We start from the raw sequence: 115107 nt of genomic DNA on the forward strand, positions 1-115107 counted from the left end.
ACTGCTGTATGCGCGGTGTTAAAGGCTCCCCAAAACCCACCTTTAGCCGTCTTTTCGCGCTCCCGACTTCGGACATCCATTCGTGTTCGCTCTAGAGGTGCACCGGAAATGTTGCGCGTTCGTCCCTGGTCATCGATCTGATATTGGTAACCGTTCCGAACGTCGCGATGCATCGTGGCATGGGCCTGCCGCCGCTGCCGCCCCTTCCGCTACCAGAAGCCCCATTCCCCGCTTCGCCAGTAACAGCGCCCCGAACCCGCGAACGCAAAGCGTGCGTCTACCGCATCCTGTCAAGGGTTGGATTTGACGTCCACGTCGCCGGAAGGCGCGACGGTCGGCCATTCCCCAGTCCGTCATCAAGCCGAAAAAACGGTCGTCGCTCGGTATCAGATATCTGGATCATGCCGCCCCCGCCATCTCTACGGCGAGAACATCTGGGTTACATTTGCAAAGAGTCAGGCCAACGCTACGCGTGCAGCTTGTCGCGTGGCGACAGTACCGCTTCAATAGCTGGAGTAGTCTAAAGACTGGTGCCCGGAAGAGTACTCACACTCTAACGCTAAGAATTTGATATCAAAATCAACATCTTGACCAACATTTTCAATGGCCCGATTTATGGCCCACTCTCGCGCGTGCAGCGATGGTTCGAGTGTTGATCACCTGCAACGTCTAGGCTCAAACTCATATCTAATCTTAGCCAATGTTTCAAGATATGCCGATCAGGCATCAAGGGCTTCTGAGGCACGGCTCGTTGGAAGCGGACGTAAGCTGCTTCGCCATCACAGCAGTTGTTCGCTTGTGCAATCGGTCGTGCTCAACGGCCAGAGTTGGGACAAAACAGCCGTTCCTTGCGGCTCCACTGTATGACGGCTTCCGGCGTATCCTGCCGGTCGGTTAGCGACCCATCGCGGATGCTATGTCGCATATTCCGAGCTCCCCCAACCGGACGGCGAGCCTACTAACCTGCTCAGCATCATAAACCTCATCCAAACTCGTAGCGGTTCATATTGTCTGATCTAGCCTAACGTTCGTCAGCGACTAGACGAAATGCGACGCGGCGGTGTAAGCCGTCGAGCGGGGGAATATTTTCTTATGCTAGAATTCGTTCGACAGAACTGGACTGCGATCGCAGGCGTGATCGGGGCGTTGCTGGCAGGTGGTTTCGTTATCAAGTTGATGTGGGCCCGTTCGGGCCGGGATACGAACATAGTGAATCAGAAAGGGGCGAGCGCGAAGGGCGATGTGGTCGGCCGGGACAAGATCGTTCGCGAGACCAAGCGCCCCTAATCAGTGACTTCGCTTAGCGTCAACCAGAAGGGTGCCAGTGCCGACGGCGACGTGGTCGCTCGTGACAAGGTTTCGGTCACGAACGTCTACAATGGCGCGGCTTCGACCCTTCAGCGCTTATGGGACCGGCTCGAGGAAGAGATCCGCACCGACACGGTTACCAGGGACTGGGTCGACAACCTCCAGTTCTTCCGGGAGAAGGTCGCGGTCGATGGCGTGGTGGGCCTTGAGGACAAGCTCAAGCACGCGGGTCGGGCCTCCGACACTCTGATGGCCATGCGCCAGAAGGAGATGTTCGTGAAGCTACTGAGTCGCTACGAGCTGTTCAGCTCCGCGCAGGAAATCCTCGCCTTCTGCCTCCATCGCATCCAACACGAATTCGATACCTTCATCTCGCCTAAGCTCGGCGAACTGACCAAGGCAGAGATCGACGCGATCATATCTGAGCGCGTCGTGTATCCGGTAATCAACGACTGTGGCGCCGGTGTCTTCCAGCTCAACCATGGGCTGGTCCAGGGGATGATCTACTGGCTGGGCGAGCAATGCTTCGTGCGGTGGCACTCGTGATCCAGCTCGCCTACCAGCCCGCCTATGATCCCTTCCACACCGTTATGCGGATGATCCGGATCGCGGATTTTATGGCTACGTCCCCGAGCGTTGGCCAAGCCCGAATTGCGGACTTCTATCTATCGTTTCCAGGGCGCCTTGATGACGTGAAGTTTCCGAGGGGCATGCGGGGTCGTCTCAGGGCCGCACTGGCGGGCGTGTCGCCCCACTATGGGGCCGTGCCGGCGGATGAGACTGTCCTACGCAAAATGCGTCCGATACAGGACGCCGCCATGCAAACCCTTCTCGGCAACGGTTCCCTCGACCACCATGCCTTCGAGGCGGGAACCATTGCCCTCGACCTGGGGTCGGTGTCGGATCGGCTTCTGGCGCGAGCCCAAGCCCGCAATTCGGAGGAAAAGCCGCTTGTCGAGTTGATCCGCGACCTCATCGCCGCCGTTCCGCTAGAAGGTGTAGACGGACTGAAGCACCGCACGGGCCTGGGGGAACACCGCTATGACGCTGTATAGTCCCACTCTGGCCGTCCGGCGCTTGGTGATCCTGAAGGACGCCAAGACCGTATACGACGAACGCTTCCATGCGGGCGTAAACATCATCCGGGGCGAGAATTCCTCCGGGAAGTCGACCGTCCTCAACATCCTGGTGCATGGCCTGGGTGGCGACGTCAGCCAGTGGAGCGAACATGCGCTGCTCTGCAACCGAGTGCTCGTCGAAGTCGAACTCAACGGGAAGGTCGCGACGCTGTCGCGGGAAATCGCGCGAGCGACCAAGCGTCCGATGGATATCTTCGGGGGCGATGTCGATGCGGCAATGTCTGCCGGCATCACGGAATGGCGACGCTACCCGTATGCCGGTTCGGAGGGGAAACAAAGCTTCTCACAGGCGATATTCGCGCTGCTCGACCTTCCGGAGGTCCAGACGGAGACGTCGGGTAAGCTGACGATGCACCAGCTGCTCCGGCTAATCTATTCCGATCAGCTCAGCCCGGTGGAGAATATCTTCCGCTTCGAGCGGTTCGACGCGCCCATCGTGCGCGAGGCTATCGGTCGTCTCCTGTGCGGCGCCTATCATTCGGAGATATATGAGAACGAGGTGCGCATCCGCGTGCTGGAGAAGGAGCAAACGGCGGTATCCTCGACCCTAACCAGCATCTATTCCGTGCTTGGTGGCGTGCAGCATAGCCTGAACGAGGACTGGGCAGCTGCCCGGGAGGGTGAGCTATGGCAGACCCTCAAGTCACTGGAGGGAGAGATCGAGGCTGCCGAGGAGACGCTGTTCGTCGATGGCGCCAACGAGACCTTCTCGCTGACGGAGCAGCGCGTGGCCTTCACGGATGTTCAGACGCTGCAGGCTAACGTCTCCGCCGTGCGGCGGGAGATTGAGGAGCTTGAGCTTGAGGCTGCGGATTCCGCTGCCTTCATCGCCTCCCTTCAGACGAAGCTGGTGGCGCTCAAGGATGCTGGTCTGGTCAGCGACGAGATCGGAACTGTCGACTTCCTGTGGTGCCCCAGCTGCTACGCCACGCTGGAAAGGGATGCTGGCGACCATGCCTGCCATCTCTGCAAGTCGCCGTTCGACGACGAACGCCTGAAGATGCGGATCATTAACCTCACGAACGATGTGGGAATTCAGCTTCGCCAGTCGAATATGCTCCAAAAAGAACGGCAGCGGCTGATCCAGGAACTCCGTGACAGGGAGAGGGCCGTCGAGAACGAGTGGCACTCCGCGTCCGAGCGACTGGCAGCGCTGCAAAGGACCCCGTCTTCGGATATGCGTGCGCGCCTCCGGACGCTCAACCAGCGTGCGGGCTATGTGCAGCGCGAGATAGAGGACGTGCAGGAGAAGGCTGGTCTCATCGAGCAGTTGGGCAGGCTGAGCGCGCGCAAGGCGGAGATCGCGGCAGAGCTGTCTGACCTAACCGATCGGAATGCAGCCCTGATCGCATCAGAGCGCGACAGGCTCAGCAAGGCCTATACCGAGATCGCGGACCGGACCCGCCAGTTTCTTAGGGCCGACCTTCCGCGCCAGGAGGCATTCCAAGATGCAAGGGAGATCAGCTTCAGCTTCGGTGGAGACAGGATATCGGTGAACGGCGAGAGCTATTTCTCCGCCAGCTCCCTCGTGATCCTGAAGAATAGCTTCCTAGCCGGCTTTTTGTTCGCAGCAACTGACGACAGGGAGTTCAGGCATCCACGCCTCGCGATCCTAGACACGGTCGAGGACAAGGGGATGGAGCCAGAACGAAGCCGCAACTTTCAAAACCTGCTCGTGGCGGCATCCAGCGCGGCGAAGGTCGATCACCAGATCATATTCGCTACCGCAATGATCGCTGACGAGCTGGACGATCCGACATACACGATCGGAAGCTTCTCCTCCCACGATGACCGCACGCTGGCTGTTTGATGTCTGCTTCCGCGCGCTAGACATTCAAAATCGGACCGATCACCAAGTTCCAGCCGTCATCCTAAAACCGGGTGTTAAGCCGCAGTAGGAACGTCCGCTTTCCTTGCCCTGACGCTCAGACCGGACGAGCGCAATTTCCCTATTACGGCCATTCCTCCCGTCTTTAGTCGCCGCTATCCGGGACGCTCTGCCAACCAATGGCGGGTTCTATCAGATCCGGACATTCTCGGCGTTTATGGTGAACGACCGTCTCTGGTCGACAGCTGCCGATCTGGCGCAGGCCAGAACCCATATGCAGGAAGCGATCCGCGTTAACATGCGCCGAGGAAGTGCAAGCCTACAGATCCACCGCAGCAAGACCCATTTGTCGACATTCAAGAGCGGCTCAGCGCTTCCCGAAAGTGGTCATCCGTTCATGTGGGTGTCGGGCTGTCTGGAGGCGGACTTTTCCCTCTGGGAATGACCAGTCGGTCCTGTCATTGCGCGGCGGCGAGTGCAGCTTGGAGCGACGGCTCCTCCGACTGGTCGCCTCCCCTTTCGGCGTAGCCTAGAGATCGGAGGAAGTTGTCGTCCCACGTACCGGGCCGCCGATTGTGGCAGATCTGTACATATTCTTGTACGGCCGCTTGCTGTGCACCCATCGGCGATATTACCCCCAACCGGTCCAAATACCATTTGCTCTCATAGTCCGAGATCGACGTCGGCCGGGAACGAGAGCACAGGATGTATGTGGTACCCGGCCTCTTCGCCCATTCGATCTTAACGGACGGATTGTAGGCAGTCGGGTATTCCGGATCGGCGTTCGGGTCGTGGCTCGATGATCCCCGCCGAGCTATAACCTTGACTAACACGTCATCTAGTCCGCGCCGGATTGGCTCTACCGTCTGCAGCTGCGACCACGAGCATTCATCCATGTGGCAGTCGAGCAACTCTATCATGCCGGCTCCGCTTTTCAGCGCGAACGTCGATTTGATTGGTGTACTGCGCGGGGCATCACTCGGTGTCGGCGCGTCAGTCGGATGCACCCGCTCGACACCATTGGCACGCTTGAGCGCTAGCTCCTGCCGCTGCTCGGCCGTGCCGCAAAGTTCGGTAAATGCGGCCACGTCGTCCACCGATGCCTCGCCGTCGAGCATGACCAGTTTGTCGTCCCCAGCCACCGCAAACGGCTTGAACCCGACATAGCCGCCCATCCGGTTTTTGGAGTTAAATTCGCCGCATATTGCTCCCGCGTTCGTCTCGCTCTTACGCACGCTGCGGAGCTGCAGAGAGAGCGGATCGGTGAGACGGCTGCTGAAGGCGCTCGTTGCGCGATCCTCGAGCTGATGGCAGCCGGATACAACCAAAGCTGCTGCGACCGTTAGCACGCATTTTGTTCTCATATTGTCCCCCGGCGTTACGGTCTACGCCGAAAGGCGGGCGCGCGGCAACGCAGACTGGTTGTCGGCGTGGTCCGACATCAAAGCACGCGCCGGATGTCACGACATGGTGCGCCTGTATCGTCAGCTTGGATGCCTTTGAGGGGAGTCCAAACACGTTTTTGGGAGGACCCGGCACACGATGGTGTCGCAACTGGCTCAGGCGCGGTGTTCCCCTGCTTTCCAGGATGGTATAAAGTAAATTCGATCGACGTACTCGGAACGCCTCGGCAACTCGCCTGCTGGCGACGGCGAGGTTGGCGAAGAGACCCAGAAGCAGTCGTTCGCCGTTCTTCGACTTCTTCCCACAAGCGGACGCCCGTTCAGCTCTCCCACTCAGTCGTCAGTAAACTCACCCGTTGTCATCGTTCGCCAGCGCGTTGACCTCGTCGGAAAGGTAGGTTTGCCAATAAGCATCACCTAACCGCGGGATCGAGTAGCCCTTGCGCAGATCCTCACCCAAGCTGAACGCCCGCGCACCTAGTCGCAGGGTTTCCGCTCGCAAGATGGCAGTAGCGTCCTCACCATCGAGCTTGTCATAAGCATCGTCGATCTTGAGCTGGACCACATCTCTGTGTGGCGTGAAGTCGAGGACTCGGGTCGTCAACCTCACATCAAGATCGCGCCACCGCTCCTTCTCGTCAGGGAGTTGGCCCAACGTGGGAACCTGAGTGCTCCAGTTTCCGGACGCGTGTTCGCTGGCAATCCACTCATCGTTGTCCGACACTCGATCGGTGGTCTCGCGAGCATAGCGCTCGAAAACGGTGGCGATGCGCACGGCGAGGTAGCTCGTCTCCCGCATGGTGACCCGGCGTTCGCGGTACCAAGTGACGCCTTGCCCCAGAGCCGTGCTGAACAGTGATGACGTAAGCGCCAGTGTAGCAATGGATCCGAAGGTGAGATGCTCGCTCATTCGTTGAGCATTACGCGAGCCTGTAAATGGGACAAGCGTTTCCGATTCCGCAGCCTAAGCGGCAGCGATTGGAATTTGCGCAATATACTTAGCAACTTCCAGCCTACTGCCCATCGGCCACGTCTGTCTGACCGAGACCATCGGGCTCCATCGTCGTGGCTAGGGGACCCAATCATGGACGCTCAACGCCCCTCTTGCGCTTCCCAACTCCGGACACTCATTCATCGGTTCGCGATCGCCCTGCAGGGGCGCTGAAATGACGATATTTGGGACACCGCGTAATTGATTTAGCCACCCTCGTGCATGGTACGAAGTCGCCTTGGCGCTTCAATGCAGGGGGATGACCGATGTCGATTTATGCAGGATTGGATGTGAGTGACAAGACGACGCATATCTGCGTGGTCGATGTCGACGGCAAGGTATTGCGGCGCGATGTTGTCGCGAGCGATCCCGATGTTCTGGCCAAATGGCTCAACAAGCATTGCACCGATCTGGTGCGCGTGGTGCTGGAAACCGGAACGCTATCGACGTTCCTGTACCATGGGCTGGTCGAGCGTGGTGTCGCGATAGAATGTATCTGCGCGCGGCACGCGAAGGGCGTCCTTTCTGCACGCGTGAACAAGAGCGATGCCCACGACGCGGAGGGGCTTGCCCAGCTGGCCCGCACTGGCTGGTACAAGCGCGTTCACATGAAAGCGTCGGCCACGCATATCGACAGGGCAGCCTTGCGTATCCGCGCCCAGCTCATCACTGCGCGGACATCCATGGCCAACCAGCTGCGAGGGCTCCTGAAGCTGTTCGGCCTGCGCATGGGCACCGCCAGAACACCGGGCCGGCGTGCCGAACGCCTGGCTGCTTTCTATGCCCAGCGCCCGGATTTGAGAGCCCTGTTTGCTCCGCTCATTGCATCCATGGAAGCCATTGAGGAGCAGCTGCGCGCATACAATCGCCTGCTCAACGACCGGGCAAAAGCGGATCAGGTCTGCGCCCGGTTGATGAGCGTTCCTGGGGTTGGACCGATCACCGCGCTCACCTACACCTCGACCATCGAAGATCCGCACCGTTTTGCCCGAAGCGACGATGTCGGCGCCTATGCAGGGCTTGTGCCCCGACGCAGTCAATCGGGAGAACGCGATGTCAGCGGACATATCTCCAAGGCGGGAGATCACATGTTGCGCAAGGCGCTGTACGAAGCGGCCAACGTCGCGCTGACCCAGGTCAAGCGACCATTCGCCCTTCAGACGTGGGGCAGGAAAATGGCCGAAGCAAAGGGCGCTAGGCGTGCCAGAACGGCCGTCGCGCGGAAGCTCGCCGCATTACTCCATTCGCTTTGGCTGAACGAGACGGAGTTCCGCTGGGCCTAAACCCAGCGATCCTCATCCCGATCAGCCATGCCCCGGACGATCTCGTCAGCTTTGTAGAGGGTCAAACCTCGTTTGGGACTCAGAGACGTCCACCTATTCCGCTCGGCCGCGATCATGAAGGCTCGGACGAAAAGCTGCCACAGCTGTCCGATGACCTCGAAGACAACCATTGGCGAACGGGAAAAAGGAAGAACAATGCGAGAATCAATTAGACAACTTTGCTGACATACCTATCTGCCCATTCGAACGACGGCTTTCGCCACGAGCGGACGAAGCCGGCCATGCGAAGAGGAGGCTTTGGAGCCTTATGCTCGCACGCGTTCTCATTGCTTCTTTTGCTGCCACGCGATCGCCTTGCGCAGAACGCGGGACAGCTGCTCGACCGAGTACGGCTTATGGAGCAGCTCGAACCCGTGATTGCCGTTCTGGGCCAGCACGTGACTGTAGCCGCTGGTAAGGATCACGGGAATAGTAGGGTAGAGCCTGCGGATTTGTTGGCCCAACTCCAACCCACTGGTTCCCGGCATGACCACGTCTGAGAAGACGATGTGGAACCGGGTGCAATCCTTTTCCAGTTCGACCAGCGCTTGGGTTGCGTCGCTTGCGAAGACGCTTTCGTAGCCAAGCTCGCTCAGCGCCTGCGTTGCGAACTCGCCTACCGCTTTGTTGTCTTCGACGACAAGGACGCAAACACCTTTGCCGTCGACGGTTGCGGGGACGTCCGGCACGATATCCGGTTGCGGCTCGGCATCAAGCACACGCGGCATGTATAGCGTGAAAGTCGTGCCATGCCCCATTTGGCTATCGACACGGATATCGCCTTCAGACTGCTTTGCGAAACCAAACACTTGGCTCAAGCCAAGGCCGGTTCCCTGCCCAAGCTGCTTCGTCGTGAAGAAGGGTTCAAAGATGCGCGCGATCTCGTCGTCGGCTATGCCAGTGCCCGTATCGGTGATCGCCACGGCCACGAAATCGCCGGCGATCGGCGGATGCGTTCGAAGCGCCGGGATGCCGGATACGGGGCCGATCGCGATCGACAACCGGCCTTCGCCATCCATCGCATCACGTGCATTGATCGCCATGTTGACGATTGCTGTGTCGAACTGGCTGCGATCGGCGAGTACCATGCACGGTTCCGGGGGAGCGAGCGTTTCCAGGACGATCCGCGAGCCGGTCAGCGTGCGCACCATAGACGCTACGTCAAGGATGCTGGCGCCAGCGTCGAACACCTCCGGCTTGAGTGCCTGGCGCCGGGCGAAGGCCAGTAGCTGCCCGGTCAGCGCCGCCGCGCGGTCAGCAGTTTCGCCGATCGCGTCGATATATCGCTCACGTCGTTCGGCGGGGAGGTCGGGCCGGCGCAGCAAGTCGACCGAGCCTCGAATAACGGTCAGCAGATTGTTGAAGTCGTGCGCGACGCCGCCGGTCAGCTGCCCGACCGCCTCCATTTTCTGAGCCTGCCTCAGCGCATCCTCGGCCAATTCCAGATCGGCCCCACGCTGCCGTTCGGCTGTCACGTCGCGCGCACTCGAATAAAGCTTTCCATTGTACGGAACGGCAACCCAGGACAGCCACCGCCAATTGCCCGATGTCGTGCGATAGCGGTTCTCGAACTTGAGCAGGGGATTGCCATCGGCGAACCTCGCAAATTCCTGGTCGCTGCTGCCCATATCCTCTGGGTTGACAAAGACGCTGTAATGGACGCCTTCCATTTCCTCCGCGGTCCAGCCGAGCATTTGTTCCCACGCAGGATTAACGCGCTCGAAAAGACCCGTCTTCAAATGGATGACCGACAGCAGTTCGGAACTGACAGACCATGTCAGCGCCCGTTCGCCGACGCGCTCGACCACCTGACGTTCTAAATCGGCATTTAACTCGCGGAGCCGTGCCTCGCTCGCACGGCGTCCATCATCGGCGGCGATGCGCTCGCTAATGTCGAGGAAGGTACAGATAGCACCGTCGATCCTGCCCTGCCGAATGATCGGGATCGCCCAATATTCCACCGGCAACGGCTCGCCATCGATCGGGAAAAACAGTTCGTCGCTGACATGCGCGCGGGTGCCAACCCGCGCGCAGATGTAAATCGGACACTCGGTTTTTTCGTAGTCGCGTCCGTCGCGGTGGCTGTGGTGGATAACGTCGTGCAGCTTGCGGCCGACCGCATCCTCCTTGCGCGCGAACCCCATCATGCGCAGGAAGGCGGCGTTGCAATCGGTGGTCACGCCATTGCGGTCGACGGCATAGAAACCCTCCGCCATCGAATCGAACAGGAGTCGCGTGCTAGCCTCGGCCTCGCGCAATGCTTCCGCCGCCAAGCGCTGTTCAGTGCGGTCGCGAAGTACCTTAACGAAGCCAATGACGGTGCCGGCGTCATCGCGCAAAGGCGTCATTTCGCCATTTGCCCAGAACCGTTCCCCATCCTTGCGGATGTGCCAGCGTTCATCGTTACCTGCTCCCCGTTCGAGAGCGCATTGCATTTCAATCTCGGGCCGGTCGGCGGCGATATCTTCCGGGGTGAAGATGCGATCGATTCGCTGGCCGATCATGTCCGACTCAAGCCAGCCGAAGATTCGGCGTGCCCCCTCGTTCCAGGTCGTCACGCGGCCTTCGGTGTCCGTCGCGACGATCGAGAAATCGGTCGCGCTGTCGATGATCCAGCGATTGATAGCTGCGTCTTGCATCTTTCCCCCACGACGTGATCGCCACGCTACGGATTTACCCTGGATTTGTCCCGCGTCGCAGTTCGACCGGCGGCAAGCCGACGATATCGTAAGTCGCCGAGGCGATACCGATGTTGGCCTCGTCGAGTGCGGCAATGATCTGCCGGCTCATCGCGTCCTTGATGGCACGGATCCGGTGGGTGGTGACGATGAAGCGGACAGTGAGTTCGAGCCAGTTGTCGGTGATGCGGAAAAACACCTTAGGATCGAGATCGATTGGATCGACCCCGAACCGGGTTTCCATGTCCGCTTTCGCGTCGGCAGCGATGTCGCGTTCGCTGCCGGCGAACGCGCGCGCGGCGTCGAGCAGGATCGCCTCAACTTTGGCGCGATCCGCGTCGTACGTAATCGGGATCGCCATCTCTTCCCACATGAACGGGAAGTCGCGCGTGTAGTTGAAGACCGGTTCGGAAAAGATTTTGGAATTGCTGACCGTGACGATCCGCCCGGTGAACTGCCGACTTTTCACCCACATGGCCGGGTCGGCGCCTTGAACGCTGGGCGGCTGGCCCATCTCCATGATCGTGGTCTGGATGAAGCCTAGCCGCAGGACATCGCCGCGCACGCCGCCCATCGAGATGCGATCGCCGACGTTGAAGGTACTGCCACGCAGGACCACGAAATAGCCGGCGATCGCGGTCACCGGCTGCTGCAACGCGAAAGCAAGCCCCGCGGTCACCAGCCCGAGTGCAGTGGCCAACCGGGTTGGATCGCTGAACCATATCGACAGGAGGCCCAGAATCAGAATAACCGCGCTGAGCAGGCTAATGCCTTGCCGCGTCCAGAATTTAGTCTGCAATCCGGCAGTATCGGTATTGCGCAGGATAACGCCCACAAGCCACCGGAGGACTCGGCTGACGACGACGACGATCATGACGAAAGCGAGCGAGAGCAGCAGCTTTTGTCCGTTCTCCGGATTTACACCGACCCAGTCAATCCCGAGAAATCGCATTGTACCGCCCCGTTGGCATTGCCGCGTCGCTGACGCGCGCCTGAAAATGCAAGGAGAGGCCGGGTGGCGTACCGCCGCCCGGCCTCCATAATGATCCTTAACGGATCATACGCAACCGTTCAGAGATCGTCGCCAAGCGCTCCCTTGACGCTGCCCTTTACGTCCTGCGCCGAGCCCTTGAGCTGCTGGGCCTTGCCCTCGGCCTCCAGTTTCTGGTTGTCGGTCATGTCGCCGATCTCTTCCTTGACCTTGCCGGCAACCTTGTTGCCCGCGGCCTTCATCTTGTCGGTGAACTCACCCATCGTCATTCTCCTTGGTTGATACGGTTCAGTCGTTCTCGTACTGTGCTATCTGACCGCGGGCGCCTTGTTGGCGACGATCGCATCGCGCTGCTCCTGGCTCATGGCGCTGACGTTCATGTCGGCTGCCTTGATCGCATCAGCGCGGGATTCTCCGCGATCGCGCGCAGCACCGGCGCGATTGTCGAGCATCGCGGCTTGATTGCGGAGCTGGTCAGCATTCTGCTCCATCGTGTCCGCGCGATTGTCTGCGGCGTTCTCGACACGTCCGGCGAGCTTGTCGGATGGGCTCTTGCCGCAGGCGCCGAGCGTCAGCGCGGAGGCAACCAGCCCGAGGATGACGATCTTCTTCATGGTGATATTTCCCTGTTGATGTGGTGGATCAGCGCGCGGCGCCGCAACGGATTCCTTGGATCTTGCACGATAACCTTCGCCCTAGGTGGAGCACACCGCTTCATGCAACATGAGTTAAGCTGTCTGGAACGCGCCACAAAGATGTGATTGCATCAAGCGATCAGACGCAAATGCCCCAAGACGTGAAATTATTGGCGCGCTAGGAATGCCCCCAATCACAAGGACGCGATCATGGCCAAACGACCAGACGGGCACAGCCTGATCGGAGTGCGCGAAACTGCCGATCTCGACAACCTTCGTCTGATCGTCTCGGGCTTGCGCGAAGGCGTGATCCTGCTCGATCCCACCGGCACGATCTTGTGGGCGAACGACGCTGCGTTGGCGATGCACGGAGTGACGACCGTCGACACGCTCGGCCAAGACGCCGCCGGTTATCGCTCTCGGTTCGCGCTCCGCTATCGCAACGGCCATGTTTTACGGGCCGAAGATTATCCCATCGAACGCGCCGTGGCGGGTGAAACGGTCGTAGATATCGTCGTCGAAGTGACCGCAGCCAAGGCCGACGGGATGCGGTGGGTGCACCAGATGCGCAGCCTGATCCTCGCTGACCAGCGCGGCGCGATCGAGGGCCTCGTCCTCATAGTCACCGACATCACCGAGCGCGCCGAAGCCGAGCATCGCTTCCGACAGGCGTTCAACGCCAACCCCGCACCAGCGCTGATCGCGCGGCTGACCGATCTAAAGGTCGTCCGCGCCAACCAGGGCTTCCTCGACATGACCGGCTATGCCGCGGACCGTATTGTCGGGCGCACCGTGTACGAGCTCGATCTGTTCACCCGCGCCGAGCGCCGCGATCTGGCCCACGAGCGGCTCGCGGCAGGCAACCCTGTCCCGCAGATGGAGACCGAGATCGACTTGCCCGAAGGCGAAACCAAGCTCGTGATCGTCGCCGGCCAGCCAATCGGGTTGGAGGACGAGGATTGCATGCTGTTCACCTTCGCCGACCTTGAACCGCGGCGGAAGGCGGAGACGGCGCTGCGTCATAGCGAGGAGCGGTTCCAGCAGGCGTTCGACCTGGCCCCCGTTGCGATGGTCGTCGCCTCGCTAAAGAACCATGCCTTGCTCGAAGTGAACCAGGCGTTCCGCACGATGACCGGTCACTCCGAGACGACGCTGGTGGGGCGCAGCCCCGGCGAACTGACGCTGTGGGACACCGCGGTGACGCGGCGGCGAATGGAAGAGCAGGTCGAGGCGACCGGCAAGCTGCGCAACGAGGATGCGAAGGTGCGCACCAGCACCGGTCAGTTCCTCGACTGCCTGGTTTCGGCGGCGACGATCGACCGCGCCGGCGATCGCTGCGTGCTGTGGGTAATCCAGGACATCACCGAGCGGCGTCAGTCGGAACTTGATCTGGTCGCGGCGATCGAGGCGGTGATGAGCGACGCCAGCTGGTTTAGCCGCAACGTGGTCGAAAAGCTAGCAAACCTCCGCGCCGACCGGGCGGGTAAGCCACTCAAGGAAACCGCGCAGCTCACCCGGCGCGAGCGGGAGGTGCTGGGACATCTAGGCCAGGGTCAGGACGACGAAGGGATAGCCGACGCCCTAGGTCTTACGCGCACGACTGTGCGCAATCACGTGTCGCGGATCTACGGCAAGATCGGCGTCAACAAACGCGGCGCGGCAATCATTTGGGCCCGTGAGCGTGGCATCGGCGGCAAGGGAATTTCATGACAATCCAACCAGCAGCTCCGAACGGCCGCGATGCGATCAATCCTTGGGCGATGCCATGGCAAGCATGGAGAGCTGTACTGCTGCGCACCTGGAACGAGGCGGGCGACGACAATGTCGGTCTCGTCGCCGCCGGCGTGGCATTCTACGGGTTCCTTGCGCTAGTCCCGCTGCTCGGCGCGGTCGTGCTCAGCTATGGACTTGTTGCTGACCCGGCCACCGTGATCGGGAATGTGCGGGGGCTGATGTCCGTCATGCCGGCCGATGCCGCCAAGCTGATCGGCGAACAACTCCTCAACGTCGTCGCGACGTCGGGTGAGAAAAAAGGCTTTGGCTTGCTGCTTGCGCTTGCGCTCGCCGTTTTCGGCGCCCGGAGCGCCGCCGGCGCGATCGTGAGTGCGCTCAACATAGCCTATGAAGAGAAGGAGCGCCGAAGCTTTATCATGGTGAACCTGCTGGCGCTCGGTATCACCGGCGCAGGCGTGCTGGTGATGGTGCTGGCGGTGATCGCGATTGCGGCGCTCGGCCACCTGGAGGACATGCTGCCGACAATGCCTGAACCAGTTGTGGTCGCCGGCAAGATCGCCTCCTATTTGGCGCTCGTGTTGGCGGGCGCCGCTGGGGCCGCCACACTATACCGCTACGGGCCTTCTCGCGAGCGACCGCGCTGGGTCTGGCTGACCCCGGGATCACTGCTCGCTGCGCTGCTTGGGCTCGCGCTAACGTTCGGCTTCGGTATCTATGTCGCCAACTTCGGGAATTACAACGCGACCTACGGGTCGCTCGGCGCGGTCGTGGTCATGCTGACTTGGCTCTATCTGTCGAGCTATCTCCTGCTGTTCGGCGCGGAGCTCAACGCTGAACTCGAGCATCAGAGTGCGCAGGACACAACGCACGGAGCAGCGGCGCCGTTAGGCGAACGCGGCGCGTGGGTGGCGGATCATGTCGCAGGTCAGCAACCGGATGACCAGAAGGACGCTCCTGCGATTGCAGGATCAGACATCGACGACGGACCCAGCGACGCCTCTCGCACTGCCGTTCTGTCAGACGTCAATATCCGGCAAGAACCTTCTCTGCCGGCGCGACTAATCAGCTTGTACGTCGGTTCCAAGCTGGGAAAGATCGCCGGAGGCGGCGGAGCCGGCCTCGTTGGGCCGGTTCTAGGCGGAGTCGGCTTCTCGCTTCTGCGCCGACGTGGTCGCGCACGTCTTGGCATTGTGGCAATCGCGGCTGCCGCTGTTTTAGGGTTGGCGGGAAGAAGCTCTGACACATGACAAAGATGAGAATTGCCGGCAGAGAAGTTGGCGCCGATACCACCGGAAATAAATCAAAGGGGCGACGGGATGGCGAACGGTAGGTGTGTATTGGTGAGCGGCGCGGAAAGCGGAATCGGAGCTGCGTGCGCTATCTCGTTCGGAGCGATCGGTGACAGAGTGGTGGTGCTGTTCCACGATGCCCATAACGATGGAAGCGAGACCGTCGCCAAGGTGAGGGCGGCTGGCGGCGAGGCGATCGCGGTCCAGTGCAATGTCGGGGACGAGGTATCGGTGGATGCGGCGTTCGCGGCTGCCGAGAAGGCGTTCGGGCTCGTCACTGTGCTGGTCAATTCCGCCGGAATAAACATGGCGGGCGTGCCAGTGCGACAAATGACGATGCCGCAATGGCAGCGCATGCTTGATACCGACCTGACCGGCGCGTTCCTTACCTCGCGTCGGTTCGTACGAGACCGGCCTGCGAACAGCCCCGGCACGATCATTCACATATCATCGATCCACGCCTATGCGGTGCGGGCCGGCGGCGCGGATTACTGTGCGGCCAAGGGCGGCCTGACCAACTTAATCGAGACGCTCGCGATCGAAGAAGCGCCCAACGGCATCCGTGTGAACGCGATCGAGCCAGGCATGATCCTGACACCGATGAACGAGCGCGCCAGCACCGATCCGGTCTATCGCAAGACGCTTGAACAGAACATCCCGATGGATCGGGCGGGACAACCCGAGGAGGTCGGCGATCTTGCCGTGTTCCTCGCCTCGGACAAGGCGTCGTACATTACCGGCGCGCGTATCGTGATCGACGGTGGCCTGTCGCTGATGCAGGCACTCGGCGCATGATCGGGAGCAAACCCGCAATGCCCGCTTCGACCGCCGGCGCCACGAACCAGTCGGAGATCGCGCCCGGCGTGCCGATCGTGCGGTCACGCCTGCCTGCCGACAGCGTGACCGGGGATCGGAAGGTGCTGGTCTACCCCTCGTCGAATGTCGTCGATTTCAATGTGCAAGAGTTACAGGAGATCCACCTGATGGGTCCGGCGCCACTGATGGCGCGCGATCTGATGAGCCCGTATGTCTGGCTGGAGCCGGACGGCCGGTTCGGCATCATGGTGCGCGCGGTGACGCAGCCCGGCGAGCCGATGACTGACACCGGCATCATCTGGGCCGGCTGGAGCGATGACGGCGTCCACTTCGCGATGCTCGACCAGCCCGCGATCGTGCCCGGCGGCCCCGGCGAAAAGGATGCGGGCGGGGTGGAAGATCCCACCGTGGTGAAGATGGAGGACGGCAACTACGTCGTCTATTACACCGGCGTCGAGGCCGACATGGCGCATGGCGAAATGTTCTATGCCGCTGGGCCGACCATCGACGCCCTGGTGAAGACCGGCGTTGCGCTGGCCTCCACAAAGTCGCTTGGCAACACGAAGGAAGCGACGGTTGACCGCGAAAAGGATGGGCGATGGAGTCTGTTCTACGAATATGCCGCCGACGAGGCCAGTCGCGTGGGCCTGGCGATCGGCCCCAAGGTGGACGGACCGTGGGACGAGCAACCAACGCCGTTCATGCCGCGCGAGGACGGATGGGACAATTGGCACCTCTCGACAGGCCCGATGTTGCTCGACGACCCTGAAATGCCGGTGATGTTTTACAACGGCGCAACGCACGACGCGCGTTGGCGGATCGGCTGGGTCGCGTTCGACCGCGAACTGACCCGCGTGGTGGACCGATGCATCGAGCCGCTGATCACACCGCCGCCCGCAAGAGATCGGACAGCGAGCGACATAGCATTTTCCGCCTCGGTCACCAGTCGCGACGGCGAGGTATGGCTATATTATTCCCTCGAGGACCGGCGACTGTCGCGAGCGCGGCTGAAGCGGAGCTGAAAGCCGTAAGGTGGTGGAAACTCGTATTAGGCAGACATCCGGCACGGCGAAGGTAGCTACAAGACCCATAGCCGTCAGTCCGGCATTCAATCGGCTCGCCGAAAGCGAACGTTCATTCATATGCTGGGATGAGTTCTGTCTCGTGATAGAGAGGGCCGATGGCCCCAATCTATCAATTTGGAGCGCTAACAACGTGACGTAGCGGTCAGCATGGTCGCGGCGCTTTGCGTGACGATCCTTGTGACGGCAGCGTGCATGTACTGCAGTATCTCAGCTTCACAAGGCGGTTCATTAAAATGGTGCCACCGAGCTGTTCGCGCATGCGCTCGTCGGGCTGCTGCTCGGCGTACCGGCCTTGCTTGCGCTCGGTGTTATCATGATCGCGGCAATGGCGTGCGCGCCATTCTTGCACAATGGGCCGACGGTGCTGGTACTAGGCCCGATCGCGGTCGGCGTAGCGCGCGGGCTGCACCTCAACCCCGATCCGTTCCTGATGGCGGTGGCGACGGGTGCGGGTTGCCATTTCCTCACCCCAATCGGCCACCGGTACAACACCTTGGTGATGTGCCCGGGCGGGTATAAATTCGGGGACTATTGGCGGCAGGGACTGCCTCTTTCATTGCTGATAATCGTGGCCGGGGCGCCCCTCATCGATTTTGTCTGGCCGCTCCGATAACATCGCCGATGCGCCCTCCGATCCCGTGGAGCTGGCCGCGTGTCTTACAGAGCGATCGCCCGGTCGTTCGTTGGTCCTGTAATGACCTATCGCAGAACGCGCCCTCGAAGCTCGTAGCGGAAGGCTGCAAACGATCTCTAATCCGATTGCGAGAGCGTATTGGTTGCAGCGTTGTTCATGCCAATGCGGTATCCAAGCCGGCGGAGCGGTGCAACGCTCAGGCGAGGGTCGCCCCGCTTACCCGCGTCATCGTACCGGTCGAAACCGCAGCGCCGCACCGCCATTGGCATGGGCATCGAGAATCAAACTGCCCGACCGCGAGCGCACCGCCCCTTCGCGTCGGTCGATGGAGGTGTAGACCGTGCCGTCGGTCCAGCTATCGACGTGCCAACGCCCCTTGCCGAGGAAGGAGAGCGGGATCGCCAGATGCCGCGGATGCTCGTCGGTCAGCACGCCAACGAACCAGTCGCTCCCCTTGCGCCGCGCAACGATGATAGAGTTGCCGAAGGTGCCTCCCAAAGCGCGCGTCTCGTCCCACGCGGCGGGCACAAGCTTAAGGAAATCCGCGCCGGGGACCGGGCGGTGTGCGGCATCCTCATAGGCCGAGGGCGCATCGGCCAGCATCATGAACGGACTGGGATAGACCACGAACAGCGCGAGCTGCTGCGCCCGCGTCGTCATCACCATCGGTCCGATCGAGCGTTCCTGGAACTGTGCCGGCGGAACGTTGCGGAAGCCGCCCGGCGTATAGTCCATCGGGCCGACGATCGCGCGGGTGTAGGCGGTGCGAACATTGTAGCCGGACGTCACCTTGGTCGACCAGCGATTGTATTCGAGCCCCATCACCCCTTCTTGGGTCAGGAAATTGGGATAGGTGCGCGCCAGCCCGCGCGGAACCATCGCGGCGTGCAGATCGACCATTAGATGATGCTTGGCCGCTTCGCTGAGCAAGCGATGGTAGAAAGCAACGATTTCCTGATCCTGGCGATAAATGAAATCGACCTTGATCCCGGCGATTCCGAGCCGTTCGTAGAGCGGCAGCGCCTGCGCCATTTGCTTGTCGAGCGTCAGCCAATTGACCCACAGCCACACCTTCACGTGCCGCGCGCGCGCATAGCGCACCAGTTCGGGAATATGCACACCGACTGCGTTGCGTGTGATATTGGCATTGGGCAGATCGACGCTTTCGCCCGGCGGACGCCACGCCCACCCCTTGTCGATCATCATATAGGGCAGGCCAAACCGGCCGGCGAAATCGATATAGACCTTGTAGGTTGCGTCGTTATGCCCAGCATGCGGGACGCTGGGAGCGAGCGATCCCGACCACCAGTCCCACGCCGCCTTGCCTGGCCTGACCCAGTCAGCGTCGGCGACGCGCGAGGGGCTGGCAAGATCATCGACCAGCGTCGAGGCGATCAGATCTTCGGGCCCGTCTGCCAGCATCACTACGCGCCACGGAGTCACGACCGCGACGTGGGCTATTGTCACCGGCGGCGCTTTCGGCTTGGCCGGGTTTGGCGTCAGCCGCAGTCGTACGCCGTTTTTGTCTCCGTTTCCCGCGAAATAGGCGGCTGCGAAATTCTCGAGCCCGCTTTCGGTCAGCGCCAGCGTTTCGCCGCCGCGGCCGGTGCGGCATACCAAAGGCAGGTCATAAAGGCCACTGTGGGCCAGCGCGCTCGCCTTGATCGGCGTATAGCCGCCTTCATGGCTGTTCTTCATCTCGTAATGCCGCACGGCGAGACAAGCCCGGTCCTGCGGAAACACGAACTGCGTGCGATCGGCTGCGACCGCGATCTGGTCGATGCCGGCCTGCCGCGGGACGACGATCCGCACTGCAGCGCCCTGGTCGCTCACCCGCGCTTCGAGGTTGAAGCGCCGCACCGGCGCTTGGCGGCTTTGCACGTGCATCGTCATCGTCATGAAATGCGAGACCACGGGCGTAGCCCGACCGGGCATCGCATAGCGCTCGTCACGCTTTCCATGATCGACCGCAGTGATCACTAGGTGGTCGAAGCGCACGGCGGTGCCACGCTCGGTCATGTCGAGCGCGAGCGTCGAGGGCGCGATTACGTCGCGGCCGTCGCGGCGAACGCGGAACAATGGGCTGCCGTCATGGGCCAATCCGATTTCGAGCGAAATCCGCGCATTGGGTGAAAGGACAATGCGCGAGCTAACAATCGGCGGCTTCGTGCAACCGGCCAGCGATACGGCAGTCAGGAGCGCGCAACCCGCCCATAAACGGATCGCCAACACGTCCTCCTTAGTCAAATCTGTAGCGGCGCTACGCGATCACACGACGCTTGACGAGTGGGCGCACGATATATCGATCGCCACGTCAGCCTCACAAGTGTATCCGAACGGCAAAGCCTGTGCGACGAGTGCGCTCACGGCATCGGGGCTCATCTCGGTCGAGCGCTATGGAACAGGAAGCTGCGATGGACTGGCATACGTGGCTCGCAAATGCCGGCGTCACCATACCGAATTCGCCCGATGTGGAGTCGCTCGTTGTTGCCGTCGTGCTGATCGCGGGTGCGGTCGCGATCGGCTGGTTCGCCGGGCACCGCGCCGCGCCTTCAGTTGCTGTTCGACTGAAACGCCTCGGCGGTCGCGCCGCGGTCTTTCCGGAAACATTTGTCGCCTCGGTCATCCAATATAGCGTGATCGCGCTGCTACTGTTGATCGTTGGCAATTCGGCTGCGCTCAGCCCCCTCGCATTGATGCTGCTGGCAGTGGCGCTCGGGATTGCGGTGGCGCGCCTCGTCCATCGCGTCGCCCGCGCCGCGGGTTTGGGCAAGAGCACGGCTACCATCGTGGCGATCGTAGCGTTAGTCGCGACCACTGCGGCGACGCTTGGCGGAATGCAGCCGCTGATCCACGGACTCGACGGGATCGGCATCACGATCGGCAAGCATCGTATCTCGCTGCTCGCGGTGATCAACGCGATCGTCATTGTTGCGGTGCTCTACGTCGTCGCCAAGGCAGCGAACCATGTGCTGGTCCATCTGATCGGCCGTACCAGCAGCCTCGACCTTTCACAGCGCGCGCTGGTGCAGAAACTCGCCGGGATCGGCGTGGTCGTCGTGGCTGTGCTGCTCGGGATCGACTTGCTCGGCATCGACCTGACCGCGCTCACCGTCTTCTCCGGCGCCGCTGGCCTCGCGATCGGGTTCGGCCTGCAAAAGACCTTCGGCAATCTGATCGCCGGGCTGATCCTGCTGATGGATCGCTCGATCAAGCCCGGCGACGTGATCGTCGTCGGCGACACGTTCGGATCGGTTGGCAAGATCGGCGTGCGCGCGGTGTCGGTCGTAACGCGCGACGGCAAGGAGCACCTCATCCCGAACGAGCAATTGATGACCGACGCGGTAGAGAACTGGTCCTATTCGGACCGAAACGTGCGGATCCATATCCCGGTGGGCGTCGCCTATGGCTGCGATCTGGCGCTGGCGCAGAAGCTCATGATCGAAGCAGCCGCCGGCGCGGTGCGCGTGCTCGACACGCCAAAGCCTTCTGTCTGGCTAAAGGCGTTTGGTGACAGCTCGGTCGACCACGATATCCTCGTGTGGATCGCCGACCCGGAACTGGGGGTCGGCAATGTCAGGTCCGACATCCTCAACCGCCTGTGGCGGCTGTTTGCGGACAACGATGTCGAGCTTCCTTTCCCGCAGCGTGATATCCACGTCCGCTCGATGCCTACGCCGCCTGCGCCGACCGGGAACTGAGCGCTCATCAGCCTTCGGCAGGCGCTCCGGCTAAAGCCGCGACGAGGCAAACTATCCCGACTATCAAGAAGCCGACGCGCGCGAGTGTACCGCCCGCCCCCGTTCGCCACGAAACCCACAGCGCGAGCACCGCCTGCATCGCGTAGAACAGCGCGAACGCGCGCGATGAAAGCGCGATCACCGAGAACGGATCGGTCAGCCACACCACCGCAATCGACAGCGCGCTGGCGGTGATGAACGCCTCGCGTACCCCGAGCTTGCGGCGCGAGACTTCGACCATCAAGCCGCCCGAACCGATCGAATCCGCGATCGCCGCGCTCAATTGGCTCGACACCGCGCCGATCAGCACGAAAATGCCGAGCGCCGGCGCGACCAACTCCATGATGTCGAGGATCCCCGCCACGCCCTCTGCGTGCTGCGCCTGACTCAGAAACGGGGTGAGCAAAGCGAGAAACGCAAGGTAGATCGCCGAGGACAGCCACTGTGCATAGCGCATCGTCTTGACGCGCGTTGCCTGGTCATAACTGTCGCCCATGTAACGCGACGTCTCGAACCCCTGTACCGTAATCAGCAGCCCGAGCAGCATCGGTATTCCGCTCCATGACAGCCGCGTCGGCGGAAGATCGAGCGGTGCGCCAGTCCGCGTCGCCCACCACACGCCCAGCCCGGCGAGCAAGCCCGCGATGATGCCGAGTTTGACCGAGACACTGGCATGCGCGGCATGTTCGATCTTGCGAATGTCGCCCGAGAAGGTGAGCGTGGTAAGCAGGAGGATGATGACAGTCACGACGATATTGGCGACCAAGCCGTGCCATTCGGCCGTGATCCCGAGCGGCTTCATTGTGAATTCGGCGAGCAGCTTGAGATAATAGGCGACCGACACCGCATAGGCGATCGCGAGCATCACCTGTGCCGCGCGCATCGCCCAGGCCATCGGATCGTTAAGCGACAGCTTGGGCGCGATGTTCTCGACATGGATGATATTGAAGCGGATCACCGCGCCGACCGCATAAGCGATCGCGAGCAACGCGGCCATGGCGAGGATCGCGGCCGAGCCGAACTCTCGGGCGAGCAGCGGCCCGCAGATCAGGAAGCCCGACCCGATGATCGAAGCAAGCGGCGTCACCGTCGCGCGCCAGGCGGTCGATTTGGCGAACCGACTGAACGTCAGCAGCGTCGTGACCGCGACAGCGGCGAGAATGGCAATAGCAACGATCATGCGGTCATGGCCTCGTCATGCAGTCCCGCCGAGCCAGGCGGCACTATCGCGCAGGCGGCGCTTATAGTCGGGTTCGCGCAGTGCATGGCGCAATTCGTCGGCACGCTGCTTGATCCGTTCGAGATTAAACCCGCCGAGTGCCTTTTCGGCGAGCACTTCCAGCTTGTCGGCATAACCCGAGATCAGCGCAAGTCGGTCGGGATCGTCACAGTCGAGCGACACTTCGCCGAGCGCGCGGATGAAGCGCAACGCCGCGACCATGTCGGCCGCGCTGTATTGCGCCAGCGCCCCGAACGATCGATCCATGAAGCCGTCAAATGTCTCGGGATGCGCGATCACGCGCAACATGCCATCATCGTCGACGCGCAGATGCGGTGGAAGTTCGCGCCCGGCCATGTCCGACAGCGCAGCACCGAGCCAATCCATGCAGGTGACCGCGGTGAACGGATCGTTGACCCCGGGCGAAAGCGCGCGCGCGGCGATCTCGACCAGTTCGTCGATCAGGAAGCGCAGATCCTGCAGGGCCGATCGCCGCGAACTGACCGAGAAGGCATCGCGAATGACACGCGCGGCTTCGTCATCGCAGCGCTCGGGCGGCCATGCTTCGACCAGCGTACGGCCGACATGGGTGAAGTCGCCTGGCTGATATTGCAGCCGCAGCACCAGATCATGCCTGCGCGCCTGGTCGATAAGCGTGTCGCCGTCGATCAGCTCGATATAGCCGGTGCGCTTGGCGGCGATCAGCATCCGCTGGTTAGCCTCCTCGCTGCTTGCATCCTTGCCGAAGGTAGCGGGAATGCGCGCCTCCCCCGCGCCGTGCGCGAGCGGCTTGCCGATGAAGCGCGGAAAGCGATGGCCGATCTCGAGGATCAGCCGTTCGCCGATGTCCTCGATCACGCTGTTGATGTGAATCTTGCTGGGGACATGGTGGATGAAGAAGATCAGCACCGCGATCGAGCAGATCGCCAGCGCGACTGCAACCAGCAATGCAATATTGGGCACGAAACTGTACCCGCCGCTCTCGTTGGCCGAGCGGATCGTGCGTAACACGACCAGACAATAGAGGAAGGTCGCGATGAAGGTGCCAAGCGTGACCTGATTGCCGCGGTCGCGCATGAAATTGGTTAGCATCCGCGGGCCATATTGCCCCGAAGCATAAACCACCGCGGCGATCGTCACCGAAAACACCGTACCCGCCACGGTGATCATCGAGCCGCCTATCGACGACAGCATCTGCCGCGCGCCATTGGGATGCGCGGCATAGAGCCAGCTGACGTGCTGCATCCAGGCCGAGCCCGCATAGCCGTCGAGTGCGATCATGGCCATCGCCAGCACAACTGCGGCAAACGCCATGATCGTCGGCACGAACCAATAGCTCGCGCTGAGTTTGTCGCCCACGCGCAGAAACCAGCTTTTCATGAGTCGCCGCGAGTCATTCGGGTACCCCGAACCGCTCGCTCGGCGCCGGATCGCATTTCATGATCTGTCTTTCGTTCGGGGAAGAGGCGCGTCCGGGCCGCACTCGAACCCATCGCAAAATAAAACCTCACTACCACTATCGTTCCGTATAGCTATTGGCGCGGTCTTTATCACCTCCGCCGAGTTCTGCGTAAACAGGCGTAGCCGGTCCGCATGTGGCCTGCCGTCGTGCCATGCTGAGTGATTGCCTGTCCGGAGATGTTTCGAAATGCCCGATTCCCCGTCGACCGGAGCTGCCGAGCGGGCGGCGAGCCCTCGCCTCGACCATTTCGCGCTGTACCGCTGGTGGCGGGCGACAGTGGTCGCGCCAATCGATCACGAGCGCGTCGTCGCCCGTATCGTCGAGGAGAGCGGCTGGTCCAACCGCTATGCCTTCATGACGCTGATGTCGGCGGGTATCGCCGTGCTGGGGCTGTTGCTGTCGTCGCCAGCCGTCGTGATCGGCGCAATGCTGATTTCGCCGTTGATGAATCCAATCTTGGGGCTGGGCTTCAGCCTGGCGCTGTTTGATTTTCGCGAAATGCGGCGGTCGCTGACCGCGCTGGTGATCGGTGCCGTGGCCGCGGTCGCGTTCACCGCGCTGATCGTCCTGGCCTCGCCGCTCAAGGCGCCGACTGCCGAGATCCTTGCACGTACGCGTCCCAACCTGTTCGATTTGCTCGTCGCTCTGTTCGCCGCGCTCGCTGGCACCTTCGCGATCATTCGCGGGCGCGGCGAGACGATCGTCGGCGTTGCCATTGCCACGGCGCTGATGCCGCCGCTCGCGGTGGTCGGTTACGGACTTGCTACCGGCAATATGGCGGTCCTGGGGGGCGCGCTCGCGCTGTTCGCGACCAACTTCCTGACAATCGCGCTCGCGGCGACGGCGATTGCGCGTTTTTACGGCTTCGGCCATTATCTCTCGGGCACGCAGAGTTGGGCGCAAACGATCGTGCTGGCGTTCGTATTCGTCGCAATGGGCATCCCGCTCGCGATTTCGCTCGGCCGGATCGCGCGCGAGACCGTGATCGCGACGCAGATCCGCTCGTTCCTCAACACCGCCTTCGGTGCCAGCGCGCGCGTGACGCAGCTCGACATTGATTTCGACCGCACTCCGATCGTCGTGCGCTCTGTGGTGATCGCCCCGCGCACCAACGCGAAGAGTAGTCCCGCGATGCAAGCGGACCTCGCCAAGCGCCTCGACCAGCCGGTCAAGCTTCAGCTCGATCAGGTACTGCTCGATCCGTCGGCGGGGGCGCTCGAGACCCAGCGCGCCGAATTGCGACAGGCGTCCGACAGCGCCGCCGCCGAAGACGCCGAGGCGGCGCGCGTCGTCGGTCTCGTGGCGCTCGCTGCCGGCGTCCCCAATGACGGTGTGACGCTCGACCGCGACCATCACCGAGCGGCCGCCACCGCCGTGCCGCTGCCCGGCGCGGGCCCCGATGCCTTCCGCGTGCTCGAGCAACGCGCATCGCTTGCCGCGCAAGGCTGGCATATCACGATCGTCCCGCCGCTGGGCCAGCTCCCCGCGGTCCGCTTCGCCGACAATGTCGATACGCTCGATCCGGCCGCACGCGATGCGGTATTACTCTCGATCTGGGAAGCGAGGCGCTGGAACATCGCCGAGCTCGCCGTGCCAGGACTCCCCGACGGCGCCAAGCCGCCCGCCAAACCCAAGCTCAATGCGCGCCGCGCGCTCGCCATTGCGACGCTACTGCGCGCCAATGGCATGCGCGCCGTCCCCGCCCCCGCGGCAGGCCAAATCGTCACCCTGAAAGCGGCCAGCCAATGAGTGCCCTCGCGATCACTCCGTTCGACGCCGCCGCGATTCTGATCGTGCTGGCCGCCACCCTCGGCTATCTCAACCGGCGCTTCCTCAAGCTGCCGCAGTCGATCGCACTGACCGTGATGGGCGCGATCGCCTCGCTCATCGTTGTCGGGCTCGATCGGCTACTGCCGGCCAGCGCAGTCAGTCACGATATCGTGCGCTTCATCGCTGGAATCGATTTTCACACCACGCTGATGGATGGGATGCTGTCGTTCCTGCTCTTCGCCGGCGCGCTCCACGTCGACTGGAGCGAGATGCGGCGCGGGCGCTTGCCGATCGTGATCCTCAGCACGATTGGCGTGATCCTCTCGACCGTCATCATCGGCCTCGGTTTTCAACTGATCGCCGGCTGGCTCGGCATCGCCATTCCGATCGCCTGGTGCCTGGTGTTCGGGGCGCTGATCAGCCCGACCGATCCGGTCGCGGTGATGGGGATCATGAAGGAAGCCGCCGTCCCGCCGACGCTGCAGGCAACGGTCGCGGGCGAAAGCCTGTTCAACGACGGGGTCGGCGTGGTGGTGTTCGCGATCATCCTGGCAGCGGCGCTGAGCGGGCAGCCGCTGTCGGTGCCGGCCGCGGCCGAACTGTTCGCCGTGGAGGCGGGCGGCGGCATCCTGCTCGGCCTTGCGACCGGCTGGCTCGCCTACCGCGCGATGCATTCTATCGATGATTACAAGGTCGAGGTGATGATCAGCCTGGCGGTGGTGATGGGCGGCTATGCACTCGCCAGCCAACTCCATGTCAGTGGCCCGGTCGCGATGGCGGTCGCCGGCCTCATTATCGGCAACCAGGGCGTCGCGCATGCGATGAGCGACACGACGCGCGATTACCTACTCAAATTCTGGGCGCTGATCGACGATATCCTCAACGCGGTGCTGTTCCTGTTGATCGGGCTCGAGGTGGTGACGATTCCCGCAGACGGCCGGCTGATCGTGCTCGGCCTCGCATCGATCCCACTTGTGCTCCTCGCGCGCGGCATTTCGGTGGTGGGGCCTCTTGCCGTGATGCGGCCGTTCCTGTCGCTCGGCAAGTTGGCGCCGATCACGCTGATCTGGGGCGGCTTGCGCGGCGGCATCTCGGTCGCGCTGGCGCTCGGCCTGCCCGAGGGCAAGGCGCGCGCCTTCGCGCTCGCGGCGACCTATGTCGTTGTTCTGTTCTCAGTGATCGTTCAGGGCGGCACGATCGAACGCGTGATCCGCTGGCGCTCGGGCCCGTCGCCCCCCCCGGGTGGAGACGCATGACCCCGGCCCTGCTCAGCGCGCTGATCCTAGTCGGCGCGTTGATCCTGTTCGTCTCGGAAAAAGTGCGGCACGATCTCGTCGCGCTGATCGCCTTGTTCGCGCGTTGCTGACCGTCCGTTCCGATAAGCGCGATCGGCAGCTTCGGTCAGACCCGGACGTTCAGCGAAGCAGATATGAACGACTAGCTTTGGTCGATATTTGCCGCGGCGGTTACGACCCAAATTGCGCCTCTCGCATCGCACCATCCGTGCCCCAACTTCAGACATTCATTAATTTCAGACCAAATGCAGTACAGGCCACTGGACGAGAATGACGTTCAATTGATAACGACAGTTGCTGTTTTCCGATTAGAGCACAGCTCTCATCGGGAGACCCGTTCAAGCGGCGGCTGTCATGCGTTCGGTGATCATGTCGGCGACCATCCCCGCTTCGATCGGCCGACTGAACAGATAGCCTTGGATGCTTCCGCAGCCCTGACCGCGCAGGCGCGCCAGTTGTTCGTTGTCCTCGACCCCTTCCGCCGTCGTCTCCATGTGGAGAGCATCGGCGAGGTCAAGGATGGCCCGCACGATCGCAGCCGAACTGGCGTCTTGCGCAACCGTATCGACAAACGATTTGTCGATCTTGATCTTGTCGAACGGGAAGCTCCGCAGATAACTGAGCGACGAGTAACCAGTGCCGAAATCGTCCAGCGCGATGCGGACGCCCATCGCCCGAAGCCGGTGCAGTAGCGCCACGACACTGCCTTCGTCTTCGAGAAAGACCGATTCGGTGATCTCGACCTCAAGCCGCTGCGGGGCGAGGCCGCTATTGGACAGCGCTTGGAAGACGACGTTCGAAAAGCCGCTCGAACGGAACTGCAGCGGGGAAACGTTGACCGCCACCCGCACGTGACCCGGCCAGCTCACCGCCTGCCGACAGGCTTCCAGCATAACCCATTCGCCGATCGCGACGATCAATCCAGTTTCCTCGGCGACCGGAATGAAGTCGATCGGCGGGACATTGCCGCGCTCCGGGTGTTCCCAGCGGAGCAAGGCCTCGAACCCGCCGATCCGGTCGGCCTTGAGGTCGAAAATCGGCTGGAAATTCAGTCGAAACTGCCCCGTCTGCAAGGCTTCGCGCAGGTCGAGTTCGAGCTGGCGGCGTTTGCGCGCCGCTGCATCGAGCGCTGGCTCGAAAAACCGGAAGACGCCGCGCCCATCGCGTTTGGCGCGGTACAAAGCGAGGTCGGCATTCTTGAGCAGCGTATCGGGATCGTCGCCGTCGCCGGGACTGACGGCGATCCCGATGCTGGCCCCGCAGCCGATTTGATGCCCGTCGACGGACATCGGCAGGCGCAGCTTGTCCAGAATCAACTGCGCCAGCGCGCGTGGTCGGTCAGCGTCATCGCGGTCGGTCAGGATGATTGCGAACTCGTCCCCGCCCAGACGCGCAACGAGCCCGTCGACCGCTAGCGTCGCAAGAATGCCGCCGACACGGTGCAGTAGCGAGTCTCCCACCGGATGGCCGAGCGTATCGTTGACCCCCTTGAACCCATCGAGATCGAGGCAAAGCACGATGACCTTGCCCCGCATCTTGGCAGCGCGGGTCAGGTCGGCTTCGAGCTGTTGCCGGAAATAGGTGCGATTGGGCAGGCCGGTCAGCGAATCGTGAAAGGCGAGATGCGTGATGCGGTGCTCGCGCTCGGCGATTCCGGCCGACATCAGGTTGAAGCTTTCCGCCAGCCGCCCGATTTCATCGCTACCGGCGACCGCGACCTGAATACTTCCGCCCTCTTCGAGCGCCTTGGCGGCGGCGTCCAACGCCGTGATCGGGCGGGTGATGCTCTCGGCGAGGCGACGACTGCCGATCAGGACCACGATCAGTCCGAGCACCCCGGCCAGCGCGATGCCGAGTTGCAGGGTGCGATACGAGGCGAGCGCCTTCGCCTGCGGATAGCTTAGCAGCAAGACCGCTTCCGGAACACCGTTGCGGCCTTTGAGGCGCTTGACCAGCGCGAACACGCGGCCGTCGGGCAAGTCGATCGTGGTCGGGGTCGTATCGCTGACGCCCTCTGCGATCATCGTGTCGAGCGCGGGCGTGGACGGAACGCGCGCATCGCTCGAGATCCAGTGCCCCGCTGGACTGCGGTGCAAGATCGTCGCGGTCAGCGGGATCGCCGACAGTCGCTGGAGCGCCGCGATTTCCTTGGCATCGAGCGGGACCGCGAAGACTACCGAGCCGATCTTGATGGGCGCCATGATCGGTGACGCCAACACGCGGTACGCCCCATCCCTGGTCATCACGGTTGCGTCCGCACGATCACCGGTCAGGCTGGTCGGTAATCCGCTGACGATGCTACGGAGATCGTTCGGCCCGTCGCCGATCACCTCGCCGGACTGGTCGACGACGAACGCATTCGGCACATCCGCGCGCTCCCGCAGATTGGCCACCGCCGAGGCGATCGTCGCGCGATCGCCGCTCGCGACGGCGCTGCGAAATCCGAAATCGCGCGCGAGCACGTCACCGGAGCTTGCCAGCGCGCGCGCCCGCAGCGCCCAGATCCGGTCATAGACGCTGCCGCTGGTCGCGAGCTCGGCGCGAACGCTTTGTTTCGCGTGGTTCAGGATCATGATCTGGCCAACGACCGCGACCACGATCAGCGCGGCCGCAAACAATGCGGTGTAGAGCACCGACAACCGCGTGCTGAGATGGCGAAACCGCGGCAGCCTGACGGCTCGCGGCAGCGGGCGACCAGCGATCATCTGCCGCGTACGGTGTAGGTCGTGGACAGGCCCGTTGCCGGAACGACCGCGCTTTGCGTGAGCATGTTGCCGGCGACCCGGATCGCCGGGTTCCACACGCGCACGGTGACAGCACCGGCGGGCACGTTCGGGATGGTGACATGGCCGTTGGCGTCGGTGATCATCGCATAGGGCGTGTCGACGACAAAAATGAAAGCGCTCATCGCGTCGTGGATATTGCAACCGAGCGAAACGACGCCCGGCTTGTCGAACACGACACTGCGGGTCTCGTCCTTGCCGTAGAGCTTGAGGTCGAACTTCTTGGACGGCGAGAAGGAATAGACGTGATGCCGCACCCGGTCGCGATTGGGGAAGGTCACGCGAGCGCCGACCGGGACGATCAGGATGTGCGGCATGAACATGATGTTCTGTTGCGCCATCTCGTACGAGCCACCAGATTTCGGCGCGCTTGCGGGCGTGTTGGGGCTGGCGATCAGTACCACCGAATTGGGCATTGGCTGGCCCGCTGCGTCGCGTACGTCGATAGTGACCGTCGCGGCGTCCGCGGCGAACGGTGAGCACGCTACGGCCAACGCCGCAATCCAGGCATGAGCTCGTTGCATCGCGGCAGCGTAAGGCCAAACGGTTTCCAAACGATCAATGCCGGCTTAACGAAAAACTCATCGTAAATTGTCATGCTCGGATCCGACCCACGATCGAGATCCAATATTCCATGACGTCCCTTCTGGCATCGCTGGCGGCATCCGTGCTGGGTGTCGCGCTGCTCGCTGCGATCCCGGCGCAGGCGAGCGAACGGCGGCAGGGCGGCAAGCTCGTGCTGACCGACGGCATCTCGACTATCGAAGGCACGGCCGGGGGCGGCCTCGCCACGTGGTCGGTCATTTCCGGCGCGGAAACCCAGGACGGCATCGGCGGCAGCGTGCATGCCACCTACGTCGCCCTCCCCGATTTCGACCTCGCCAGCTTCGGGGGTGCAGTCGGCCTGTCCAATCGGGTCGAGCTGTCGTACGCGCATCAGGCGTTCGATACGCGCGCCGCGGGCGCTGCGCTGGGCCTCGGACGTGGCTTTACGTTCAAGCAGGATATCCTTGGAGCGAAACTGCGCCTCGTCGGGGATGCCGTCTACGATCAGGACAAACTCCTGCCGCAGATCTCCATTGGCATGCAGTATAAGATTGCCAGCAACGGTCCCGTGATCCGCGCGATCGGCGGACGCGCGGCGCGTGGGGTCGACTTTTATGCAGCGGCGACCAAGCTGATCCTGTCGAAAAGCCTGCTGATTGGTGCGACCGTACGCTTCACCAAAGCCAATCAGTTCGGCCTGCTCGGGTTCGGCGGCGACCGCAACGACCACTATCGACCACAGTTCGAAGGATCGCTTGGCCGCCTGCTGACATCGAACCTGGTGATCGGCGGTGAATATCGCACCAAACCCAGCAACCTCGGCTTCTCTCGCGAACAGAACGTCTGGGACGGCTTTGCGGCATGGTCGTTCGATCGTCATGCGACGCTGACCGCGGCCTATACCGACCTCGGCGATATCGCGACCGTCCGCGGGCAACGCGGCGCGCTGGTGTCGCTCCAAGGCCGTTTCTGACAGGATGACAAAGTCATGGTGATGTTCCTGCTCGCGCTTGCCGCTGCTGCTCAGACCGTTCCGCCGGGCGAGGATCCCGTTGCGCCATACGCGCAGCATGATGCCAACGCCGGAGCGGTGCCGTTCGAGGGGCAGGCGATGTTACGCGCGTTCCATGGCCGGGTCGGGATCGATCGGATAACCGACAATTTCGTTGCCCGACTGGTCGCGGACAAACGCATTGCCGACATCTTCAAGGGACAGGACATCGTCCGGCTGCGACGGCTGCTGAAGGAGCAGTTCTGCTACATTCTAGCGGGGGGCTGCTCGTACACCGGGCGAACCATGCGGGATTCACACAAGGACATAGGCGTCCAGACAGCCGACATGGGCGCGCTGGTCGAAGATCTACAGGCCGCCATGCGCAAGGAAGGGGTGCCGTTCTCGGCGCAGAACCGCTTCCTCGCCAAGCTTGCGCCGATGAAGCGCGACGCCGTGCAACGCTGATTGAGGAGATGACTGTCGTCGAACGATTGGTCGACATCGCCAGATCTATGTCGGCAACCTCTGGTCTTGAGAAGTAAGGAGGCATCTCAACATACGACCGGGATAGTTTGCCGCTGCGTTGAAGAGGGCGCTCCTAGTTTCAATATATCCTTAAGTGCTCCCAAGAAACTCCGCTCATCTGAGCTAGAGTCCTTGCTGAAGGAGGACGACGATGAAGCGCAGCAGGTTTACCGAAGAGCAGATCATCACGATCGTGTGCAAACGGGAGGCTCTGGCCTCCTAAAGGCGGACCGTCCGTTCGTCGGAATGCGATAGCAACCGCCGACAAACTATGACATCTTTTTTCCAGGACAGTTTATTTCCGAGAATGCCCCCGGTTACCGCGCGCAAACGCGGACCCGCTTATTCACCCAGCACTCGCCCTGTTTGCGAGCCTTGCCGAGGCAATCGAAAGCCCGATCATCAGTAGGATCAGCATTCCAGGTTACATCAGCCGTGCCATCACCGTTCGACGACACCATCGCGAAGTGTGGGTAGTGCGGCTTGCCATGATCCCGGGTGTTCAGGGTGTAGTCGCCGGCTCCCGTCGGATAGACCCAGCAGCGACCTGCTACCTTTATCTTGCCGTCGACCTCAAGCCTGCATTCCCGTTGCTGTTCCGAGGAGTTCACGGTCTGGCCGCGGTTGCCAGGCTTCGCGCGTTGAGCCGCAAGAAGTGGCGTCACAGGCACGATCAATGCAGCGACACATAGAAGATTTAGCATACGCATCATCGCTCAGTATCCGGTTGAAGAGATTAGCAGGTTAGCGTGAAAGCATGGTGATCGAAGCCCGCGCTGGAACTCGGTCATTGGACTGGAAGCTCCATCAATTCTATCGTGATATGGTCGGGGCCTGAGACATAAGCCACCAGCGTTCCTTTCCTCGGGCCACCGGAGATCGACTGCGGGCTCCCCTTCGCCTTCCATCCCGCGGCTTCGACGCAGGCAATGGCGGCGTGGATATCCCTCACGGTCAGAGCCAAGTGGGCGGCTCCGATTGCACCCGCGCTGTTCGGCACAGCCCCATTCTGGCTGCCCTTGGAATATTGCAACAGCTCAACCACGGAGCCGTCTGGCGCTTTTACGGTCGCCGTTTTCACGTTCGGATCATCGACGCCGGTCACCTGACGTAGGAAGTCGCCCCCCATCTCAGACCGCCGCTGAAGCGTGAAGCCAAGCGCTTCGGTCCAGAAGCGAACGGCTTCATCCAATGAGGATACCGCGAAGCCTGTGTGATTAACGGCGGTTACGTTGGCGTCTGTCATTAATGTGATCTCGCTGTGGCGACCTTACGCCGTAGGGGGCTGTGCGCCGACTGTGATTGGCAGCAGTTGCGTGGCGTTCACGATCTTCAGTTGGGCAATCTAGAGAGCGGACCCGTGCGCGCGCGATTTCGGCATCTTTCGCTCCCCCAGCTACAATTGCAGTATCGTCTGCTTTACCGGACAGAATATCCACCGACCCAGGGGTTGGGCAAGGTCGGGAAGCGGGGAGGTGGTGCTGAAATAAGGATCATTTGTTGGCCGACTCCCGCCGCAGCAGCGACGACCCATTTTCCGCCACATCCGTTCGCTTAGCTAGCTGCCGGTCGCCTTTGGCTGAACGAACGGCCGTTTACGTTGACCGCCAATCCAAGGCGGTCATTCCGCTTTCCACCCAAATGACCCTGAAAGCAGCCGGTCCGTCCACCACCGCTCAACGCCGCTTGCGACGATGAGGCTTTGGGGGCTCCGCCACCGGGCTGGGTGACGCACTCGGGCTCGGTGTTGGCTCAAGTTTGTCGACAGCCAGTAAGCGCATACCTGCCTGCCAGCGATCCATCCGCATCGTGCGCATGGCCATCCATTCCGGCGCAGCCCAACTTTCCGGCAACGCGCGCGTCACAATCCCTGGCAGGATCGACCAAAGCAGGATGCCCAAGAACAACCCGACCGCCGCTGCGAGCAGCAGATGCTGTTTCTGCACTCTGGCCGCTTCGACCTGCTGGATCGTCAGCCGAAGCTGCTGGATCAAGGTCGTGGACGTGTCGTGGGCAGTCCGCAGCATTTCACTGTCCTGGGCGCGCACCTGCTCGCTTGCCCTTACGATCGAGGCGCCAAGATTGCCCGGGGTCATCCCGTGCGCGTGCCTGCTCGTCTTTCGGCGTGAAGCGATCGGCATAGCAAACGGTCGTCCCCCGCTCGCCCTTGCGCACGGTTCCACCCGCCGCCTGCGCCTGTCGATAGGTCAGCCAGCGTTGCGAGGTATACCCCCGCCCGCTCGGCGGCTCCTGACGCTGTCGCGCCACCATCGAGGCATTTGCACGTCGGCTATGACCAAAGACAAAATGATGGCCCTCCCTCCTCATGTGGCCATGTTCAGAATCGCCGTTGGTGGATCCGTTCGCTGGAGATGTGCTGTCGCGCTTTCCTGTTCAGGCCCGAACCGAAACAGAGTCCGCCGTGCGTAGCTGATCCAGATAGTCGCTCCACCACTGATGCATCGCGATACGTTCCTCCCAATACAATCCGCGATTGTAAGTACCCCGGATCGCATCCTTGTCGGCATGCGCCAACGAACGCTCGATTGCGTCTGCGCTCCACTTTCCGCTTTCATTGAGAAGAGTTGACGCGGTCGTCCTCAAGCCGTGGGCCGTCACCTCGCCCGGGGCGTAGCCCATGCGTCGGAACGCCTGATTGATCGTATTTTCGCTAAGTGGCCTCCGCGAGGTATGAAACGCAGGGAAGACGAACCCGTCGGGTCCGGTCAATGCATGCAACTCAGCAAGATATCCCAATACCTGCTTTGATAACGGGACGGCATGTGGCCGCCGCATCTTCATACGCTCCGGGGGGATTTTCCAGACCCCGTTTTCGAGATCGAATTCGGGCCACAGAGCCTGCCTGAGTTCGCCGGGGCGGGCCATGACATGGGGCGATATCTTCAGGGCGAGACGGGTGATGAGATGGCCCGAATAGACATCGATCGATCGCAGGAGCTCGCCGACCGCCCTGGGTTCGAGGATTGCGCTGTGGTGCTCAACCTTCGGCGTGATCAACGCGCCACGCAGTACGGAGGTCGGGTCGGTCTCGACACGGCCGGTCGCGACGCCATACCGAAATATGCGGCTGGCAAACGAACGACAGCGGCGCGCGGTTTCATGTTTGCCCTTTGCCTCGATGCGTTTGAGCGCAGCCAGGACATCGACAGGCTTCAGTTCGGAGATTGCTCGAGCGGCAATCGGTGCCAGTTGCTCCAAAAGCCAATTCGCTTTTGTCGTCGTCGTATCGGCCCGGCCCTCGGCCACCATCTTGTCGATATATTCCTTGGCAACATCGCCGAACGTGTTCGCCGCGTTGTAAAGGGCTACCAGTTTCTCTCGCTTCCGTTCGGCCAAGGGGTCGACGCCGTCACGAACCTTGGCTCTTGCCTCGTCGCGCTTGCGGCGGGCTTCTGCCAGACCGACCTCAGGATAGCGCCCGAGCGCGATGCGTTTATCCTTCCCCATATGGGAATGTTTCAAACGCCAGAGTTTCGAGCCGCTCGGATGTACCTCGATGTACAACCCGCGCTCGTCGCTACGCTTGTAAACGCGATCCTCAGCCTTGAGGGATCGGATCTCTAGATCTTTAAGTGCCATGACCATCAATCCCGCGTTGAACGGTATCGATCGAAAGCAGCGCCGTATCCCGTCGAAATGGCCCGCCGGGCCACCGTTTGAATCGGGCCACCGATGGCCCGGGCCATGGCCCACTTTGAAGTGGGATCGACTGAAATTCGGTTAGACGCCTTCGGACAAAACCATCCTGAAAATGGCAGATTTCTGCGGTTTTGTCGATGGTTCTGGGGCGTCGTAAGACGCACGAATGGTGCCCGGAAGAGGACTCGAACCTCCACGCCCTTGCGAGCGCCAGCACCTGAAGCTGGTGCGTCTACCAATTCCGCCATCCGGGCACTGGGTAGGTGGCGGGCCTTAGGGGAGGCTCGTTGGTCTTGTCAACACGCACGATGCTAGGCAGAGGACAGATCGACATTCGAGAAGGCGCTTTCGATGAACAACAAGCTGGTGACTTTGATCGGCGGCGGGGGTTTCCTCGGCCGCTATGTGGCGCAGGCGCTGCTGGAGCGCGGTGCGCGCGTGCGGATTGCGCAGCGCGATCCGCGCCAGGCGTTCTTCCTCAAGACTCAGGGCGGCCTCGGCCAGACGCAATTCGTCGCGGTCGATATCACCAAGCCCGAATCGATCGCGCATGCGGTCGCCGGAGCGGATGCGGTGGTGAACCTGGTCGGCATCCTCAGTGGCGACTTCCAGAAGATCCAGGTCGATGGCGCGCGCATCGTGGCGGAAGCGGCCGCCCGCGCCGGCGTGGCCACGCTTGTCCACATGTCGGCGATCGGCGCGGATAGCGCGTCCGATTCGGCCTATGGCCGCTCGAAGGGCGAAGGCGAGGCTGCGGTCCGTGCCGCCTTCCCTACTGCAACGATCCTGCGCCCGTCGATCGTGTTCGGCCGCGAGGACCAGTTCCTCAACCGCTTCGCTGGAATGATCAGCAGCGCGCCGGTCGTGCCGGTGCTCCGCACCGGTACCAGGTTCCAGCCGGTCTATGTCGGCGACGTGGCGCAAGCCGTCGTCAAGGCGCTCGACGAACCCGCGCTCGCCGCGGGCAAGACGTTCGAGCTCGGCGGCCCCGACACGATCACGATGGGCGCCTTGATCCGCTGGATCGCCAAGACGACCGGCCACAAGCGCCCGATCGTCGAGTTGCCCGATTCGATCGGTGCCGCGATCGCAGGGCTCGGCTTCCTTCCGGGCGCGCCGATCACCAAGGACCAGTGGAAGATGTTGGCCAACGACAATGTCGTCGCGGCTGGAGCGAACGGGCTCGATACGCTAGGGATCACGCCGACGCCGCTCGACGCTGTCGCACCGGTCTGGCTGGTGCGGTACCGCAAGGGCGGTCGTTTCTCGGCACCTGCCGCCGCCTGACGCGCGCGGCGGGGCCGACCACCGATCACCGGCCTCGGGGGGCCGTAAAAGGGGACTTTCGTGAACGAGATCATCAGCATCATCCTCCTCGGCATCGTCGAGGGGGTCACCGAGTTCCTGCCCGTCTCCTCGACCGGCCATCTGATCCTCGCGACCAAGCTGCTAGGGTATGATGCGACCCGCTGGGGTGCGTTCAACGTGATCATCCAGCTCGGCGCGATCCTCGCCATCGTGGTGCTGTACTGGCGGACGTTCTGGGCGGTCGGCATGGGCGTGCTTAAGCGCGAGCCCAAGTCGTTGCTGTTCGTCCGCAACGTGCTCGTCGCGTTCGTGCCCGCAGCGGTGATCGGTCTTGCGATCCACAAGCAGATCGAGGCGTTGCTCGGCAATGCCGAGGTGGTGGCGATCGCGCTGATCGTCGGCGGGCTCGCGATCATCGCGGTCGAGCGGCTTGCCCCCAAGAGCGACATCGTCGGGGTCGCCGACATTCCGCTCCCGAAGGTGATCGGGATCGGCTTCCTGCAGTGCCTCGCGATGGTCCCCGGAGTCAGCCGGTCCGGCGCGACGATCCTCGGTGCGCTTGCGCTCGGCGTGGAGCGGCGGACCGCGGCGGAGTTCAGCTTCTTCCTCGCGATCCCCACGATGCTCGGCGCGACGACGCTCGAACTGGTCAAGAACCGGCACGAGCTGATGAGCGGCCAGGGCGTCGGCCTGGGCGCGATCGCGCTGGGGTTTGCGGTGGCGTTCGTCGTCGCCTTGCTGGTTGTGAAGTGGTTCATCGGCGTGGTCACGCGCTACGGCTTCGTCCCGTTTGCGGTGTACCGGATCATCGCGGGTGCCGTTGCCCTCGCCTGGCTCTCGACACTTTAAGGCCGACTCGGTCCTATTAATACTCCGATCTTCGCGGCCTACCTATCCACGACCGCACTGGCCGGTTTAATAGGTCATATATGCTGACCATAATGTCGGTTTCACGGTGACAACGACATAAAAGTACGATATGCGCCGCCTTCTCGAAAGGATGGGTGCATGGCGGACTCTTTGCTGCTCAAGTTTGTAGATCGCGACCAGGCCTATCCGGCCAAGCGCGAGCCCGAGCTGCGGGCGGAGGATTTTGAGGAAATCGCGGATCGCTATGCGGTCCCCGATGCCGAGGAACAAGCCGGGCGCTGTTCGCAGTGCGGCGTGCCGTATTGCTCGGTGCATTGCCCGCTCCACAATCACATCCCCGACTGGCTCCGCCTGACCGCAGAGGGGCGTCTGCGCGAAGCCTATGAACTGAGCAACGCCACCTCGACCATGCCCGAGATCTGCGGCCGGATCTGCCCGCAGGACCGGCTGTGCGAGGGCAATTGCGTGATCGAATTCTCCGGCCACGGCGCGGTGACGATCGGCGCGGTCGAAAAGTTCATCACCGATACCGCCTGGGAAGAAGGCTGGGTCGAGCCGCTGGTCGTCGGCCCCGCGCGCGGCCAGTCGGTCGGCGTGATCGGTGCCGGGCCTGCGGGCCTGTCGGCGGCGGAATATCTGCGTGGCAATGGCTATGACGTCCACGTCTATGATCGCTACGACCGTGCGGGCGGGTTGCTGACCTATGGCATCCCCGGCTTCAAGCTCGAAAAGCCCGTCGTCACGCGCCGCGTCGAGCGGCTCAAGGCGGGCGGGATTGTGTTCCACGAAAGCTTCGAGGTCGGTCGCGACGCGACGCTCGACGAACTCCGCCAGCGCCATGACGCGCTGCTGATCGCGACCGGCGTTTACAAGGCGCGTGCGATCAAGGCACCCGGCGTCGAGCATGACGGCGTGGTCGATGCGCTCGACTTCCTCACCGCTTCCAACCGCAAGAATTTCGGCGACGCCGTCCCCGCTTATGATGACGGCAGCCTGAATGCCGCAGGCAAGCATGTCGTCGTGATCGGCGGCGGCGATACCGCGATGGACTGCGTGCGCACCGCGATCCGCCAGGATGCCGCCTCGGTAAAGTGCCTCTACCGCCGCGACCGCGCCAACATGCCGGGCTCGCAGCGCGAAGTGAACAATGCCGAGGAGGAAGGCGTCGAGTTCGTCTGGCTCTCCGCGCCCGAAAGCTTCGTCGGCGAAGACCGCGTGTCTGGCGTCAAGGCGAGCGCGATGCGGCTCGGCGCCCCCGATGCGAGTGGTCGGCGCGCACCCGAGATCGATCCCGAAGGCGGGTTCGATCTGCAGGCCGATCTCGTCATCAAGGCGCTCGGCTTCGACGCCGAGGATCTCCCGCGGCTGTTCGATGCGCCCGAGCTTGGCGTGACGCGCTGGGGCACGGTGCTGGTCGACAACAAGACGCTGATGACCTCGCTCGACGGCGTATTCGCGGCGGGCGACATCGTGCGCGGCGCATCGCTGGTGGTCTGGGCGATCCGCGACGGACGTGACGTTGCGGCGAGCATGCATGCGTTCCTGAAGGCGAAAGCGAGCGCGGCGAGGAAGGCGGCGTGAGGCTGACCGAAACCGAAGTTGCGGCGATCAAGGCCGCTACCCGGCTGACGTTCGGTCCGGACGCAATTGTTCGTCTGTACGGTAGCCGTACCATCGATACGCGACGCGGCGGCGATATCGATCTGCATGTGGAAACGCCAGACGACGTTGATTTTTGGCGTGCCAGAGACGTGTTTCTGGAGCGGCTGTTCGCTCGGATTGACACGCAACGGGTCGACCTGATTGCAACCAAGCGTGGAGCATCTCCTACCCCGATCGAGCAGATTGCCTATCGCGACGGAGTGGTGCTGTGACGGAAGAAGGCGAGCGCGCCTTGCTTACGGACTATCTCGCGACGTGCGGTCGCCTTCAAGCGGGATTCGTCCAGACCGTTGCGCTGGTCGAACCGCTAATGCCGATGACGGCAGACCGCATCGACCAGCTTCCCTTCAAACAAGATAGCTACATCCTTGGTTATCTGAAGCGCTACGAACAGTTCGAAGACGCGCTGCATCGCACGCTCAAAGCGATTTCGAAGATCATGGAACACGGTAAGATCGAACGCCTAACCTCGGTTGACGTGACGCGCCGTGCCTATGCGCTAGGAATCCTGCCAAGCGAGAAAATCTGGGCAGATGCGGTGCGCACCCGCAATGCCCTAGCGCACGAATATCCCCTCAACCCGCAGAAGCGTGCCGACCAAGTGAATGCAGCGTGGGATGCGCGGGAAACCCTGATCGAGACGTGGGCGGCTATCGAGCGCTTCGTCGAACAAGAGAGACTATTGGCATGACCAACATGGACTCCGAACGCCTCCGCCTCGCCGAACACGGCATGTATCGCCCCGAATTCGAGGGCGACGCATGCGGCGTCGGTCTCGTCGCCGCGGCCGATGGCACGCCGTCGCGTCGCGTCGTGCAATCCGCGATCGATGCGCTCAAGGCGGTGTGGCACCGCGGCGCGGTCGATGCCGATGGCAAGACCGGCGACGGCGCAGGCCTGCACATCGATCTCCCGCTCAAGTTCTTCGACGATGCGGTCGCCGCCTCGGGCCATCGCCAGATGCCCAACCGCCTCGCGGTCGGCATGATCTTCCTGCCGCGCACCGATCTCGGCGCGCAGGAGGCGTGCCGCACGATCGTCGAAAGCGCGATCATCGAGGAAGGCTATACCATCTACGGCTGGCGCCAGGTGCCGGTCGACGTGTCGGTGATCGGCCAGAAGGCGCAGGCGACTCGCCCCGAGATCGAGCAGATCATGATCGCGGGCCCCCTGCCCGACCAACAGACCGCCGCCGAGTTCGAGAAGAACCTCTACCTCGTCCGCCGCCGGATCGAGAAGCGCGTGATCGCGGCGCAGATCCAGGGCTTCTACGTCTGCTCGCTGTCGTGCCGGTCGATCATCTACAAGGGTCTCTTCCTCGCGGAATCGCTGTCGGTGTTCTACCCCGATCTGCGCGACCCGCGGTTCGAGAGCCGTGTGGCGATCTTCCACCAGCGTTACTCGACTAACACCTTCCCGCAATGGTGGCTGGCGCAGCCGTTCCGCTGCCTCGCGCACAACGGCGAGATCAACACGATCCGCGGCAACAAGAACTGGATGCTCAGCCACGAGATCAAGATGGCGAGCCTGTCGTTCGGCGACCAGTCGGAGGACATCAAGCCGGTGATCCCGGCGGGCGCATCCGACACCGCAGCCCTCGATGCGGTGTTCGAGGCGATCTGCCGCTCGGGCCGCGACGCCCCCACCGCCAAGCTGATGCTGGTGCCCGAGGCGATGGCGGATTCGATCGACATGCCCGCCGATCATCTCTCCATGTACCAGTATCTCGCGTCGGTGATGGAACCGTGGGACGGCCCCGCCGCGCTCGCGATGACCGATGGCCGCTGGGCGGTTGCGGGGATGGACCGCAATGCGCTGCGCCCGCTGCGCTATGTCCGCACGGTCGACGGGATCGTCATCGTCGGGTCGGAAAGCGGGATGGTCGTGGTGCCTGAATCGACGATCATCGAGAAGGGCCGGCTCGGGCCGGGCCAGATGCTCGCGATCGATCTCGACGAGGGCGTGCTGTACCATGACCGCGCGATCAAGGACCAGATCGCAGGCGAGGCGGATTACGCCGCGATGATCGGCGCGTTCAAGCGGATCGAGGCGCTGCCGCAGCCCGCCGAGGACGCGATCATGCGCTTCGATCGTGCCGACCTCACGCGCCGTCAGGTCGCGGCGGGGCAGACGCTCGAGGACATGGAGCTGATCCTGTCACCGATGGTCGAGGGTGCGAAGGAAGCGATCGGCTCGATGGGCGACGATACGCCGCTCGCGGTCATCTCGGACAAGCCGCGGCTGATCAGCCAGTTCTTCCGGCAGAATTTCAGCCAGGTCACCAACCCGCCGATCGACCCGTTGCGCGAACGCCACGTGATGTCGCTCAAGACGCGCTTCGGCAATCTCGCCAACATCCTCGACACCGAGGATCGGCGCGACGGCGTGCTGGTGCTCCAGTCTCCGGTGCTCGACGGCACCGCTTGGGCGCAGCTCAAGGCGCATTTCGGCGCGCAGGCGGCAGAGATCGACTGCACCTTCGAGGCAGGCGGCGGGCCGGAGACGCTCCGTGCGGCCATCGCCCGCATCCGTGCCGAAGCCGTCACGGCAGTGCGTCAGGGCAAGAGCGAACTGTTCCTGACCGACATGGCGATCGGCGCGGACCGGATCGGCATCGCGGGCGTGCTCGCGGCGGCGGCGGTGCATACGCACCTCGTCCGCATGGGGCTGCGCTCCTATGCCAGCATCAACATCCAGACCGCGGAATGCCTCGACACGCATTATTATGCGGTGCTGATCGGCGTCGGCGCGACCACCGTGCACGCCTATCTGGCCGAAGCGTCGATCGCGGATCGCCAGGCGCGCGGTCTGTTCGGCGCGCTGACCCTTGCCGAATGTCTCAAGCGGCATCGCACGGCGGTCGACGAAGGGCTGCTCAAGATCATGTCGAAGATGGGGATCGCGGTGATCTCCAGCTATCGCGGCGGCTACAACTTCGAGGCGGTCGGCCTCAGCCGTGCGCTCGTAAACGACCTGTTCCCGGGGATGCCCGCGAAGATCTCGGGCGAAGGCTATGCCTCGCTCCACCTCAACGCCCAGCTTCGCCACGACAAGGCGTTCGACGAGGGCGTCGCCACGCTCCCGATCGGCGGCTTCTATCGCCAGCGCCACACCGGCGAGACACACGCTTATTCGGCGCAGCTGATGCACCTGCTGCAGAACTCGGTCGCGACCGACAGCTACTCGACCTATCTGCAATTCGCGCGCGGGGTGGAGGCGCTGCCCCCGGTCTATCTGCGCGACTTGCTCCAGTTCAAATATCCCGACGAGGGTATCCCGGTCGATCAGGTCGAGGCGATCACCGAGATCCGCAAGCGGTTCGTGACGCCGGGCATGTCGCTCGGCGCGCTCAGCCCGGAGGCGCATGAGACGCTCGCGATCGCGATGAACCGGATCGGCGCGAAGGCGGTGTCGGGCGAAGGCGGCGAAGATCGCACACGCTATCAACCCTACGCCAATGGCGACAATGCCAACTCGGGCGTCAAGCAGATCGCCAGCGGACGATTTGGCGTTACGGCAGAGTACCTTAACGCCTGCGAGGAAATCGAGATCAAGGTCGCGCAGGGTGCCAAGCCCGGCGAGGGCGGGCAGCTCCCCGGCTTCAAGGTGACCGAGTTCATCGCCAAGCTGCGCCATGCGACCCCGGGCGTGACGCTGATCTCGCCGCCGCCGCATCACGACATCTATTCGATCGAGGATCTCGCGCAGCTCATCTACGACTGCAAGCAGATCAATCCGACCGCGCGGGTGTGCGTGAAGCTCGTCTCCTCCGCCGGAATCGGCACGGTCGCGGCGGGCGTGGCCAAGGCGCATGCCGACGTCATCCTGATCGCCGGCCATGTCGGCGGCACCGGCGCTTCCCCGCAGACCAGCATCAAATATGCCGGGACGCCGTGGGAGATGGGTCTTTCCGAGGTTAATCAAACTCTTACGCTCAACGGCCTGCGCGGGCGGATCAAGCTGAGAACCGACGGCGGGCTCAAGACCGGGCGCGACATCGTCATCGCGGCGATCCTCGGCGCGGAGGAGTTCGGGATCGGCACGCTGTCGCTCGTCGCGATGGGCTGCATCATGGTGCGCCAGTGCCATTCGAACACCTGCCCGGTCGGCGTCTGCACGCAGGACCCGAAACTGCGCGAGAAGTTCACCGGTACGCCGGAAAAGGTCATCAATCTCATGACCTTCATCGCCGAGGAAGTCCGCGACATCCTCGCCCGGCTGGGCTTCCGCAGCCTCGACGAAGTGATCGGTCGGACCGAATTACTGCGGCAGGTCAGCCGCGGTGCGGAACATCTCGACGATCTCGACCTCAACCCGATCCTCGCCAAGGTCGATGCGCCCGACGACCAGCGCCGCTTCAGCCTGACGACGCGGCGCAACGAAGTCCCCGACAGCCTCGATGCGCAGATCATCAAGGATGCGGGCGCGGTGTTCAGCCGGCGCGAGAAGATGCAGCTGACCTATTCGGTCCGCAACACGCACCGCGCGGTCGGCACGCGGCTGTCGAGCGAGATCACGCGGACCTTCGGCATGTCGGCGCTGGCGGACGGGCACGTCCACGTCCGGCTGCGCGGGTCGGCGGGGCAAAGCCTCGGCGCGTTCCTGTGCAAGGGGATCACGCTCGAGGTGTTCGGCGACGCCAATGACTATGTCGGCAAGGGCCTGTCGGGTGGCATCATCGCGGTGCGCCCGGTGGTGAGCTCGCCGCTCGCGTCGCAGGACAATACGATTATCGGCAACACGGTGCTCTACGGCGCCACGTCGGGCAGCCTTTATGCGGCTGGTCAGGCTGGCGAACGCTTCGCCGTCCGCAACTCGGGCGCGAACGTCGTGGTCGAGGGCTGTGGTGCGAACGGCTGTGAATATATGACCGGCGGGACCGCGGTCGTGCTCGGCCCGGTCGGCGCGAACTTCGGCGCTGGCATGACCGGCGGGATGGCCTTCATCTACGATGCCGACGGCAGCTTCGCGCGGCGCGCCAACCCCGACAGCATCACGTGGAACCGCCTGTCGTCGCTGCATTGGGAAGCGGTCCTGCTCGGCATGGTCCGCGCGCATCATGCCGCGACCGACAGCAAATGGTCGGGCGCATTGCTCGACGACTGGGGCCGCGTGGTGGATCGCTTCTGGCAGGTGGTGCCGAAGGAAATGCTGACCCGGCTGAGCCATCCGCTCGACGACCGGGTGGAGCAGGTGGCAGCGGAGTAAGGCAGCTTTTCGCTGCCGCCAAGCTGAGTGCCTGGTTTTGCCGTTTTCCCGCGAAAGCGGGAATCCAGGGTTCGCAAGGCAACGTCTGTTGGCGTTTGCAACCCTGGGCTCCCGCCTTTGCGGGAGAACACCGGTGGTTCTGCAGAGATCATGCCATCGCGGAAACGGGCAGGCTCCGCCAATCGACGCGCGCCTTAAAAGCTGCTATAGATGCTGTCTGACCGCACTCCAAAAGGTACGCCATGCGCCTGTATCTCCTAGGTTTGTTCGCCCTCACCGCCGCCGCCCCGGCGTTCGCGCGGGAGCCTGCCCCTCGTCCCGCGCCGCAGATCGACGCGGCGCAGGTCGGCGCGCTCTTGTCGAATCCGCTGGTCCAGGAAGGGCTCGCCGCGGTCGTCGACCAATATGCGAACGCCTTGCTTCAGACCCGCGTCGGGCCGGTGGCGAAACTGGCGGGTCCGGACGCGGGCGTCCGGCAGGAGGATACGCTCGGTGACGTAATCGGGCGGCAGGATCCGCATTATGCGGATCATCTCCATCGCGGTGCCAAGGGTGCGATCGCCGCGACCGGACAGGCGGCGAAGGACGTCGCCAGCATGTCCGCCGAGCTTCAGCGCACCGCCGACCGCCTTCGCGCGGTCCTCGGCAACAGCGGTTTGAGTCTGGATTCGGCGCGGTAAATAGCGCTTGCTACTGGTATCGGCAGTTCGGAGAATTCGCGCTGCTTCGCTTCACGCTTCCCCGGCGAAGGCCGGGGCCCAGTAGAGATGGCCGAGGTAACGTAGCGCAGCCGCCCCTTTCCTCCGGTGCGCTCCTGGGCCCCGGCCTTCGCCGGGGAAGGTTAAGGGGGACGGGGCAGCATGGTCTTGCTGTGCCAGTCGGTCGACCGATAAATCCCCTGCGCCATCTTCCCCCTGCGGCGTGCAGCTTCTACCACGGCGGGCATGTGGCAACTTTACCAATTCCCGCTCTGCCCGTTCTCGCGCAAGGTCCGGCTCCTGCTCGGCGAGAAGGGCATCGGCTATGAACTCGTCCGCGAGAGCCCGTGGGAGCGCCGCGACGAATTCCTCGACATGAACCCGGCCGGGCAGGTGCCGGTGCTCGCCGACCAGTCACGCGGGATTTTGCTGATGGATTCCATGGCGATCTGCGAATATCTCGAGGAGACGGTCGAGAAGTCCGCCATGATCAACGGCACCGCGACCAGCCGCGCCGAAATCCGCCGCCTCGTCGCCTGGTTCGATTCGCAATTCTTCGCCGACATCGTCGCGCCGTTGCTCCATGAGCGCATGGAGAAGCGGCTCGTCACCAAGGAGCCGCCCGACTCGAAGCGGCTGCGCGATGCGATGAAGGCGGCGGTGCGGCATCTCGATTATACCGATTATCTGCTCGACCATCACAACTGGATGGCGGGCGCGACGATGAGCCTCGCCGATCTCGCCGCCGCGGCGCAGATTTCGGTCGCGGACTATCTCGGCGGGATCGACTGGAAGAACCACGAACAGACCGCGAAATGGTATCGCGGGTTCAAGAGCCGCCCGAGCTTCCGCCCGCTGCTGTCCGAGCGGATGGAGGGAATCATGGCGCCGAAACATTATGACGATGTCGACTTCTGAACCTGCGCCCCCCGAAGTCCCTGGCCAGATCAGCTTCGAGGACTTCCGCAAGGTCGATATCCGTGTCGGCACGATCGTCGAGGCGCTGCCCTTCCCCCAGGCGCGCAAGCCCGCGTTCCGACTGGTGATCGACTTCGGGCCGGAGATCGGCCTCAAGCGATCCTCGGCCCAGATTACCGTCCATTATACCCTGGAAACCCTCGTCGGGCGGCAAGTCGCCGCGGTCGTGAACTTCCCGCCCCGGCAGATTGGCCCGGTGATGTCGGATGTCCTTACGCTCGGGTTTCCGGATGCGGAGGGCGAGGTCGTGCTGCTCCAGCCGGGCCACGGCGTTCCCGATGGCGGACGCTTATTCTAGCGCGATCCGTTCCGCCCGGCGTGTCTGCCACACGATCAACGCCAGCAGCGGCAGCACAATATCGAGATAAAGCGCAAAGCTGAACCACGCACCCCACCCTCCATAGCGGTTGAGCACCGTGGCAAGCGTACCGCGCAGGAACATCGCCTCGAAATTGCTCGTCCACACCGGGCTGGCCAGCGCCTCGGACGCGAACATGTCCGTGCTGGTGATGATCAGGTTGATCACGATGGAAACCCCCAGCAGGGCAACGGCCGCCCAGCGCAGCGCTTGCCGCCGGAGCGCGGCCCATGAAGGCGCAAGCCCGATCGCCAGGAACGGGATTGCCGGCACCGAGTGGCGCGGACCGACCGAAGCGCCGCCGTCCCAATAATAATAGGATGCGTTGATCGACAGCACGATGGCGATCACCGCGATCGCCAGGCAACCGAGATCACGGGTGGTCCTGTCCCGGACCATCAGTCCGAGGCCGACCGCACCCAGTACCAGGACCGGCGCGACCCACAACAAACCGCGCCGAAGCCCGAACAGGATCTCCCAGACGACAAACGGCTTGGGGTAGGTCAGCCCGAACAGCCCCTCGTTCATTCCCTTGAAGCCCACGACACCCTGGTAGCCTAGGACGAACGGCGTACCGAACGCCACCTGATCATAGGCAAGCACCGGCAGCACCGCGACACCCGCCATGACCCCCGCAACCGCATACATCCGAAGCCGGATCGGGCGGGTCACCCCACGTGTCCGCCACGAGGCCCAGACCCCGATCGCGACCCCCGCCAGCGCCGCCTGGAATTCGATCGCCACCGCGAACCCGAGCGCGAGTCCCGCCATCACCGGATATCGCCAGCGCCGCAGCTCGCGTGCGCCCGCCGTCCCACGCCAGATTGCCCAGGTCGCGATCAGGAAAAGCGCGGCGACGGGGGCATGGCCGAACAACGTCGTCGACCAGCCCCAGACGACCGATCCCAACGCATACCCCAGCGCGGCAAACACTCCGGCCGCCGGGCTGCCGGTCAGTCCCGTACCGAGGTCGAGCAGCAGCACGGCGGCAAAGGCGGTCAGGACGGCGGAACTGTAGGCAACCGCGAGCGACAGCCGCACGCCCAGAAATGTGCGAAGCCGCGGGTTGGCGATATCGATCACCTCGTCCAGCGACTGTTTGCCGGTCGCCGCATTGGCCGCCCAGACCGCCGGCACCGCGATCAGCGTCATGCCCGGCGCCTTGTCCATGTAATAGTGGCGCATCGCGCCCGTGCCGAACTGCGCCTTGTCGATCGTCAGCGACTGGTACCGGTCGATCTTCGCATCCCCACGTTCGACCAGCGATATCGCGGCGAACAGGCGGGTCGCGTTGTTCGGATTGAACGCATAGGAGCCGAACCACACGCACGACAGCCACACGAGCACGAACAGCATCAGCGCGACCCCGTGCGGGCCACGCGCATCGGCGCTCACGCCGCGCGGGCGGGCAGCGATCCCCGAATCAGCCAACGATGATCAGCCTCGAACCGCCCGGCGCGGCCAGACTATTCAAGGGCCCTGTCGACCGCGCGCTGGTCGGCCTTGGCGGCCTGTTTCTCGCGCTTATACTGCTGCCCGCGTTGCGCCAGGCACCCCGTCGCGCCGCCGGCGCCGACGTTGGAGCAGCTGCCGATCCCTTCCACCCCGACCTTGTCGTTGGCCTGCGCCTTGGCGGCCCAGCTCTCGTTCTGCGGCGTCACCTCGAGTTCCCGCAACTCCTTCGGAATGCGGAACTGCTCGCCTGGCGGACGGCGAACACACACGACGATCTCGTTGCCATTCGCATCGGTCGGGCACTTCTGGCTGCCGTAGATGGTCAGGGTCGGTGCGGGCACGTTCTGCGCGGCGACCGGCGTCGGTACCAGCAGGCCGGGGACCGAAACCGTGAGGGCGGTCGCGGCGAGCGTCAGCCGGGTAAACAGGGGGCGGGTCATCACTCTCTCCGTCAAATACGTTTGGCTGTGGCGATGGCCACCTTGCAGCCGAGCCGGATCAGACCGCTCAATACGGGGTAGCCCACTGCGTTTTCCGCGCCGGCGGCCAGCGCGGTTTCGCGATGTTCGACTTCCTCCGCCTGGAAATCGCGGATCGCGTCCGACAATTCCGGGTCGCTGTCGCCCAGCGCTACCAGCTGGTCCTCATAATGCTTGTCGATCTCGGTCTCGACCGCCGCGGTACACGCCATCGCGGCCTCCGGACTGATCGCCGCGGTGATCGCTCCCAACGCAAACCCCGCAACGTTCCAGACGGGTTCCAGCAAGGTGGGACGCACGCTGCGGCGTGCCATCATCGCATCGAAGAACGCGCGGTGGCGCTCCTCCTGGTTGGCCATGCCGGCAATCGCCCGCGCCGCCGGGCTGCGATCGCCCAGGACGGCCAGCTGTCCCGCATAGATCCGTGTCGCCCCGAATTCGCCGGCCTGATCGACCCGGATCATCGACCGGCTCGCACGCCGCGCATCGCCTGGCTTCCAGCCGCTCATGATCGTTTTCCTCGCATCGTCCAGAAGATGGCGATTGCCCCCGCGATCGAAAAGACCGCGTTGAACCCCGCGAGCGAAATACCGCCGAGCCGCCATTGGGCCACGTCGCACCGCACGATCGGCGCCTTCATGATCGATTCGAGCGTGACGGGGCCGGTCATCGTCGATGTGCATTCGGTAAACCCCTGCCACCAGTGATATTCGACCCCGGCATGAAACACCCCGATCAGCCCGCTGACCAGGATCGCAACGCCCGCAAGCGCCACCAGCAGCCGTTGCGCCGTCCGCCCCGGGGCCACGAAGGCGAGCGCCGCCAGGACGATCGCTGCGGCATGGGGATAGCGCTGGAACCAGCATAGTTCGCAGGGATACAGCTTGCCGACATATTGCGACACCAGGGCCCCGCCGAGCAGGGCGACCGGCACGAGCAATGCCAGCAGGCGTGCGGTTGGGAAGCGGTCTCGCGTCATCCTACTTCGCCGCCGTTGCCGAACGCGGTGCCGCGCTGCTTAGACGCCCGATCGTCTGCAACGCATAACTCAACTGGAAATCGTCGATCCCCTTGGCCTTGAGCTGGTCCGGGGTGGCGCCAAAGCGCGGATCCGTCTTGGTATCTTCCTCGATCGCAGCGTTGTCCGCCTTGACTTCGTTGATCAGATGGCGGCGCAGATCGTCTTCGCGGAACACCGGCCGCGACTTGTAATCCGGATCGGAAATCTGCGGCACCGCGATATCGGGTTCGATCCCGCCTTCCTGGACCGAACGGCCCGACGGCGTGTAGTAGCGCGAAGTGGTCAGCCGCAGCGCCGCATTGGCACCCAGGTCGATCACGGTCTGGACCGAGCCCTTGCCAAACGACCGCTCGCCCATGACCAGCGCGCGGTGATGGTCCTGCAGCGCGCCCGCGACGATCTCCGAGGCCGAAGCCGTCCCCGCATTGGTCAACACGATGATCGGCAGGCCATGCGCAAGGTCACCCTTGACGTAGCTTTCGGCGTAGAACGGCTCGATATCGGACTTGTCCCGCCCGCGCTGCGAGACGATCTCACCGCTGCTGAGGAAATTGTCGGCGACCGCGATCGATTCATCCCGCAGCCCCCCGCCATTGTCGCGCAGATCGACGACATAGCCCAGCGGATCATGCCCGATCTGCTTCTGGATGCCCTTGATCGCGGCGGTCACCGCATCGCCGGTATGTTCCGAAAAGGCATTGATGTTGATGATGCCGACACCGTCCTTGACGCTCCATTTGACGGGTTTCTGCACGATCTTCTCGCGGACCAGCGCGACCTCGATCGGTTTGTCGCGACCCGGGCGCAACAGGGTGAGGCTCACCTTAGAGCCGGGCGCACCGCGCATCTGCGTGATCGCCTCGTCGAGCGTCTGGCCGAAGATCAGCTTGCCGTTGATATGCGTGATGTAATCCCCGGACTTGATCCCGGCGCGCCAGCCCGGCGAATCCTCCTGCGGCGCGATGACCTTGATCGCGCCGTCCTGCATCGTCACGGTCAGGCCAAGCCCGCCATAACTGCCAAGTGTCTGGATCCGCAGATTGTCGTAGTCGAGCCCGGTCTCATACGCACTGTGCGGGTCGAGTGCCGCCAGCATGCCGTCGATCGCACCCTTGACCAGCGTCTTGTCGTCGACCTTGTCGACATATTCCGCCTTTACGCGATTATAGACGTCGAGGAATACCGACATCTCGCGATAGGTCCCCGTATCGACCGCGGCCATCGCGCTGGTGCCGACCGGCACGATCGCCAGTACCGCCGCAATGGCGGAGGCTTGCAGCAGGGACGTGGAAAAGCGCGACATCGGCGAATACTCGAACGGCAAGAGGGTATCGAGGCACCGTAGCCGGGTTTACGTCATGGTCAAAGCACAGGACGCATGAACCGCAGCGGAACGAGCCTTACCGCGATCAGCCGAGCAGCGGGGTCATGTCGACCGGCCGGTCGCGCCGCCGCAGTTCGACGGTAATGCGGGCAGCTGGCCCCGAGGCGGCCGTGCCGATGCGTGCCCCCTGGTCGACGCGCGCGCCGACCGCGACCGTGGCTTGCCCCAGTCCCGCCAGGAGCGACGTCCATCCACCGCCATGATCCAGGATGATGACGACCCCATAGCCCCGAAACGGCCCGGCAAAGGCAACGCGGCCCGCCGCAGGTGCGACGATGTCCGCCCCTTCCCCCGTCGAGAGAGTCAGCCCGCGCGATCGTACGCCGGCATCGGACAGTTCGCCGAACCCGATGACGACCCGACCCCGGACCGGCAGGCGATAGGGTGCGCCGCCGCCCCACCCGCCCCGACCCATCGACAGGGTCGCGCCCGGTCGCAAGGGGCGTGGAACGGGTCCGGGAAGCGCAGCGAGCTGTTGCAATGTCGCCGTCTGGGTATCGGCCTGGTCCATCGAATCGACGATGTCGCGCGCCGTCTCCCCCAGGGCAATCGCGCGATCCGATTCAAACAAGGCGTCCCGCCCGAGCGCCTGCGCGCGCGCGCGATGCGTCGCCTCTAGCCGGGTAAGCGCGAGCCGCTGCTCCTCGAGTTGGAACCGGCTTCTGGAGAGAGCCTGGCCCGCGAGCATGGCCTGCGCCTGCAACGTCCGCGTCTGCGCCACCTCGCCACGGATACCCTGCGTCTTCTCGCGGATTACCGGCAGCGTGCTGGCCAGCACGGCACGAACGTGAACGAGATCTTCGATCGATCCAGGTTGCACCACGCTGATGATGGCCGGTCGCCGCGCGAGGGATTGCAACGCCGCCAACAGCCGGGCGATCGGCTGCTGCTGCAGCGCAAGCCGTCCGCGCTGGTCCTCGAGCAGGCGATCGACGATCGCCACCCTTGCCTGCCCGGCGACGATATCCGCCTCGGCCTGCTGGATCCGGGCAACGACCGCAGCCTCGCGCGCCTGCGCTTGCCGCGCCAGATCCTGCTCCGATGATGCCCGTCGTTCCAACACCATGGAGCGCGCCGCCGCCGCGGCGGATTCGATCTTGGCGCGGGCCAGCAATGCGCGGTGATCGATCGACTGTTGCGCGGGCGCGCCGCTGCCGACAGCGATCCCGCTGAGCGCGACCGCAACCATGCGCGCGCGTACCCGCATGCTCATCCCTCGCGGTGATACGGATGGTTGGCAAGAATGCTGGTCGCGCGCCACAATTGCTCCGCCAACATCGCGCGTGCCAGCAGATGCGGCCATGTCGCGCGGCCAAAGCTGAGCAGGAGGTCGGCGCTGCCGCGCGCCACCTCGTCAAAGCCGTCCGCTGCGCCGATCAGGAAGCGAGTTTCGCGAACCCCGGAATCGCGCCATTTTTCCAGCGTTGTCGCGATGTCTCGCGATGGCAGCACGACCCCCGTCTCGTCCAGCATCACGATACGCGTCCCAGGGTCGACCGCGGGCATCTTGCCGCCGACATCGGGAAGCTCCGTCAGCCGGTACGGCCAGGACAGACGTTTGACATAGCGCTCGACCAGTTCGGCCTCGGGCCCTCGCCCGATCCGCCCGCGCGCAACGATATGCAGCAGCATCGGCCCCCACCTGTCCGACCGTTCGCGCCGCGGCGCGAACGGCGCGCTTTACGCTTCGGCGCCGAACGGATCGGGCGCGACGGGCGGCGTAGGCGCGTCGCCAAACGCCCACATCCGCTCCAGATTATAGAAGCTGCGGACTTCCGGGCGGAACAGATGGACGATCACGTCGCCCGCATCGATCAGCACCCAGTCGGCGGTCGGCAGGCCTTCGATCCGGGTCGAGCGGCGGAGTTCGCCCTTGATCTTCTCGGACAGCTTCTGCGCCATCGACGCGACCTGACGGGTCGAACGACCGCTGGCGATCACCATATAGTCGGCAATGGTCGATTTGCCCGCCAGCGGGATGGAAATGGTGTCGACCGCCTGGTCATCGTCGAGCGACGCGAGCACGAGCCGATGCAGCGCCTCGACCTCATCGGGTTCGGACGCGCGATACACAGGAGAAGATGAGGCCAAGTCGGTTCCTATTCAGCAGAGACAGCATCTGGCAGGAAATGCCGCTGCCAGGCGGGGTCGGCAGCACGAAGCTGCGTCGCGGAGCGCGGGTCGGGGCGGAAGCGCAACAGCACGAGGGCCGGCAATCTCCACTGCGTCCAGTTCTTCGCCTGGTGTGCGGGCCGACGAGCGCGCCGCAACCAACCCATCGCGGGGGCCGCGAGAGCATCCCTGTCATACCCCGGACGCGCGATGACCGCAATCGGAACCTGACGGGCGATGTCGCGCCATCCTTTCCATTGATCGAACTGCGCCAGATTGTCCGAACCCATCAGCCAGATGAACCGAGTCTTCGGGTACAGCCGCCGCAGTTTCGCGACCGTATCCACGGTGTAGCGCGTGCCGATCCGTTGCTCGATCGCGCTCACCCGGATCGGCGCATGCCGTGCCATCCGTGTCGCCGAGGCGAAGCGGGCCGCAAAGGGCGCCATGTCCCCGCGCGCTTCCTTGAGCGGATTGCCGGGCGACACCAGCCACCACACTTCGTCCAGTCCCAATGCGGCAAGCGCGGCAAGACTGATCGCGCGATGTCCTGCATGCGCGGGATTGAACGATCCACCGAGAATACCGACGCGGGTCACCGTACGCCCACAGCCGACGAACGGCGCATCGATCCCGCCGCGCTGATCTCCAGTCGTGCGGGGCAATACCCGCTGCTCGCAATCAACCGCGCACCTGCCCGGTGCCATAGCCGACCCATTTGTAGGTCGTCAGGCCTTCCAGTGCGACGGGCCCTCGGGCGTGCAGCCGTCCGGTCGAGATGCCGATTTCGGCTCCCAGCCCGAATTCGGCACCGTCGGCGAATTGGGTCGAGGCGTTCCACAGCACGATCGCGCTGTCCACTTCCGACAGAAAGCGCTCGGCAGTGGACGCATCGGAAGCGACGATCGCATCCGTATGATTCGATCCGTGGCGCTGGATATGGGCGATCGCACCGTCCACTCCATCGACCAGGCCAGCCGACGCGATCGCTTCGAGATATTCCGTGTCCCAATCCGCGTCGGTCGCCCGCGGCAAGTCCGGGTGTAGCAGTGCCAGGCCGTCGTCAAGCCGCACTTCGCACCCCGCACCGGACAGTGCAGCAACCAGCCCGGCGGCATCGCCGTACGCCCGGTCGATCAGCAACGTCTCCATTGCGCCACACACGCCGGTGCGCCGAAGCTTGGCATCCCGGACGATCGCCTCGGCCATCAGCGGGTCCGCCGAGGCATCGACATAGACGTGGTTGATCCCGTCGAGATGCGCGAGCACCGGCACCCGCGCCTCGGCCCGAACCCGCGCGACGAGCCCCTTGCCACCACGCGGAACGATCAGATCGATTGCCGCCCCGCCTGCGGATCCGTCGGCCTGCAACAGCGCGCCGACGGCCGCCCGATCGGTCGTCTGCACGAGCTGGACCGCATCCGCAGGTACGCCCTGGCCTTCAAGGCCGGCAACGATCGCCGCGTGGATCGCACGGTTGCTCCCGATCGCTTCGGATCCCCCGCGCAGGATCACCGCGTTACCCGCCATCACCGCCAGCGCCGCCGCATCGGCGGTCACGTTCGGTCGACTTTCGAAAATGATCCCGATGACGCCGATCGGCACGCGGACCCGACGCAGAACCAGCCCGTTCGGGCGCGTCGTCTCGTCGATTGCCGTACCGACCGGGTCTGTCAGGCCAGCGACCGCGGCGACCCCGTCGGCCATGGCGCGAACCCGGGCGGAATCGAGGTGCAAACGATCGAGCATCGCTGCCGACAGGCCCGTGGCCGTGGCGGTCGCCATGTCATGGGCATTGGCCGCCAGGATACTCGCCTCGGCGTCCCGCAGCGCCTGGGCCGCCTGCCGTAGCGCCGCCGCCTTGATGGCGGTCGGCAGGCTGGCGAGGATCCGGGCAGCCGCGCGCGCACGCTGGGCGAGGTCTGCGACGAGAGCGGTTGCATCGGTCATTACGGTCTCGCTATCATGGGATCGGGGACCGCGGCAAAGCCAATTTGCGCCGCGCAGACGGGGACGAAGCATGACGGGAGACCTTGCGGCGGCAGGCGACGTGGCGACAGGAATGCTGGTCGCCCACGCGATCGACCCCAAGACGAGTGCCGTTCCCGCTGCGGCGGTCCAGCCGTTGTGCCTCAATTGCGGAACCCGCCTTGCCGGCGAATTCTGCCATCGGTGCGGGCAGACCCAGCATATCCACCGCACCCTTGCGTCGATCGGCCACGATCTGCTCCACGGCGTCTTCCATTTCGAAGGGAAGATCTGGCGGACGTTGCCCATGCTCTTCACGCGTCCCGGCGCGCTGACGCGACGCTATATCGCGGGCGAGCGCGCGCGCTTCGTGTCGCCGCTCGCGTTGTTCCTGTTTTCGGTGTTCCTGATGGTGGCGACGTTCGAGACCGTCGGCGGCCCGATCGGCGGCAACAGCAGCGCCGAGCGCAAGGCTGCGTCGCTGACCCCGGCCAGGCTGGAACGGGATATCGCCGATACCACGAGCAAGATCACGGCGCTCGATACCGAGCGGGCGGTGCTGGCAGCCACCGGCCAGAGCACGGCAAGGCTCGACATCAAGCTGAACGCGCTCCGCGATACACAGCGCGGCCTGCAATCGGCCAAGGCGCTGACCCAAGGCGATTTTTCACAACCCCTCCTGAATACAAGCGTGCACAGCGGAAACGCCGTGCTCGACGAACGCGTGACGCATGCGCTGAAGGAACCAAAGCTGTTCCTCTACAAGCTGCAGTCCACCGCCTATAAGTTCAGCTGGGCGCTGATCCCCATCTCGCTACCCTTCATCTGGCTGCTCTTTGCGTTCCGGCGCGATGTCGGCCCTTATGATCACGCCATCTTCGCCATCTATTCGCTGTCGGCGATGACGATGGGCACGGTCGTCCTGACGATCCTGAGCGCGATCGGGGTTCCCGGGGGCCTGATCGGCACGGTGTTCGTGTTCGGGCCGCCTTTCCACATGTATCGCCAGCTCAAGGGCGCGTACGGGCTTGGGCGGCTGGGGGCTCTGTGGCGGACGGTTGCGCTCGTCCTCTCTGCCTATTTGGCTGGCCTGCTGTTTTTCGTCGCGATCCTCGGGCTGATCGCGGAATAACCGATCATCCGCACGGATACCGGCGTTGCATGATCGCTGCAAAGGCCGTTGCGACGTCCTGTGACCGACGTGCAAGCGGGATCGCTTCGAGATCCGCCACCAACGCCCGCGCGTCGATCCTAGCCTTGCCCAGCGGCGGCGGACAGCTGCGCGGAGGACGTCCGGCAACGCGATCCGCCTCGACCTGGTCGCGGTACGATTGCGCGGCCGCCTTGATCTCGGCCCGGATCGTCGGGAGATCGGGCGCGCGGGTCGCTCGCGCGCCTTTGGCTGGCAGGGCCTTCGCCTCGGCGAGAAACGCCTCGACCGTCATCGCCATGGCGGCGACCGGGACGCAGGCGGTCGTTGCCAAAATCGCCCCGTAAAGAACGCTTCGTCCGAAAAACCGATTGCCCATCCGCAACCTGGTGGCATGCGCCGGGACCGAACGAAATACCGCGCGCCGGTGCTTTGCGCCCAAACGCCTTCGAACTTCGCCAGACGTAAAAAGGGGCGCCATCCCGATGCCGGAATGACGCCCCTAATGGCTCACGGATGGTCAGGCGCCAGCGGGCGCCGGGCTGCCGAAGGGGCCCCCACCCTTGGGACGGCGGGTCTTCGGGATCGAGGTGCCAGCACCCGGAACCGACGGGCTCTTCGGCCCATCATCGCGCGAGATGCTGCCGTCGGCGATCAGCGCCTTGATCTCGTCACCCGACAACGTCTCATATTCCAGCAGCGCGCCGGCGAGCAGATGAAGCTGGTCGATATGATGCGTCAGCAGATGCTTGGCGCGATCGAGACCACCCTGGACGATCGACTTGATCTCGTCGTCGATCAACTGCGCCGTCTGGTTCGACATACGGACCGGCTGAGAGCTCGAATAGCCAAGGAACGACTCCCCCTCGGGCTGCGAATATTCGACCGGACCGACCTTGTCCGACATGCCCCATTTGGTGACCATGTCGCGGGCCAGACCCGTCGCATATTGGATGTCCGACGACGCCCCCGACGAGACCTTGTCATAGCCGAAGATAACTTCCTCGGCGACACGGCCCCCCATCGCGACCGCGAGGTTCGCATACATCTTGTCGCGGTGATAGCTGTACGAATCGCGCTCCGGCAGGCGCATCACCATGCCCAGCGCACGACCGCGCGGGATGATCGTCGCCTTGTGGATCGGATCGGATGCGGCCTCGTGGATCGACACGATCGCGTGACCGGCTTCGTGATAGGCGGTCATCCGCTTCTCGTCCTCGGTCATGACCATCGACCGACGCTCGGCGCCCATCATGACCTTGTCCTTGGCTTCCTCGAATTCGGCCATCGCGACCAGCCGCTTGCCCTTGCGCGCTGCGGTCAGCGCCGCCTCGTTGACGAGGTTGGCAAGATCCGCACCCGAGAAGCCCGGCGTACCGCGCGCAATGACGCGGGCGTCGACGTCGGGTGCCAGCGGCACCTTCTTCATGTGCACTTCAAGGATCTTGATACGACCTTCGATATCCGGCCGCGGCACGACGACCTGGCGATCGAAGCGGCCCGGACGCAGCAGTGCGGGATCGAGCACGTCGGGACGGTTGGTCGCCGCGATGATGATGATGCCTTCGTTCGCCTCGAACCCGTCCATCTCGACCAGCAACTGGTTGAGCGTCTGCTCGCGCTCGTCATTGCCGTTGCCGAGCCCGGCGCCGCGATGACGACCGACCGCGTCGATTTCGTCGATGAAGACGATGCAGGGCGCGGACTTCTTGGCTTGCTCGAACATGTCGCGGACACGGCTCGCGCCGACGCCGACGAACATCTCTACGAAGTCCGAACCCGAAATCGTGAAGAAGGGCACGCCCGCCTCACCCGCAATCGCGCGGGCGAGCAAGGTCTTGCCGGTCCCCGGCGAGCCCACAAGCAGCGCACCCTTGGGGATCTTGCCGCCGAGGCGGGCGAACTTGGTCGGGTCCTTGAGGAACTCGACGATCTCCTGCAGCTCCTCGCGCGCTTCGTCGATGCCGGCGACGTCGTCGAAGGTCACGCGACCTTCCTTCTGCGTCAGCATCTTCGCGCGGCTCTTGCCGAAGCCCATCGCGCCCGAACCGGAATTCTTCTGCATCTGGCGCAGGACGAAATAGCCGAGACCGAGGAACAGGAAGAACGGCAGCGACTGCATCAGCAGGATCTGCCAGATCGGTGCGCCCTCTTCGGGCTTGGCACTGATCACGACGCCCTTCTCGCGCAGGCGGTCGGTCAGGCGCGGGTCCTGCGGGGCGAACGTGCGGAACTTGGTGTTGTCGGAATAGGTGCCGGTGACGACCTCGCCCGCGATGTTGACGTCATGCACCGAGCCGCTCTCGACCTTGTCGAGGAACGTCGAATAGGCGATCTGGTTCGAGCCCGTCGTGGCGGTACGGGTGTCGATCAGCGTCACGAACAGCGCCAACGCCACGAGGATGCCGACCCAGATGAGCAGCGACTTCATCCAGGGGTTCGGCCCTTCGGGCGGCTTTTCGTTATCGTTCATGGGTTGATCGTACCTTTCTCGAACTCAGAAGATAAGCACAGAAGGATTAATGGCAATGGAACGCCCGGGTGGAATCGTCGATCAGGGCGATCGACGCGGCGGTTCAGGCCGAAATCGCCAGATACCTCCGCGTGTTGATCCCATCACCCCGCCTTGGGTCGCCGAAACGCCCGCCGCCAGCGACTCGAGCAACGGCTCTATATTAGTGGACAGACCGAACTCCGGGCGGGTGATTCGGCATGATCGGCGGACGTGCAGGATCGCGCGGCGAACCAGCAGGCGCTGGAGGGCGCGCGGCACGTCGCCAATCCGCAGAGCCACACCGTCGCCCCCCTCCGCAACGCGGCGATCGCCCCAGAGCCACTGCGCGGTCTCGTCCAGCGCGTCTTGCGCCTCCCGCGCATGGCTCGCCGCGCGCGCCATTCCGACGGGGTCGAGCCACGGCGTATCTGCGATCAGGCGGCGCACGCGCACCCGTTCGAAGTGGTCGTCATCATTGCTCGGATCATCCGCGAACGGAATTCCCGCCTCCATCACGATCGCGCGCAACTCCGCCCGCCGCCATCCAAGCAACGGGCGGATGACCAGAAAACTCGGATCGGGCGCCCCCGCGGGTCCGTCGACCAGCGTGTGCGGGCGGTCCGGTCGGACGCCGGCAAGTCCGGCCGGCCCACTCCCCCGCACCGCGCGCATCAGGAACGTCTCGGCCTGATCATCGATATGGTGCGCCGTCGCGAGGGCGCGTGCCCCGGTTTCCCCCACCCAACGTCCCAGCAGCTGATAACGGAGCGCCCGCGCCGTGGCCTGGATCGCGGTGGACCCGATCGCATCCCGCAGAATGAGCGTGCGATGCGGCACCGCGGCCGTGGCGCACCAGTGCGCCACCATCGCCGCCTCCTCCACGGCAGCCTGGCGTAACCCGTGATCCACGGTGGCGGCCGAGATGCGACCGGGAAAGGCCCTATTCGCCAGCGCCAGCATCGCCATGCTGTCGGCGCCGCCCGACACCGCCAGGCCGATGGTTGCATCGTCCGCGAGCGGCGCGCCGAGGGTTCGCATCAGATCCGCGGCGAACCGCGCGACCTGCGCCGGATCGAGCCCCGCGGGGCCGGTCATCTCACGAACAGTTCGATGCCGCGCGCCCCTTGGCCACTCCTGCCTTCATCTTGGGGTCGGCATCGACCTTGGCACCATAGGTGCGCTGCAGCTCGGTATAGACCTTGCAAACCTGCGCGGCGGGTTTGTCGAGCTTCACCAGCGACTGCGCGAGATAATAGAGGCTTTCCGGGGCGCGATCGCCATCGGGCCAGGTCTTGTAGCTATCATAGAAGGCCAGGCTGGCGAGCGACGGCTTCCCGTCCTCCAGATACGAACGGCCGAGCAGGTTCTGGGCGTAGCTGGCGCGCTTGTGCTTGGGGTATTTGTTGACCACCGTTTTGAACTGCGCCTCGGCCTCCGGGTAGAGCTTGGCCGCCCACAGGCGATAGCCGTAGAGATAGGTGTCCTCGACCGTGTCGCCGGTTTCCGGCCGCTCGATCGCTGCCACCTGCCCGCTACGATCGGCGGTTGCCGCCGTCGTCCCTCGCGTCGGATTTCCCATCGTCGGCGCGCTCGCATCGCCGGGTGCCGGACGGGACGACGCGCCCGAACCGGACTGGGATCGCCCCGACGCGGGGCGACTGGCGGCAGACTGCTCCATCGTCGAAGGCGCTGCGGACGTATCGCCAAAGCCGCCCGGGCTCGCGGCGGCTGGCGGCGCGGCGGCGCGCGCGGCGGCCGCATCGGCTTCGATCGTCTTGAGCCGTCCCTCGAGCACATCGATCCGGTGCTGATTGGTCTCGGCCTGACCCGTCATCTGGCGAAGCTGCGATTCCAGGGAATCGACGCGTGCGGTAAGATCGGCCACCGGACTTGCCGCCGGCGTCCCGGGAATGACGGTCTGCGCCTGCGCGGGCGTGTTGTCGGGCTGGACATAAGCACCCGCTCCGCCCGGAAAGACCTTGCGCTGCACCGCGCGCATTTCACTCTCGAGACGTCCGACCCGTCCTTCGACGTTGGACTGCGCAACCGCCGGGGTACCGCTCAGTGCGGATGCAACGACCATGAACGAAACAACTGGAAAACGGCGCATCATACACCCCCCGGTGCGAGAAAAGGACAAGACATCGCGCGAACCGTCGATGTCACGGAGCAGGGGTAGCGCCGGTCGACGGCGTCGAGGGTTCAGGCGCCACGGCGGCGGGAGCGGCCATATTCAGCGCCGCGCCCGTCGACGATACGGCGCGTTGCGAAGCGCTCCGTTGGGGCGAATCCGCGGCATTGCCGATGGCCGGAGCGGTACTCCCCGGTGTCGCCACGCCGCGCGCGATCAACGCGGCGGGGTCAACCTTCACGTCTTTGATCGCCCGCTTGCCGTCTCCGAGCGGCGCGATCGGCCGGCCGCCCACCGTCACGCGCAGCTTGTCCGGCCGGCCGACGTTGATCATCGGGCCTACCGCATCGCCTGGCACGGTATAGGCTTCGCCGGATTTCAACGTGCCGATGTAGAGCGTCTTGCCCGCAGCATCATAGACCTTCAGCCAAACCTCATCGGTCGCGGTCAGCACGACCGGACCGTTCCGCGACGTAGGGATCGGCGCGGTCGGGGGCGCGGCGACGGGAACGGTATTCGCGACCGGCGTGGATACGGCAGGCGCGCTTTCCTCGGAGCGGAACAGTGCCGTGCCGTACCACAGCCCGGCGCCGACCAGCAGGATTACCGCGGCGATCAACGCACCGAAAGCCAGGCCCCGCGTCGGCCCCCGGGAGGGCTCGACGATCTCGTAGGTCTGATATTCGGTCCGGCGGGGTGTGCTGGGCTTGTCGACCGTGCCGCGAATGTCGCGACCGATCGCCACCTCGTCCACGCCGACGGCGCGGGCATACGCCTTCGCAAAGCCAACCGAATAGGTGATTGACGGCAGCGCCGCGAAGTTCGACTCCTCGATCGCTTCCAGCTGCCGGACCGGAATACGGGTACGCGCGGCCACCTCGGCCAACGACAATCCCAACGCTTCGCGCGCCTCGCGCAGCCGTTCGCCTGCCGTCTTGGGGAACAGCGTCGCCTCTTCAGGCGGTAACGGATCGGTCATGCAGTCCTCCGGCCGGACGGTTGCGCCCCGGATGCGCCCGGCCCTAGCCAATGTGTCTCACAAAGCGCGCCGAACAAGTCAACGCCTTGCAAGTCCATGCTGCCACGGTTCATGCGAGTTCGACGCCGTGTTGCCGCGCCCAGTCGGTCAACGCGCCGCGCATGTCGCGCGGGGGCGCCTTGAGCAACGTCGCCATATGTGCGGACAGCGCTGCACGATCGAGCGTGCGCACCATCGCCTTGATCGGCCCGACCGCCGCCGGGGTGATCGACAGGCGTTCGATGCCGAGCCCGATCAGCGCCATCGCTTCCAGCGGGCGCCCCCCCATCTCCCCACAGACGGTGAGCTGGACCCCGGCCGCACGAGTCGGCTCGACCAGCCTGGCGAGGAAGCGCAGGATCGCCGCGCTCAGCCAGTCATAGCGCTCGGCCAGCTTCGGGTTGGCCCGGTCCGCCGCGAAGAGGAACTGGGTCAGGTCGTTGGTACCGACCGAGAGGAACGCGACGTTGGGCAAGAGCAGGTCGAGCTGTTCCGCCAGCGCGGGGACTTCCAGCATGGCGCCGTAGCGGATGTCGGTCGGCAGCTTCTTGTTGCGCGTCGACAGCCAGTCACGCTGCGCTTCGAACAACGCGCGCGCTTCATCGAATTCCCACGGTTCGCTGACCATCGGGAACATCACGTTGAGCGTGCGCCCCGCCGCCGCCTCCAGCAGCGCGCGCGCCTGCACCTTCATCAGTCCGCCACGCTCGAGCGCCAGCCGCAGCGCGCGCCAGCCCATCGCCGGATTCTCTTCATCGGCGTCTGCCTTGTTGAGATACGGCAGCGCCTTGTCGCCGCCGATGTCGACCGTGCGGAACACGACCGGGCGATCGCCGGCGGCATCGAGCACGTCGCGGTACAACCGCTGCTGGCGCTCGCGCGACGGCAGCGTTGCGGAGACGAGGAACTGGAATTCGGTACGGAACAGCCCGATCCCGTCCGCCCCGGTCATGTCGAGCGCGGCGACGTCGTCGCGCAGGCCCGCGTTGACCATTACCGTCAGGCGGTGCCCGTCCTTGGTGATCGGCGCCTCGGTCTTGAGCGCGGCGAATACCGCGCGACGCTTCTGGCGCAGTTGCAGCGCGGTATCGAACGCCTCCTCCATGGCCGACGACGGCCGCGCGAACACATTGCCCGCGGTGACGTCGAGCAGCAGCAGATCCCCCTCGCCGACCAGCCGCCGCACGTCGCGCACGCGGCCGAGCACCGGCACCCCCATCGCGCGCGCGACGATCGTGACGTGCGCGGTGAGCGAGCCTTCCTCGAGGATCACGCCCTTGAGGCGACGCCGGTCATATTCGAGCAGCTCGGCAGGCCCGAGGTTGCGCGCGATCAGGATCGTATCCTGCCGCAGCCCCATCTGTGCCGCGGTCCCCATCTGCCCCGATACGATCCTGAGCAACCGGTTCGACAGATCCTCGAGATCGTGCATCCGGTCCGCGAGCAACGGATCGTCGATCTGCCGCATCCGCATCCGGGTGCGCTGCTGGACGCGCTCGATCGCCGCCTCGGCGGTCAGGCCGCTGTCGATCGCCTCGTTGATGCGCCGGCTCCAGCCCTCGTCATAGGCGAACATCTTGTAGGTCTCGAGCACTTCCTCATGTTCACCGCCGCCGCCGAATTCGGCTTGGCTGGCGAGCCGCTCGATCTGGTCGCGCATCTTGTCGAACGCGGCATAGACGCGGTGGCGCTCGGCCTCGGCATCCTCGGCGACGGTATGTTCGACATGGACGCGCGGCTGGTGGAACACGGCGTAGCCGCTCGCCATGCCGTCGACGAGGCGCAACCCCGCGATCCGCATTGGCGCGGTCGACTGCGGGCGCATCGTCGCAGCACCGCTCGCATCGACCAGTTCGGCATTGGCGATGAGTTCGCTCAGCACCATCGCAACGGTCTGCAACGCCTCGATCTCCACATCGTCATAGCGGCGCGACTCGACGTGCTGGACGCACAGCACCCCCACCGCACGTTCGCGGCGGATGATCGGGACGCCGGCGAAACTGTGGAAGCGATCCTCGCCGGTCTCGGGGCGATAGGCGAAATCGGGATGCGACGCGGCTTCATCCAGGTTGAGCGTCTCGACCTGTTCGGCGATCGTGCCGACGAGCCCCTCGCCCAGCGCCATCTTGGTGACATGGACCGCTTCCTGCGCGAGGCCGCGGGTCGCGAACAGTTCGAGCACGCCTTCCCGAAGCAGATAGATCGAGCAGACCTCGCTGGCCATCGCTTCGCCGACGATCCCGACGACCGAATTGAGCTTCGCTTGTGCAGGCGTGCGCGACGCCATCACGTCGTGGAGGCGGACGAGAATTTCTCGGGCGGAGGCGGCAGCAGTTGGCATAGCGAGGCGCTAACAGATTGCTTCGATGCGTTCCATCTTGCGCCGCACAACATAATGTTGCTGCAATTGCGCGTTCCGCTTTGCGGCCATCAGCTCTCGAACAGGCTTTCCTGGCTTCCGGCCGGTGGGTTGAGCCCGAGGTGCTTCCATCCCCCCGCATTGAGACACCGCCCGCGCGCGGTCCGTGCGATCAGGCCGAGCTGGATGAGGTACGGCTCGATCACTTCCTCGACCGTGTCGCGCGGTTCGCTGAGCCCCGCTGCGAGCGTCTCGACGCCAACCGGGCCGCCGCGATAGATGTCCGCGATCATCATCAGATACCGCCGGTCCATCGCGTCGAGCCCGAGCTTGTCGACCTCGAGCCGGTTGAGCGCACGATCGGCCTCGGTCGCATCGACGCTTTCCCGTCCGGCGGCATGGGCGAAATCGCGAACGCGGCGAAGCAGGCGTCCCGCGATCCGCGGCGTCCCGCGCGAGCGGCGCGCGACTTCGGTCGCGCCTTCGGGGGTGATCGCGAGGCCGAGCAGCCCGGCCGCGCGCGTCACCACCCGCGTGAGTTCCTCGACCGTGTAGAAGGACAGCCGCACGGGGATGCCGAAGCGATCGCGCAGCGGCGTAGTAAGCAGCCCTTGCCGGGTCGTGGCACCGACCAAAGTGAAGCGCGGGAGGTCGATCCGCACGCTGCGCGCGCTCGGCCCCTCGCCGATCATCAGGTCGAGCGCGCGGTCTTCCATCGCGGGATAGAGCACTTCCTCGACCGCGGGTTGCAGGCGGTGGATCTCATCGATGAACAGCACATCGCCATCCTCGAGATTGGTCAGCAGCGCCGCGAGATCGCCCGACTTGGCGATCACCGGCCCCGAGGTCGCGCGAAACCCAACCCCCATCTCGCGCGCGATGATCTGCGCGAGCGTGGTCTTGCCGAGCCCCGGCGGCCCGAAGAACAACACGTGATCGAGCGCGTCGCCCCGCGCGCGCGCCGCCGCGATGAAGACGCGCAGATTCTCCCGCGCGGCCTTCTGCCCGACGAAATCGTCGAGCGACTTGGGGCGCAGCGCAGCATCGACGTCCTCGGGCGTGCGGGCAGCGGTGAGGATGCGGTCTTCGGTCATGGCCACGCGATAGCGCGCGGTGGCTGGGCGGGGCAAGGCGCAGCGGGTAAGGCGTGACAATGGCTGACCTTCCCGATCTGTATCTCATCGCCGACATGGCTCCCGATCTCGTGGACGCGCTGGAGCAGCGCTTCACGGTGCACCGCACCGACCCGCCCGCGACGACCCGCGCGATCTGCGGCGGCGGGAGCAGCGTGGTCGACGCCGCGCTGATCGACCGGCTCCCCGCGCTGGAGATCATCGCGATCAACGGCGTGGGCTACGACGGGATCGACCTAGCTGCCGCGAAGGCGCGCGGGGTTCGCGTGACCAACACTCCCGACGTACTGACCGATGACGTCGCCGACCTGGCGATCGGCTTGTGGCTCGCGGTCGAACGGCGGATCGCGGCCAATGACGCAGCGGTGCGCGACGGGGGCTGGAACGTCCCGCTGGCGCGGCGCGCGAGCGGGCGGCGGATCGGCATTTTCGGGCTCGGGCGGATCGGGCACGCCATCGCGCGACGCGCCGAGCCGTTCGGCGGCGAGATCCTGTACACCGCGCGCAGCGAGAAACCGGTGGCGTGGCGTTTCGTGCCCGACATTACCGCGCTGGCCGCAGCGTGCGACGTGCTGATCCTCGCCGCGCCGGGTGGAGCAGGGACGCAGCGCATCGTCGATGCGGCGGTGCTGGCGAAGCTCGGCAGCGAGGGCGTGCTGGTCAACGTGGCGCGCGGCAGCCTGGTCGATCAGGCGGCGTTGGTCGCTGCGCTGGAAGCGCGCGGGATCGCGGGGGCAGGGATAGACGTCTTCGCGGACGAGCCGGACGTACCGGACGCGCTCAGGACGATGCCGAACGTGGTGCTGTCACCGCACCAAGGGAGTGCCACGGTCGAAACGCGCAGGGCGATGGCGGCGTTGGTGCTCGCCAACCTCGACGCGCAGCTGGCGGGAGCGCCGCTGCCGAGCGCGGTGGTTTGACGTTCACGTTTTCATGAAATCGGTGAAGTCGCTCCAATGCTCGACCTTGAATGCGCGGATGTCGCGCACGCAGACAGGAAACCAGGCGAGAGCCTTTAGGGCGTTCATGGCCAGTGTGACGTTGACCAGACTATCCCCCTGCGACACGTAAACGCTGCCCTGTACGCGGATGAACCCGTAGCGGTTCAGGACAGCGCCGATGTCAGCATAGGCCTGACTCACCCCTTTCGGATGGGTCTCGCGCGTTTGGTTGAGCAACAGATCGAAGCCGATCGCAAACATCAGCCGTCCGTCGGGTCGGTCAGGATATCCTCCACCGGATAGTCGGCATCCTCGTTGCTTTCGAGCAAATGGATCCGCATCCGCGCCTCCCCTGCTGGACCAGCGTCAGCGATTCCGGTGACCTCGTACGGAGGGCCGTCGAGGCCGAAGCGGCGGACAGACCCGATGAGCGAACCCATATCAACCACGGCGACCTCCGTTCTCTATGGCCCCTGTTTTACCGCGCCGCCTTGCGTAGCGCCAGCCGCACCAGTGCATCCAGCGTGGCACCCGTGCCCAATTCTTCCTCCGCCGCCGCGACCGCGCTGCTCGCTTCGGCTGGGCGGAAGCCGAGGTTGAGCAGCGCCGACACCGCATCCGCGCCCGCGCCGACCGGGGCGGCCATGCCGGTCCCGCCGCTGCCGAGCGCGATGCCGCCGGTCTTGTCCTTGAGTTCGCGCACGATCCGTTCGGCGAGCTTGGGGCCGACGCCGTTGGCGCGCGCGACCATCGCCTTGTCCTGCGCGGCGATCGCGCGGACGAGATCGGTCGGTTCGAGCGCCGACAGGATCGCCAGCGCGACCCGCGCGCCGACGCCCTGCACGCCGGTCAGCAGGCGAAACCAGTCGCGTTCCGAGGCGCTGGCGAAGCCGACGAGGCGGATGAAGTCCTCCGCCACCAGCATCTCGGTGTGGAGCATCACCGGCTCGCCGACCGGGCCGATCGCCGATAACGTCCGCGACGACGCGCCGACGAGGTAGCCGACGCCGCCGACGTCGATCACCGCATGGTCGAGGTCGGTCGCGCTGAGGACGCCGCGTAAGTGAGCGATCATTGCACAGGCGCCAGTCGCGGCATTATCGTAAGCCCTTGTAAAGGAATGATTGTCCCAAGGCCTCGGCACCCCTTGCCAGTCACCCTGCGGCAGTAGGTAACCGGGACGGTGCTCCGCGGCAAAGCCAAATCAGGGGATGCGCCGGGCGCTCGCCATGTGGTGCGCGTGGCAGATCGCGACCGCCAGCGCATCCGCCGCGTCCGCGCCGTCGATCTTCACGCCCGGGAGCAGCACCGACACCATCGCATGGACCTGTGCCTTGTCCGCATTGCCGACGCCGACCACCGCCTTCTTGACCAGCCGCGCGGCATATTCGCCCACTTCGAGGCCGATCCGCGCACCCGCGCACAGCACGACGCCGCGCGCCTGGCCGAGCTTGAGCGTGCTTTGCGGGTTGGAATTGACGAACACTTCCTCGACCGCACAGGCGTCGGGCTGGTGATCGATGATGAGCGCGGCGAGCATCGCGTCGAGATGCGCGAGGCGGCGCGGGAGCGGGGCGGCGGTGTCGGTCTTGAGGCGACCGTTGGCGACGTGGCTCAGGCGGTTGCCTTCGGCGCGGATCAGGCCCCAGCCGGTGGTGCCGAGGCCTGGGTCCAGGCCTAGGATCAGCATTTTGGGTTGGGGTTGAAAGAAGCGGATTTCACGCAAAGGCGCGAAGCCGCGAAGGAAGAAGGGAATGGCTTGGGAAGCGTCATGGATTTGGCCGGGTTAAGGAAGGGGGTCTCGCACAAAGCCACAAAGGCACGAAGTGGGAAAGGCAGGGAAGCTAGCGTATCCGCTGCCGTCATCCCAGGTTGGCCCGGGATCGACCAAGGGTCGGATTCTCCGCTTCGCGGAAGTCGCGCCAGCCGATACCGGAACGAGCCCGGCGTCCCGGGAGACATAAACTTCTTCTCTTCGTGGCTTTGCGGCTTTGCGTGATAAATCCTTACTTGGGCCTTTCTCGGTGAGACACTTCCCCACCCCAACCCCTCCCCTGAAGGGGAGGGGCTTTTAGTAAGGGGTCAGCCCATCTTTTCCAGGATCGCGTCGGACACTTCGTAATTGCCCCACACCGTCTGCACGTCGTCATCGTCGTCGAGCACGTCGATCAGCTTGAACAGCGTCGCCGCATCATCCTCGCCGACTTCGACCATCGTCTGCGGACGCCACGCGAGCTTGGCACCCTCGGGCTCGCCGAGCACCGGGGTGAGTGCCGTCACGACTTCATGAAGCGATTCGTTCGAGGTCCAGATCTCGTGGCCCTCGTCGCTCGACTGGACGTCCTCCGCCCCTGCTTCCAGCGCCGCCTCGAACACCTTCTCGGCATCGCCCACCGACGCTGGATAGGAAATCAGCCCCATCCGGTCGAACGCATGGCTGACCGAGCCCGACGCGCCCAAATTGCCGCCGTTCTTGGCCATGCCGGTGCGGACGTTGGTCGCGGTGCGGTTGCGGTTGTCGGTGAGCGCCTCGATGATCAGCGAGACACCGCCGGGCCCGAAGCCCTCGTAGCGGATTTCCTCGTAATTCTCGGTATCGCCCTTCGATGCCTTGTCGACCGCGCGCTGGATGTTGTCCTTGGGCATCGACTGCGCCTTGGCGGCGTTGATCGCCATGCGCAGGCGCGGGTTCATGTCCGGATCGGGCAGGCCCATCTTCGCCGCGACGGTAATTTCGCGGCTGAGCTTGGAGAACATGCCCGAGCGCTTCTTATCCTGCGCGCCCTTGCGGTACATGATGTTCTTGTATTTGGAATGGCCTGCCATGGGTCTCTCTGCTTTGCCTGCGCGTCACCCCGGCGCCAGGGCCGGGATCCATCCTGTGCCCCGTCGCATACCGTCCGGGGCGAAGTGGATGCTGGAACAAGTCCGGCATGACGGCAAGAGTGTAGGTCGGTCGGCGCTTACGCCAGGCCGAGCGCCTGCTTGTACGTCTCGAGCAACATTTCCGCCTCGTCGCGGTGATGCTTTTCCATCTTGCGCAGGCGCACGATGGTGCGGATCGTCTTGACGTCGAACCCGGTCGACTTGGCTTCGCCGTAGACGTCCTTGATGTCGTCCGCGATGCCCTTCTTCTCTTCCTCGAGCCGCTCGATGCGCTCGATGAGAAGGCGTAGCTGGTCGGCGGCGATGGTCTCGCTCATGATAAGTCCCCTGAAAACAGATCGTGGACCCTCCGCGCGGAACAGGGGCCGGGCAGCGTCGGGGCGTATCGGTGGCCCCGCACGGATCGGGCGGGGCGCTTGGCGATACGCCGGGTCGACACGCTCGGTGGCGGTTCAGCGCGAACGGCGGTGGACGCGGGCCTTACCCATCCATGATCCCCGCGTCACCCCCCCACCCCATTCGGGTCACGCATTCTTGGCGACGCTGTCCTTCATCCGCTGCAACTGCTCGGGCGTCGCGTCCGCCTGGTGGTGGGTCTTCCACTCCGCATAGGGCATGCCATAGATCGTCTCGCGCGCCGCATCCTTGTCGAGGCTGCCGTGCGATGCTTCCTGCACCCAATCCGACAGGCAGTTGCGGCAGAACCCCGCCAGTCCCATCAGGTCGACATTCTGCGCATCGTCGCGGTGGCGCAGGTGGAGCACCAGCCGCCGGAAGGCCGCGGCCGCCACCGAATCGTCGAGTTGGTTCAAATCGCTCATCGCACACGCTCCAAAGGTTGATCGTGCGGAGATAGGGGTTAGAGCGGCACGCGCAACGCCACTCCCCAGGGCAAGGACACTCCATGACGAAGGCTATCAGCCCCCGCGCGCGCAAAGTCCGCATTCTCGCGACGCTCGGACCCGCAAGCAATTCCCCCGAAATGATCGCCACGCTGTTCGAAGCGGGGGCCGATGCCTTCCGCGTCAACATGAGCCACGGCGACCAGCAGTCGAAGGTCGCGGTGATCCAGGCGATCCGCGCGCTGGAGAAGACCTACAACCGTCCCTCCACCATCCTTGCCGATCTCCAGGGGCCGAAACTGCGCGTCGGCAAGTTCGAGGGCGGGAAGGTCGAGCTCGTCACCGGCCAGACCTTCACGCTCGACCGCGACACGACTCCAGGCGATGCGACTCGCGTCGAGCTGCCGCACCGCGAAATCTTCGAGGCGATCGAGCCCGGCGCGCGGCTGCTGCTCGATGACGGCAAGCTGGTGCTGCGCGTGACCAGCCACACCGAGACGACGATCGTCACCGAGATCGTCGTCGGCGGCGCGCTGTCGAACAACAAGGGGCTCAACGTCCCCGACGTCGTGCTGCCGATGGCCGCGCTGACCGAGAAGGACCGGAGCGATCTCGCCTTCGCGGTCGACCAGGGCGTCGACTGGATCGCGCTCAGCTTCGTCCAGCGGCCCGAGGATCTCGCCGAGGCGCGCAAGCTGATCGGCGGCAAGACCGCGCTGCTCGCCAAGATCGAGAAGCCTTCGGCAATCGAGCGGCTCGAGGAGATCGTCGAGGCGTGCGACGGCGTGATGGTCGCGCGCGGCGATCTTGGCGTCGAATTGCCGCCCGAGAGCGTGCCGCCGTTGCAGAAGCGAATCATCGAAGTCTCGCGGCGGCTCGGCCGTCCGGTCGTGGTCGCGACGCAGATGCTCGAATCGATGATCTCCTCGCCCTCGCCGACCCGCGCCGAAGTCTCCGACGTGGCGACCGCGATCTATGACGGCGCGGATGCGATCATGCTGTCGGCGGAAAGTGCTGCCGGCGCATGGCCGAAGGAATCGGTCGCGATGATGAACGCGATCGGCGAGGCGGTCGAAAAGGATTCGACCTATGGCGAGCGGATCCACTTCACCCAGATCCATTCCGACCCGACCACCGCCGACGCTTTGGCGGAAGCGGCCAAGAACATTGCGCACACGGTGGATGCGGCGGCGATCATCTGCTTCACCGCCTCGGGCTCGACCGCGCGTCGCGTCGCGCGCGAGCGGCCGGGCGTGCCGTTGATGGTGCTGACCCCGAACATCGAGACCGCGCGGCGGGCCGGGCTGCTGTGGGGCGCCTATGCGGTTTACACCAAGGACGTCGATTCGTTCGAGGCGATGGTCGCGAAGGCCAAGCGCATGGCGCTGCGGCACACGCTGGCGAAGGCGGGCGACCGCGTGATCATCATCGCGGGCGTGCCGTTCAAGACGCCGGGGTCGACCAACGTGCTCCACGTGGTGCGGATCATCGGGGACGAATTGAAGGACTACGCCTGAACCACTGCCTCGAGGGCATGGCGACGCATTGCCCTGCCCTCGAGCCGTCCCGCTTGGAACAGCGGTGCCGATGACCGCCGCGATGGCGGCTCCGGCAGCGGGGATATCCGGTCAGACGACCGGGGGGCCACGCGGCGGGGAGCGCTAGCGTCCCAGCCGGGTAACGTGCCCCATCTTCCGCCCGGGACGCGTTTCCTTGCCGTAGAGGTGCAGGTGCGCGCCCGGTTCGGCGAGGATGTCCGCCCAGCGGTCGGCGTCATGCCCGATCAGATTTTCCATGGCCACGCTCGGCGCGGTCAGCGCGGTGTCGCCGAGCGGCAGGCCGCAAATCGCGCGAATGTGGTTCTCGAACTGCGAGCAGGCCGCGCCCTCGATCGTCCAATGCCCCGAATTGTGCACGCGCGGTGCCATTTCGTTGAACACCGGGCCGTGCGCGCCGGCGAAGAACTCGCACGCGAGCACCCCGACATAGTCGAGCCGGTCCGCGATCCGCCCGGCGAGCGCAGCAGCCTCGCCCCATTGCGACGCGATCTCGGCGGGTGCCGGCAGCGTCGAGCGGGCGAGGATACCGTCTTCATGCTCGTTCCACGGCGGTGGGTAGCTCACCATCTGGCCGTCCTTGCGGCGGACCAGCAGGATGGAGAATTCATGGCTGAACGTCACGAACCCCTCGAGGATCGCGGGGCGCTGGCCGATCGCCTCCCATGCAGCGGCGACCTCGCCGGGCGCCATGATCCGCACCTGACCCTTGCCGTCATAGCCCATGCGAAGCGTCTTGAGGATCGCGGGCGTCCCGATCCGCGCGACCGCCGCTTCCAGCTCGGCAAGGCTCTCGACCTTGGCCCATGGCGCGGTGCGCCCGCCGATCTCCCCGACGAAGGCCTTTTCCGCCGCGCGATCCTGCGCAATGCCGAGCGCCGCGGGCGACGGGTAGACCGGCACCTTGGCCGCGAGATACTGGACCGGGTCCAGCGCGATATTCTCGAACTCGTACGTCACGACATCCGCTTCGGCCGCGAACGCGTCGAGCACGATCCGACTGTGATAATCCGCACGCGTAAAGCTGGAGGCGGTCTGCGCCGCGACCGCTTCTTCGTCGGGCGCCAGGATGCGCGTGTGATAGCCGAGTTGCGCAGCAGCCACCGCGAGCATCCGCCCGAGTTGCCCGCCACCCAGAATGCCGATCGTCGAACCCGGAGGAAGCATCGTCATGCCGGATCGTTGGCGACGCCGTCGGTCTGCGCCGCACGCCATGCCTGCAGCCGCGCGGACAGGTCGGGATCCGCGAGGGCAAGGATAGCGGCGGCGAGCAACGCCGCATTCTTCGCGCCCGCCTTGCCGATCGCGAGCGTGCCCACCGGAATGCCCGCGGGCATCTGGACGATCGAATACAGGCTGTCGACGCCCTTGAGCGCCTTGCTCTCGACCGGCACGCCGAGCACCGGCAGATGCGTCAACGCCGCTGCCATGCCCGGCAGGTGCGCGGCCCCGCCCGCGCCCGCGATGATGACCTTCAGGCCGCGTGCCGCCGCGCAGCCCGCGTAATCGTACAGCCGCTGCGGGGTGCGATGCGCGGACACGACCTTCGCCTCGTGCGCAATGCCGAGCTCGCCGAGGAGATCCGCGGCGTGCCGCATCGTCTCCCAATCGGAGGTGCTGCCCATGATGATGCCGACAGAGGGTTCCATCGGCTGGGGTTAGCGGGCACCCGCGCCAAGAGCAACATCTGCGTGGCCCGCTTAACCATAACGGTTGCGGAACCAAGTTGGGCCAGCACGAGTTAAGCGGATCAGTCTCACAGTACAGGGTGCTGCTCCAATGAACCGCAAGATCTCCGCCATTTCCTGCGCCGCGATGTCGGCCGTGCTCGTCTTCGCAACGCCCGCGTTCGCCGAAGGCAAGGCCGACCGGGCGCGCGTCGCGATCGCCGCTGCACAGGCCAAGATCGATGCCGCCAACAAGGTCGGCGCGACCGGCGAGGTCCCCCGGATGCAGGCTGCCGCCCAGGCCGCGTTGCGCACCGCGCAGGAAGACCTTGCCCGCGGCGACAAGGAGCAGGCGATCGCTGCGGCGAACCATGCCTCCGAGCTCGCCGACACCGCCATCGGTGAAGCGCAGCGCGCGCGGACCCAGGCAGCGCGTGCGGCCAATGGCGAGGCGCGCGATGCCGCCGCAAACGCCCAGGCCGACGCTGCCGCCGCCAATCAGCGCGCGGCAGCCGCCGAGCAGGCGGCCGCCTCCGCCGCGGCCGATGCCGCCGCCGCGCGTTCGACGCCGGTCGTGGTCGCAGCGCCGCCTGCCCCGCCCGCGCCGACGACCACGGTGACGACCGAGACCGAGAAGGTCGCCACGCCCGCCGCGCGCCCGGCGGCGCGCCGCGTCGTCAAGCGGACCGTGCGTCACACCGCCGCGCGCCCCGCACCGCGCACGGTCGAGAAGACCACGACCACGGTGAAGACCGAGGCCAACTGACCCTTTCAGAAATTCCGTCGTGCCGGGCGCATCCCGGCATTCATCGACCCACCTGTCTGTAGCGTAAACGCGTATTGTGGGTCGGTGGACCCCGGCACAGGGCCGGGGCGACGCGGATGAGTTTGTACCGCGTCAACTGATGTGTCTGTACGGCATAGCGTAAAGCGTACCGTCACCCCGGCGCAGGCCGGGACCGCCAGGCAGGATGCGCAACATCTGTTCCGCGCCCTGCCCGAACGGCCCCGGCCTGCGCCGGGGTGACGCCTTTCATTATGCCGCCCGCCGCTACCGCTCGCTCAGATAATAGCGATCCGTCGCCGCCAGCGAGTCATCCAGTTCATAGACGATCGGCTGCCCGGTCGGGATCTCCAGCGTGGTGATCTCGTCGTCCGGGATCCCCGACAGGTGCTTGACCAATGCCCGCAGCGAATTGCCGTGCGCCGAGATCAGCACGCGCTGCCCGTCCTTCAGCGCCGGCACGATCCGCGCCTCCCAATAGGGCAGCACACGCGCGATCGTGTCCTTGAGGCTCTCGGTCGAGGGGATCGCGATTCCCGCATAGCGCCGGTCCTCCGACAGGTCATAGGCGCTGCCCGCTTCCATCGGCGGCGGCGGTACGTCGAAGCTGCGGCGCCAGATATGCACCTGCGCCTCGCCATGCTTCTCCGCGGTCTCGGCCTTGTTGAGCCCGGTCAGCCCGCCGTAATGTCGCTCGTTGAGCCGCCAGTCCTTCTCGACCGGCAGCCACAGCCGGTGCATTTCCTCGAGCGCGAGGTTGAGCGTCTTGATCGCGCGGGTCTGCAGCGAGGTGAAGCACTGGTCGAAGTCGAGCCCCTTTTCCGCCATCAACCGCCCCGCCGCGCGCGCTTCCTCGGCACCCTTTTCGGTGACGTCGACGTCCCACCAGCCGGTGAAGCGGTTCTCGAGGTTCCAGCTGGACTGGCCGTGGCGGATCAGGACGAGCGTTGGCATCAGGGTTCTCCAATTTCACGGCACCCCGGCATAGGCGGGGCCGTCAGGTATTTCGGGCAAGGGTGGGACGGGAAAGCAACGGCCCCAGACTTCGCCGGGGTGACGGCTAGATCCCGTCGATCATCTCCGCCAGCACGTCGAGGCAGGCGTGCGCGAGTGTCTTCGAGCGTTCGCCCGACCAGCCGAATTCGGCATCGGGGTTCGGATCGTGATCCTTGAACGGCATTTCCAGCGTCATCGATACAGCGCCGAACCGCTCCGCCACCTGATTGGTCGACATCGACAGGTTCGCGCGGCCAGGAGCCGCCTTGTCATAACCCTTGGCGGTCTGGAAATCGGGCGTCACTGCCTCCAGCCGTCGTCCGAACTCGCTGTATTTCGCGCCCTGCGCCTCGGTCCATGACGGGATCCCCTCGAACCCTGCGAAGAAGTTGGCGGGGATCGCCTCGTCGCCATGGACGTCCATCGCGAAATCCACGCCGGTCCGGTCCATCGCAGCCAGCACGCACAGCACTTCCGGGCTCTTCTCGGGCGTCGGGGTAAGCCATTCGCGGTTGAGGTTCACCCCCGCCGCATTGGTGCGCAGATGTCCGCGGAAGGATCCATCGGGGTTCATGTTGGGCACGCAATAAAACGTCGCCTGCTCCAGCAGCGCGGCGGTTGCGGGATTGGCGGTGTCGGTCAGCCGCTCGAGCAGGCCTTCCATGAACCATTCGGCCATGCTCTCGCCCGGATGTTGCCGCGCGTAGAACCATATCGGCTTGGGGCCGGTGCCGAGTTCGAGGCAATCGATCGACCGCCCGTCGAGCGTCTGGCCGAGCTCGTGGTGCGTCACGCCCGGCGCAAGCGCGATCCGCGCGACCAGGTCGTCATGCCGCTCCATCGTATACGGCTGGAAATAGGCGAACCAGGCGAGATCGCCCGTCCCGGTCCATTCGAATTCGAGCACCCCGTCGACATAGCGCGTCGGGATCATCCGCCAGTGGATCCGGTCGGTGCTGACGCGCACCTTGTAGCCCGGCCAGCCGAACGGATAGGCCGAGCCGCCCGCGTTCAGGATCCGGAACGTGCAGCTCGTCCCCTTCACGCCCGAGACGCGGAAGTGGAACCACTGGTAGAAATCCGACTGGCGATCATGCGCGATGTTGAGATCGATCCGGGCGGCATGGCTGCCCCCCGAATCGATCCCGACCAGCTGGATGTTGCCGCTGTCAAAGGCGGCGGTAACGGCGATGGTGTTCTGGATGACGCTCATTTGACCGTGATAGTGCGGCCCGAATCCCCGGGGAAGCCCTGGAACAGCGCTGCAGCCAATTTCCGCGCGACCGCATCGGGCTGCGCATCGCGTGCGGCCCCGTCCGCGCTGGTCTGCGCGCGGCCTTCCCAGATGATCGTCTGGTCGCTGCGGCGGCGGATCTGCACCTGCATGTCGGTCAGCGCGATCGTGCGATACTTCGGCCGCCCGATCGGGAAGGACACGCCGCCGCCGAGCCCGACCCCGCCGCCGCCGCGATAGCCACCGCCGCCCGTAGCACCGCCAAGGCCGATCTGCAGTCCGCTGCTACGCGGTGCGCCTTCGCGCAATTGCTGGTTGAAGCCGACGACCGCGATATATTGCGAGGCCGCTCCGGGCGCGGCGGGGGTAAAGCCGTGGCGCAACGCCTCGTCCTGCACCGCATTGGCATAATTGCGGAATTCCAGGCCCGAATCGATCGGTTCACGGACACCGCTACTGCCAGCGCCGCCCCTGTCGCTGCCCCTGTCGCTGCCCATGTCGCGGCGGACGTCGCCGCTGCCATAGGTGCCGTACCGCCCGACCGCGCCGCGCTGCATCGGCTCGACCGCGAGCGTGCCCGTTTCGAGCGGTGCGCCGAGGTGGAAGCGCGTGACTTCCACCGGGCTGCTGCGCATCGTCGTCGTACAACCGGTGAGTGCGGTCGCCGCGATTAATGCCAATCCGAAACCGATCTTCATGCGCTTGCGCCTTTACGTGAGCTTGTTGCGATGGGATAACGCATCGACGCCCGGTTGGGGTTCCGCGGCAACCCGATCTTGACTAAGCTGCAATGGCCCCATATGCGAGCGCCTCTTTTCCACATTCCAGAATTTGCAAAGCGAATCGATCATGAAGATCCGCAATTCCCTGAAGTCGCTCAAGGGCCGTCATCGCGATAACCGCGTGATTCGTCGTCGTGGGCGGACGTACATCATCAACAAGACCAACCGTCGTTTCAAGGCGCGCCAGGGTTAATTCCCCGATGCGTCCCGGGACGCGTGCCGTCGTCTTCGACATCGGCAACGTCCTGTACGACTGGAACCCGCGGTTCCTCTATGAGCGCCTGATCGATGATGATCGGGCGCTCGATGCGTTTCTGCGGGACGTCGCGACCAAGGACTGGCACTTCCAGCATGACGCTGGCCGTCCTTTCGCCGAGACCTCGGCGGAACTCGCATCCGCGTATCCGGAACATGCCGCGCTGATCGCCGCCTGGGGGCCGCGGTTCGTCGAGCAGCTCGGGGGCATGCTTCCGGGAATGCACGCGCTCGTTCTCGACCTGGAGGCGGCCGGCGTGCCCCTGTACGCGATCACGAACTTCTCCGGCGAATTCTGGCCGCCCTTCCGCGCGCGCGAAGCCGATCTGTTCGAACGATTCCGCGATATCGTCGTGTCGGGGGACGAACGGCTGACCAAGCCCGATGCCGCCATCTACCGCCTCGCGCTCGACCGATTCGGTGTAGAGGCGCAGGACACGCTGTTCATCGACGACCGCGCGGACAATGTCGCCGGGGCGCAGGCCGTCGGGATGAACGCCGTGCTGTTCACCGATGCGCAAACGCTGCGCGCGGACCTGGTCGAGCACGACTTCCTGCCCTGACGACCATCGACCGCCAAGCGCCGTGCCGTCACCCCGGCGAAGGCCGGGGCCGTTGGGTGATGGCGCGCAACAGGCGTCCTGCGTTCAACCTGACGGCCCCGGCCTGCGCCGGGGTGACGGGCGCGCCCGCCCGGTCTCCGCCGTCTCAGCGCACGACCGGCAACGCGATGTAGCTCTGGTCCGGGCCGCTAACCACCACCTTCTGCGTCGCCTTCACGTAATCCGCGGGCTTGGCGAAGAAGATGTTGGGGACGAAGCGCTGCGGGTTGCGGTCATAGAGCGGGAACCAGCTCGACTGGACCTGCACCATGATCCGGTGCCCGGGCAGGAACACATGGTTCGCCTGCGGCAATGCCCAGCTATACGCCAGCGGCACGCCGGGCTTGAGCGCCACCGCATGGTCGAGCCCCTCGCGGTAGCGCCCGCGGAAGATGTCCATCCCGACCGCGAGCTGATAGCCCCCCATCTTGGGGTCGCTCGGGACCTGGTCGGGATAGACGTCGATCAGCTTGACCACCCAGTCGCTGTCCGTCCCGCTCGTCGCGGCGGTGAGATGGACGACCGGTTGCCCCGCGATCGTCACCGCCTGCGTCAGCGCCGGGCCGGTGAAGGTCAGCACGTCGGGGCGGCTCGACACGATCCGCTGGTCGCCGACCAGCCACGCCTTCCAGTGATTGTCCTCATAGCTCACCGGCCGCACCGGGCGCGCAACGTTGGTCACCGGATGCGCGGGATCGGAGACATAGTCGGCGGTCTGCACTCGCCCGGTCGCGGGCGCGAAGCCGACCGTGTCGCCCGGCTGGAGGAACAGCTTGGTCATCGCAGGCTGCGCGGGCCAGCCGGGCAGGCGCTGCCACTGGTTGGTGCCGCTCTGGAACGCGGTGACGGGGGCGACGTCCATCGGCGTGCCCTTGAGGTAATGCGCGAGGAACGGGCCGAGCACCGTGCGACGCCACCATCGGGCGGTGTCCTGGTCCCACTGGATATCGCCGAGCGCCTTGCCGTCGTCGATCTGCTGGCCGTGATACCACGGGCCCATCGTCAGATAGACCATGTTCCCGCCGCTATCCTTGGGTTTCAGCGCGCGGTACACCGCGGGCGCGCCGTAAATGTCCTCCTGGTCCCACAGGCCGTGGACGAGCATCACCGGCACCTTTAGCGGATAGCGCGCGAGCACCTGGTCCATCGCCTGCGCTTGCCAGAAGCCGTCATAGGCCGGATGCGCGGAAAGCTTGCGCCAGAAACCGATCTGGTCGAGCCCGTGCGCCTTGGCGAGCGCCCCCGCGGACCCGGCGCGTATCGCGGAATCATATTCGTCATAGGTCGTGCGCGCATAAGGCGACGAATTGTCGCGGGTCGCGATCTGCTCCCAGATGTAATCGATCCCGAGCCGGAACGCGCCGTTGTGGAACCAGTCATCGCCGCGCCAGCCATCGACCATCGGATTCTCGGGCACCGCCACCACGAGCGCGGGATGCGGGTCGATCAGCGGCATCAGCGACAGGAAGCCGTCGTAAGAGATGCCGAGGATCCCGACTTTCTGGTTCGATTCGGGCAAATGCTTCACCAGCCAGTCGATCGTGTCGTAGGTATCGGTCGAATCGTCGGTGTGGGTCGGGTTGAGCGCGGTGTCGTGGAGCGGCGGGTTCATCATCGCGATGCCCTGCGACCCGTATTTGCCCCGGACGTCCTGCACGACGCGGATGTAGCCGCCATCGACGATCACGTCGGTGGCATTGTCATAGCCGGTGATGCTCGAGGCGAGATCGGCGTTGTTGCCGCCCTTGCCCGTCATCCCGTCCGCGCTGTACGGCGTGCGGGTCATCACAATGCCCGCGTCGTGCGCGCCCTTTGGAATCAGGATGATGGTGTGGAGCTTGACCCCGTCGCGCATCGGGATCTCGACCGTGCGGCGCTCATAGTTGAACCCCTCGGTCGGGGGCACGAGCGTAGCGGGGCGCTCGTCGTATGTCTGCGCCTGCGCGGGGATCGGAAGAAGCGCGCACAATGCAGCGCCGACGAGCCATTTGACCATCATGCCAATCCCCCATGTCACCCCGGCCCGATGCCGACGCCACCGGGCCCGTTGTCCCGATGAAGCGAGTGTGTGCCACGGCGGACCATGCGACAAGCCCGTGGCGATGGGGAAGCGCACAAAAAAACGGCCCGCTCCCGATATCGAGAGCAGGCCGTCTTTCAGCGCGGTTGCGCAGACGTTACGCCTGGCGCGTGCCCGTCATCGGGAAGCTGCCGAACGCGCCCGCACCAACGGTGCCCGTCAGCGTGTCGCCCTCGGCGGTCGCGCTGCAATCGAGGCTCATCGGCATGGGCACGGTGATCGACATCGTCCACTTGATCGTGTCACCCTCGACCTTGCCGTCGGTGATGTCGACCGCGCCCATCGCGCCGACCTGGCTTCCGGTCCAGCTGTCGCCGTCGGTCTTGACGGTCAGCACTGCCTTCTGGTCGCCCAGCGGCGACTTGACGATCGTATCCCAGCTTCCATCGACAGCAGCCATGGTATCTCTCCTGAATCAGCTCAGCGCGCGTCCGCTACGGACGCCGCCGGCACCACCTCGACCGGTAGCCCGATGCTGTCAAGCTGGCCGCGGACCTTGCTGGCATCGCCCACCACGACCCAGACGAACTTCGACGGGTCGAGCGCCTTGCGTGCCGCAGCGTCAAGCTCGGCCGCGGTCATCGCGCGATATTTTTGCGGGAGGGTCGCGTAGTAATCGTCCGGACGGCGATACAGCGCGTTTGACTGCATCGCGCTGAGCACTGCGCCGGACGTCTCGAAATTCCCTGGCAGCGAGCGAATCGCATCGGTGATCGTCCGGTCGAATTCGGGCTGGCTGATCCCCTTGGTGGTGAGGAAGTCCTTTACGTCGCCCTGCAGCGCGATGATCGATTCCCCGGTCTTGTCCGCCTGGACCGGGGCATAGAGCAGATACGGCGTCTGGAATTGCGCACGGCGGAACGATCCCGACACGCCGTACGACCAGTGGCGCCCCTCGCGCAGATCGAGATTGACCCGCGACACGAAGCTGCCGCCGAGTGAATCGTTGGCGGTGCTGACCGCGAGCAGGTCATCGGTCCCCATCAACGCGGTGGGCGCGCCGCCGAGGATCAGCGACTGCGGTGAATCCGGCCGATCGACCAGCACGATGCGCGGCGTCGCCGGGGTCGTGGCGACGGTGAAGTCCTTGGTGCCGCGCGCGCCCGTCGGGGTCCAGTCGCCGAAGCGGGCGTCGAGCGTCGCCCGGACCTCGGACAGCGGGCGATCGCTGACGACGAAGATCGTCGCGGTATCCGGCCGGAGCCAGCCGTGCTGGAACGCGATCAGGTCGTCGCGGCCAAGCGTGGCGACCGCCTTGGCATCCCCGCTGCCCGTCCCCTTGGCATAAGGCGAGGCCGCACCGTAGATCAGCTTGGGATACACCCGCGTCGCCAGCCCCTGCGGACTGGTGAGCTCCGCGGCGATGCGCGACAATTGCTGGTTCTTGAGCCGCGCGACTTCGGCCGGATCGAACTTCGGGTTGCGCACGATGTCCGCGAACAGCTCGGTCGATGCCGCGAGATTGGCGCTCGGCGTGAACAGGGTCAACGTCGTGCGGTCCGCGCTCGACCCGGCCGAGACGCTCGCGCCGAGGCGTTCCTTGGCTTCGGCGAGCGTGATCGAATCGCGGGTCAGCGTGCCCTCGCTCAGCATCGCGAGCGTCAGCTGCTGCGTACCGAGCTTCCCCGGCACGTCCGCCGCGACGCCCGCGTCGAAGCTGATCACCGCCTGGGTGATCGGCACGGCATCGCGGTGCGCATAGACGATCTCGATCCCGTTGCGGAGCCGGGCGCGCTCGATCCGGGGATAGACCAGGTCGGTCAGCGTGCCGACCGGCGGCAGCGCGCCGCGCGTGCCCTTGACCGCGGATTCGGGGGCGGTGACGACCTTGGCGGGCGGGGTCGCCTCGACATAGGCGTCGCGCGGACCGGGCACGACGGTCAGGCCGTACACCGGGCGCGAAAGCCATTTGGCGGTCGCCGCCTTGACCTGCGCCGGCGTCTCGGCAGCCAGCGTGGCGAGCTGTTTCTTGTAGAAGCCCGGATCGTTCGAATAGAGCTCGCCCTGCGCCAGCGCGACCGCCTTGCCGCCGAACCCGCCGGTCGACTCCAGCCCTGCGATCGTCCGCGCGGCGTCGCGCGTGGCCACGCGCTGGACCTCGTCCGCGCTCGGCCCGTTCGCGAGGAACTCGGTGACGATCGCGTCGAGCCGCCCGGCGACCAGCGCCGGATCGACCCCGGGGCGGACATCCGCGCTGATCGAGAACATGCCGACCTGCGCGAACGTCTCATTGTCCGCCGATACGCTGACCGCGAGCTTTTCCTTGCGGACCAGCGCATTGTCCAGCCGGCTGCTCGACAGCCCGCCGAGCGCGCCGGCCGCCACGTCGAGCGCGACCGAGTCCGTGTCGTTGAGCCCGGGCACCGCCCACATGCGGTAGATGCGGGTGTTGGCGACGCGGTCCTTCATCACCTCATATCGGGCGGCGGGCAGCGTCGGCACCGATGCGGCCGGCACGACGCTGTCGGGCCCCCGCGGGATCGCCCCGAAATATTTGGCGACCAGCGTCTTCGCCCGGGCCGCGTCGATATCGCCCGACAGCACCAGCACCGCATTGTTCGGCGCATAATGCCCGCGGAACCAGCTCTTGACGTCCTCGACGCTGGCGGAATCGAGATCCGCCATCGAGCCGATCGTGGTGTGGCCATAGGGGTGCGTCGCCGGGAAGAGGTTCTCGACCTGCTTGTATTCGACCAGGCCATACGGCTGGTTGTCGCCCTGCCGCTTCTCGTTCTGGACGACCCCGCGCTGCTCGTCGACCACCGCCGGCGTCAGCGCGCCGAGCAGATAGCCCATCCGGTCGCTCTCGAGGAACAGGGTGCGTTCCAGTGCGGCGGCGGGAACGGTCTCGAAATAATTGGTACGGTCGAAATAGGTCGTGCCGTTGAGATCGGTCGCGCCGATCGCCTTGGTATAGTCGAAATACTCGCCCGGAGCATTCTCGCTGCCGTTGAACATCAGATGCTCGAACAGATGCGCAAAGCCGGTCTTGCCCTTGGGCTCGAACTTGGACCCGACGTTGTACCAGACGCTGACCGCGACGACGGGCGCCTTGCGATCGGTGTTGACGATGACGCGCAGCCCGTTGGGCAGGCGGAATTCGCTATAGGGGATGTCGACCTGACGGACCAGATCCGCGACCGGAGCGGGCTTGGGAGTCGCGGCGGGGGCGGTGCCCTGTGCAAGGACGGGCGCGGCGATCGCGGCGAGCGCGACACCGGTCAGCGCAAGGAGCTTGACGGTCATGACGGATGGTTCCCCCGGATGTCAGGTCGTTGACGAGACCCTGTATGGCACAGGTATAGCGGGGCGATCCGGCGTGGCAATCGGGCCGCCGTGGCGCGGCGCGCGGGCGGAAGGTTAGGCGAAAGTCAGGCGGAATGCGTTTGCGAAGCGCCCCGCGTTTCGCGCGGCGTGGGGAAGCGGGGCCAGCGGGTGCAAGGAGCGTTGGGGGAAGGTTCGGAAAGCGTTCGGCGAGTATAGCAGAGGCCATCGCTGTAGGACAGGCCGGGGTCGGCGGCGTAATCATGTTGGCGATGGCAGGCGTAGTGGTGACAGCTCTGTGGCGGGTACAGGGCTAATCAACGCTCGTCTGCAGATCGGCTTCCTCCCGACAGCGGACCCTACGACGCTTCCTTATTGGTCGGCGCAACCAACGTGGCTATCTGACCGGCAGCGGCCGAAAGTAGTGCAGCGGGAAAGGCGAGTCCGACGAGAAAGAACAGACCGACGACCAAGAGCGGGCCGGCCCCCGAATTCAGCAGCATCACCGGAAGCTGTGCGAATATGATGATTACACCGGCGGACCATCCCCACAACCGCAGCCAGAAGCCGCTTACGGCGGAAGCCGCTAACGCGACAGGATACCATTTGGTCAAGAAGTCCGCAGCATCCCAAGGCTCGTTGGCACCGGTCACGTCGCAGACCATTTGCCAGTAGAGCAACGCGAAGGCGGAAATTGCTATCAGAAAGGCCGAGCGAAAGAGCATTCGGTCTACGTCTCACGCCGAAGCGCGCGTCACAAGTCTTCCTTCGCGGAAGAGCGGACGGACCGGACAGCCGGATTGCAGACGTTGATGCGGCACATTGATACGCTAGAAAGCGGACGATCTGCACCCATTGTCGTCAGCGTCGCAAATCGAAACCAGGGCGGAACGCATGAAACGCTGTATTCTGCTTGCCTTCACCGCGCTCGTCGTGAGCGGCGCATCCCATGCCACGCCGCGAAATTCGGTAGCGATAAGGGAAGTCGTCAAAAACTTGGACCTGACGCGCTTCCCAAACTCGGTTGGTCCGCGACGTCTGTCGGGCAAGACTACGTTCGCCGACTATGGCTTCGTCACTGTCGTCGAGCACGGCGCAGGGGCGAGTCTCTTTCAGCAGGACAAGAGCTGGGTGATGCGCTTCCGTATCCTGTCAGCGGGGCCGCATTCCCTGCGCCTTTGCTTTCATGATCGCGGCCTGGCTCGAACGGGTGAAGCGGCCACACCCAGCTACAACGCGACCTCGGCGCTCCTCGTCTCCAAGTCGCCGCGCGGCGCGTGGACCGCCAGACAGGTTCCGGCGGGGTTTGCGACCTGCAAGAATGATCCACTGGCAGCCCGGGAAAGGTCCCGACCCGGAAGCCGCCCGTCCGCAAGCGAGCGATGATGGCGCCGCGGTGGCGACGGACGGCTCGCTGGACATGGCCGACGTCGAACGTCGCGCGCCCGTGCCGGACGGCGCCCACCCTCCTTCCTGCGGATCACCCCCGCAAGCGGCGTTGCAGGCGCTTCCACGCGCGCTCGTCCGCGCCCCATTCGGGAAAGGTCGGTGGCAGGGGTGTGGGTCGGATATCAACGGGTCGCGCGCCGCACTGCGAGCAGCGCAGAACGCCCGGCAGGTTGTCGACCGCCCCATTCACCCGTTTGAGGAAACACCAGCGCGCGAGCCGGTCGCGGTGTACCACCCCCTTGTGCGCGCAGGAGCCGCAGACGCAGCCCACGTTGACCTGATGACGGGTGAAATCGAACAGCGTTCGGAATTTTACGGTGCCCACATCAAAGCGGAAGCGCCATCTGGCGCGGGTCGCGATCGCTGGGGAATCCCTCCAGCGCACAGACGATCGTTCGCGCCAATTCGGCGGCGGCGGCTTCCCGTATGCGTTCGCTCGGCGCGGTCAGTCCGACGCGGGCAAAGCCGCTGCTGGTGAGGAGGGCATGGGCGATCAGGTCAGAATCGGGCTGGGTCATGACCCTTATGTTCTACATCTGTTCCGATTCGTCCAGCGCGATTTTGTCCGGAGCGTCCGGCTGTGGCTTGTAAAGCAGCCGGTTTTTTACGGTGGGGGCCGCGCGCCCGCTTTCGCCCGTTGCGGACGTCCAGGTGTGCAGACCGAGGGACCGGGAGCGGACGTTCGTTTGGCGTGCTCTCCCGTTTGCTCCACCCCCGAGCGCTTCCAGCCGCGCGCTCAAGCCGCTCGACCTGGACGCCAAGGCTCGGTAGCGCGGGGACTGGAGCCTTCGGGTTTCGCCCTTCCCAAGCCGCCTGCGGGGACCATTGCCCTGGAACACGTGATTTTGCGCTATGGTGTGATCGCCATCTTCCTGGGGGCGGGCATCGAAGGCGAACCGTTCGCGCTGGCCGGCGGCGTGCTCGCCCACCGGCACTGGCTTTCGCCGCTTGCCGCGACGGTGGCGTCGATCGGCGGATCGTGTTTCGTCGACCAGCTGTGGTTCCATCTCGCTCGGCATTATCGGCAGAGCCGGCTCGTCCAGCGCGTGGCGCAGCGGCCTGCGTTCGCACGCTCGCTCGTCCTGATCGAGCGTCATCCGGTGTGGTTCGTCCTGCTGTTCCGCTTCGCCTATGGTCTGCGCGCGGTGGCGCCGGTCGCGATCGGCGCCTCGCGTCTGTCGAGCCGCCTGTTCGTTCCGCTGAACGTCGTTGCCGCGATCGTGTGGGGCAGCCTGTTCACGGCGCTGGGCTATTGGATCGGGCCACAATTCGAAGCGGCGGAGGCGCGCTATGGCTCCGGCATCGCGGTCGCCACGGTCGTCGTCTCGGTACTGGTGCTGGTCCTGGCGCTCCGTCGCGGGCGGGGGGGATGACCTGGCGGATCGCGCATAGTTGCGGACATCGCCCATCAGAGGCATCCTCGCTGCGCAACGCAAGAGGCGTCGGATGACACAAGAACCTGCGGTCGGAGCCTTCGCGATCGTTCCGAGTAACGACCTGGCGGCCGCAGTGCCATTCTGGCAGCGGCTGGGGTTCGAGCGTGCTGGCGGCAGCGAAGACTATCTCATCATGCAAGGATGGGGTTGCGAATTGCACCTGACCCAAGCGGGTCAGGGCGAATGGCGGGTTCCGGAAGCCCATAACCCGTTCGGCGTCTTCATTCGCACGCCGGACGTTGCGGCAATCGCCGCGCGGGTGGACGATCTCGTCATTCGGCCAGGTGGCATTCTCCGGCACCGCGCATGGGGGCTCTACGAGGTCGGCATCGCAGGCCCAGACGGCCTTCTCGTTCGCATCGGATGGCCGTCTGCCTTGATGAAGTGACCGTCCGCGAACCGCAAACCGCCGCCGATCAGCGGTTCTGCTTCGGCTGCTGTCGTCGGCTGACCGCGTAAGCGGTCCACAGGGTCGACGCCAAGGCGACGAACGCAACGCCGAGCCCGGGGACGATCTGTCCAATGCCGAGGGCGACCAACGCAATCGAAAAAGCGACGGCGACATACATCCAAGTCGGAAACATCGATCGGTTCCTCGTCGTTAGGTCTCGAACCTAAGCCGACCCGTTGCCGGAGTCTACGTCTCCTGCATTGATGGCCCAATCTGGCAGCCGCCCCTCCGCATACCGGCGGCTCCGGACAGTTCCCCGCCCGAGCCCTCTTACGGCCGATACACCCGCTCCACGTTGCGCCGCAGGTCCTCGCGCCAGAACAGCACCGGCTTGAAGCGATGCGCGGCGAACAGCGGGGCCTGGTCGGCATAATGCGGCGACTCCGGTCGCGTCGTGGCAGCGCCGAACGGCTGGATCGAGCGCGACTCCACCCGCCCCGCCTTGTCCCACGCCATCAGCATGATGAAGCTGTCGCCATGCTTGACCACCAGCCGACCGTCGGGGGCTTCGTCCCAAGTCGACGCCGCGCGCAGCACGTCGGGCGCGCCGTCTAGCGGCAGGTCCACCTTGCCCTGCCGTAGCCGCAGCACCGTGCCGAGCGGCGGATCGAGCGTACCGAAATGCGTCTGGAGATACGCCGCCGCCTTGGCCAGCGCATCGCGCGGGTCGAGTTCGGGGCGGCGCTGGTAATGCCATTTCTGCCCGGTGCGCAGCAGGATCGCGGCGAGCGCCTGCCCGCTGTGATGCCCGTCGAAGTCGCGGTTCCAGCGGTGCAGCACGGCGAGCGCGGCGCGGAGTTGCGGATCGCCGCGCGGGTCGACCCGTGCGATGTCGCGATACCATTTCGCCGCCCAGCTGTAGCGGCTGATCCCGGTGTCGAACTTTATCCTGAGCAGGTCCGCCTCGCTGATCCGCGGGGTCTGGCCCATTAGCTCGATTGCACGGGTGCCGCGGTTGGTGGTGTCGGTCTCGATCCCGAGCAATGGGCTATAATCCTGCGGGCGCAGTTCCGACCCCTGCCCCGCCGCCTGATACGGCGTGTTGTTGGCGTTGATCAGGAATCCCGACGCGGGGTTCACGTTGCGCGGCACGACCGCGAACGGCACCGTCCCCGGCATCAGCGCGCGCGACGTGTCGCCGGGGAGCAGATGCTGGTAATCATAGCCCGGCCGCCGGTTGGGGAAGCTCGCGTTATAGACATAGGCGATGTTCCCGCGCGCATCGCCGTAGAGAAAGTTGGTCGCGGGAACGCCTTGGATCGCCAAAGCCTGCTGCCATTCGCCAAAATTGCGCGCACGCGTCAGGCGGTAATATTCCTCGACCATGCGCAACTGGTCCGCCCCGGCATAGCGGATCGCAAAAGCGCCGCTCTTGTTGACGATCACCGGCCCCTGCACGGCCCGGTAAACCATCTTGGGGATCGGCAGCACGAACGGCCCGACCCGCACGCCCAACCACACGCGCCGCGCCTGCAACGGCCGCCACGCGCCGTCGAAGCGATAGCGCGTATGCGCGGCGTCGGTGTCGAGCTTGTAGACATCGGTCAGGTCGGGCCGGTTGACGGTGTTGGTCCAGCCGAGATGCTCGTTATGCCCGAGCACCGGGAACGGCACGCCGGGGAAAGTCGCGCCCGAGAAATGCCAGCCGGTCCCCGATTGCACCGACAGTTCGTACCAGGCGACTGGCCCCTTCCACGGCTGGTGCGAATTGGACAGGACGCGCGTGAAGCCATCCGCCGACCGCTTCGGCGCGACGACGAAGGCGTTGGAGCCGTTCTGATTGCCCTCCCCCGTCGGCGGGAGTGCGGCGGGATCTGGCGCATCCGGCGTTGCGCCGGCGCTTTCGCGCGGCAGCGCTTTGTCGCCCGACAGCGCGCCAAGCACAGCGTCCAGCCCGAAGAAGAATGGCGTGCGCAGGACGAAGCCGGTCGCGATATCCTCGCCATTCGCGGGAAACAGCTTGGCAAGTCGCACCTCCCCCGGATGCCGCCGCGCATAGGCGTTGAGCCCTGTCGCATAGGCGTCGAGCAACGCGCGGACATCGGCGGGTTGCTTGAGATAGTCGCGATGCGCGGTCTCGCGCGCGCCGAGCAGCGCGAGCGTGTAATCGACCTTCGCGCCGTCCGCTCCGGTCATCGCGCCGAGCCGCCCGCGCGCCATCGCCACCGCTTCCTGCAGCGTCGCGAAATCGTCCTCGGCATGGGCATAGGCGACGCCGTATGCGACGTCGGGGTCGGTCTTGCCGAAGATATGCGGCACCCCGAAGCGATCGCGCGCGATCACGCTGTCATAGCGGTGCGCTGGCGGCGCGGTCGCGCTGGTCGCCGCGATCGGCTCCCAGAGTGCAAGGCCAGCGGCAGTGACGATGACCACGCCGGCCAGGCCAATCCCGAGTGTTCGCAGCATCCATTCCCCCTGTCGCTCTGGTCTCGGCCAGCTCTCGCGCTATCTTGGCGAACAAGGCGGATTTGTCACGCAATCCGTAGTCTCACGCCTTGTGTTGTATATTTACAACACCATATCGGCGCGAAAGCAACTGTGAGGGTGGTGGATGAACATCGAGAAATTTACCGATCGCGCCAAGGGTTTCCTGCAATCGGCCCAGACCGTCGCAATCCGCATGAGCCATCAGCGGATTGCGCCCGAACATATCCTGAAAGCGCTGCTCGAGGATGAGCAGGGCATGGCGTCCGGGCTGATCACGGCGGCGGGCGGCGACACGAAGCGCGCGGTGAGCGAGACCGACCTGCTGCTGGCGAAGATCCCGGCGGTATCGGGGAGCGGTGCGCAACAGACGCCCGGGCTCGACAATGATGCAGTGCGCGTGCTCGACCAGGCGGAGCAGATCGCGACCAAGTCTGGCGACAGCTTCGTTACGGTCGAGCGGCTGCTCGTCGCGCTCGCGCTGTCGCTCAACACCGCGGCGGGCAAGGCGCTCAAGACCGCGGGCGTGACGCCAGAGGCGCTGAATGCCGCGATCGAGAAGGTGCGCAATGGCCGCGTCGCCGACAGCGCGGGCGCGGAGGACAAGTTCGACGCCTTGAAGAAGTTCGCGCGCGACCTGACGCAGGCGGCGCGCGACGGCAAGCTCGACCCCGTGATCGGTCGCGACGAGGAAATCCGCCGTACGATCCAGATCCTCGCGCGCCGCACCAAGAACAACCCGGTGCTGATCGGAGAACCCGGCGTCGGCAAGACCGCGATCGCCGAGGGGCTCGCTTTGCGGATCGCGAACGGCGACGTTCCCGATACGCTTAAGGACCGCAAGCTGATGTCGCTCGACATGGGCTCGCTCATCGCGGGCGCGAAATATCGCGGCGAGTTCGAGGAGCGGTTGAAGGGCGTGCTCGACGAAGTGAAGGCGGCCGAGGGCGACATCGTCCTGTTCATCGACGAGATGCACCAGCTGATCGGCGCGGGGAAATCCGAGGGCGCGATGGATGCGGGAAACCTGCTCAAGCCAGCACTCGCACGCGGCGAGCTGCACTGCGTCGGCGCGACCACGCTCGATGAGTATCGCAAATATGTCGAGAAGGACGCAGCACTCCAGCGCCGCTTCCAGCCGGTGTTCGTCGGCGAGCCGACCGTGCCCGACACGATCTCGATCCTGCGCGGGCTCAAGGAAAAGTACGAGCTCCATCACGGCGTCCGAATCACCGATGCGGCAATCGTCGCGGCGGCGACCTTGTCGAATCGCTACATCACCGACCGCTTCCTGCCCGACAAGGCGATCGACCTGATGGACGAGGCGGCGTCGCGGATCCGCATGGAAGTCGAGAGCAAGCCCGAGGAAATCGAGATCCTCGACCGCCGGATCATCCAGCTCAAGATCGAACGTGAGGCGCTGAAGCGCGAAAGCGACGCCGCATCGCAGGACCGACTGGTCAAGCTCGACGGCGAACTCGCCAATCTCGAGCAGCAGTCGAGCGAGCTGACGACGCGCTGGCAGGGCGAGAAGGACAAGATCTCGGCCGAGGCCAAGCTCAAGGAACAGATCGACGCCGCGCGGCTCGAGCTCGAGCAGGCACAGCGTGCGGGTGATCTGGCGAAGGCGGGCGAGCTGTCCTACGGGCGCATCCCCGACCTCCAGCGCCAGTTGGATGCGGCGGCAGGCGCGACCAAGGGCGCGATGCTCCGCGAGGAAGTGACGGGCGAGGACATCGCCGGCGTCGTCGCGCGCTGGACCGGGATTCCGGTCGAGCGGATGCTCGAAGGCGAGCGCGACAAGCTGCTCGCAATGGAAGCGACGATCGGCAAGCGCGTGATCGGCCAGCAGAACGCGATCCGCGCGGTGTCGACCGCGGTGCGGCGCGCGCGTGCGGGGTTGCAGGACCCGAACCGGCCGCTCGGCTCGTTCCTGTTCCTCGGACCTACCGGCGTAGGGAAAACCGAACTGACCAAGGTGCTCGCCGAATTCCTGTTCGACGATCCGACCGCGATGGTCCGCATCGACATGAGCGAGTTCATGGAGAAGCACGCGGTCGCGCGGCTGATCGGCGCGCCTCCGGGCTATGTCGGTTACGAAGAAGGCGGCGTGCTGACCGAGGCGGTGCGGCGGCGGCCGTATCAGGTCGTGCTGTTCGACGAGGTCGAGAAGGCGCATGGCGACGTCTTCAACATCCTGTTGCAGGTGCTCGACGACGGGCGGCTGACCGACGGCCAGGGCCGCACGGTCGACTTCACCAACACGATCATCGTGCTGACCTCCAACCTCGGCAGCCAGGTGCTGACGACGCTGGGCGAAGGCGAGGATGTCGCGAGCGTCGAGCCGCAGGTGATGGAGATCGTCCGCGGGCATTTCCGGCCCGAGTTCCTCAACCGGCTCGACGAGATCGTGCTGTTCCACCGGCTCGGCCAGGCGGAAATGGCGCCGATCGTCGATATCCAGGTCAAGCGGATCGCGACGTTGCTGGCCGAACGCAAGGTCGAGCTGGACCTGACCGATGCGGCGCGGCTGTGGCTCGGGCGGGTCGGGTACGATCCGGTCTATGGCGCGCGGCCGTTGAAACGCGCGGTGCAGCGCTATCTGCAGGATCCGCTCGCCGACCTGATCCTGCGCGGGAGCGTCAAGGACGGCGCGACGGTGCGGGTCGACGAGGGCGACGGGAAGCTGGAGCTGGTGGTGGAGTAAGCCTCCCGCCCGGACTGATCCCAACAAAAAAGGGGCGACCGCGAGGCCGCCCCTTTTCCGTTGTCGCCGAGCGCGCTCTTACAGCTTGAACTTCGCGCCCGCCAGGAAACGGCGACCGTAGATGCCCTCGCCGGCCTGGACCGGATTGTACAGATACGCGCCGTACGTGACCGGATCGATCGCCGGCAGGCGGTCGAACAGGTTCTGCACGTTGACGTAGAAGGTGAGCTTCCGGTTGACGTCGATGCTCGTGTTCATGTCGAACGTGATGTAGCTCTTGAGGCGGCAACCGCTGTAGCTGGCGAGGCCGCAATCGCCGTACGTGCTGACCGTCTGACCGTTGACGACCTTGGTCGAACCTTCCTGATCCTGCGCCGAGAAATTGTACCCCGACGAGTAGTTGACGGTGCCGGTCAGCGAGATCGGGCCCTTCTGCAAGGTGTTCTGCCAGTTGCCATGCCAGCGGAACGTGCCCGACCCGGCGGTCAGGTTGTAGTTGCCGATCGTGTCGACGTAGTTTTCCTTGTGCCCATCCGGGAAGGTCGTGCTCAGCTCGATCTGCATCGTCGCATCGAGGTTGCTCGTCCAGGTGACGCCACGGATGTTGACGCGGCTGTTGATGCCGAAGTCGATGCCCGACGACTGGACCGTGTTGGCATTGACCAGCGCCGACGTGACATACAGCACGCGCGGCAGGGCATTGGGGTGCGCGGGATCGGCCGCATCGGTCGTGATCGTGAAGCCCGCCGGGACCGCCTGACCCGAATAATAGGCCGACAGGGCATCGCCGGCCGTCAGCGAGGTGATCGCGTTGGTCTTCTTGATGTTGAAGTAATCGACCGTGAACGACACGTTGCGGATCGGCTCGAACACGATGCCGCCGGTGAAGCTGCGCGACCGCTCAGGCTTCAGGTTCGGCGACGCGAGCGTCGTCGCGCCATAGCTGCCCGAGCGAAGATAGGTCGGGCAAGCGGTGCTGAAGTTCGCGGTGTTGCAGCCATAGGACGCGAGGTAGGCATCGTTGAAGATGGCCGCGTTGTTGTTGACATAGCCGGTGGTCGGCAGCGCGTTGGCCTCCGCAAAGCTCGGGATGCGGAAACCGCGCGACCACGTGCCGCGGATCGTCACCTGCTTGATCGGCGTCAGCTTGAAGCCGAGCTTCGGCGAGAAGGCGCCCTGCCCGGTCGAGTAATGATCGTAACGACCCGATGCGTTCAGCAGAAGCTGATCGAAGATCGGCGCGTTGATTTCGCCGAAGGCCGAGCTGACGGTGCGATGCCCATTGGTACCGAACGCATTGATCGTGAAGTAGCGCTGGGTCGGGCCATTGATGTCCGAATTGGCAGTCGGCGAGTCGACCGCTTCGTAATAGACCGATCCGCCGGCCGCGACCTGCAGCGGACCGCCGGGCAGCTGGAAGAACTCATGGCTGATGCTCGCCTGCGCCTGATACAGATCCGAGGTTGAGTCGGTCGTGTTGGTCGGCTCGAGATAGTTCATCACGGCCTGGCTGTTCGCAGACGGATTGACGAAATTGTAGGTACCGTCGGCGATCACATCGAGCAGATGCTGGATGTACACATAGCCGTTCTGCGTCCGGCGCAGGTCGGTGTGCATGCCCGTGAAGTCGACGCGATAGTCCCAATCGCCGAACACCGTGCCATGCATGCCGGCCGCCGCGCGGAACACACGATAGCGCGTGGCGTCGCTCGTGACCGAATTCGGCAGGCCGCCGATGATCTGCGCCGTCTGGTTCGCGCCGGCATAGGGATTGTTCGGGTTGAGCGTGCCATTCGCGGCGGTGCAGTTCACGCGTGCGGCGCAGACGTACACCGGAAGCGTGAGCGCGCCCGACCCGGCCGCATAGGCAGCGGAGTTTCCGCGCGTCGAGAACGGCTGGTTGTAGATACCGGCCGGTGCGTTGGCGTAGATCACCGACGGGCTGCCGGTATAATTGGTGTTGGTCTGCAGGAAGTTGAACTCGGCATAGGCTTCCGAGGAGCCACCGATCTTGGCGGTGAACTTCGCCGAGCCGCCGAAGCGTTCGATGTTCGGCGCGACGATGCCGTACTGGTTGGTCTGATCCTGCGAACAGATCGTCGAGGGGATGATGCCCGTCGGATCGGTCGACCCCGCGACCGGGCTCCCGTTCGCACAACCATTGTTCAGCAACGCATATTGCGTGCCGCCGGTGGGACGGACGTAGGTGTTCGCGCCAGCCGTGGTCGCGCCGAAATTGCTCGCGCTGATGATGTTGTTCGGGCCACCGACGCCGGTCTGGTTGTCCGAGTTGAACGGCGCGCGCAGGTCGCTGTTCCGCACCGCGCCGCTGCGATAGTAGAAGCCGCTGATATAGGCGTTATAGCCGTCCCGGTCGAGATTGCCGTGGCCCGCGGTCAGCGAGATCCGCTGGCTCGGTGCGGTGCCGTCCTGCGAGATGCCGGCTTCGGCGCGACCCGAAACGCCTTCGATGCTGCGCTTGGTGATGATGTTGACCACGCCCGCGATCGCGTCGGCGCCGTAGCTTGACGATGCGCCGTCCTTGAGCACTTCGATCCGGTCGACGATGTCGTCCGGAATGGTGTTGAGATCGACGAAGTTGCGCGTCGCGTCATCCGCCAGCGGATAATAAGCGGCGCGCAGGCCGTCGATCAGGACGAGCGTCGAGCTGCTCGACAGGCCGCGCAGCGACACGGCCGAAGCGCCGCCGGCGAAGGCGCCGTTCGCGGTGAACGAGTTGGTCAGCGCCGGACCGTTGTTCGACGACAGACGCTGGATACCGTCCTGAACCGTCTGGATACCGCGCTGGTCGAGGTTTTCCACCGACAGCGTCGTCACGGGCGACGGCGTAACCGCCTGGCGGAACAGCGAACCGGTGACCACGATGTCCTTCCCACCCTGATCGGCGGGGGTCTGGTCTTGCGCGGCGGCGGCGGGTGCCGCGGTCGCGGCCGGTGCGGCCTGATCCTGCGCGAACGCGGGGACGGCGAGCAGCGACAGCGCAGCCGATGTAGTCATCAGCCAGGGCTTTGAGACGAACGAGGAGGACCGCATCACTTCTTGTTCCTTAAACGACCGCGCGCATCACGATGCGCCGCGAAACCATGGAGAGGGTGTCTAAGCGGATTGCCTCCGCTCGATGGCGCTAAAGATCACGCGACGATGGCATGTGTAAAGCAGCCCAAGCAACGTTCGACCAGATTCCCGTCATAGCGTAGCATAAATGCAACAACATGGCGTGCGGCAGGTATCGGTAGCAAGCGTAATGGCCGCTGCGGACCTATAGAGTATCGCCTTTGTTGCTATCTATTACAGTATGCTACTGTTTTTTACGGCCATACCGGCCGTTTTGTTACGATCGTATTTGAGTCTTACAAAGTTGTCCTAAGAACAACATGACGTTCAACAAACTGGTGCGAAGGTATCTACAGTATAGAATAAAAAAGGGCGGCGGAGCATATCGATCCGCCGCCCTATAGCTGTCGTTCGAGGAGAACGATTTACATGTCGACGGTCACGCCGATGAACAAGTAACGACCGTTCGCTTCGAAGATCCCCGGGTAAGTATTTCCGTTACCATAGGAACCGATCGGCGATGCGGCCTGGCTCAAGACCGGCGGCTGCTTGTCGAACAGGTTGTTCGCACCCAAGCGGAAGGTGAACTTGTCGGCTGCCCGCACGGTCGCGGCCAGATCGAAATAGTTCTGCGCCGGGATACGGGCGTCGAGCGACGAGTACGAACCCGCAAGATCCACATCGCTGCTGGCGCGCTCATATTTGGTTGCCGACAGATACCGCCAGCGAGCCGACAGACCAACGCCCTGCGGCGTGGTGTAGGTCACGCGGGCCGAATGCCGCCACTTCGACTGCGGGTAACCGCACTGTGCGCCATAAAGACCGGCGCAATTGAACTGCGCGCCGACCTTGTCGTAGCTGAACTCGTCGACATAGGTCCCGCTGAACGACAGGCCGAACGTGCCGATCGATGCCGTGCGCAGCGTGTAGCCGGCCGACACGTCGATCCCGCGCGTCTTGAGCGAGCCCGCGTTGACGTTGGTGTCGACGATGTAGCCGGTGTTGCCCTGGAACAGCGTACCGTTGGCATCGCGCTTGATCGCGCCACACAGTGCCGGATCCCCGGTCGCGATGCACTGCGAGATGATCGTATCGGCGCCGATGACGCCGATCCGGTCCTGCAGCTTGATCGAGAAGGCGTCGACCGAGAGGTTGAAGCCGCGCAGGAAGCTCGGCTGGAGCAGGACGCCGACCGTGAACGTGTCCGCCTTTTCGGGCTTCAGGTTCGGGTTGCCGCCGAGCAGGCCGTTATACTGTTCCGACGCGTTGGCCGCGATCAGGCCGAACCGGTTGGCCGGAACGCCGGCGCGCGCGCAGGCTGCGGCGGTGTTGCCGTTGACCAGACCGTTGACGGCCGGTCCCGCACACGGATCGGTCGCACCGTCCAGCTGGACCGACTGCTGTGCGAACAGTTCCTGCGTGTTCGGTGCACGAACCGCCCGGTTGTAGCCCCCACGGAAGCGGATGTCCGAAACCGGTGCCCAGACGATTTCGCCCTTGTACGACGAGACGCCGCCCGACGTGCTGTAGTCCGAGTAGCGATAGCCACCGTTGACCGTCAGTTCCTTGAAGAAGCGATGATCGGTGACCAGCGGAACCTGGATTTCGCCGAACACTTCCTTGACGTTGAACGAGCCGTTGATCGGCAGCGTCGCGCCGCCCTGGCCGGCGAGATCGCCGCTCAGGAAGCCGTTGTCGACCTCGAGCGTCAGCGATTCCTCACGATACTCGCCACCGACGTTGATGCCGATGCCCTGGGTCGAAAACGGCGACTGCAAGCCGTACTTGCCGCCCTCGAAGGTGACCGAGCCGCTGACGACCTTTTCCGCGGTGCTGCCCGACTGGAAGCCCGGGGTCTGGACGTAGTTCAGCGCGCCCTGCGAGATGTTGCCCGCACCGAAGATGTTGAGCGGGACGCAGTTCGGATCGGTACCGTCGACGACCGAGCGGCAGACCGCCTGGCCGAGCGTCGCAGACCCCGGACGCGTGTCGGTGATCGCATCGAGCGCGCGCTGCGTGCGCGAGACCGAGAATTCGTTGCGATAGACCTGGCTGAAGATCGTCGTGCCGTACTGGCCGTAGACGTCGTACGAAACGCCATCCGCGATGTCGCCGCGGGCACCCGCGACGAAGCGGTAGGCCGTGTGGCGAAGATCGGCCTGGCGACCGCCGCCCTCGACGTTGCGACGCCCGATCTGGACGTTGGCCTGCTGATACTGCGAGCCGTCCGGGTTGGTCAGGTTGATGACGTTACCGTTCGCGTCGCGCACCAGGTTGGTCGGCCGGAAGAACGTCGCCCGTTGCGCATCCGACAGATACGGGTTGTTGCTGTTCAGCACCGTGGTGTTGCTGAAATCGCCCGACGGCGCGATCTGTGCGACCGAGCGATCGTCCATGAACATGAACTCGGCATAGGGCTTGAAGCTGTCGCTCACGTCATAATGCGCAAGGAAGCCAGCCGTGTAGCGCGTGTCCGGACGCTGGTAATAATTGAGCGGGTTCGCGTTGTAGAGCGTCTGGCCGGGGGTCAGCTGACCTGCACCGTTGAGCGTGTATTGCTGCTGGAGGCCGCTTGGCAAATTGTTGACGACCGCGTCGCCCAGCGTGAAGTTGGCGGGAAATGCCGTGGGCGAGCCCGTGCAGACATAGTCCGCGCTGGTCGACCGCGTGCCGAGGCCGCACGCCGCATAATCGCGGTCGCCCTGCAGGATCGCGCCGATCTTGCGATAGCCCATGTAACCGACGACATGACCACGACCGTCGCTGGTGCCGACACCCATCTTCAGGTTGACGTCAAACTGCGTGCCGTCGAACGACTGCCCGCTGCGGGTCGGATAGCCCGCGGCCGTCGCGATGTTCTGCAGGCGCTGGTTGCCGTTGTTATGGTCGTAGATGCCGCCCGACGAATCGATGCTGATGCCCTGGTAATTGGTATCGAGCACGAAGTTGACGACACCGCCGACCGCATCCGACCCATAGACCGAACCGGCGCCACCGGTGAGCACGTCGACGCGCTTGATCAGCGCCTGCGGGATGACGTTGAGATCGGCAGCCGCCGATGCGGTGCTGCTCGACGAGGGGTTGCCCGGCATCAGGCGACGGCCGTTGACGAGGACGAGCGTGCGCGATTCGCCGAGGTTGCGCAGGTTGGCGGTCGCGGTACCGTTCGACCCGTTCGACACCGACGAGCTCTGCGTTGCGAATGCCTGCGGGAGGCTGTTGAGCACGTCCTCGATACGCGTCGCGCCCTGCAGCTTGATCTCTGCCGCGTTGACGACCGTGATCGGGCTGGCCGACGTCAGGTTGGGATTGGAGATGCGCGAGCCGGTGACGACGATATCGCCGGCATCCGCACCCGGGGTGTTCGACGCGGCGGGAGTCGTGCTGGCGACGCTGTCGTCTCCAGGGGTGGTCGTGGTTTCGGCCTGCTGCTGGGGCGCTGCGGCGGTGGGCGTCGAAGCTGGAGCGGGCACCGGCGCAGGTGCCGCAGCGACCTGTGCCAGGGCCGGAAGCGCGCCGAGCACGCCGGCAATCATCGTGGACGCGAGCAAGGAGTCGCGCAAAACTCGGTTTTGCATTGGTGGATTGGTTCCTATTGGTATGGTACCGCCTCGAGCGGTAGCATGACAGCGACGGTCGGTAGCCGACTGTGCTTGCGACGGTTCTTTACTGCCGCAATCGTGGTACAAAAGTATAAAAGTACCAACATTGCGCAATGGCATCATATTGCATCATTGATGTAGCAAATCTGACACACCACCGGCGGGGCGCTTGCTGACCAACGCACCGGGTCGTATCGCGCGGTGCAAATCCCCAACCGAGGACACGATGTGCGCGCAAGAATGACACTGGCGACCGCCGTCGCGGTCGCGACGACGCTTGCCCTGGGCGCCACCCCGGTTGGCATCGCCGCGGCTGACCGAACCGGGGAACCCCGTTCGAAGGCATTGGCCGATGTCGTGCGATGCCGTCCGATTCACGATGCGACCGCGCGCCTGGCATGCTTCGATGCCTCCGTCGCGACCCTGGATACGGCCGAAGCGCGCCGGGATGTCGTGATCGTCGATTCGCAACAGGTTCGGCAGGCGCGGCGGTCGCTGTTCGGGATCGGCGTTCCCGGCCTTTCGATCTTCAGCGGATCTCCGGAGATCGACTTTATCGACACCAGCGTGACCGACGCGCAGGTCGACTCGGCTGGCCGATGGACGCTGCGGATGGCGGACGGCGCGCGCTGGGCACAGACCGACGACAATGTGATCGGACGTCGCCCCAGAATAGGCGACAGGATCCACATCAAACGCGCGGCGCTCGGCAGCTTTCAGATGAGCGTGGGCGGACAGCCTGCGGTGAAGGCGCGTCGCGTGAATTGAGGACGTAGCTTTGACGGAACGGGCCGCCGGTCACGTGGATCAAGGCGGCATGCCGGCGCGACCTGACGGACATGGAAAACGGGGCGGAACCTGCGTTCCGCCCCGTTTTCTGAGGTGACTTCAGTCTGGCCGAAGCGGGTTCTGGCCGATCAGAACTTGAACGACGCACCCGCACGGAACGTCCGCCCGACGACACCAGCGATATGCCAGGTCGGCAGATAGTTGGTGCCGGAGTAGGATGCAGGAGCGACCGGGGCACGCTCGCCCGTGATGTTGCCGACAAACAGGTTGAGATTGAAGCTGTCGTTGACCTTCAGCTGGGCACTCACGTCGGCGTAGATGAAGCGTCGGATGTAGCAGAAGCTCTGACCGGTGCCGTACAGGTTGCCGCCTGCGCAGCTCGTGTCCGCACCTTCGTCCGCAGCGACTTCCTTGATCCGCGACACGTAATAGGTCGTCGCTGACAGCGAGAAATCGCCGAGCTCGAGCGTGTTCTGCCAGTTACCGCGAACCCGCGGGGTACCGGCGCCGGACGACAGTTCATATGGTCCAAGCGTACCGGCATATTTCTGGACCGGCGACCCGTTGCCCGGGTTCAGATCATATTGGATCAGATAGGTCAGATCGAGGCGGCTGACGAAGCGTACGCCGTCCTTGACCGGAACGCTGACATTGGCCCCGAAGTCGACGCCGGACACCTTGGCGGAGCCCGCGTTGACGTAGGGCGCGTTGATGATCAGCACGCGCGGCAGGGCGTTCGGGAACAACGGATCGGGCGCGTCGACCGCCGCAACCGTATAGCCGGCCGGCAATGCCGTTCCGGCGAAATACGCGCTGCGCGCAACCAGTGCGTCAGGTCCCGTAACGATCACATCAGTCTTCTTGATGTTATAGTAATCGACCGTGAAGCTGACGTTATGGATCGGCTCGAATACCGCGCCGGCCGTGAAGCTGCGCGACTTCTCGGGCTTCAGGTTCGGGTTGCCCGAAAAGCCGGAACCGATGTTGTACGCTTGCGCATAGGGGTTGGTGTTCGGGTTGGCACCCGTGATGAGCCCACCGTGCGCAAGCTGGAAGCTTGTCGGCGGCGTGATCGAGACGAAGCCGGCATAGCTGGACCGCGGGTTGTTTTCAGCGAAGGTCGGCGCCCGGAACCCGTTCGAATAGGTCCCGCGGATCGCAAGCTGCTTGATCGGCGTCCACTTGGCACCGATCTTGGGCGAGAAGTGGCTGAAGCCTTCCGAATAATGGTCGTAGCGACCCGATCCGTTGACCTCCAGCGTGGTCAGGATCGGCGCGTTGACCTCGAAATACCCTGCAGCAACGGTATGCTTGCCGAATGCCGCCGACGTGTTGGCATAGCGATCCAGATTCGCGTTGATGCTGTTGTTTTCCTGGGTTTCGCGGCGGACCTGCCCACCCACGGCAAACTGCAGCATGCCACCCGGGAGCTCGAACACGTCCTTGGCGATCGACGCATCGAGCGATAGCATCGAGGTATGCGACGGCACCGTATACGTCGGCGCGATCAGGTCCCGGACCGCCTGGCTATTGGCCGATGGATTGACGAAGTTATAGGCGCCGGTGTTGATCGCCTGCTTCAGGCCCGCGATGTTAATCACGCCGTAGGAGGTGATCGAGAAATTGTCGCGGGCCGCAACCGCGTCGATCTTCCAATGATAGCCGCCCTCGAAATCGCCCGTCAGACCACCTGCGGCCCGCAGGACCTCGTTCTTGCGGTTGGTACCGACCGGAATGTCACCGAACAAATAGTAGATCCGCGCGGCATTGCCTTCCGCCGCAAACGGGTTGTTGGGATTGAGTTGCCGATTGGCGTCGATCGAGCAGTTCACGCCTGCGGCGCAGACATAGACCGGCAGGACGATACCCGGGTTGTTCGACGCGAGCGCCGGCGACGCGCCGTAAGGCTGCGTCTGGCGAATCGCGCCAGGCGCGCGGCCGATGGTCACCTGGCTGTGCGAGTAGCTCCCCGTAAGGTAGCCAGAGATCGCATCGCTGACGCGGAAACTGAGCCGACCGGAGAAGTTGTACCGCTCCTGCTGCGGCTGGATGTCATTGTAGCGGGATCCGTATTCCTTCGCGATGTCGTGCTTGCACGCCGTCCCGTTGTTGCTGGTTCCCGCGACGGTGAAGGTTCCGTTGACGCAATTCGCTGCCGAGGTGAGCAGCTGCGAATTGCCGAAGGCGACACCGCCTGCGTAGGGATCGTTGAGATTGGTTTGCGGCGCGCGTCGGACGATCGCATCCGTCGTTGCCGTCGTCAGCGAACTGTCCGCGGTATTATTGTCCAGACCGCCCGGCAGACCGTTCGTCTTCAGGTCGAGCGTGTTGAACGGAAAGCCACGCGACGTCGCCGAAATCGCCTGATCGCGCTGATATTCCGCGTTGACGTAGACGTTCCATCCCTTGGCATCATAGTCGCCGTAGCCTGCGGTCAGGTTGGCGCGATAGCGGGCACCGTCCCCCTTCTCGCTGACACCACCCTCGACCGTCCCGGCCAGACCGGTGTAATGCTTTTTCATGATGATGTTGACGACGCCACCGATCGCATCCGCGCCGTAGCTGGACGACGCGCCGTCCTTCAGCACCTCGATCCGCTCCACCGCGCTGAACGGGATCGAGTTGAGATCGACATAGGCGTTGTGGCCGTCATCGTTGAGCGGGAAGTTCGTGCTCCGTAGGCCGTCGATCAGCACCAGCGTCGAGGAAACGCCAAGTCCGCGCAGCGATACGGCAGCCCCGCCCGCCGAGAACCCGTTGGTGAAGCCCGTGGAAATCGAGCCGGCGCCATCGGCCGAGATCGATCGCACGGCGTCGTTGATGTTGGTGATGCCGGCGCGCGTCAGCGTCTCTCCGGTCAGCACGGTCACTGGCGACGGCGTTTCGGTATTGGTGCGACGGAACAGCGACCCGGTGACGACGATATCCTGGTCCGGTGCCGAACTGGTCGTCGACGTGTCGGTGGGCAGCGGTGCCTGTACCGCGGCCGGTGCATCCTGTCCGGGCGCAGTCGCTGGCGCGGTTTGCGCGAACGCCGAAGAGGTCGAGAGTGCAATGAACAGCGCCAACGGCGCGGCGCCCTGACGAAGGCGAGACAAGGATCGGCTATGCGTCGATTGCATCTGATAGTTTCCCCATTTGCGCGCTGTGGCGCTGCGTATGCCCCCAGGCCGATAGGCCTGACGCGATGAGGTAAATTGTCCCGAACCGGTCACATTGTAAACAGATCAATATTAATTGCGTCGCGCTGTTACAATTGCGCAACACTTGTGCTGCAACGCACACAAAACGCTACTTTTCCACCTCGGGCATCGGCCCCGCCACCAGCAGCGGGTCGATCTTCGCATCGCGCCAGCGCAGGCTCCAGTGCAGGTGCGGCCCGGTCGCGCGGCCGGTGGCGCCGGACAGCGCGACCGGCTGGCCGCGCCGGACGTGGTCGCCGACCCGCACGTCGATTCGCGACAGATGCAGGAAGGCTGTGTTCACCCCCATGCCGTGGTCGATCATCAGCAGGTTGCCCTCGAGCGTGAAGGGATGGTCCGCCGCCAGGATCACCACCCCGTCCGCCGGCGCGACGATCACCGAGCCGGTCGGCTTGGCGACATCGAGCCCGGAGTGATACGACCCCGCCTCGCCATTCTGGTAGATCCGCTGCGACCCGAACAGCGTCGAGATCCGCCCCGTCGTCGGCCAGACGAACGCCTGTCGCCACCCCTGCGCATCGGTCTGGATCCGGCGCGCGGCCGCGATCTGCGCGAGTTCGGCGGGGCGCAACCGGTCGAACTCGGGTTGCGGCACGGGGATCTTGGGGAGTGTTGCCAGCCGCGAGATATCCCACGCGCGTGGCGCGACGGTCAGCGTGTCGCGGACGATGCTGCCGTCGTCACGCATGGCGACGAGCGACGCGCTCGGCCCGGCGTCGCGATCGAACGCGATGACGAACCGGCCATCGGGTGCGACCGGAACCGCGACGCCGTCGAACAGGACCTGCGTCGTCCGCTCAGGCGCGGTCGCGCGCACCAGCCCGCCCTGGATCATGCTCCCCGCATAGCGAAACCCCGCGCCGGCGACGCCGTCCGCGCGCGGCACAGGCGCCGTCGCGCGAAGATCCTGCGCCCGGGCCGGAACGAACGGGGCAGCCGCCAGGATCATGGCGACCGCGTACACGGCAGGGCGGGTCGACGCCCCCCGCGCGCGCAGCTTATGCGGCAGCGCCGTCACCCATCGCCTGGGTGGCCAGCGCCGCGGTGGCATAGGCCTCCTGCCGCGCGACGTTCCAGTAGCGCAGGTCGTCGAGCGCGATCCGCGTCCCCGACACCGCGCAGACGACATGATCGCCCGGGTTCAGCACCCGAAAACCGTTCGCCATGAAATGGAGCCGCGCCGGGCGATCGGTATTGGACATGAGCATCGGAGCGGCGCTTTCGAACAGGAGAACAGGCTAGAGCAGCGTCGGCTGGTCGCCGGATGGACCAGCATACGCCTTGCCGCCGCCGCGCTCAACCTTGGCATCGACCTCGCCATCGCGGAAATGGAGCGTCACGGACCCCGCCGCGCGCGCCGCCGCCGCCGATCCGACGACCTCCCCGCCCACCGCCGCCCTGGTCGAGACGAACGCATAGCCGCGATCGAGGATGCTGTTCGGCCCGAGCGACTGGACCAGCCGCCACGCCGCCGCGGTGCGATCGCGCGCACGCTCGAGCTGGCGCTCGAGCGTCGCGAGCCGCAACGCCCCCGCCGAGCGGTCGAGCTGCCCGCGCGCGAGCGTCACGCGGCGCTCCAGCCCACGATCGAGCCGCGCGCCGACGTCGTCCGCGCGCTGGCGCTGCGGGCCGAGCAGCGCGTCGCGCTTGGGCAGCACGCGGACCAGAGCGGTGAGTTGCTCGCGTCCGCGGTCGTGATAGCGCCGCGCGCATTTGCCGGTGCGCTGGCCATAGCTCGCGACCGTCAGACGCAGGTCTTCGAGGACCGGTACCGCGATCTCGGCGGCGGCGGTCGGCGTCGGCGCGCGCCGGTCGGCGGCGAAGTCGGCGAGCGTGGTGTCGGTCTCGTGCCCGATCGCGGAGATCGTCGGGATGCTGCACGCCGCGAGCGCACGGACGACGACTTCCTCGTTGAACGCCCACAGATCCTCGATCGACCCGCCGCCGCGCGCGACGATGACGAGGTCGGGGCGCGTCTCGGGCGGCATCGCGTCGAACCCGCGGATCGCTTTGGCGACCTCCTCCGCTGCGCCCGCGCCCTGCACCTTGACCGGCCATACCAGCACATGCGTCGGGCAGCGATCCTCGAGCCGGTGGAGAATGTCGCGGATCACCGCACCCGTCGGCGAGGTGACGACGCCGATCGTGCGGGGCATGAACGGCAGCAATTGCTTGCGGTCGGCGGAGAACAGCCCCTCGGCGGCGAGCTTCGCCTTCAGTTTCTCGAGCAGCGCCATCAGCGCGCCCTCGCCCGCCAGTTCCATCCGGTCGATGATGATCTGGTATTTCGAGCGGCCCGGATAGGTCGTGATCCGCCCGCTGACGATCACCTCCGCGCCGTCCTGCGGCTGGAACCCGAGCGCCGCCACCTGCCCCTTCCAGATCACGCCGTCGAGCACCGCGCTGTCGTCCTTGAGGCTCAGATAGGCATGGCCCGACGCCACGCGCTTGTACCCCGAAATCTCGCCGCGCAGCCGCACGCTGCCGAACTCGCTTTCGACCGTGCGCTTCAGCTTGCCCGCGAACTCGCCAACGCTCATCACCGAATTGCCCGGCGAGGCAGCCGCCGGAGTGGCGTTGTCGGCGGCGGCATCCAGGGCTAGGAGGCGGGCCGCGGCGTCAAAAAGAGGGTCCGACATGAATATCCTACTGATCGGATCGGGTGGTCGCGAACACGCGCTGGCCTGGAAGCTCGCGATGTCGCCGCTGTGCGATACGCTCTTTGCCGCGCCGGGCAACCCGGGGATTGCGGAACATGCGACGCTCGTCGGGCTCGACGTCCGCGATCATGCAACGACCACTGCGTTTTGCACGACCAACGCGATCGAACTGGTTGTGATCGGGCCGGAAGCGCCGCTGGTCGACGGGCTCGGCGATTCGCTGCGGGCGGCGGGATTCGCGGTGTTCGGGCCGGACAAGGCCGCCGCGCAACTCGAGGGATCGAAGGCGTTCACCAAGGCGCTGTGCGACGCCGCGCATATCCCGACCGCGCGCTATGTCCATGTAAAGACGCTCGACGAGGGTCTGGCATCGCTCGGCGGCTTCCTGCTGCCGGTGGTGGTCAAGGCGGACGGTCTCGCGGCGGGCAAGGGTGTGACGGTCGCAGCGACGCTCGGCGAGGCCGAGGCGGCGCTGGGCGACCTGTTCGCCGAACCCGGCGGCGAAGCGGTGATCGAGGAATTCCTCGACGGCGAGGAAGCCAGCCTGTTCGTCCTGACCGACGGTACCGCGATCCTCCCGTTCGGCTCCGCGCAGGACCACAAGCGCGTCGGCGAGGGCGACAGCGGCCCCAATACCGGCGGCATGGGCGCCTACAGCCCCGCACGCGTGCTGACCCCCGAACTGGAAGCGCGCGCGCTCGACGAGATCGTGGCGCCGACGGTGGCGGCGATGGCGGCGGCGGGGACGCCGTTTTCGGGCGTGCTCTATGCCGGGCTGATGCTCACCGCCGATGGCCCCAAGCTGATCGAATATAATGCGCGCTTCGGCGATCCCGAATGCCAGGTGCTGATGATGCGGCTCGAGTCCGATCTGGTGCCGATCCTGCTCGCGGTCGCGCAGGGCACGCTTGCCGAACACGGCGGGGCGCAGTGGCGCGACGCGGTTGCGTTGACGGTGGTGCTCGCCGCGAACGGCTATCCCGGCATGCCCGAGGCGGGCGGTGCGATCGACGGCATTGCCGACGCCGAATTGACCGGCACGATCGTCTTCCAGGCGGGGACCCGCCAGACCGAAAGCGGCATCGTCGCGTCGGGCGGCCGCGTGCTGGCGGTGACCGCGCTCGGCGAGACGATCGGCGCGGCGCGCGACGCCGCCTATCGTGGTGTCGACGCGATCGATTTCCCGACCGGCTTCTGCCGCCGCGACATCGGCTGGCGCGAGATCGCGCGCGCGGACGATCGCGCTTAATTTCCACGCGACGGCGATGGACGGCCTGCGCTAGGACCGCGCAACCGATGTAGGAGTATCCGATGGCCGCCACGCCCGACAATCCGAACCAGGCGATCGACTTCATGGTGCCGATCACCACCGTCCACGTCGCGTTGATGGTGGTGCTCGCCGTGCTGGCGGTGGCGACGATCGTGTGGGGCAGCATGCTCGCCCGCCGCCGCAGGAATGCGCGCAAGCAGGTCCAGGAGAATTTCGAGGTCGCCGAGGCGCACGGTGCGACGCACGAGCCAACGGTCTCGGCGGACGGGACCGAAGTCGCGACGCTGTCGTCCGACGTGCCTGAACGACCATCCGGTCCGGCGGAGGCGCCGACCCCAGTGAAAGCCCCAGTGGCAGCCCCTGTGGAAGCCCCGGCGCGCGAAGTTGCAGAATCCCCGGGTGCCGCGCCTGCTCCGCTCGCCGCGCCCGCCGTTGCCGCAACGGCACCCCCATCAATGCGGGCGGCAGACGCGACGGTCCCCGTGCCGCGCGCACCGGCCGCGACCGAGGCACCGGCGCCCGGCGGTGGCCCGCTTACGCAGGTCAAGGGCCTCGGCCCCAAGCTGGCTGCGACGCTCGCGGATAACGGCATCACGCGGATCGACCAGATCGCCGCGCTGACCCCTGCGGACGCCGAGGCGCTCGACGCCAGGCTGGGCGCGTTCCGCGGCCGGATGGCGCGGGATCGCTGGATCGAACAGGCCAAATTGCTCAGCGCTGGCGACCGGGCTGGATATGAAGCGCAATTCGGGAAGCTGGGCGGATAAGGCGGTATTCCGAGCGAGCCCCCGGTATCCTCCGTCGCGCGCATGCTGCGGCTTTCTTGTGGCTGGCACCCTGCCCCGGCGCAGGCGAAACCTCTTGCGAAACCACAATTGTTCTCCGCGAAGGCGGGAGTCCAGGAGTCACAAGAACTGTAAGCTGTTGTTTGCTTGGCCCTGGATTCCCGCCTTCGCGGGAAAACAGCAAAGGACCGGTCGGCAAACCAACTTTTGCAGAGGTCTCGCGAAAGGCCAGGGCCCAGTAGAAGTGGTCTGTGGCATCCGGCACGGCATTCGCCAGGACCGTGTCGCGACTGGACCCCGGCCTTCGCCAGGGAAGCGAGATGCCTTTGAAGCTACGAAGCTACCCTAAGCTACCAAGCTACCGCGCTTCGCTCACCAGCAGCTTGTCAATCCGTCGCCCGTCGAGATCGACCACCTCGAACTTCCAGCCCTGCTCGACGAAACTTTCGCCCTCGCCCGGCAGATGCCGGAACACCGCGAGCGCCAGGCCTGCAACGGTCGCATAGTCGCGGTCCTCGGGCAGGTCGATCCCGAGCCGCTCGGCAAGCGCGTCGACCGCCATCTGCCCCGCCACCAGCAGCGACCCGTCATCGCGCGTCACCACGGAAGGCGCTTCCTCGGGATCGGTATCCGACGCAAACTCGCCCGCGATCGCGGCCAGCAAATCCGCCGGCGTCACGATCCCCTCGAAATGCCCGTATTCGTCATGGATCAGCGCCATCGGCACCTCGGCCTGGCGGAGCGCGTCGAGCGCGTCCATCGCGTCGATCTGGTCGAGCACCACCGGCGCCTGTCGCATCAGTGCGCGGACGTCGAGCGGCTGCCCCTTGAACAGCGCCACTGCGATGTCGCGCGCCTGCACCACGCCGATCACCGTATCGACCGATCCCTCGGTCACCGGCAAACGGCTGTGCGACGCGGTCATCAGCGCGGCGCGAATCCCCGCCTCGTCGAGCGTCGCGTCGATCCATTCGATGTCGGTGCGTGGCGTCATCACCTCGCGCACCGGGCGATCCGCCAGCCGCACCACGCCCGAGATGATCGAGCGTTCATGCTCCTCGATCACGCCCGACTTGGACGCCTCGGCGACGATCAGGTGCAGCTCCTCGGCGGTGACATGCTCCTCGGTCTCGCGCTTCAGCCGCATCAGCCGGAACAGCAGCCCCGAGGACGAATCGAGCAGCCACACCACCGGCGCGGTCGCCCAGGCGAGCCCCATCAGCGGCCCCGCCATCGTCGCAGCGATCGGCTCGGGCGCGCGGAGCGCAATCTGCTTGGGGACGAGCTCGCCGATCACCAGCGAGGCGTAGGTCGTGATGCCGATGACTAACGCGAAGCCGACCGATTGCGTCAGCTCGGCGCTGAGCCCGAGAAACTGCAACCGCGCCGCGACCGGCCCGCCGAGGCTCGCGCCCGAATAGGCACCCGCCAGAATGCCGATCAGCGTGATGCCGATCTGGGTGGTCGACAGGAACTTGCCGGGATCGGCCGCCAGCGCGATCGCGGCGCGCGCGCCGCGCTTGCCGCTGCGCGCCATCGCCTCCAGCCGCGCCTTGCGCGCGGACACGATTGCGAGTTCCGACATGGCGAAAACGCCGTTGAGCAGGATGAGCGCGAAGATGATCGCGACGTCGATCCAGGGAAAGGATGGGGTTGGGTGCATGGCGCCACACGTCCTTTGCGCGATTCGGCGAATTTCACAACCGCCCTGCTGTCGGCGGACGGGATTCGACGGATCGGTTAATCGGGATCAGCGCCGTTCCGCAAAGAAAGCGCGCAACAAGGCTGCCGCCTCGCTTTCGCCGATTCCCGGGAAAACCTCGGGCCGGTGATGGATCGTCGGCTGCGCGAACAACCGGGGTCCGTGCTCGACCGCGCCTCCCTTGGGATCGCTCGCGCCGTAATAGAGCCGCGCGATTCGCGCGTGCGCGATCGCACCCGCACACATGGCGCACGGTTCGAGCGTGACCCACAGGTCGCACTCCCCGAGTCGATCGTCGCCGAGCGCCGCCGCCGCCGCGCGAATCGCCAGCATCTCGGCATGCGCGGTGGGATCGTGCAGCGTGCGCGGTGCATTGGCGGCGGTGGCGATCACTTCGCCGTTCCGCACCACCACCGCACCGACCGGCACCTCACCCGCGACCGCGGCGGACGCCGCCGCGGCGAGCGCGGCGCGCATTGCGGGCGGGAGCAGGAGCGACGCGATCGACATGCCCGGCGTCATGCCCGAAGCCGCGGCCCCGGGCCAGCGCACGTTACTGCGTGGTGACGGTGTTGCCGTCGGAGTCGACCGGCTTGTTGACGTGGAGCGTCGGGACCGAGATCGTCTTGGTCGTGGTGCCGACCGTCGGGACTTCGACCGACTTGTTCGCGGTGCCGAATTCGACCGTCGCCATCTTGGCATCGACCGCGGGCGCCTTGCCGCCGTTGACGCTGACCGACGGCAGCGCGCCGGCGCGCGTGTCGAGCTTGAGCATGCCGAGCGACACCAGCGCTACCACGACCAGGGCTGCGATCCCCACCAGAGCCAATAGAAAGCGCATCGTCCGTCATCCCTTTATCGTTGCGTTCAATTCGTTACCGTAATCAAACGCGGCGTCGTTGCGGAAGGTTGCATTGACCGCCTGTCGAGGCCCGCCGTGCCACCCAATCATTACAGCTTTAAGGCTGAATCGGTTGACGGGGCCGGATGCTTTGGGTAAGCGCGCCCCCTTCTAGGGGTTCGTCACGGGCCCCACCGGACATTCAGGAATTCACGATGTCGCGCATTTGCGAACTGACCGGCAAGGGCCGGATGGTGGGTAACAACGTTTCCCACGCGAACAACAAGACCAAGCGGACGTTTCTGCCGAACCTGCAGAACGTGACGCTCATGTCGGACGCGCTGGGCACCAGCATCAAGCTGCGCGTCTCGGCGCACGGCCTGCGCTCGGTCGAGCATGTCGGCGGTCTCGACAACTGGCTGGTCAAGACGACCAACGACAAGCTGTCGTTGCGCTGCCGTCGCCTCAAGCGCGACGTCGCCAAGAAGCTCGTCGCTGCACAGGCGCCTGCGGCGTAAGCCTCAGTTCCGGTCGCCGCGTGCGACCGGATCCAGTCTGAACTTCAGCAGCAGGCTGCGCTGCACCGGCAACTGGTTATCGTCCGAGACGAGCCAGAGCATGGTGGCGCGGCCTTCTTGCGTTGCCGTGACCCCCTCGAAGTTGTCGTGGGTGAGCGGGCTCGCGAGCGTCGCGATGTCGCTTCCGTGGACGGTCGCGCCACGCCGGACCTGTGCCGGATCGACGATCGTCAGCACGTTCGAGAATCGGAACCAGGCAAAACCGCGGTTGAGGATCAGCCAGCGCCCGTCGGGCAGCACGGTCATGTCGCTCGGGCTGTAGCCCTTGGGCGGCACATAGTCGAAGCGGAAGCCCGCGCGCGGATGCCGCGTCGGATCGCCGGAAAAGACGACGCCTGCCCGCCCCTTCCTGCCGGGCCAGGGGGTCTGCTCGGCGATCGAGACCATCCCGCCGCCGGGTAGCAACGTCATCGCCTCGGGTCCCTTGTTCTCGGGCCAGTTCTTCATCACCGGCGGCACCACATGCGCCTGCGCGCGGGTGAAGGTCGGATCGTAGCGCCACAGCGCATTGCTATTCTCGAACCCGACCCAGATCGCCCCGGTGCGGCGATCGACGCTCATCGATTCGCTGTCGCGGTCGCGCTTTTCCCAACCGGTGCCGGGGCCATCGGGCAGTTCCGCATAGGTACGATCATGCACCTTCCAGCGGCGATCGAGCACGAAGCGGACGATATCGCCGCTGTCGCTGAGCAGGGTGAACCGATCGCCGGCAATCGCCAGCGAGGAAAAGCCGCCGAACTGCGGATCGTCGCTGCGCAGTTGGACGCCGCCCAGATAGACCAGGTCGCCAACGCGTTTTCGCGCGGGATGGGCGGGGTCGAGCGCGACCGGTTCGACCGTGAAGGCCGGGTCCGGCCCGAGCAGGGTGATGCGGGCCGGGCCGCTCCAATCGGGCACGAACAGCACGAACAACAGGGCGCAGGTCAGGAATCGCACCGACAGCCCCTGCGGGAGCCGGCCGCGCCGCGCAACCGGCATTCGCGCATGAACGCCCGCTAACAAGCACATTCAGGCTCGTCTCAGTACGACTCGGTCATAACCGGAGCATCGGGACACACCCACCGAGAGGAGACGACGATGTTCAAGACGCTCATGCTCGCCGCGACTGCGATGGCCGTTACCGCCTCCGGTCTGGCTGCAACCCCCGCCAGCGCACAGCGCTACGACCGTGGCGATGGCTATGCCTATGACCAGGCGTATCGCGACGGCTACAATCGCGACGACGGCTATCGCGGCGGATACCGTGGCGGCTATCGCGACGACCGCCGCGGCTACGACGACCGCGGGTATAACGACCGGCGCTACTACAACACTGCGCGCAACGGCTGCCGTAGCGGCGACAGCGGGACGATCATCGGCGCGATTGCCGGCGGTCTGCTCGGCAACGTCGTGGCGGGGCGGGGCGACCGCACGCTGGGCACCGTGCTCGGTGCGGGCGGCGGCGCACTGGCCGGCCGCGCGATCGATCGCGACGGGCGTCCCGGCTACTGCCGCTAACGGGTTTCTCGGTTTCCCCCGGGTTGCGTAGCGGGGGAACGGGGCCGGCTCTGCCCTAGAGGGGCTGGCCCCGTCATTTCTACGTCTTCTTAGTTTCTGCACTTCCCCGGCGAAGGCCGGGGCCCAGTAGCGAGCCGGTCATGAGCGGGCGTTGCGCCTAGCTGACATTGGCCTTCGCTACTGGGCCCCGGCCTTCGCCGGGGTGGCGGCATCAGTGCGTTACCGGTCCCGCCGACCCAAAAGCCGCAAGCGCAACGCGTTGAGCTTGATGAACCCGGCGGCATCGCGCTGATCATACGCGCCCTGATCGTCCTCGAACGTGACGACCTTCTCCGAATAAAGCGACTGCGGCGACTTGCGTCCGGTGACGTTGACCGACCCCTTGTACAGCTTGAGCCGGACGGTCCCCTCGACCTTCGCCTGGCTGTGGTCGATCGCGGCCTGGAGCATCTCGCGCTCGGGCGAGAACCAGAAGCCGTTGTAGAGCAGCTCCGCATAGCGCGGCATCAGCTCGTCCTTGAGATGCGCAGCCCCACGATCCAGCGTGATCTGCTCGATCCCGCGATGCGCCATGTGATAGATCGTGCCGCCCGGCGTCTCGTACATGCCGCGCGACTTCATGCCGACGAAGCGGTTCTCGACCAGATCAAGCCGCCCGATGCCATGCTTGCGGCCCAGTTCGTTGAGCGCTTCCAGCAGCGACGCCGGCGACATGCCCACGCCGTTGAGCGCAACACCGTCGCCACGCTCGAAATCGATCGTGATCGTCTCAGGACTATCGGGCGCGTCCTCGGGATTGACCGTGCGCGAGTAGACATAGTCCGGAACCTCGTCCCACGGATTCTCGAGCACGAGCCCTTCCGACGAGGTGTGGAGCATGTTCGCGTCGGTCGAGAACGGGGCCTCGCCGCGCTTGTTGTGCGGGATCTCGATCTGGTGCTGCTCGGCCCATTCGATCAGCCGGGTGCGGCTGGTGAGGTCCCACTCGCGCCACGGCGCGATCACCTTGATGTCGGGTGCGAGCGCATAATAGCCGAGCTCGAAACGGACCTGATCGTTGCCCTTGCCGGTCGCGCCGTGGCTGACCGCATCCGCGCCGACCATCCGCGCGATCTCGATCTGACGCTTGGCGATCAGCGGCCGCGCGATCGACGTGCCGAGCAGGTACAGCCCCTCGTAGAGCGCATTGGCCCGCATCATCGGGAAGACGTAATCGCGCACGAACTCCTCGCGCAGATCGTCGACGAAGATATGCTCTGGCTTGACGCCCGCCTGCTGCGCCTTGCGCCGCGCAGGCTCGAGCTCCTCGCCTTGCCCGAGATCGGCGGTGAAGGTGACGACCTCGCATTGATAGGTCTGCTGGAGCCACTTGAGGATGACGCTGGTATCGAGGCCGCCCGAATAGGCGAGGACTACGCGGTTGATCTTATCGGTCACGGGCAGGATCCTTCGTGTTCGGCTGCCCCCTATGCGAGGGGGCGACAGGGTGCAACGGGCTAGCCCCGAAAAGCGCGCTCGGTCTCGATCATGTAGTCGCGCGTGATCGGCAGGACGTGCCGGTTGCGCGCGAACTGGATCTGGTAATTGACCATCCCGCCGAAGTGGAACGCCGCGCCCGCCCCCGCGAGGTAGAATTGCCACATCCGGTAGAAACGCTCGTCATACAAGGCGATGATCTGCTCGCGCGCGGCGACGGTGCGGTCGTACCAGTCGTCGAGCGTATAGCCGTAATGCAACCGCAGCACCTCGACGTCGGTGACCATGAAGCGCAGGCCCTCGTTCGCCGCGATGATCTCCGACAGCGCAGGGTTGTAGCCGCCCGGGAAGATGTACTTGGTCGTCCATTTGTCGGTGACGCCCGGCCCGCCGGCGCGCCCGATCGTGTGGAGCAGCATCACGCCGTCCTCGGTCAGCAGGTCGCGGCACTGGCGGAAGAAGGTCTTGTAATGCGCCGGGCCGACATGCTCGAACATGCCGACCGAGACGATCCGGTCGAACGTGCCGGTCAGGTGGCGATAGTCGATCAGCTCGAACTTGACGCGATCGGCGACCCCCGCCTCCTGCGCGCGCCGCCGCGCGACCTTGAGCTGTTCCTCCGACAGCGTGACACCGAGCACGTCTGCGCCGGTATGCTGATGCAGGTACAGCGCCATCCCGCCCCAGCCGCAGCCGATATCGAGGACGGTCATCCCCGGCGCGAGCGCGAGCTTGGCGGCGATATGCGCCTTCTTGTCGCTCTGCGCCTGTTCCAGCGTGTTGCCGGGGGTGGTGTAATAGGCGCAGCTATATTGGCGGTCGATGTCGAGGAAGAGGTCGTAGAGGCGATCGGACAGGTCGTAGTGATGCGCGACGTTGCGCTTCGAGCGGCGCGCCATGTTGATGCGGCCGAAGCGATGCGTCACCGCCTGGATCGCGCGGCGCATCGGCGAGGCGGCGAGGCCGTTCGCGCCCGCTTCCCACGGGTCGTTCGCGGTCAGCAACCGGACGAGATCGCGTACGTCGCCCTGCTCGACGAGCAGCCGGCCGTTCATATAGGCCTCGCCCGCGCCAAGCCCGGGGTCGCGCACGATCGCGGCGGCGGCGCCGGGGTCGGTAAAGCGGATGGTTACGTCGGGAAACCGCGCATCGGGCGTTCCGAAGCGGACGGTCTTGCCATCGGCGTGGTGTACGGTGAGGGTGCCACGCTGAACGCGCTTGGCGAGAAACAAATCGATAAGAGCCATGTGCGGCCCATTAACGCCTCAAATGCCCGCATACCAATCGTAATCGACATTGTCCTCCCAATAGCCGCCCTTGCCGCGGCCGATGCCCGCGAGCGTGGGCACCGCATCGATCGCCATGACGTATTTGGCGTGCTTGTAGCCGAGCTGCCGCTCGAGCCGCAGCCGCACCGGCGCGCCGTGGCCGACGTCGAGCAGCTGGTCGTTCATGCCCCAGGCAAGGATCGTCTGCGGGTGGAAGGCGTCGATCAAATCGATCGACTCATAGTAATTTGCGCCCGAATAAAGGTCGGCGCAGGTGAAGACGATGTAGCGTGCGCTGTCCTTCACTCCTGCCGCCTTGAGCACGCTGCCGAGCATCGGCCCGTGCCACTTGCCGATCGCGCTCCAGCCCTC

General features: G+C 64.9%; 103 protein-coding genes, 1 tRNA gene and 1 pseudogene (1 of these 105 only partly in view). 38 read left to right on the plus strand and 67 right to left on the minus strand.

Translation table 11 applies throughout. The features are described from left to right. The first annotated feature begins 1290 nt into the window (after positions 1-1290). Genes L8G49_RS12410 through L8G49_RS12420 form a run of 3 tightly spaced genes read left to right on the plus strand, consistent with a single transcriptional unit; the run spans position 1291 to position 4257 of the window. Positions 1291-1854, plus strand: coding sequence for an ABC-three component system protein (locus L8G49_RS12410; protein ID WP_242186125.1), 564 nt, complete (start codon positions 1291-1293; stop codon positions 1852-1854). Continuing rightward, positions 1842-2363: an ABC-three component system middle component 5 gene (locus tag L8G49_RS12415; protein WP_242186127.1), complete on the plus strand. Its 522-nt coding sequence runs from the start codon at positions 1842-1844 to the stop codon at positions 2361-2363. The genes L8G49_RS12410 and L8G49_RS12415 overlap by 13 nt, the downstream gene beginning before the upstream one ends. 22 nt (positions 2364-2385) lie before the next feature. After that, positions 2386-4257, plus strand: a complete 1872-nt coding sequence (locus tag L8G49_RS12420) for an ATP-binding protein (protein WP_242186129.1) — start codon at positions 2386-2388, stop codon at positions 4255-4257. Positions 4258-4733: 476 nt separating this feature from the next. Here the strand turns inward: L8G49_RS12420 and L8G49_RS12425 are convergent, their stop codons facing one another. After that, positions 4734-5603, minus strand: a complete 870-nt coding sequence (locus L8G49_RS12425) for a hypothetical protein (RefSeq protein ID WP_242186131.1) — start codon at positions 5601-5603, stop codon at positions 4734-4736. Positions 5604-6027: 424 nt separating this feature from the next. Then, complete coding sequence (locus tag L8G49_RS12430; RefSeq protein WP_242186133.1) at positions 6028-6588, minus strand: hypothetical protein; 561 nt, start codon at positions 6586-6588, stop codon at positions 6028-6030. 347 nt (positions 6589-6935) lie between these two features. Between L8G49_RS12430 and L8G49_RS12435 the strand changes: the two genes are divergently transcribed. Further along, the gene (locus tag L8G49_RS12435) at positions 6936-7952 is read left to right on the plus strand and encodes an IS110 family transposase (RefSeq protein WP_242186135.1); all 1017 of its coding nucleotides are present in this window, start codon (positions 6936-6938) and stop codon (positions 7950-7952) included. Between the two features lie 323 nt (positions 7953-8275). Here L8G49_RS12435 and L8G49_RS12440 read toward each other — a convergent pair whose 3' ends face one another. The 4 genes from L8G49_RS12440 to L8G49_RS12455 all read right to left on the minus strand — a co-directional run bounded on the left by L8G49_RS12440 (position 8276) and on the right by L8G49_RS12455 (position 12274). Then, positions 8276-10630 carry a hybrid sensor histidine kinase/response regulator gene (locus L8G49_RS12440; RefSeq protein ID WP_242186137.1) on the minus strand — a complete coding sequence of 785 codons (2355 nt, stop codon included), beginning with the start codon at positions 10628-10630 and terminating at the stop codon, positions 8276-8278. Between the two features lie 34 nt (positions 10631-10664). Continuing rightward, positions 10665-11621, minus strand: a complete 957-nt coding sequence (locus L8G49_RS12445) for a mechanosensitive ion channel domain-containing protein (RefSeq protein ID WP_242186139.1) — start codon at positions 11619-11621, stop codon at positions 10665-10667. Between the two features lie 119 nt (positions 11622-11740). After that, a complete protein-coding gene (locus tag L8G49_RS12450; protein ID WP_242137938.1) occupies positions 11741-11923 on the minus strand; it encodes a CsbD family protein in 183 nt (60 codons plus the stop codon). 45 nt (positions 11924-11968) lie between these two features. Further along, positions 11969-12274, minus strand: a complete 306-nt coding sequence (locus L8G49_RS12455) for a hypothetical protein (protein WP_242137939.1) — start codon at positions 12272-12274, stop codon at positions 11969-11971. A gap of 231 nt (positions 12275-12505) precedes the next feature. Here L8G49_RS12455 and L8G49_RS12460 point away from each other — a divergent pair, with 231 nt between their 5' ends. From L8G49_RS12460 to L8G49_RS12480, 5 genes are all read left to right on the plus strand, one after another. Further along, a complete protein-coding gene (locus L8G49_RS12460; RefSeq protein WP_242186141.1) occupies positions 12506-14005 on the plus strand; it encodes a PAS domain S-box protein in 1500 nt (499 codons plus the stop codon). Continuing rightward, positions 14002-15276, plus strand: coding sequence for a YihY/virulence factor BrkB family protein (locus L8G49_RS12465; RefSeq protein ID WP_242186143.1), 1275 nt, complete (start codon positions 14002-14004; stop codon positions 15274-15276). Before L8G49_RS12460 ends, L8G49_RS12465 begins: the two co-directional genes overlap by 4 nt. 69 nt (positions 15277-15345) lie before the next feature. Next, positions 15346-16113, plus strand: coding sequence for an SDR family oxidoreductase (locus L8G49_RS12470; protein ID WP_242137942.1), 768 nt, complete (start codon positions 15346-15348; stop codon positions 16111-16113). After that, on the plus strand, positions 16110-17156 hold the full coding sequence (locus L8G49_RS12475) for a glycosidase (protein WP_242186145.1): 1047 nt from the start codon (positions 16110-16112) through the stop codon (positions 17154-17156). The genes L8G49_RS12470 and L8G49_RS12475 overlap by 4 nt, the downstream gene beginning before the upstream one ends. Positions 17157-17466: 310 nt before the next feature. Then, on the plus strand, positions 17467-17832 hold the full coding sequence (locus L8G49_RS12480; protein ID WP_277923270.1) for an SLC13 family permease: 366 nt from the start codon (positions 17467-17469) through the stop codon (positions 17830-17832). Positions 17833-18078: 246 nt separating this feature from the next. On the opposite strand, the gene L8G49_RS12485 is transcribed toward L8G49_RS12480, so the two are convergent. Continuing rightward, on the minus strand, positions 18079-20082 hold the full coding sequence (locus L8G49_RS12485) for a glycoside hydrolase family 97 protein (RefSeq protein ID WP_242186149.1): 2004 nt from the start codon (positions 20080-20082) through the stop codon (positions 18079-18081). Positions 20083-20267: 185 nt separating this feature from the next. Between L8G49_RS12485 and L8G49_RS12490 the strand changes: the two genes are divergently transcribed. Beyond that, entirely contained in the window at positions 20268-21554 is a 1287-nt protein-coding gene (locus L8G49_RS12490; RefSeq protein WP_242137946.1) for a mechanosensitive ion channel domain-containing protein, read from the plus strand. A gap of 7 nt (positions 21555-21561) precedes the next feature. Here the strand turns inward: L8G49_RS12490 and L8G49_RS12495 are convergent, their stop codons facing one another. Together L8G49_RS12495 and L8G49_RS12500 are read right to left on the minus strand one after the other, a co-directional pair. Beyond that, positions 21562-22773 carry a hypothetical protein gene (locus L8G49_RS12495; RefSeq protein WP_242137947.1) on the minus strand — a complete coding sequence of 404 codons (1212 nt, stop codon included), beginning with the start codon at positions 22771-22773 and terminating at the stop codon, positions 21562-21564. 15 nt (positions 22774-22788) lie between these two features. After that, on the minus strand, positions 22789-24192 hold the full coding sequence (locus L8G49_RS12500) for a DUF2254 domain-containing protein (protein ID WP_242186151.1): 1404 nt from the start codon (positions 24190-24192) through the stop codon (positions 22789-22791). A 268-nt stretch (positions 24193-24460) separates the two neighbouring features. On the opposite strand from L8G49_RS12500, the gene L8G49_RS12505 reads away from it, so the two are divergent. Beyond that, complete coding sequence (locus L8G49_RS12505) at positions 24461-26023, plus strand: DUF389 domain-containing protein (protein WP_242186152.1); 1563 nt, start codon at positions 24461-24463, stop codon at positions 26021-26023. After that, entirely contained in the window at positions 26020-27300 is a 1281-nt protein-coding gene (locus tag L8G49_RS12510) for a sodium:proton antiporter (RefSeq protein ID WP_242137950.1), read from the plus strand. The genes L8G49_RS12505 and L8G49_RS12510 overlap by 4 nt, the downstream gene beginning before the upstream one ends. Before the next feature lie 377 nt (positions 27301-27677). On the opposite strand, the gene L8G49_RS12515 is transcribed toward L8G49_RS12510, so the two are convergent. Together L8G49_RS12515 and L8G49_RS12520 are read right to left on the minus strand one after the other, a co-directional pair. After that, positions 27678-30044 (minus strand): EAL domain-containing protein, encoded by a 2367-nt coding sequence (locus L8G49_RS12515; RefSeq protein ID WP_242186153.1) that lies wholly within the window; start codon positions 30042-30044, stop codon positions 27678-27680. After that, a complete protein-coding gene (locus tag L8G49_RS12520) occupies positions 30041-30646 on the minus strand; it encodes a methylamine utilization protein (protein ID WP_242186156.1) in 606 nt (201 codons plus the stop codon). The genes L8G49_RS12515 and L8G49_RS12520 overlap by 4 nt, the downstream gene beginning before the upstream one ends. 110 nt (positions 30647-30756) lie before the next feature. On the opposite strand from L8G49_RS12520, the gene L8G49_RS12525 reads away from it, so the two are divergent. Both L8G49_RS12525 and L8G49_RS12530 read left to right on the plus strand, forming a co-directional pair. Further along, a complete protein-coding gene (locus L8G49_RS12525) occupies positions 30757-31641 on the plus strand; it encodes a DUF3034 family protein (RefSeq protein WP_242186157.1) in 885 nt (294 codons plus the stop codon). A gap of 15 nt (positions 31642-31656) precedes the next feature. Beyond that, entirely contained in the window at positions 31657-32127 is a 471-nt protein-coding gene (locus tag L8G49_RS12530; protein ID WP_242186158.1) for a group 1 truncated hemoglobin, read from the plus strand. A gap of 377 nt (positions 32128-32504) precedes the next feature. Here L8G49_RS12530 and L8G49_RS12535 read toward each other — a convergent pair whose 3' ends face one another. The 6 genes and pseudogenes from L8G49_RS12535 to L8G49_RS12560 form a co-directional block, all read right to left on the minus strand. Beyond that, complete coding sequence (locus L8G49_RS12535) at positions 32505-32900, minus strand: hypothetical protein (RefSeq protein WP_242186159.1); 396 nt, start codon at positions 32898-32900, stop codon at positions 32505-32507. Between the two features lie 74 nt (positions 32901-32974). Beyond that, entirely contained in the window at positions 32975-33433 is a 459-nt protein-coding gene (locus L8G49_RS12540; RefSeq protein ID WP_242186160.1) for a VOC family protein, read from the minus strand. Between the two features lie 430 nt (positions 33434-33863). After that, entirely contained in the window at positions 33864-34283 is a 420-nt protein-coding gene (locus L8G49_RS12545) for a DUF6118 family protein (RefSeq protein WP_242186396.1), read from the minus strand. Further along, a pseudogene (locus tag L8G49_RS12550) lies at positions 34282-34419 on the minus strand (ArdC-like ssDNA-binding domain-containing protein); the annotation flags it as partial. The pseudogene L8G49_RS12550 and the gene L8G49_RS12545, both read right to left, overlap by 2 nt. 162 nt (positions 34420-34581) lie before the next feature. After that, the gene (locus L8G49_RS12555) at positions 34582-35787 is read right to left on the minus strand and encodes an integrase arm-type DNA-binding domain-containing protein (protein ID WP_242186161.1); all 1206 of its coding nucleotides are present in this window, start codon (positions 35785-35787) and stop codon (positions 34582-34584) included. Positions 35788-36014: 227 nt separating this feature from the next. Then, positions 36015-36101 (minus strand) — tRNA-Leu (locus L8G49_RS12560). Between the two features lie 97 nt (positions 36102-36198). Between L8G49_RS12560 and L8G49_RS12565 the strand changes: the two genes are divergently transcribed. The 9 genes from L8G49_RS12565 to L8G49_RS12605 all read left to right on the plus strand — a co-directional run bounded on the left by L8G49_RS12565 (position 36199) and on the right by L8G49_RS12605 (position 46869). Beyond that, positions 36199-37134, plus strand: coding sequence for a complex I NDUFA9 subunit family protein (locus L8G49_RS12565; RefSeq protein ID WP_242186162.1), 936 nt, complete (start codon positions 36199-36201; stop codon positions 37132-37134). A gap of 60 nt (positions 37135-37194) precedes the next feature. After that, a complete protein-coding gene (locus tag L8G49_RS12570) occupies positions 37195-38004 on the plus strand; it encodes an undecaprenyl-diphosphate phosphatase (protein ID WP_242138703.1) in 810 nt (269 codons plus the stop codon). Between the two features lie 159 nt (positions 38005-38163). Then, positions 38164-39606: an NAD(P)-dependent oxidoreductase gene (locus L8G49_RS12575; protein ID WP_242186163.1), complete on the plus strand. Its 1443-nt coding sequence runs from the start codon at positions 38164-38166 to the stop codon at positions 39604-39606. Continuing rightward, on the plus strand, positions 39603-39899 hold the full coding sequence (locus L8G49_RS12580) for a hypothetical protein (protein WP_242186165.1): 297 nt from the start codon (positions 39603-39605) through the stop codon (positions 39897-39899). Before L8G49_RS12575 ends, L8G49_RS12580 begins: the two co-directional genes overlap by 4 nt. After that, positions 39896-40378 carry a hypothetical protein gene (locus L8G49_RS12585; protein WP_242186166.1) on the plus strand — a complete coding sequence of 161 codons (483 nt, stop codon included), beginning with the start codon at positions 39896-39898 and terminating at the stop codon, positions 40376-40378. Before L8G49_RS12580 ends, L8G49_RS12585 begins: the two co-directional genes overlap by 4 nt. Beyond that, on the plus strand, positions 40375-44895 hold the full coding sequence (gene gltB / locus L8G49_RS12590; RefSeq protein WP_242186168.1) for a glutamate synthase large subunit: 4521 nt from the start codon (positions 40375-40377) through the stop codon (positions 44893-44895). The genes L8G49_RS12585 and gltB overlap by 4 nt, the downstream gene beginning before the upstream one ends. A 242-nt stretch (positions 44896-45137) precedes the next feature. Further along, positions 45138-45575, plus strand: coding sequence for a hypothetical protein (locus L8G49_RS12595; protein ID WP_242138699.1), 438 nt, complete (start codon positions 45138-45140; stop codon positions 45573-45575). A gap of 264 nt (positions 45576-45839) precedes the next feature. Further along, positions 45840-46511, plus strand: coding sequence for a glutathione S-transferase family protein (locus L8G49_RS12600; protein WP_242186170.1), 672 nt, complete (start codon positions 45840-45842; stop codon positions 46509-46511). Next, positions 46498-46869, plus strand: a complete 372-nt coding sequence (locus L8G49_RS12605; RefSeq protein WP_347272062.1) for a tRNA-binding protein — start codon at positions 46498-46500, stop codon at positions 46867-46869. Before L8G49_RS12600 ends, L8G49_RS12605 begins: the two co-directional genes overlap by 14 nt. Here L8G49_RS12605 and L8G49_RS12610 read toward each other — a convergent pair. The 10 genes from L8G49_RS12610 to L8G49_RS12655 form a co-directional block, all read right to left on the minus strand. Then, positions 46861-48360 (minus strand): hypothetical protein, encoded by a 1500-nt coding sequence (locus tag L8G49_RS12610; RefSeq protein WP_242186172.1) that lies wholly within the window; start codon positions 48358-48360, stop codon positions 46861-46863. The two genes, L8G49_RS12605 and L8G49_RS12610, sit on opposite strands and share 9 nt — an antisense overlap. A gap of 35 nt (positions 48361-48395) precedes the next feature. After that, positions 48396-48824 (minus strand): hypothetical protein, encoded by a 429-nt coding sequence (locus L8G49_RS12615; protein ID WP_242138695.1) that lies wholly within the window; start codon positions 48822-48824, stop codon positions 48396-48398. 11 nt (positions 48825-48835) lie between these two features. Continuing rightward, a complete protein-coding gene (locus L8G49_RS12620; RefSeq protein ID WP_242138694.1) occupies positions 48836-49372 on the minus strand; it encodes a demethoxyubiquinone hydroxylase family protein in 537 nt (178 codons plus the stop codon). Beyond that, entirely contained in the window at positions 49369-49842 is a 474-nt protein-coding gene (locus L8G49_RS12625) for a disulfide bond formation protein B (protein ID WP_242186173.1), read from the minus strand. The genes L8G49_RS12620 and L8G49_RS12625 overlap by 4 nt, the downstream gene beginning before the upstream one ends. 1 nt (position 49843) lies before the next feature. After that, complete coding sequence (locus L8G49_RS12630; protein ID WP_242186175.1) at positions 49844-51187, minus strand: S41 family peptidase; 1344 nt, start codon at positions 51185-51187, stop codon at positions 49844-49846. Positions 51188-51293: 106 nt separating this feature from the next. Further along, positions 51294-52481 (minus strand): peptidoglycan DD-metalloendopeptidase family protein, encoded by a 1188-nt coding sequence (locus L8G49_RS12635; protein WP_347272063.1) that lies wholly within the window; start codon positions 52479-52481, stop codon positions 51294-51296. Then, positions 52478-52900, minus strand: a complete 423-nt coding sequence (locus tag L8G49_RS12640) for a 23S rRNA (pseudouridine(1915)-N(3))-methyltransferase RlmH (protein WP_242186176.1) — start codon at positions 52898-52900, stop codon at positions 52478-52480. The genes L8G49_RS12635 and L8G49_RS12640 overlap by 4 nt, the downstream gene beginning before the upstream one ends. A gap of 48 nt (positions 52901-52948) precedes the next feature. Next, on the minus strand, positions 52949-53341 hold the full coding sequence (gene rsfS / locus L8G49_RS12645) for a ribosome silencing factor (RefSeq protein ID WP_242138767.1): 393 nt from the start codon (positions 53339-53341) through the stop codon (positions 52949-52951). 26 nt (positions 53342-53367) lie between these two features. Then, entirely contained in the window at positions 53368-53979 is a 612-nt protein-coding gene (locus L8G49_RS12650; RefSeq protein WP_242138766.1) for a nicotinate-nucleotide adenylyltransferase, read from the minus strand. An 82-nt stretch (positions 53980-54061) separates the two neighbouring features. Further along, positions 54062-55330 (minus strand): glutamate-5-semialdehyde dehydrogenase, encoded by a 1269-nt coding sequence (locus tag L8G49_RS12655; protein ID WP_242186177.1) that lies wholly within the window; start codon positions 55328-55330, stop codon positions 54062-54064. Between the two features lie 70 nt (positions 55331-55400). Here L8G49_RS12655 and L8G49_RS12660 point away from each other — a divergent pair, with 70 nt between their 5' ends. Next, the gene (locus L8G49_RS12660; protein ID WP_242186178.1) at positions 55401-56480 is read left to right on the plus strand and encodes a DUF3667 domain-containing protein; all 1080 of its coding nucleotides are present in this window, start codon (positions 55401-55403) and stop codon (positions 56478-56480) included. 4 nt (positions 56481-56484) lie between these two features. On the opposite strand, the gene L8G49_RS12665 is transcribed toward L8G49_RS12660, so the two are convergent. The 7 genes from L8G49_RS12665 to ruvB form a co-directional block, all read right to left on the minus strand. Next, positions 56485-56832, minus strand: coding sequence for a hypothetical protein (locus tag L8G49_RS12665; protein WP_242186179.1), 348 nt, complete (start codon positions 56830-56832; stop codon positions 56485-56487). 186 nt (positions 56833-57018) lie between these two features. Next, on the minus strand, positions 57019-58971 hold the full coding sequence (ftsH, locus tag L8G49_RS12670; protein ID WP_242186181.1) for an ATP-dependent zinc metalloprotease FtsH: 1953 nt from the start codon (positions 58969-58971) through the stop codon (positions 57019-57021). Between the two features lie 81 nt (positions 58972-59052). Then, positions 59053-60087, minus strand: a complete 1035-nt coding sequence (tilS, locus tag L8G49_RS12675) for a tRNA lysidine(34) synthetase TilS (RefSeq protein ID WP_242186184.1) — start codon at positions 60085-60087, stop codon at positions 59053-59055. 1 nt (position 60088) lies between these two features. Beyond that, on the minus strand, positions 60089-61102 hold the full coding sequence (locus tag L8G49_RS12680) for a hypothetical protein (RefSeq protein WP_242186389.1): 1014 nt from the start codon (positions 61100-61102) through the stop codon (positions 60089-60091). A gap of 52 nt (positions 61103-61154) precedes the next feature. After that, positions 61155-62102 carry a helix-turn-helix domain-containing protein gene (locus L8G49_RS12685; RefSeq protein WP_242186186.1) on the minus strand — a complete coding sequence of 316 codons (948 nt, stop codon included), beginning with the start codon at positions 62100-62102 and terminating at the stop codon, positions 61155-61157. A gap of 109 nt (positions 62103-62211) precedes the next feature. Then, positions 62212-64482 (minus strand): phosphoenolpyruvate--protein phosphotransferase, encoded by a 2271-nt coding sequence (ptsP, locus tag L8G49_RS12690; protein WP_242138683.1) that lies wholly within the window; start codon positions 64480-64482, stop codon positions 62212-62214. Positions 64483-64571: 89 nt separating this feature from the next. Then, on the minus strand, positions 64572-65594 hold the full coding sequence (gene ruvB, locus L8G49_RS12695) for a Holliday junction branch migration DNA helicase RuvB (protein WP_242186187.1): 1023 nt from the start codon (positions 65592-65594) through the stop codon (positions 64572-64574). A 59-nt stretch (positions 65595-65653) separates the two neighbouring features. On the opposite strand from ruvB, the gene L8G49_RS12700 reads away from it, so the two are divergent. Continuing rightward, positions 65654-66553 carry a 2-hydroxyacid dehydrogenase gene (locus L8G49_RS12700; protein ID WP_242186188.1) on the plus strand — a complete coding sequence of 300 codons (900 nt, stop codon included), beginning with the start codon at positions 65654-65656 and terminating at the stop codon, positions 66551-66553. 3 nt (positions 66554-66556) lie between these two features. Here the strand turns inward: L8G49_RS12700 and L8G49_RS12705 are convergent, their stop codons facing one another. The 7 genes from L8G49_RS12705 to L8G49_RS12735 all read right to left on the minus strand — a co-directional run bounded on the left by L8G49_RS12705 (position 66557) and on the right by L8G49_RS12735 (position 70281). Then, the gene (locus L8G49_RS12705; protein WP_242138680.1) at positions 66557-66835 is read right to left on the minus strand and encodes a virulence factor; all 279 of its coding nucleotides are present in this window, start codon (positions 66833-66835) and stop codon (positions 66557-66559) included. Then, positions 66835-67014 carry a DUF5397 family protein gene (locus L8G49_RS12710; protein ID WP_242138764.1) on the minus strand — a complete coding sequence of 60 codons (180 nt, stop codon included), beginning with the start codon at positions 67012-67014 and terminating at the stop codon, positions 66835-66837. Before L8G49_RS12710 ends, L8G49_RS12705 begins: the two co-directional genes overlap by 1 nt. A 38-nt stretch (positions 67015-67052) precedes the next feature. Then, complete coding sequence (gene ruvA, locus L8G49_RS12715) at positions 67053-67649, minus strand: Holliday junction branch migration protein RuvA (RefSeq protein WP_242186189.1); 597 nt, start codon at positions 67647-67649, stop codon at positions 67053-67055. Between the two features lie 129 nt (positions 67650-67778). Continuing rightward, positions 67779-68264, minus strand: a complete 486-nt coding sequence (ruvC, locus tag L8G49_RS12720) for a crossover junction endodeoxyribonuclease RuvC (RefSeq protein ID WP_242186190.1) — start codon at positions 68262-68264, stop codon at positions 67779-67781. A gap of 392 nt (positions 68265-68656) precedes the next feature. Beyond that, entirely contained in the window at positions 68657-69400 is a 744-nt protein-coding gene (locus L8G49_RS12725; RefSeq protein WP_242186191.1) for a YebC/PmpR family DNA-binding transcriptional regulator, read from the minus strand. 137 nt (positions 69401-69537) lie between these two features. Continuing rightward, positions 69538-69777, minus strand: coding sequence for a DUF2312 domain-containing protein (locus tag L8G49_RS12730; protein WP_010160912.1), 240 nt, complete (start codon positions 69775-69777; stop codon positions 69538-69540). Between the two features lie 207 nt (positions 69778-69984). Then, positions 69985-70281 (minus strand): DUF1244 domain-containing protein, encoded by a 297-nt coding sequence (locus L8G49_RS12735; RefSeq protein WP_242186192.1) that lies wholly within the window; start codon positions 70279-70281, stop codon positions 69985-69987. An 83-nt stretch (positions 70282-70364) separates the two neighbouring features. Here L8G49_RS12735 and pyk point away from each other — a divergent pair, with 83 nt between their 5' ends. After that, positions 70365-71819, plus strand: a complete 1455-nt coding sequence (pyk, locus tag L8G49_RS12740; protein ID WP_242186195.1) for a pyruvate kinase — start codon at positions 70365-70367, stop codon at positions 71817-71819. A 144-nt stretch (positions 71820-71963) separates the two neighbouring features. Here the strand turns inward: pyk and L8G49_RS12745 are convergent, their stop codons facing one another. After that, complete coding sequence (locus L8G49_RS12745; RefSeq protein WP_242186197.1) at positions 71964-73031, minus strand: 5-(carboxyamino)imidazole ribonucleotide synthase; 1068 nt, start codon at positions 73029-73031, stop codon at positions 71964-71966. Further along, complete coding sequence (gene purE, locus L8G49_RS12750) at positions 73028-73507, minus strand: 5-(carboxyamino)imidazole ribonucleotide mutase (protein ID WP_242186199.1); 480 nt, start codon at positions 73505-73507, stop codon at positions 73028-73030. Before purE ends, L8G49_RS12745 begins: the two co-directional genes overlap by 4 nt. A gap of 130 nt (positions 73508-73637) precedes the next feature. Between purE and L8G49_RS12755 the strand changes: the two genes are divergently transcribed. Further along, a complete protein-coding gene (locus L8G49_RS12755; protein ID WP_242186201.1) occupies positions 73638-74291 on the plus strand; it encodes a hypothetical protein in 654 nt (217 codons plus the stop codon). Between the two features lie 285 nt (positions 74292-74576). Here L8G49_RS12755 and gpmA read toward each other — a convergent pair whose 3' ends face one another. From gpmA to L8G49_RS12770, 3 genes are all read right to left on the minus strand, one after another. After that, positions 74577-75263 carry a 2,3-diphosphoglycerate-dependent phosphoglycerate mutase gene (gpmA, locus tag L8G49_RS12760; RefSeq protein ID WP_242138671.1) on the minus strand — a complete coding sequence of 229 codons (687 nt, stop codon included), beginning with the start codon at positions 75261-75263 and terminating at the stop codon, positions 74577-74579. Between the two features lie 106 nt (positions 75264-75369). Continuing rightward, the gene (locus L8G49_RS12765) at positions 75370-76518 is read right to left on the minus strand and encodes a M14-type cytosolic carboxypeptidase (protein ID WP_242186203.1); all 1149 of its coding nucleotides are present in this window, start codon (positions 76516-76518) and stop codon (positions 75370-75372) included. Next, positions 76515-77237 carry a DUF4136 domain-containing protein gene (locus tag L8G49_RS12770; RefSeq protein WP_242186204.1) on the minus strand — a complete coding sequence of 241 codons (723 nt, stop codon included), beginning with the start codon at positions 77235-77237 and terminating at the stop codon, positions 76515-76517. The genes L8G49_RS12765 and L8G49_RS12770 overlap by 4 nt, the downstream gene beginning before the upstream one ends. A 151-nt stretch (positions 77238-77388) precedes the next feature. Between L8G49_RS12770 and ykgO the strand changes: the two genes are divergently transcribed. Both ykgO and L8G49_RS12780 read left to right on the plus strand, forming a co-directional pair. Continuing rightward, positions 77389-77514, plus strand: coding sequence for a type B 50S ribosomal protein L36 (ykgO, locus tag L8G49_RS12775; RefSeq protein ID WP_010160916.1), 126 nt, complete (start codon positions 77389-77391; stop codon positions 77512-77514). Positions 77515-77521: 7 nt separating this feature from the next. Further along, the gene (locus L8G49_RS12780; RefSeq protein ID WP_242138668.1) at positions 77522-78139 is read left to right on the plus strand and encodes an HAD family phosphatase; all 618 of its coding nucleotides are present in this window, start codon (positions 77522-77524) and stop codon (positions 78137-78139) included. Positions 78140-78284: 145 nt separating this feature from the next. Here the strand turns inward: L8G49_RS12780 and L8G49_RS12785 are convergent, their stop codons facing one another. The 4 genes from L8G49_RS12785 to L8G49_RS12800 all read right to left on the minus strand — a co-directional run bounded on the left by L8G49_RS12785 (position 78285) and on the right by L8G49_RS12800 (position 84247). Further along, positions 78285-80177, minus strand: a complete 1893-nt coding sequence (locus L8G49_RS12785) for a CocE/NonD family hydrolase (protein WP_242186205.1) — start codon at positions 80175-80177, stop codon at positions 78285-78287. Positions 80178-80355: 178 nt separating this feature from the next. Continuing rightward, positions 80356-80658 (minus strand): hypothetical protein, encoded by a 303-nt coding sequence (locus tag L8G49_RS12790; RefSeq protein WP_242138666.1) that lies wholly within the window; start codon positions 80656-80658, stop codon positions 80356-80358. A 20-nt stretch (positions 80659-80678) separates the two neighbouring features. Then, a complete protein-coding gene (locus L8G49_RS12795) occupies positions 80679-83504 on the minus strand; it encodes a pitrilysin family protein (RefSeq protein WP_242186208.1) in 2826 nt (941 codons plus the stop codon). A 377-nt stretch (positions 83505-83881) separates the two neighbouring features. Next, positions 83882-84247 (minus strand): hypothetical protein, encoded by a 366-nt coding sequence (locus L8G49_RS12800; protein ID WP_242186209.1) that lies wholly within the window; start codon positions 84245-84247, stop codon positions 83882-83884. A 169-nt stretch (positions 84248-84416) separates the two neighbouring features. Between L8G49_RS12800 and L8G49_RS12805 the strand changes: the two genes are divergently transcribed. After that, positions 84417-84908 (plus strand): hypothetical protein, encoded by a 492-nt coding sequence (locus L8G49_RS12805; RefSeq protein WP_242186210.1) that lies wholly within the window; start codon positions 84417-84419, stop codon positions 84906-84908. 94 nt (positions 84909-85002) lie between these two features. On the opposite strand, the gene L8G49_RS12810 is transcribed toward L8G49_RS12805, so the two are convergent. Continuing rightward, positions 85003-85296 (minus strand): hypothetical protein, encoded by a 294-nt coding sequence (locus tag L8G49_RS12810; protein ID WP_242186211.1) that lies wholly within the window; start codon positions 85294-85296, stop codon positions 85003-85005. Position 85297: 1 nt separating this feature from the next. After that, positions 85298-85489, minus strand: a complete 192-nt coding sequence (locus tag L8G49_RS12815; RefSeq protein WP_242138662.1) for a DUF6771 family protein — start codon at positions 85487-85489, stop codon at positions 85298-85300. A 321-nt stretch (positions 85490-85810) separates the two neighbouring features. Between L8G49_RS12815 and L8G49_RS12820 the strand changes: the two genes are divergently transcribed. Then, positions 85811-86344, plus strand: a complete 534-nt coding sequence (locus tag L8G49_RS12820) for a DedA family protein (protein WP_242138661.1) — start codon at positions 85811-85813, stop codon at positions 86342-86344. A gap of 73 nt (positions 86345-86417) precedes the next feature. Beyond that, positions 86418-86795, plus strand: a complete 378-nt coding sequence (locus L8G49_RS12825) for a VOC family protein (protein WP_242138660.1) — start codon at positions 86418-86420, stop codon at positions 86793-86795. Between the two features lie 28 nt (positions 86796-86823). Here the strand turns inward: L8G49_RS12825 and L8G49_RS12830 are convergent, their stop codons facing one another. Beyond that, entirely contained in the window at positions 86824-86991 is a 168-nt protein-coding gene (locus L8G49_RS12830; protein ID WP_242186212.1) for a hypothetical protein, read from the minus strand. Between the two features lie 137 nt (positions 86992-87128). After that, positions 87129-89264, minus strand: coding sequence for a penicillin acylase family protein (locus tag L8G49_RS12835; RefSeq protein WP_242186213.1), 2136 nt, complete (start codon positions 89262-89264; stop codon positions 87129-87131). Positions 89265-89409: 145 nt separating this feature from the next. Here L8G49_RS12835 and clpB point away from each other — a divergent pair, with 145 nt between their 5' ends. Next, the gene (gene clpB / locus L8G49_RS12840) at positions 89410-91989 is read left to right on the plus strand and encodes an ATP-dependent chaperone ClpB (protein ID WP_242186214.1); all 2580 of its coding nucleotides are present in this window, start codon (positions 89410-89412) and stop codon (positions 91987-91989) included. 78 nt (positions 91990-92067) lie between these two features. Here the strand turns inward: clpB and L8G49_RS12845 are convergent, their stop codons facing one another. Both L8G49_RS12845 and L8G49_RS12850 read right to left on the minus strand, forming a co-directional pair. Continuing rightward, positions 92068-95007: a TonB-dependent receptor gene (locus L8G49_RS12845; RefSeq protein WP_242186215.1), complete on the minus strand. Its 2940-nt coding sequence runs from the start codon at positions 95005-95007 to the stop codon at positions 92068-92070. 482 nt (positions 95008-95489) lie between these two features. Then, a complete protein-coding gene (locus L8G49_RS12850) occupies positions 95490-98642 on the minus strand; it encodes a TonB-dependent receptor (protein WP_242186216.1) in 3153 nt (1050 codons plus the stop codon). Between the two features lie 264 nt (positions 98643-98906). On the opposite strand from L8G49_RS12850, the gene L8G49_RS12855 reads away from it, so the two are divergent. After that, positions 98907-99434, plus strand: a complete 528-nt coding sequence (locus L8G49_RS12855) for a hypothetical protein (RefSeq protein WP_242138654.1) — start codon at positions 98907-98909, stop codon at positions 99432-99434. A gap of 149 nt (positions 99435-99583) precedes the next feature. On the opposite strand, the gene L8G49_RS12860 is transcribed toward L8G49_RS12855, so the two are convergent. The 4 genes from L8G49_RS12860 to xseA form a co-directional block, all read right to left on the minus strand. Then, complete coding sequence (locus L8G49_RS12860) at positions 99584-102577, minus strand: TonB-dependent receptor (RefSeq protein ID WP_242138653.1); 2994 nt, start codon at positions 102575-102577, stop codon at positions 99584-99586. Positions 102578-102746: 169 nt separating this feature from the next. Then, on the minus strand, positions 102747-103622 hold the full coding sequence (locus L8G49_RS12865; protein WP_242186217.1) for a M23 family metallopeptidase: 876 nt from the start codon (positions 103620-103622) through the stop codon (positions 102747-102749). A 34-nt stretch (positions 103623-103656) separates the two neighbouring features. Further along, positions 103657-103866, minus strand: coding sequence for a DUF2093 domain-containing protein (locus tag L8G49_RS12870; protein WP_242138651.1), 210 nt, complete (start codon positions 103864-103866; stop codon positions 103657-103659). A 30-nt stretch (positions 103867-103896) separates the two neighbouring features. Next, a complete protein-coding gene (gene xseA, locus L8G49_RS12875) occupies positions 103897-105297 on the minus strand; it encodes an exodeoxyribonuclease VII large subunit (protein WP_242186218.1) in 1401 nt (466 codons plus the stop codon). Between xseA and purD the strand changes: the two genes are divergently transcribed. Next, positions 105296-106567 (plus strand): phosphoribosylamine--glycine ligase, encoded by a 1272-nt coding sequence (gene purD / locus L8G49_RS12880; protein WP_242186219.1) that lies wholly within the window; start codon positions 105296-105298, stop codon positions 106565-106567. The two genes, xseA and purD, sit on opposite strands and share 2 nt — an antisense overlap. A 62-nt stretch (positions 106568-106629) precedes the next feature. Beyond that, entirely contained in the window at positions 106630-107355 is a 726-nt protein-coding gene (locus tag L8G49_RS12885) for a hypothetical protein (RefSeq protein ID WP_242186220.1), read from the plus strand. A 376-nt stretch (positions 107356-107731) separates the two neighbouring features. Here the strand turns inward: L8G49_RS12885 and L8G49_RS12890 are convergent, their stop codons facing one another. The 3 genes from L8G49_RS12890 to L8G49_RS12900 form a co-directional block, all read right to left on the minus strand. Next, entirely contained in the window at positions 107732-109036 is a 1305-nt protein-coding gene (locus L8G49_RS12890) for a hemolysin family protein (RefSeq protein ID WP_242138647.1), read from the minus strand. Positions 109037-109123: 87 nt separating this feature from the next. Further along, the gene (locus L8G49_RS12895; RefSeq protein WP_242186390.1) at positions 109124-109552 is read right to left on the minus strand and encodes a nucleoside deaminase; all 429 of its coding nucleotides are present in this window, start codon (positions 109550-109552) and stop codon (positions 109124-109126) included. Positions 109553-109628: 76 nt separating this feature from the next. Continuing rightward, positions 109629-109916 carry a hypothetical protein gene (locus L8G49_RS12900; protein WP_242186221.1) on the minus strand — a complete coding sequence of 96 codons (288 nt, stop codon included), beginning with the start codon at positions 109914-109916 and terminating at the stop codon, positions 109629-109631. A gap of 215 nt (positions 109917-110131) precedes the next feature. Between L8G49_RS12900 and rpmB the strand changes: the two genes are divergently transcribed. After that, positions 110132-110434: a 50S ribosomal protein L28 gene (rpmB, locus tag L8G49_RS12905; protein WP_010215119.1), complete on the plus strand. Its 303-nt coding sequence runs from the start codon at positions 110132-110134 to the stop codon at positions 110432-110434. Positions 110435-110437: 3 nt separating this feature from the next. Here rpmB and L8G49_RS12910 read toward each other — a convergent pair whose 3' ends face one another. Then, positions 110438-111430, minus strand: a complete 993-nt coding sequence (locus L8G49_RS12910; protein ID WP_347272064.1) for an esterase-like activity of phytase family protein — start codon at positions 111428-111430, stop codon at positions 110438-110440. 141 nt (positions 111431-111571) lie between these two features. Here L8G49_RS12910 and L8G49_RS12915 point away from each other — a divergent pair, with 141 nt between their 5' ends. After that, positions 111572-111991, plus strand: a complete 420-nt coding sequence (locus tag L8G49_RS12915) for a glycine zipper 2TM domain-containing protein (protein ID WP_242186224.1) — start codon at positions 111572-111574, stop codon at positions 111989-111991. A 219-nt stretch (positions 111992-112210) separates the two neighbouring features. Here L8G49_RS12915 and L8G49_RS12920 read toward each other — a convergent pair whose 3' ends face one another. The 3 genes in view from L8G49_RS12920 to L8G49_RS12930 are tightly spaced (at most 59 nt apart) and all read right to left on the minus strand, a layout consistent with a single transcriptional unit that may run on beyond the window. Continuing rightward, positions 112211-113428, minus strand: a complete 1218-nt coding sequence (locus L8G49_RS12920; protein ID WP_242186225.1) for an argininosuccinate synthase — start codon at positions 113426-113428, stop codon at positions 112211-112213. Between the two features lie 59 nt (positions 113429-113487). Further along, positions 113488-114714, minus strand: coding sequence for a cyclopropane-fatty-acyl-phospholipid synthase family protein (locus tag L8G49_RS12925; protein WP_242186226.1), 1227 nt, complete (start codon positions 114712-114714; stop codon positions 113488-113490). An 18-nt stretch (positions 114715-114732) separates the two neighbouring features. Then, a protein-coding gene (locus L8G49_RS12930) for a molybdopterin-dependent oxidoreductase (RefSeq protein ID WP_242186227.1) crosses the window boundary here: on the minus strand, positions 114733-115107 show its end. Its footprint extends 387 nt past the window's final position; 375 of the gene's 762 nt are visible here — the last part of the coding sequence; its start codon lies beyond the right edge, outside the window; it ends in the stop codon at positions 114733-114735.

Source organism: Sphingomonas sp. CARO-RG-8B-R24-01 (genome assembly GCF_022662295.1).
GTDB lineage: Bacteria > Pseudomonadota > Alphaproteobacteria > Sphingomonadales > Sphingomonadaceae > Sphingomonas.

Excerpts from the sequence above, each read along its gene's own strand:
- L8G49_RS12430 (WP_242186133.1), bottom strand. The coding sequence starts at position 6,588 with ATGAGCGAGCATCTCACCTTCGGATCCATTGCTACACTGGCGCTTACG.
- L8G49_RS12435 (WP_242186135.1), top strand. The coding sequence starts at position 6,936 with ATGTCGATTTATGCAGGATTGGATGTGAGTGACAAGACGACGCATATC.
- L8G49_RS12440 (WP_242186137.1), bottom strand. The coding sequence starts at position 10,630 with ATGCAAGACGCAGCTATCAATCGCTGGATCATCGACAGCGCGACCGAT.
- L8G49_RS12445 (WP_242186139.1), bottom strand. The coding sequence starts at position 11,621 with ATGCGATTTCTCGGGATTGACTGGGTCGGTGTAAATCCGGAGAACGGA.
- L8G49_RS12450 (WP_242137938.1), bottom strand. The coding sequence starts at position 11,923 with ATGGGTGAGTTCACCGACAAGATGAAGGCCGCGGGCAACAAGGTTGCC.
- L8G49_RS12455 (WP_242137939.1), bottom strand. The coding sequence starts at position 12,274 with ATGAAGAAGATCGTCATCCTCGGGCTGGTTGCCTCCGCGCTGACGCTC.
- L8G49_RS12460 (WP_242186141.1), top strand. The coding sequence starts at position 12,506 with ATGGCCAAACGACCAGACGGGCACAGCCTGATCGGAGTGCGCGAAACT.
- L8G49_RS12465 (WP_242186143.1), top strand. The coding sequence starts at position 14,002 with ATGACAATCCAACCAGCAGCTCCGAACGGCCGCGATGCGATCAATCCT.
- L8G49_RS12470 (WP_242137942.1), top strand. The coding sequence starts at position 15,346 with ATGGCGAACGGTAGGTGTGTATTGGTGAGCGGCGCGGAAAGCGGAATC.
- L8G49_RS12475 (WP_242186145.1), top strand. The coding sequence starts at position 16,110 with ATGATCGGGAGCAAACCCGCAATGCCCGCTTCGACCGCCGGCGCCACG.
- L8G49_RS12490 (WP_242137946.1), top strand. The coding sequence starts at position 20,268 with ATGGACTGGCATACGTGGCTCGCAAATGCCGGCGTCACCATACCGAAT.
- L8G49_RS12495 (WP_242137947.1), bottom strand. The coding sequence starts at position 22,773 with ATGATCGTTGCTATTGCCATTCTCGCCGCTGTCGCGGTCACGACGCTG.
- L8G49_RS12500 (WP_242186151.1), bottom strand. The coding sequence starts at position 24,192 with ATGAAAAGCTGGTTTCTGCGCGTGGGCGACAAACTCAGCGCGAGCTAT.
- L8G49_RS12505 (WP_242186152.1), top strand. The coding sequence starts at position 24,461 with ATGCCCGATTCCCCGTCGACCGGAGCTGCCGAGCGGGCGGCGAGCCCT.
- L8G49_RS12510 (WP_242137950.1), top strand. The coding sequence starts at position 26,020 with ATGAGTGCCCTCGCGATCACTCCGTTCGACGCCGCCGCGATTCTGATC.
- L8G49_RS12515 (WP_242186153.1), bottom strand. The coding sequence starts at position 30,044 with ATGATCGCTGGTCGCCCGCTGCCGCGAGCCGTCAGGCTGCCGCGGTTT.
- L8G49_RS12520 (WP_242186156.1), bottom strand. The coding sequence starts at position 30,646 with ATGCAACGAGCTCATGCCTGGATTGCGGCGTTGGCCGTAGCGTGCTCA.
- L8G49_RS12525 (WP_242186157.1), top strand. The coding sequence starts at position 30,757 with ATGACGTCCCTTCTGGCATCGCTGGCGGCATCCGTGCTGGGTGTCGCG.
- L8G49_RS12530 (WP_242186158.1), top strand. The coding sequence starts at position 31,657 with ATGGTGATGTTCCTGCTCGCGCTTGCCGCTGCTGCTCAGACCGTTCCG.
- L8G49_RS12535 (WP_242186159.1), bottom strand. The coding sequence starts at position 32,900 with ATGATGCGTATGCTAAATCTTCTATGTGTCGCTGCATTGATCGTGCCT.
- L8G49_RS12540 (WP_242186160.1), bottom strand. The coding sequence starts at position 33,433 with ATGACAGACGCCAACGTAACCGCCGTTAATCACACAGGCTTCGCGGTA.
- L8G49_RS12545 (WP_242186396.1), bottom strand. The coding sequence starts at position 34,283 with ATGACCCCGGGCAATCTTGGCGCCTCGATCGTAAGGGCAAGCGAGCAG.
- L8G49_RS12555 (WP_242186161.1), bottom strand. The coding sequence starts at position 35,787 with ATGGCACTTAAAGATCTAGAGATCCGATCCCTCAAGGCTGAGGATCGC.
- L8G49_RS12565 (WP_242186162.1), top strand. The coding sequence starts at position 36,199 with ATGAACAACAAGCTGGTGACTTTGATCGGCGGCGGGGGTTTCCTCGGC.
- L8G49_RS12575 (WP_242186163.1), top strand. The coding sequence starts at position 38,164 with ATGGCGGACTCTTTGCTGCTCAAGTTTGTAGATCGCGACCAGGCCTAT.
- gltB (WP_242186168.1), top strand. The coding sequence starts at position 40,375 with ATGACCAACATGGACTCCGAACGCCTCCGCCTCGCCGAACACGGCATG.
- L8G49_RS12595 (WP_242138699.1), top strand. The coding sequence starts at position 45,138 with ATGCGCCTGTATCTCCTAGGTTTGTTCGCCCTCACCGCCGCCGCCCCG.
- L8G49_RS12600 (WP_242186170.1), top strand. The coding sequence starts at position 45,840 with ATGTGGCAACTTTACCAATTCCCGCTCTGCCCGTTCTCGCGCAAGGTC.
- L8G49_RS12605 (WP_347272062.1), top strand. The coding sequence starts at position 46,498 with ATGTCGACTTCTGAACCTGCGCCCCCCGAAGTCCCTGGCCAGATCAGC.
- L8G49_RS12615 (WP_242138695.1), bottom strand. The coding sequence starts at position 48,824 with ATGACCCGCCCCCTGTTTACCCGGCTGACGCTCGCCGCGACCGCCCTC.
- L8G49_RS12620 (WP_242138694.1), bottom strand. The coding sequence starts at position 49,372 with ATGAGCGGCTGGAAGCCAGGCGATGCGCGGCGTGCGAGCCGGTCGATG.
- L8G49_RS12625 (WP_242186173.1), bottom strand. The coding sequence starts at position 49,842 with ATGACGCGAGACCGCTTCCCAACCGCACGCCTGCTGGCATTGCTCGTG.
- L8G49_RS12630 (WP_242186175.1), bottom strand. The coding sequence starts at position 51,187 with ATGTCGCGCTTTTCCACGTCCCTGCTGCAAGCCTCCGCCATTGCGGCG.
- L8G49_RS12635 (WP_347272063.1), bottom strand. The coding sequence starts at position 52,481 with ATGAGCATGCGGGTACGCGCGCGCATGGTTGCGGTCGCGCTCAGCGGG.
- L8G49_RS12640 (WP_242186176.1), bottom strand. The coding sequence starts at position 52,900 with ATGCTGCTGCATATCGTTGCGCGCGGGCGGATCGGGCGAGGGCCCGAG.
- L8G49_RS12655 (WP_242186177.1), bottom strand. The coding sequence starts at position 55,330 with ATGACCGATGCAACCGCTCTCGTCGCAGACCTCGCCCAGCGTGCGCGC.
- L8G49_RS12660 (WP_242186178.1), top strand. The coding sequence starts at position 55,401 with ATGACGGGAGACCTTGCGGCGGCAGGCGACGTGGCGACAGGAATGCTG.
- ftsH (WP_242186181.1), bottom strand. The coding sequence starts at position 58,971 with ATGAACGATAACGAAAAGCCGCCCGAAGGGCCGAACCCCTGGATGAAG.
- tilS (WP_242186184.1), bottom strand. The coding sequence starts at position 60,087 with ATGACCGGCCCCGCGGGGCTCGATCCGGCGCAGGTCGCGCGGTTCGCC.
- L8G49_RS12680 (WP_242186389.1), bottom strand. The coding sequence starts at position 61,102 with ATGCGCCGTTTTCCAGTTGTTTCGTTCATGGTCGTTGCATCCGCACTG.
- L8G49_RS12685 (WP_242186186.1), bottom strand. The coding sequence starts at position 62,102 with ATGACCGATCCGTTACCGCCTGAAGAGGCGACGCTGTTCCCCAAGACG.
- ptsP (WP_242138683.1), bottom strand. The coding sequence starts at position 64,482 with ATGCCAACTGCTGCCGCCTCCGCCCGAGAAATTCTCGTCCGCCTCCAC.
- ruvB (WP_242186187.1), bottom strand. The coding sequence starts at position 65,594 with ATGACCGAAGACCGCATCCTCACCGCTGCCCGCACGCCCGAGGACGTC.
- L8G49_RS12700 (WP_242186188.1), top strand. The coding sequence starts at position 65,654 with ATGGCTGACCTTCCCGATCTGTATCTCATCGCCGACATGGCTCCCGAT.
- L8G49_RS12705 (WP_242138680.1), bottom strand. The coding sequence starts at position 66,835 with ATGTTTGCGATCGGCTTCGATCTGTTGCTCAACCAAACGCGCGAGACC.
- L8G49_RS12710 (WP_242138764.1), bottom strand. The coding sequence starts at position 67,014 with ATGGGTTCGCTCATCGGGTCTGTCCGCCGCTTCGGCCTCGACGGCCCT.
- ruvA (WP_242186189.1), bottom strand. The coding sequence starts at position 67,649 with ATGATCGCTCACTTACGCGGCGTCCTCAGCGCGACCGACCTCGACCAT.
- ruvC (WP_242186190.1), bottom strand. The coding sequence starts at position 68,264 with ATGCTGATCCTAGGCCTGGACCCAGGCCTCGGCACCACCGGCTGGGGC.
- L8G49_RS12725 (WP_242186191.1), bottom strand. The coding sequence starts at position 69,400 with ATGGCAGGCCATTCCAAATACAAGAACATCATGTACCGCAAGGGCGCG.
- L8G49_RS12730 (WP_010160912.1), bottom strand. The coding sequence starts at position 69,777 with ATGAGCGAGACCATCGCCGCCGACCAGCTACGCCTTCTCATCGAGCGC.
- L8G49_RS12735 (WP_242186192.1), bottom strand. The coding sequence starts at position 70,281 with ATGAGCGATTTGAACCAACTCGACGATTCGGTGGCGGCCGCGGCCTTC.
- pyk (WP_242186195.1), top strand. The coding sequence starts at position 70,365 with ATGACGAAGGCTATCAGCCCCCGCGCGCGCAAAGTCCGCATTCTCGCG.
- L8G49_RS12745 (WP_242186197.1), bottom strand. The coding sequence starts at position 73,031 with ATGACGATGCTTCCTCCGGGTTCGACGATCGGCATTCTGGGTGGCGGG.
- purE (WP_242186199.1), bottom strand. The coding sequence starts at position 73,507 with ATGGAACCCTCTGTCGGCATCATCATGGGCAGCACCTCCGATTGGGAG.
- L8G49_RS12755 (WP_242186201.1), top strand. The coding sequence starts at position 73,638 with ATGAACCGCAAGATCTCCGCCATTTCCTGCGCCGCGATGTCGGCCGTG.
- gpmA (WP_242138671.1), bottom strand. The coding sequence starts at position 75,263 with ATGCCAACGCTCGTCCTGATCCGCCACGGCCAGTCCAGCTGGAACCTC.
- L8G49_RS12765 (WP_242186203.1), bottom strand. The coding sequence starts at position 76,518 with ATGAGCGTCATCCAGAACACCATCGCCGTTACCGCCGCCTTTGACAGC.
- L8G49_RS12770 (WP_242186204.1), bottom strand. The coding sequence starts at position 77,237 with ATGAAGATCGGTTTCGGATTGGCATTAATCGCGGCGACCGCACTCACC.
- ykgO (WP_010160916.1), top strand. The coding sequence starts at position 77,389 with ATGAAGATCCGCAATTCCCTGAAGTCGCTCAAGGGCCGTCATCGCGAT.
- L8G49_RS12780 (WP_242138668.1), top strand. The coding sequence starts at position 77,522 with ATGCGTCCCGGGACGCGTGCCGTCGTCTTCGACATCGGCAACGTCCTG.
- L8G49_RS12785 (WP_242186205.1), bottom strand. The coding sequence starts at position 80,177 with ATGATGGTCAAATGGCTCGTCGGCGCTGCATTGTGCGCGCTTCTTCCG.
- L8G49_RS12790 (WP_242138666.1), bottom strand. The coding sequence starts at position 80,658 with ATGGCTGCTGTCGATGGAAGCTGGGATACGATCGTCAAGTCGCCGCTG.
- L8G49_RS12795 (WP_242186208.1), bottom strand. The coding sequence starts at position 83,504 with ATGACCGTCAAGCTCCTTGCGCTGACCGGTGTCGCGCTCGCCGCGATC.
- L8G49_RS12800 (WP_242186209.1), bottom strand. The coding sequence starts at position 84,247 with ATGCTCTTTCGCTCGGCCTTTCTGATAGCAATTTCCGCCTTCGCGTTG.
- L8G49_RS12805 (WP_242186210.1), top strand. The coding sequence starts at position 84,417 with ATGAAACGCTGTATTCTGCTTGCCTTCACCGCGCTCGTCGTGAGCGGC.
- L8G49_RS12815 (WP_242138662.1), bottom strand. The coding sequence starts at position 85,489 with ATGACCCAGCCCGATTCTGACCTGATCGCCCATGCCCTCCTCACCAGC.
- L8G49_RS12825 (WP_242138660.1), top strand. The coding sequence starts at position 86,418 with ATGACACAAGAACCTGCGGTCGGAGCCTTCGCGATCGTTCCGAGTAAC.
- L8G49_RS12830 (WP_242186212.1), bottom strand. The coding sequence starts at position 86,991 with ATGTTTCCGACTTGGATGTATGTCGCCGTCGCTTTTTCGATTGCGTTG.
- L8G49_RS12835 (WP_242186213.1), bottom strand. The coding sequence starts at position 89,264 with ATGCTGCGAACACTCGGGATTGGCCTGGCCGGCGTGGTCATCGTCACT.
- clpB (WP_242186214.1), top strand. The coding sequence starts at position 89,410 with ATGAACATCGAGAAATTTACCGATCGCGCCAAGGGTTTCCTGCAATCG.
- L8G49_RS12845 (WP_242186215.1), bottom strand. The coding sequence starts at position 95,007 with ATGACTACATCGGCTGCGCTGTCGCTGCTCGCCGTCCCCGCGTTCGCG.
- L8G49_RS12850 (WP_242186216.1), bottom strand. The coding sequence starts at position 98,642 with ATGCAAAACCGAGTTTTGCGCGACTCCTTGCTCGCGTCCACGATGATT.
- L8G49_RS12855 (WP_242138654.1), top strand. The coding sequence starts at position 98,907 with ATGACACTGGCGACCGCCGTCGCGGTCGCGACGACGCTTGCCCTGGGC.
- L8G49_RS12860 (WP_242138653.1), bottom strand. The coding sequence starts at position 102,577 with ATGCAATCGACGCATAGCCGATCCTTGTCTCGCCTTCGTCAGGGCGCC.
- L8G49_RS12870 (WP_242138651.1), bottom strand. The coding sequence starts at position 103,866 with ATGCTCATGTCCAATACCGATCGCCCGGCGCGGCTCCATTTCATGGCG.
- purD (WP_242186219.1), top strand. The coding sequence starts at position 105,296 with ATGAATATCCTACTGATCGGATCGGGTGGTCGCGAACACGCGCTGGCC.
- xseA (WP_242186218.1), bottom strand. The coding sequence starts at position 105,297 with ATGTCGGACCCTCTTTTTGACGCCGCGGCCCGCCTCCTAGCCCTGGAT.
- L8G49_RS12885 (WP_242186220.1), top strand. The coding sequence starts at position 106,630 with ATGGCCGCCACGCCCGACAATCCGAACCAGGCGATCGACTTCATGGTG.
- L8G49_RS12890 (WP_242138647.1), bottom strand. The coding sequence starts at position 109,036 with ATGCACCCAACCCCATCCTTTCCCTGGATCGACGTCGCGATCATCTTC.
- L8G49_RS12895 (WP_242186390.1), bottom strand. The coding sequence starts at position 109,552 with ATGCGCGCCGCGCTCGCCGCGGCGGCGTCCGCCGCGGTCGCGGGTGAG.
- L8G49_RS12900 (WP_242186221.1), bottom strand. The coding sequence starts at position 109,916 with ATGCGCTTTCTATTGGCTCTGGTGGGGATCGCAGCCCTGGTCGTGGTA.
- rpmB (WP_010215119.1), top strand. The coding sequence starts at position 110,132 with ATGTCGCGCATTTGCGAACTGACCGGCAAGGGCCGGATGGTGGGTAAC.
- L8G49_RS12915 (WP_242186224.1), top strand. The coding sequence starts at position 111,572 with ATGTTCAAGACGCTCATGCTCGCCGCGACTGCGATGGCCGTTACCGCC.
- L8G49_RS12925 (WP_242186226.1), bottom strand. The coding sequence starts at position 114,714 with ATGGCTCTTATCGATTTGTTTCTCGCCAAGCGCGTTCAGCGTGGCACC.